Origin of the sequence: Niveispirillum lacus (assembly GCF_002251795.1) — a bacterium.
Lineage (GTDB): Bacteria > Pseudomonadota > Alphaproteobacteria > Azospirillales > Azospirillaceae > Niveispirillum > Niveispirillum lacus.
The window spans coordinates 1-114,389 of record NZ_NOXU01000030.1 but is presented as its reverse complement, the minus strand read 5'-3'; the positions used below and the strand labels follow the sequence as shown (position 1 = coordinate 114,389).

Annotated in this window: 108 protein-coding genes, 8 tRNA genes and 1 pseudogene (1 of these 117 running past the window's edge); 36 read left to right on the top strand and 81 right to left on the bottom strand. The window is 62.3% G+C overall.

Annotated features, from left to right (window positions below; genetic code table 11):
• The 3 genes from CHU95_RS22110 to CHU95_RS22915 all read left to right on the top strand — a co-directional run.
• A protein-coding gene (locus tag CHU95_RS22110) for a calcium-binding protein (protein WP_094456868.1) crosses the window boundary here: on the top strand, positions 1-2,784 show its 3' portion. The gene continues 504 nt to the left of window position 1, outside the view; the window shows 2,784 of its 3,288 coding nt (coding positions 505-3,288); the start codon falls outside the window, past its left edge; it ends in the stop codon at positions 2,782-2,784.
• Between the two features lie 51 nt (positions 2,785-2,835).
• Complete coding sequence (locus CHU95_RS23070; RefSeq protein ID WP_165772164.1) at positions 2,836-4,518, top strand: calcium-binding protein; 1,683 nt, start codon at positions 2,836-2,838, stop codon at positions 4,516-4,518.
• A 151-nt stretch (positions 4,519-4,669) separates the two neighbouring features.
• On the top strand, positions 4,670-7,234 hold the full coding sequence (locus tag CHU95_RS22915; RefSeq protein ID WP_133065525.1) for a calcium-binding protein: 2,565 nt from the start codon (positions 4,670-4,672) through the stop codon (positions 7,232-7,234).
• Here CHU95_RS22915 and CHU95_RS13480 read toward each other — a convergent pair.
• The 6 genes from CHU95_RS13480 to CHU95_RS13455 form a co-directional block, all read right to left on the bottom strand.
• Positions 7,231-8,100: a DNA-3-methyladenine glycosylase 2 gene (locus tag CHU95_RS13480; RefSeq protein WP_094456865.1), complete on the bottom strand. Its 870-nt coding sequence runs from the start codon at positions 8,098-8,100 to the stop codon at positions 7,231-7,233. The two genes, CHU95_RS22915 and CHU95_RS13480, sit on opposite strands and share 4 nt — an antisense overlap.
• Positions 8,101-8,102: 2 nt before the next feature.
• Positions 8,103-8,783, bottom strand: coding sequence for an ABC transporter ATP-binding protein (locus CHU95_RS13475; RefSeq protein ID WP_094456864.1), 681 nt, complete (start codon positions 8,781-8,783; stop codon positions 8,103-8,105).
• A gap of 3 nt (positions 8,784-8,786) precedes the next feature.
• Positions 8,787-10,034: a lipoprotein-releasing ABC transporter permease subunit gene (locus CHU95_RS13470; RefSeq protein ID WP_245838233.1), complete on the bottom strand. Its 1,248-nt coding sequence runs from the start codon at positions 10,032-10,034 to the stop codon at positions 8,787-8,789.
• Complete coding sequence (locus CHU95_RS13465) at positions 10,027-11,265, bottom strand: lipoprotein-releasing ABC transporter permease subunit (RefSeq protein WP_094456863.1); 1,239 nt, start codon at positions 11,263-11,265, stop codon at positions 10,027-10,029. The genes CHU95_RS13470 and CHU95_RS13465 overlap by 8 nt, the downstream gene beginning before the upstream one ends.
• A gap of 95 nt (positions 11,266-11,360) precedes the next feature.
• Positions 11,361-11,999 carry an NMCC_0638 family (lipo)protein gene (locus CHU95_RS13460; RefSeq protein ID WP_094456862.1) on the bottom strand — a complete coding sequence of 213 codons (639 nt, stop codon included), beginning with the start codon at positions 11,997-11,999 and terminating at the stop codon, positions 11,361-11,363.
• A 115-nt stretch (positions 12,000-12,114) separates the two neighbouring features.
• Positions 12,115-12,768: a phytanoyl-CoA dioxygenase family protein gene (locus CHU95_RS13455; protein ID WP_094456861.1), complete on the bottom strand. Its 654-nt coding sequence runs from the start codon at positions 12,766-12,768 to the stop codon at positions 12,115-12,117.
• A 130-nt stretch (positions 12,769-12,898) separates the two neighbouring features.
• Here CHU95_RS13455 and CHU95_RS13450 point away from each other — a divergent pair, with 130 nt between their 5' ends.
• The 5 genes from CHU95_RS13450 (at position 12,899) to CHU95_RS13430 (ending at position 16,238) form a co-directional block, all read left to right on the top strand.
• Positions 12,899-13,468, top strand: coding sequence for a TetR/AcrR family transcriptional regulator (locus CHU95_RS13450; protein ID WP_094456860.1), 570 nt, complete (start codon positions 12,899-12,901; stop codon positions 13,466-13,468).
• Between the two features lie 9 nt (positions 13,469-13,477).
• Positions 13,478-14,089: a DNA-3-methyladenine glycosylase I gene (locus CHU95_RS13445; protein ID WP_094456859.1), complete on the top strand. Its 612-nt coding sequence runs from the start codon at positions 13,478-13,480 to the stop codon at positions 14,087-14,089.
• A gap of 150 nt (positions 14,090-14,239) precedes the next feature.
• Positions 14,240-15,544, top strand: coding sequence for a proline--tRNA ligase (proS, locus tag CHU95_RS13440; protein WP_094456858.1), 1,305 nt, complete (start codon positions 14,240-14,242; stop codon positions 15,542-15,544).
• A gap of 158 nt (positions 15,545-15,702) precedes the next feature.
• Entirely contained in the window at positions 15,703-15,915 is a 213-nt protein-coding gene (locus CHU95_RS13435; RefSeq protein WP_094456857.1) for an antitoxin MazE family protein, read from the top strand.
• Positions 15,912-16,238, top strand: coding sequence for a type II toxin-antitoxin system PemK/MazF family toxin (locus CHU95_RS13430; RefSeq protein WP_094456856.1), 327 nt, complete (start codon positions 15,912-15,914; stop codon positions 16,236-16,238). Before CHU95_RS13435 ends, CHU95_RS13430 begins: the two co-directional genes overlap by 4 nt.
• Before the next feature lie 32 nt (positions 16,239-16,270).
• Here the strand turns inward: CHU95_RS13430 and CHU95_RS22105 are convergent, their stop codons facing one another.
• The 3 genes from CHU95_RS22105 to CHU95_RS13420 form a co-directional block, all read right to left on the bottom strand.
• A complete protein-coding gene (locus CHU95_RS22105) occupies positions 16,271-16,873 on the bottom strand; it encodes a hypothetical protein (RefSeq protein WP_133065524.1) in 603 nt (200 codons plus the stop codon).
• Between the two features lie 111 nt (positions 16,874-16,984).
• Positions 16,985-18,700 (bottom strand): adenine deaminase, encoded by a 1,716-nt coding sequence (ade, locus tag CHU95_RS13425; RefSeq protein ID WP_094456855.1) that lies wholly within the window; start codon positions 18,698-18,700, stop codon positions 16,985-16,987.
• A 19-nt stretch (positions 18,701-18,719) separates the two neighbouring features.
• On the bottom strand, positions 18,720-19,151 hold the full coding sequence (locus CHU95_RS13420) for a hypothetical protein (RefSeq protein ID WP_094456854.1): 432 nt from the start codon (positions 19,149-19,151) through the stop codon (positions 18,720-18,722).
• 40 nt (positions 19,152-19,191) lie between these two features.
• On the opposite strand from CHU95_RS13420, the gene CHU95_RS13415 reads away from it, so the two are divergent.
• Positions 19,192-20,487, top strand: a complete 1,296-nt coding sequence (locus tag CHU95_RS13415) for an NCS2 family permease (RefSeq protein WP_094456853.1) — start codon at positions 19,192-19,194, stop codon at positions 20,485-20,487.
• Between the two features lie 718 nt (positions 20,488-21,205).
• Here CHU95_RS13415 and CHU95_RS13410 read toward each other — a convergent pair.
• From CHU95_RS13410 to purM, 34 genes are all read right to left on the bottom strand, one after another.
• Positions 21,206-21,460: a DUF1467 family protein gene (locus CHU95_RS13410; RefSeq protein ID WP_094456852.1), complete on the bottom strand. Its 255-nt coding sequence runs from the start codon at positions 21,458-21,460 to the stop codon at positions 21,206-21,208.
• Positions 21,461-21,481: 21 nt separating this feature from the next.
• Positions 21,482-21,886: a methylmalonyl-CoA epimerase gene (gene mce, locus CHU95_RS13405; protein WP_094457227.1), complete on the bottom strand. Its 405-nt coding sequence runs from the start codon at positions 21,884-21,886 to the stop codon at positions 21,482-21,484.
• Between the two features lie 141 nt (positions 21,887-22,027).
• On the bottom strand, positions 22,028-23,713 hold the full coding sequence (locus tag CHU95_RS13400) for a ribonuclease J (protein WP_094456851.1): 1,686 nt from the start codon (positions 23,711-23,713) through the stop codon (positions 22,028-22,030).
• Positions 23,714-23,725: 12 nt separating this feature from the next.
• Positions 23,726-24,514 (bottom strand): type III pantothenate kinase, encoded by a 789-nt coding sequence (locus CHU95_RS13395; protein ID WP_094456850.1) that lies wholly within the window; start codon positions 24,512-24,514, stop codon positions 23,726-23,728.
• 1 nt (position 24,515) lies between these two features.
• Positions 24,516-25,301 (bottom strand): biotin--[acetyl-CoA-carboxylase] ligase, encoded by a 786-nt coding sequence (locus tag CHU95_RS13390; protein WP_094456849.1) that lies wholly within the window; start codon positions 25,299-25,301, stop codon positions 24,516-24,518.
• Between the two features lie 14 nt (positions 25,302-25,315).
• Positions 25,316-26,767, bottom strand: a complete 1,452-nt coding sequence (gene nuoN / locus CHU95_RS13385) for an NADH-quinone oxidoreductase subunit NuoN (RefSeq protein ID WP_094456848.1) — start codon at positions 26,765-26,767, stop codon at positions 25,316-25,318.
• Between the two features lie 3 nt (positions 26,768-26,770).
• Positions 26,771-28,339, bottom strand: a complete 1,569-nt coding sequence (locus tag CHU95_RS13380) for an NADH-quinone oxidoreductase subunit M (RefSeq protein WP_094456847.1) — start codon at positions 28,337-28,339, stop codon at positions 26,771-26,773.
• An 18-nt stretch (positions 28,340-28,357) separates the two neighbouring features.
• On the bottom strand, positions 28,358-30,295 hold the full coding sequence (gene nuoL, locus CHU95_RS13375; protein ID WP_094456846.1) for an NADH-quinone oxidoreductase subunit L: 1,938 nt from the start codon (positions 30,293-30,295) through the stop codon (positions 28,358-28,360).
• A gap of 10 nt (positions 30,296-30,305) precedes the next feature.
• Positions 30,306-30,623, bottom strand: a complete 318-nt coding sequence (nuoK, locus tag CHU95_RS13370) for an NADH-quinone oxidoreductase subunit NuoK (RefSeq protein WP_094456845.1) — start codon at positions 30,621-30,623, stop codon at positions 30,306-30,308.
• Between the two features lie 2 nt (positions 30,624-30,625).
• On the bottom strand, positions 30,626-31,243 hold the full coding sequence (locus CHU95_RS13365) for an NADH-quinone oxidoreductase subunit J (RefSeq protein WP_094456844.1): 618 nt from the start codon (positions 31,241-31,243) through the stop codon (positions 30,626-30,628).
• A 104-nt stretch (positions 31,244-31,347) separates the two neighbouring features.
• Positions 31,348-31,836, bottom strand: coding sequence for an NADH-quinone oxidoreductase subunit NuoI (gene nuoI, locus CHU95_RS13360; protein WP_094456843.1), 489 nt, complete (start codon positions 31,834-31,836; stop codon positions 31,348-31,350).
• Positions 31,837-31,926: 90 nt separating this feature from the next.
• Positions 31,927-32,952: an NADH-quinone oxidoreductase subunit NuoH gene (nuoH, locus tag CHU95_RS13355; protein WP_094456842.1), complete on the bottom strand. Its 1,026-nt coding sequence runs from the start codon at positions 32,950-32,952 to the stop codon at positions 31,927-31,929.
• A gap of 6 nt (positions 32,953-32,958) precedes the next feature.
• Positions 32,959-35,025: an NADH-quinone oxidoreductase subunit NuoG gene (nuoG, locus tag CHU95_RS13350; protein ID WP_094456841.1), complete on the bottom strand. Its 2,067-nt coding sequence runs from the start codon at positions 35,023-35,025 to the stop codon at positions 32,959-32,961.
• Between the two features lie 4 nt (positions 35,026-35,029).
• Complete coding sequence (locus CHU95_RS13345) at positions 35,030-35,521, bottom strand: DUF29 domain-containing protein (RefSeq protein ID WP_094456840.1); 492 nt, start codon at positions 35,519-35,521, stop codon at positions 35,030-35,032.
• 9 nt (positions 35,522-35,530) lie between these two features.
• Positions 35,531-36,829, bottom strand: a complete 1,299-nt coding sequence (nuoF, locus tag CHU95_RS13340) for an NADH-quinone oxidoreductase subunit NuoF (RefSeq protein ID WP_094456839.1) — start codon at positions 36,827-36,829, stop codon at positions 35,531-35,533.
• Positions 36,830-36,843: 14 nt separating this feature from the next.
• A complete protein-coding gene (gene nuoE / locus CHU95_RS13335) occupies positions 36,844-37,488 on the bottom strand; it encodes an NADH-quinone oxidoreductase subunit NuoE (RefSeq protein ID WP_094456838.1) in 645 nt (214 codons plus the stop codon).
• Positions 37,485-38,639 (bottom strand): NADH-quinone oxidoreductase subunit D, encoded by a 1,155-nt coding sequence (locus CHU95_RS13330; protein WP_245838315.1) that lies wholly within the window; start codon positions 38,637-38,639, stop codon positions 37,485-37,487. Before CHU95_RS13330 ends, nuoE begins: the two co-directional genes overlap by 4 nt.
• Positions 38,640-38,738: 99 nt before the next feature.
• Positions 38,739-39,383 (bottom strand): NADH-quinone oxidoreductase subunit C, encoded by a 645-nt coding sequence (locus tag CHU95_RS13325; protein WP_094456836.1) that lies wholly within the window; start codon positions 39,381-39,383, stop codon positions 38,739-38,741.
• Between the two features lie 28 nt (positions 39,384-39,411).
• Positions 39,412-39,981 carry a NuoB/complex I 20 kDa subunit family protein gene (locus tag CHU95_RS13320; RefSeq protein WP_094456835.1) on the bottom strand — a complete coding sequence of 190 codons (570 nt, stop codon included), beginning with the start codon at positions 39,979-39,981 and terminating at the stop codon, positions 39,412-39,414.
• A 29-nt stretch (positions 39,982-40,010) separates the two neighbouring features.
• Positions 40,011-40,379, bottom strand: coding sequence for an NADH-quinone oxidoreductase subunit A (locus CHU95_RS13315; protein ID WP_094457226.1), 369 nt, complete (start codon positions 40,377-40,379; stop codon positions 40,011-40,013).
• Between the two features lie 451 nt (positions 40,380-40,830).
• A tRNA-Asp gene (locus tag CHU95_RS13310) sits at positions 40,831-40,907 on the bottom strand.
• Positions 40,908-40,957: 50 nt separating this feature from the next.
• Positions 40,958-41,034, bottom strand: a tRNA-Asp gene (locus CHU95_RS13305).
• Between the two features lie 51 nt (positions 41,035-41,085).
• Positions 41,086-41,162: transfer RNA gene (locus CHU95_RS13300), tRNA-Asp, on the bottom strand.
• A gap of 50 nt (positions 41,163-41,212) precedes the next feature.
• A tRNA-Asp gene (locus CHU95_RS13295) sits at positions 41,213-41,289 on the bottom strand.
• A 51-nt stretch (positions 41,290-41,340) separates the two neighbouring features.
• Positions 41,341-41,417: transfer RNA gene (locus CHU95_RS13290), tRNA-Asp, on the bottom strand.
• 113 nt (positions 41,418-41,530) lie between these two features.
• A complete protein-coding gene (locus CHU95_RS13285) occupies positions 41,531-41,755 on the bottom strand; it encodes a hypothetical protein (RefSeq protein WP_094456834.1) in 225 nt (74 codons plus the stop codon).
• 126 nt (positions 41,756-41,881) lie between these two features.
• Positions 41,882-41,956, bottom strand: a tRNA-Val gene (locus tag CHU95_RS13280).
• Between the two features lie 381 nt (positions 41,957-42,337).
• Positions 42,338-42,610, bottom strand: a complete 273-nt coding sequence (locus CHU95_RS13275; RefSeq protein WP_094456833.1) for an HU family DNA-binding protein — start codon at positions 42,608-42,610, stop codon at positions 42,338-42,340.
• 145 nt (positions 42,611-42,755) lie between these two features.
• Positions 42,756-45,164: an endopeptidase La gene (gene lon / locus CHU95_RS13270; RefSeq protein WP_094456832.1), complete on the bottom strand. Its 2,409-nt coding sequence runs from the start codon at positions 45,162-45,164 to the stop codon at positions 42,756-42,758.
• 284 nt (positions 45,165-45,448) lie between these two features.
• A complete protein-coding gene (locus CHU95_RS13265; RefSeq protein WP_094456831.1) occupies positions 45,449-45,673 on the bottom strand; it encodes an aa3-type cytochrome c oxidase subunit IV in 225 nt (74 codons plus the stop codon).
• A gap of 92 nt (positions 45,674-45,765) precedes the next feature.
• Entirely contained in the window at positions 45,766-46,245 is a 480-nt protein-coding gene (locus tag CHU95_RS13260; RefSeq protein ID WP_165772162.1) for a GNAT family N-acetyltransferase, read from the bottom strand.
• Positions 46,232-46,324: a DUF805 domain-containing protein gene (locus CHU95_RS23215; RefSeq protein WP_133065523.1), complete on the bottom strand. Its 93-nt coding sequence runs from the start codon at positions 46,322-46,324 to the stop codon at positions 46,232-46,234. Before CHU95_RS23215 ends, CHU95_RS13260 begins: the two co-directional genes overlap by 14 nt.
• Positions 46,325-46,460: 136 nt before the next feature.
• Positions 46,461-47,105, bottom strand: a complete 645-nt coding sequence (gene purN / locus CHU95_RS13255) for a phosphoribosylglycinamide formyltransferase (protein ID WP_094456829.1) — start codon at positions 47,103-47,105, stop codon at positions 46,461-46,463.
• A complete protein-coding gene (gene purM / locus CHU95_RS13250; protein WP_094456828.1) occupies positions 47,102-48,160 on the bottom strand; it encodes a phosphoribosylformylglycinamidine cyclo-ligase in 1,059 nt (352 codons plus the stop codon). Before purM ends, purN begins: the two co-directional genes overlap by 4 nt.
• Positions 48,161-48,271: 111 nt before the next feature.
• On the opposite strand from purM, the gene CHU95_RS13245 reads away from it, so the two are divergent.
• The 4 genes from CHU95_RS13245 (at position 48,272) to CHU95_RS13230 (ending at position 52,022) form a co-directional block, all read left to right on the top strand.
• Positions 48,272-49,378 (top strand): DUF2066 domain-containing protein, encoded by a 1,107-nt coding sequence (locus CHU95_RS13245; RefSeq protein ID WP_165772161.1) that lies wholly within the window; start codon positions 48,272-48,274, stop codon positions 49,376-49,378.
• An 89-nt stretch (positions 49,379-49,467) separates the two neighbouring features.
• A complete protein-coding gene (locus CHU95_RS13240) occupies positions 49,468-50,085 on the top strand; it encodes a CDP-alcohol phosphatidyltransferase family protein (RefSeq protein ID WP_094456826.1) in 618 nt (205 codons plus the stop codon).
• On the top strand, positions 50,082-51,251 hold the full coding sequence (locus CHU95_RS13235) for an AI-2E family transporter (protein WP_342744736.1): 1,170 nt from the start codon (positions 50,082-50,084) through the stop codon (positions 51,249-51,251). Before CHU95_RS13240 ends, CHU95_RS13235 begins: the two co-directional genes overlap by 4 nt.
• A 45-nt stretch (positions 51,252-51,296) precedes the next feature.
• Positions 51,297-52,022: an HdaA/DnaA family protein gene (locus CHU95_RS13230; protein WP_094456825.1), complete on the top strand. Its 726-nt coding sequence runs from the start codon at positions 51,297-51,299 to the stop codon at positions 52,020-52,022.
• Positions 52,023-52,057: 35 nt separating this feature from the next.
• On the opposite strand, the gene CHU95_RS13225 is transcribed toward CHU95_RS13230, so the two are convergent.
• Positions 52,058-52,603: a DinB family protein gene (locus tag CHU95_RS13225; RefSeq protein ID WP_094456824.1), complete on the bottom strand. Its 546-nt coding sequence runs from the start codon at positions 52,601-52,603 to the stop codon at positions 52,058-52,060.
• Positions 52,604-52,696: 93 nt separating this feature from the next.
• Between CHU95_RS13225 and bcp the strand changes: the two genes are divergently transcribed.
• The gene (bcp, locus tag CHU95_RS13220; protein WP_094456823.1) at positions 52,697-53,161 is read left to right on the top strand and encodes a thioredoxin-dependent thiol peroxidase; all 465 of its coding nucleotides are present in this window, start codon (positions 52,697-52,699) and stop codon (positions 53,159-53,161) included.
• A gap of 231 nt (positions 53,162-53,392) precedes the next feature.
• A complete protein-coding gene (locus CHU95_RS13215) occupies positions 53,393-54,634 on the top strand; it encodes a GAF domain-containing hybrid sensor histidine kinase/response regulator (RefSeq protein WP_094456822.1) in 1,242 nt (413 codons plus the stop codon).
• Between the two features lie 3 nt (positions 54,635-54,637).
• On the opposite strand, the gene parA is transcribed toward CHU95_RS13215, so the two are convergent.
• The gene (gene parA / locus CHU95_RS13210; RefSeq protein WP_094457224.1) at positions 54,638-55,297 is read right to left on the bottom strand and encodes a ParA family partition ATPase; all 660 of its coding nucleotides are present in this window, start codon (positions 55,295-55,297) and stop codon (positions 54,638-54,640) included.
• A gap of 91 nt (positions 55,298-55,388) precedes the next feature.
• Between parA and CHU95_RS13205 the strand changes: the two genes are divergently transcribed.
• The 3 genes from CHU95_RS13205 (at position 55,389) to CHU95_RS13195 (ending at position 58,356) form a co-directional block, all read left to right on the top strand.
• Positions 55,389-55,817: a VOC family protein gene (locus tag CHU95_RS13205; protein ID WP_094456821.1), complete on the top strand. Its 429-nt coding sequence runs from the start codon at positions 55,389-55,391 to the stop codon at positions 55,815-55,817.
• 165 nt (positions 55,818-55,982) lie between these two features.
• Entirely contained in the window at positions 55,983-56,942 is a 960-nt protein-coding gene (locus tag CHU95_RS13200; RefSeq protein WP_245838314.1) for an L-threonylcarbamoyladenylate synthase, read from the top strand.
• A 1-nt stretch (position 56,943) separates the two neighbouring features.
• Positions 56,944-58,356 carry an FAD-binding oxidoreductase gene (locus tag CHU95_RS13195; RefSeq protein WP_094456820.1) on the top strand — a complete coding sequence of 471 codons (1,413 nt, stop codon included), beginning with the start codon at positions 56,944-56,946 and terminating at the stop codon, positions 58,354-58,356.
• Here CHU95_RS13195 and CHU95_RS13190 read toward each other — a convergent pair.
• Positions 58,325-59,344, bottom strand: coding sequence for a patatin-like phospholipase family protein (locus tag CHU95_RS13190; RefSeq protein WP_094456819.1), 1,020 nt, complete (start codon positions 59,342-59,344; stop codon positions 58,325-58,327). The two genes, CHU95_RS13195 and CHU95_RS13190, sit on opposite strands and share 32 nt — an antisense overlap.
• Before the next feature lie 181 nt (positions 59,345-59,525).
• Here CHU95_RS13190 and CHU95_RS13185 point away from each other — a divergent pair, with 181 nt between their 5' ends.
• A complete protein-coding gene (locus CHU95_RS13185) occupies positions 59,526-60,062 on the top strand; it encodes a hypothetical protein (protein ID WP_133065522.1) in 537 nt (178 codons plus the stop codon).
• Between the two features lie 28 nt (positions 60,063-60,090).
• Here CHU95_RS13185 and CHU95_RS13180 read toward each other — a convergent pair whose 3' ends face one another.
• The 6 genes from CHU95_RS13180 to CHU95_RS13155 all read right to left on the bottom strand — a co-directional run bounded on the left by CHU95_RS13180 (position 60,091) and on the right by CHU95_RS13155 (position 66,115).
• The gene (locus CHU95_RS13180) at positions 60,091-60,909 is read right to left on the bottom strand and encodes an acyl-ACP desaturase (RefSeq protein ID WP_094456817.1); all 819 of its coding nucleotides are present in this window, start codon (positions 60,907-60,909) and stop codon (positions 60,091-60,093) included.
• Positions 60,910-61,094: 185 nt separating this feature from the next.
• Entirely contained in the window at positions 61,095-61,523 is a 429-nt protein-coding gene (gene atpC, locus CHU95_RS13175) for an ATP synthase F1 subunit epsilon (protein ID WP_094456816.1), read from the bottom strand.
• Between the two features lie 98 nt (positions 61,524-61,621).
• On the bottom strand, positions 61,622-63,049 hold the full coding sequence (gene atpD, locus CHU95_RS13170; RefSeq protein WP_094456815.1) for a F0F1 ATP synthase subunit beta: 1,428 nt from the start codon (positions 63,047-63,049) through the stop codon (positions 61,622-61,624).
• Between the two features lie 48 nt (positions 63,050-63,097).
• On the bottom strand, positions 63,098-63,982 hold the full coding sequence (locus tag CHU95_RS13165) for a F0F1 ATP synthase subunit gamma (RefSeq protein WP_094456814.1): 885 nt from the start codon (positions 63,980-63,982) through the stop codon (positions 63,098-63,100).
• Between the two features lie 43 nt (positions 63,983-64,025).
• The gene (gene atpA / locus CHU95_RS13160) at positions 64,026-65,555 is read right to left on the bottom strand and encodes a F0F1 ATP synthase subunit alpha (RefSeq protein WP_094456813.1); all 1,530 of its coding nucleotides are present in this window, start codon (positions 65,553-65,555) and stop codon (positions 64,026-64,028) included.
• Positions 65,555-66,115, bottom strand: coding sequence for a F0F1 ATP synthase subunit delta (locus CHU95_RS13155; RefSeq protein WP_094456812.1), 561 nt, complete (start codon positions 66,113-66,115; stop codon positions 65,555-65,557). Before CHU95_RS13155 ends, atpA begins: the two co-directional genes overlap by 1 nt.
• Before the next feature lie 386 nt (positions 66,116-66,501).
• Between CHU95_RS13155 and CHU95_RS13150 the strand changes: the two genes are divergently transcribed.
• Positions 66,502-66,831, top strand: coding sequence for a hypothetical protein (locus CHU95_RS13150; RefSeq protein ID WP_094456811.1), 330 nt, complete (start codon positions 66,502-66,504; stop codon positions 66,829-66,831).
• 1 nt (position 66,832) lies between these two features.
• On the opposite strand, the gene CHU95_RS13145 is transcribed toward CHU95_RS13150, so the two are convergent.
• On the bottom strand, positions 66,833-67,744 hold the full coding sequence (locus CHU95_RS13145) for a diacylglycerol/lipid kinase family protein (RefSeq protein ID WP_094456810.1): 912 nt from the start codon (positions 67,742-67,744) through the stop codon (positions 66,833-66,835).
• 210 nt (positions 67,745-67,954) lie between these two features.
• On the opposite strand from CHU95_RS13145, the gene CHU95_RS13140 reads away from it, so the two are divergent.
• Both CHU95_RS13140 and CHU95_RS13135 read left to right on the top strand, forming a co-directional pair.
• Positions 67,955-68,740: a UDP-2,3-diacylglucosamine diphosphatase gene (locus CHU95_RS13140; RefSeq protein WP_094457222.1), complete on the top strand. Its 786-nt coding sequence runs from the start codon at positions 67,955-67,957 to the stop codon at positions 68,738-68,740.
• A complete protein-coding gene (locus CHU95_RS13135; RefSeq protein ID WP_094456809.1) occupies positions 68,737-69,765 on the top strand; it encodes a glycosyltransferase family 4 protein in 1,029 nt (342 codons plus the stop codon). The genes CHU95_RS13140 and CHU95_RS13135 overlap by 4 nt, the downstream gene beginning before the upstream one ends.
• 38 nt (positions 69,766-69,803) lie before the next feature.
• On the opposite strand, the gene murA is transcribed toward CHU95_RS13135, so the two are convergent.
• The 3 genes from murA to CHU95_RS22460 form a co-directional block, all read right to left on the bottom strand.
• Positions 69,804-71,096 carry a UDP-N-acetylglucosamine 1-carboxyvinyltransferase gene (murA, locus tag CHU95_RS13130; RefSeq protein WP_094456808.1) on the bottom strand — a complete coding sequence of 431 codons (1,293 nt, stop codon included), beginning with the start codon at positions 71,094-71,096 and terminating at the stop codon, positions 69,804-69,806.
• A gap of 77 nt (positions 71,097-71,173) precedes the next feature.
• A complete protein-coding gene (dcd, locus tag CHU95_RS13125; RefSeq protein WP_054170214.1) occupies positions 71,174-71,728 on the bottom strand; it encodes a dCTP deaminase in 555 nt (184 codons plus the stop codon).
• 84 nt (positions 71,729-71,812) lie between these two features.
• Complete coding sequence (locus CHU95_RS22460) at positions 71,813-71,986, bottom strand: hypothetical protein (protein ID WP_165772160.1); 174 nt, start codon at positions 71,984-71,986, stop codon at positions 71,813-71,815.
• Between the two features lie 172 nt (positions 71,987-72,158).
• Here CHU95_RS22460 and CHU95_RS13120 point away from each other — a divergent pair.
• A tRNA-Thr gene (locus CHU95_RS13120) sits at positions 72,159-72,234 on the top strand.
• Between the two features lie 96 nt (positions 72,235-72,330).
• Here the strand turns inward: CHU95_RS13120 and CHU95_RS13115 are convergent.
• From CHU95_RS13115 to CHU95_RS13105, 4 genes and pseudogenes are all read right to left on the bottom strand, one after another.
• Complete coding sequence (locus CHU95_RS13115; RefSeq protein ID WP_094456807.1) at positions 72,331-73,182, bottom strand: class I SAM-dependent methyltransferase; 852 nt, start codon at positions 73,180-73,182, stop codon at positions 72,331-72,333.
• 104 nt (positions 73,183-73,286) lie between these two features.
• Entirely contained in the window at positions 73,287-73,757 is a 471-nt protein-coding gene (locus CHU95_RS23065) for a metallophosphoesterase family protein (protein ID WP_281255168.1), read from the bottom strand.
• A gap of 115 nt (positions 73,758-73,872) precedes the next feature.
• A pseudogene (locus CHU95_RS23210) lies at positions 73,873-74,028 on the bottom strand (metallophosphoesterase family protein); the annotation flags it as partial.
• 95 nt (positions 74,029-74,123) lie between these two features.
• Positions 74,124-74,945: a hypothetical protein gene (locus CHU95_RS13105; protein ID WP_133065521.1), complete on the bottom strand. Its 822-nt coding sequence runs from the start codon at positions 74,943-74,945 to the stop codon at positions 74,124-74,126.
• 263 nt (positions 74,946-75,208) lie between these two features.
• Here CHU95_RS13105 and CHU95_RS13100 point away from each other — a divergent pair, with 263 nt between their 5' ends.
• The 6 genes from CHU95_RS13100 (at position 75,209) to CHU95_RS13075 (ending at position 79,873) form a co-directional block, all read left to right on the top strand.
• Positions 75,209-75,637, top strand: coding sequence for an EF-hand domain-containing protein (locus CHU95_RS13100; protein ID WP_094456805.1), 429 nt, complete (start codon positions 75,209-75,211; stop codon positions 75,635-75,637).
• Entirely contained in the window at positions 75,558-76,298 is a 741-nt protein-coding gene (locus tag CHU95_RS13095; RefSeq protein WP_342744734.1) for an RNA polymerase sigma factor, read from the top strand. The genes CHU95_RS13100 and CHU95_RS13095 overlap by 80 nt, the downstream gene beginning before the upstream one ends.
• Before the next feature lie 40 nt (positions 76,299-76,338).
• The gene (locus CHU95_RS13090; RefSeq protein ID WP_094456803.1) at positions 76,339-76,800 is read left to right on the top strand and encodes a hypothetical protein; all 462 of its coding nucleotides are present in this window, start codon (positions 76,339-76,341) and stop codon (positions 76,798-76,800) included.
• Complete coding sequence (locus tag CHU95_RS13085) at positions 76,797-77,282, top strand: periplasmic heavy metal sensor (RefSeq protein ID WP_094456802.1); 486 nt, start codon at positions 76,797-76,799, stop codon at positions 77,280-77,282. The genes CHU95_RS13090 and CHU95_RS13085 overlap by 4 nt, the downstream gene beginning before the upstream one ends.
• A gap of 72 nt (positions 77,283-77,354) precedes the next feature.
• Positions 77,355-78,680, top strand: coding sequence for a DUF1800 domain-containing protein (locus CHU95_RS13080; protein WP_094456801.1), 1,326 nt, complete (start codon positions 77,355-77,357; stop codon positions 78,678-78,680).
• 2 nt (positions 78,681-78,682) lie between these two features.
• A complete protein-coding gene (locus tag CHU95_RS13075) occupies positions 78,683-79,873 on the top strand; it encodes a DUF1501 domain-containing protein (protein ID WP_094456800.1) in 1,191 nt (396 codons plus the stop codon).
• Between the two features lie 21 nt (positions 79,874-79,894).
• Here the strand turns inward: CHU95_RS13075 and CHU95_RS13070 are convergent, their stop codons facing one another.
• Positions 79,895-82,066 carry a xanthine dehydrogenase family protein molybdopterin-binding subunit gene (locus CHU95_RS13070; RefSeq protein WP_094456799.1) on the bottom strand — a complete coding sequence of 724 codons (2,172 nt, stop codon included), beginning with the start codon at positions 82,064-82,066 and terminating at the stop codon, positions 79,895-79,897.
• 13 nt (positions 82,067-82,079) lie between these two features.
• Positions 82,080-82,535, bottom strand: coding sequence for a (2Fe-2S)-binding protein (locus tag CHU95_RS13065; protein ID WP_094456798.1), 456 nt, complete (start codon positions 82,533-82,535; stop codon positions 82,080-82,082).
• A 174-nt stretch (positions 82,536-82,709) separates the two neighbouring features.
• Between CHU95_RS13065 and CHU95_RS13060 the strand changes: the two genes are divergently transcribed.
• A complete protein-coding gene (locus CHU95_RS13060; RefSeq protein ID WP_094456797.1) occupies positions 82,710-83,837 on the top strand; it encodes a beta/alpha barrel domain-containing protein in 1,128 nt (375 codons plus the stop codon).
• A 114-nt stretch (positions 83,838-83,951) separates the two neighbouring features.
• Here CHU95_RS13060 and CHU95_RS13055 read toward each other — a convergent pair whose 3' ends face one another.
• The 13 genes from CHU95_RS13055 to rplU form a co-directional block, all read right to left on the bottom strand.
• Positions 83,952-86,450, bottom strand: coding sequence for an esterase-like activity of phytase family protein (locus CHU95_RS13055; protein ID WP_094456796.1), 2,499 nt, complete (start codon positions 86,448-86,450; stop codon positions 83,952-83,954).
• 385 nt (positions 86,451-86,835) lie between these two features.
• Positions 86,836-88,524 (bottom strand): methyl-accepting chemotaxis protein, encoded by a 1,689-nt coding sequence (locus CHU95_RS13050; protein ID WP_094456795.1) that lies wholly within the window; start codon positions 88,522-88,524, stop codon positions 86,836-86,838.
• Between the two features lie 152 nt (positions 88,525-88,676).
• Complete coding sequence (trmB, locus tag CHU95_RS13045; RefSeq protein WP_094456794.1) at positions 88,677-89,390, bottom strand: tRNA (guanine(46)-N(7))-methyltransferase TrmB; 714 nt, start codon at positions 89,388-89,390, stop codon at positions 88,677-88,679.
• A gap of 105 nt (positions 89,391-89,495) precedes the next feature.
• Positions 89,496-90,665, bottom strand: coding sequence for a methionine adenosyltransferase (gene metK / locus CHU95_RS13040; RefSeq protein WP_094457221.1), 1,170 nt, complete (start codon positions 90,663-90,665; stop codon positions 89,496-89,498).
• A gap of 163 nt (positions 90,666-90,828) precedes the next feature.
• Entirely contained in the window at positions 90,829-91,278 is a 450-nt protein-coding gene (locus tag CHU95_RS13035) for a helix-turn-helix domain-containing protein (protein WP_094457220.1), read from the bottom strand.
• Between the two features lie 156 nt (positions 91,279-91,434).
• The gene (gene lnt / locus CHU95_RS13030) at positions 91,435-93,036 is read right to left on the bottom strand and encodes an apolipoprotein N-acyltransferase (RefSeq protein WP_094456793.1); all 1,602 of its coding nucleotides are present in this window, start codon (positions 93,034-93,036) and stop codon (positions 91,435-91,437) included.
• 39 nt (positions 93,037-93,075) lie between these two features.
• The gene (locus CHU95_RS13025; protein ID WP_342744733.1) at positions 93,076-94,011 is read right to left on the bottom strand and encodes a hemolysin family protein; all 936 of its coding nucleotides are present in this window, start codon (positions 94,009-94,011) and stop codon (positions 93,076-93,078) included.
• The gene (ybeY, locus tag CHU95_RS13020; protein ID WP_094456791.1) at positions 94,008-94,703 is read right to left on the bottom strand and encodes an rRNA maturation RNase YbeY; all 696 of its coding nucleotides are present in this window, start codon (positions 94,701-94,703) and stop codon (positions 94,008-94,010) included. The genes CHU95_RS13025 and ybeY overlap by 4 nt, the downstream gene beginning before the upstream one ends.
• A 2-nt stretch (positions 94,704-94,705) precedes the next feature.
• Positions 94,706-95,683, bottom strand: a complete 978-nt coding sequence (locus CHU95_RS13015) for a PhoH family protein (RefSeq protein ID WP_207762491.1) — start codon at positions 95,681-95,683, stop codon at positions 94,706-94,708.
• On the bottom strand, positions 95,680-97,101 hold the full coding sequence (gene miaB / locus CHU95_RS13010) for a tRNA (N6-isopentenyl adenosine(37)-C2)-methylthiotransferase MiaB (protein ID WP_094456790.1): 1,422 nt from the start codon (positions 97,099-97,101) through the stop codon (positions 95,680-95,682). Before miaB ends, CHU95_RS13015 begins: the two co-directional genes overlap by 4 nt.
• A gap of 123 nt (positions 97,102-97,224) precedes the next feature.
• Positions 97,225-98,280 carry a GTPase ObgE gene (gene obgE / locus CHU95_RS13005; protein ID WP_094456789.1) on the bottom strand — a complete coding sequence of 352 codons (1,056 nt, stop codon included), beginning with the start codon at positions 98,278-98,280 and terminating at the stop codon, positions 97,225-97,227.
• A 334-nt stretch (positions 98,281-98,614) separates the two neighbouring features.
• A complete protein-coding gene (gene rpmA, locus CHU95_RS13000; protein ID WP_094456788.1) occupies positions 98,615-98,902 on the bottom strand; it encodes a 50S ribosomal protein L27 in 288 nt (95 codons plus the stop codon).
• A 35-nt stretch (positions 98,903-98,937) separates the two neighbouring features.
• A complete protein-coding gene (gene rplU, locus CHU95_RS12995) occupies positions 98,938-99,249 on the bottom strand; it encodes a 50S ribosomal protein L21 (RefSeq protein WP_054165740.1) in 312 nt (103 codons plus the stop codon).
• A 344-nt stretch (positions 99,250-99,593) separates the two neighbouring features.
• Here rplU and CHU95_RS12990 point away from each other — a divergent pair.
• Together CHU95_RS12990 and CHU95_RS12985 are read left to right on the top strand one after the other, a co-directional pair.
• Positions 99,594-99,683 (top strand) — tRNA-Ser (locus tag CHU95_RS12990).
• 168 nt (positions 99,684-99,851) lie between these two features.
• On the top strand, positions 99,852-101,150 hold the full coding sequence (locus CHU95_RS12985) for an amino acid permease (protein WP_094456787.1): 1,299 nt from the start codon (positions 99,852-99,854) through the stop codon (positions 101,148-101,150).
• A 278-nt stretch (positions 101,151-101,428) separates the two neighbouring features.
• Here CHU95_RS12985 and CHU95_RS12980 read toward each other — a convergent pair whose 3' ends face one another.
• A complete protein-coding gene (locus CHU95_RS12980) occupies positions 101,429-102,124 on the bottom strand; it encodes a sensor histidine kinase (protein WP_094456786.1) in 696 nt (231 codons plus the stop codon).
• An 86-nt stretch (positions 102,125-102,210) separates the two neighbouring features.
• Positions 102,211-103,176 (bottom strand): NAD(P)H-dependent flavin oxidoreductase, encoded by a 966-nt coding sequence (locus tag CHU95_RS12975; RefSeq protein WP_094456785.1) that lies wholly within the window; start codon positions 103,174-103,176, stop codon positions 102,211-102,213.
• 200 nt (positions 103,177-103,376) lie between these two features.
• On the opposite strand from CHU95_RS12975, the gene CHU95_RS12970 reads away from it, so the two are divergent.
• Positions 103,377-104,342, top strand: coding sequence for a pseudouridine-5'-phosphate glycosidase (locus tag CHU95_RS12970; protein WP_094456784.1), 966 nt, complete (start codon positions 103,377-103,379; stop codon positions 104,340-104,342).
• A 147-nt stretch (positions 104,343-104,489) separates the two neighbouring features.
• Here CHU95_RS12970 and malQ read toward each other — a convergent pair whose 3' ends face one another.
• Positions 104,490-106,187: a 4-alpha-glucanotransferase gene (gene malQ / locus CHU95_RS12965; protein ID WP_281255166.1), complete on the bottom strand. Its 1,698-nt coding sequence runs from the start codon at positions 106,185-106,187 to the stop codon at positions 104,490-104,492.
• Between malQ and CHU95_RS12960 the strand changes: the two genes are divergently transcribed.
• The gene (locus CHU95_RS12960) at positions 106,172-109,369 is read left to right on the top strand and encodes a glycoside hydrolase family 15 protein (protein WP_094456782.1); all 3,198 of its coding nucleotides are present in this window, start codon (positions 106,172-106,174) and stop codon (positions 109,367-109,369) included. The genes malQ and CHU95_RS12960 overlap by 16 nt on opposite strands.
• 177 nt (positions 109,370-109,546) lie before the next feature.
• Here CHU95_RS12960 and CHU95_RS12955 read toward each other — a convergent pair whose 3' ends face one another.
• Positions 109,547-110,014, bottom strand: coding sequence for an OsmC family protein (locus tag CHU95_RS12955; RefSeq protein ID WP_094456781.1), 468 nt, complete (start codon positions 110,012-110,014; stop codon positions 109,547-109,549).
• A 233-nt stretch (positions 110,015-110,247) separates the two neighbouring features.
• On the opposite strand from CHU95_RS12955, the gene pyrC reads away from it, so the two are divergent.
• Positions 110,248-111,300, top strand: coding sequence for a dihydroorotase (gene pyrC / locus CHU95_RS12950; protein ID WP_094456780.1), 1,053 nt, complete (start codon positions 110,248-110,250; stop codon positions 111,298-111,300).
• Positions 111,301-111,330: 30 nt separating this feature from the next.
• Positions 111,331-112,008 carry an orotate phosphoribosyltransferase gene (locus CHU95_RS12945; protein WP_094456779.1) on the top strand — a complete coding sequence of 226 codons (678 nt, stop codon included), beginning with the start codon at positions 111,331-111,333 and terminating at the stop codon, positions 112,006-112,008.
• A 41-nt stretch (positions 112,009-112,049) separates the two neighbouring features.
• On the opposite strand, the gene CHU95_RS12940 is transcribed toward CHU95_RS12945, so the two are convergent.
• A complete protein-coding gene (locus tag CHU95_RS12940; protein WP_094456778.1) occupies positions 112,050-112,682 on the bottom strand; it encodes a hypothetical protein in 633 nt (210 codons plus the stop codon).
• A 270-nt stretch (positions 112,683-112,952) separates the two neighbouring features.
• On the bottom strand, positions 112,953-114,389 hold a 1,437-nt coding region (gene lepA, locus CHU95_RS12935; protein ID WP_094456777.1), incomplete at its 5' end, for a translation elongation factor 4.

Here is a 114,389-nt window from a genome sequence, read left to right as displayed (position 1 = left end):
CTGCCCCTGCTCGTCGGCTATAATGGCGGCAACCCATTCGGGCGCTATGTCTGGCTGGACCAATCGCCCTTTGGCACAGAGACCTATCTGCGTATCGACCGGGACGGTGCCGGGGACCAGTTTGGCACGCAAACCTTGGTTACCTTCCGCAATGTCGCATCCGGGGTGTTGAACGCCACCCATTTCACCGGTGGATTTACCCCACGTACCGGTGTCGACAACAGCGTCGGCGCCAGCATCCTGGGGTCCGATGGCAATGACACGCTGTCGGGCGGTTGGGGCCGCGACACGATCAACGGGGCTGCCGGCGATGATTACCTGTCCGACAAGAGCAATGACGGTAATGTCCTGTCGGGCGGCGACGGCCGTGACACCCTGGTCGGGGGCTCTGGTGCCGACCTGCTGGCCGGTGGCGCCGGTGATGACACGATCCTGCCGGGCGGTGGCTACGACACAGTCAATGGCGGGGATGGCAATGACTGGATCGACGCCACCACGGCGCCATCAAACTGGGGCGGTCAGCTAAACGGCGATGGCGGCGACGATACAATCACCGCCACAACCGGCGTGGACCAGTTGAATGGCGGCGACGGCAATGATGTGCTGACGGCCATTTCCTCCACCCTCAACGGTGGCGCGGGTGATGATATCCTAACCCTGACGGGCGGCAGCATCACTGGGGGCCTGGGCGTTGATCGGTTTATCATCGGCAACCGCTATGCCCATCCCAGTTCCCTGCAGGAACTGGTGATCACGGACTTCCGAGCCGGTGCGGGTGGCGACATCCTGGACCTCAGCCAGATCATCCCCCTGCTGATCGGGTACAAGCCGGGTGAGCCCACCGCGCCCTACTTCCTGATCATCCAATATGGGGATCTCTATTCGGAGCTGACGGTGGATCTGGACGCCGCCGGCGACCAGCCCGCCTACGCCCTGGCCCGCCTCCCCAACGTGAAGATTACCGATCTGGTGGTCGCTAATTTCTTCACCGGTCAGTTGCCGGGATCCATCCGCGACAATGCTGACCGGGTGCAGAATGGTACATCGGCCGCCGAGACTCTGGTCGGCGGTTGGGGCAATGATACGATCAACGGTAATGACGGCAACGATTTCATCACCGATGCATCGGGCACCAACAGCCTGTCGGGCGGGGCGGGCAATGACACGATCCGCGGTGGTGCAGACCGCGACAGGCTTTACGGCGGCGATGGCGATGATGTGCTGACCGGTGGTGCAGAGACCACGGTGGAAGGCGGGGCCGGGGCCGACCTGATCAGCGGCGGCAAGAATGCCCGCCTGTCCGGCGGGACCGGTCAAGACACCCTGTATGGTGGAGCGGGTGCGGAATCGCTGGAGGGCGGCGACGGCAACGACCTGCTGCAATGGTATTCAGGCAGTTTCGATCCCGGTGGCGACAGCATGGTCGACACGCTGCGCGGCGGGGCGGGCAATGACACGATCCGCAATGGTGGCGATAATGACCTGATCTTTGGTGAAGAAGGTGACGACCACCTGTTTTCCCTCTATGGCGCGTCCAGCCTGGATGGTGGGGCCGGCAATGACCGGCTGGAGGCCACGACGGGCCGACTGACCGGTGGGGCCGGGGCCGACCGGTTTCTGCCAACGGGCCTCAGCCGGGTTGACAGCGGGATATCGAACCTGGCCATGACCATCACCGATTTCAGCGCGGCGGAGGGCGATGTCATCGACCTGTCCGGCATTCTGTCCAACCTGTGGGATTACAGCCCCGGCAAGCCGCTCAGCCCCTATTTCAGTTTCGTCAAGGATGGCAATGATCTGGTACTGATGGCCGATCCGGATCCGCTGGATGCCAGCCCCTATTTCCCGCGCCCGGCAACAGCCTTGGTCCGTTTCCTGAACACCGACCTGCCTACCCTGACCAAAGCCAACTTCGCCCAGGATATTGATCTGGTCATCAAGGGCTATATCCCCAAAACCGTGACAGGTGGGGATGGGTCGGACCTGCTGGTCGGTGGCCAGGGCAATGACCTTCTGGATGGCGGCGCTGGCATTGATGCCGCCCGGTTCAGCGCCCGCGCCAGCGAGATCAACCAGAATATCAAGATCGAAGTCGTCGGCACGTCGGCCAACCAATACCATTACCGTCTGATTGATACCCGCCCCGGCGGTGAGGGCACCGATAACCTGTATGGTGTGGAAGTGGGGATATTCGGCGATCAGGTGATCCCGCTGCGACCTCATCCCACCATCACCTCAATCCCGCTGTTCGATCCAACGCAATTCTCCGAATCCCGTTACCTGGCGCTTTACCCCGATGTTGCGGCGGCCGTGGCGCGGGGCGAGTTTGCCAGCGGTCAGGACCATTACCTGTCGCGCGGACGGATCGAGGGAAGAACGGCCCCAGTCACGCTGGACGGTACCCAGGTTCTGTTCGATGCCGGTTTTTATTTGCAGCAAAATCCCGATGTAGCCAACGCCGCCGGAAGTAATCCCGGCCTGGAGGCGTGGAACCATTTCAGCCGCTATGGGGTAAGGGAGGGGCGCGATCCAAACAGCCTGTTCGACACTAGCTGGTACCTCTCCACCTATAAGGATGTTGCAGGCAGCGGCATGGACGCGCTGACCCACTTCGTGCTCTATGGCTGGAAGGAAGGGCGCGACCCCTCGCGCTGGTTCGATACCAGCCGTTACCTTGCGGACAATCCCGATATCGCGGCAGCCGGTATGAATCCGCTGACCCATTATCTGCTCTACGGATATCGGGAAGGCCGGCCCCTGCACTACACCGAGGACCTGATCTGACGGTAGGGCGCTTCCCCTACCGCACCCGCCCCTTTGATGGATGGTGATGCAATGGCAAATGGCCTTGTCCTGACCGGCACCAGCGGGAATGACACGCTGGTCGGCGGCAATGACAACGATACGCTGGACGGACTTGACGGTCAGGACTCCCTTGTCGGTGGTCCTGGCAATGATGACCTGTTCAGCGGCTTTGGCAATGACACTGTCCTGGGCGGTCCGGGCGATGACACGCTCCGCGGCGGCTTCGGCAATGACCTGCTGGAGGGTGGTGATGGCAATGACATGCTGGGTGGCCCGAACTATTACGAAATCGGCATCAACACGCTGCGGGGCGGGGCCGGCGACGATCTTCTGATGGTGGCCGGCGATGGTTCCGAACTTTACGGCGATGACGGCAATGACACCCTGATCGTGACCGTCGGTGCGGTCTTGTATGGCGGCAATGGCAATGATCGCTTTCAGGCCTTTGCCGGTGACCAGACCGGCGGTGCCGGGGCGGATATTTTTGCATTAAACGGCGTCATCAAGTGGCTGAGAGGATACGATCTCGGCCTGACCACCATCATGGATTTTAATCCGGCGGACGGGGACAGGATCGACCTTTCCCTGGTCCTGGGCAATCTGCGGGAGTTCGACGGCGGCAACCCGCTGGGCCGGTATTTATGGTTCGTCCAGGACGGCAGCGACACGCTGCTGATGGTCAATCCCGATCAATTGTCGATAAACAATGACGTGGCGCCCACCATCCTGGCGCGGTTGAAGGGCGTGACCGCGTCCAGCCTGACGGCCAGTGCCTTCGTACAGGGCTATGACACCGCGATCCTGGCACAGTTTCAGCCACAGACCGTGACCGGCGGCAGCGGCCATGACAATCTTTCCGGCGCGCGGGGCAATGACAGCCTGTTGGGGGGTGAGGGGTCGGATCTGCTGACCGGCGGTACCGGCAATGACATGATCCATGGCGGCGGCGGCATCGATGCCGCCCGTTTCGCCGCCCCGCCACAGCACGGTTCCAGCACCTTCGTTTCGCCGATCATCGATACCAACGGCAACCAGGCCGTCCTGGTTACTGATTACCGGATTGATGGTGTAGGCCGCGACATGCTGTACGGGGTGGAAGTCGGCATTTTCGACAATAGGATCGTACCGCTGACCGCGCCCGGAAAATGGTCACTCAACCAGCCCTACGACCCCGCGCAGTTTGATGAAGGCACTTACCTTTCCCTGTATCCCGACGTCGCAACCGCCGTCGCCGCCCGGCAGTTTGCCAGCGGACAGGAGCATTACCTCGCCTATGGCCGCACCGAGGGTCGCCTATCGCCGGCTAAACTGACCGGATCGCTGGCGCTGTTCGACAGCAATTTTTATCTGCTGTCGAACCCCGACGTTTTCAATGTGATCGATAGAGGGGCGGCCATCAATGCCTGGACCCATTTTGTCCTGTATGGGCAGAAGGAGGGGCGTGATCCCAACAGCCTGTTCGACACCGACTGGTACCTGCACAGCCATCCGGATGTGGCGACCGCCGTTGCAACCGGCGGGATTGATGCGCTGACACATTATGCGCTGTATGGGTGGAAAGAAGGACGTGACCCGTCGCGCTGGTTCGACACAAGTCGCTACCTGGCAGACAATCCAGATGTTGCTGCCGCCGGGATCAACCCCCTGACACATTACCTGCGGTACGGCTATCACGAAGGCCGGCCCCTGCACTACACCGAGGACCTGATCTGAGCGGGGTAACCCCTTTTGATGGGAACCTATGTGCCCCCTGTCCGTCATTGCCAGAGACCTATGACCAACGGCTGACTTTTTACGCCATTCAGTGGATAATAAAGTCACTTATGGTTTCCCGAAAATTGCCGAGTACAGCCGGGAGAGAAATATGGCGACGGGGTTGAGTTTGGTCGGTGGCACCGGCAATGACACCCTGGTGGGCGGCCACGACGACGATACGATCTCCGGGCTGGCCGGCGATGACAGCCTGACCGGCGGCGGCGGCAATGACAGCCTGGATGGCGGTGCGGGCAGCGACACGATTGATGCCGGCGACGGCGATGACCGGATCATTGCCAATTTTGACACGGTGCGGGCCGGGGCCGGCAACGACATGATCACCATCACCGATGTCAGCTCGGTCAATGGTGGTGCCGGGAACGACACAATCAGTGGCGGGATGGCGTTCGCCTGGGTCTATGGCGATGATGGTGATGATGTCATTACCATTGGCCGGACGCAGACGGTGGATGGCGGGGCCGGCAACGATATCCTGACCATCGGCAGCGGCACGGTCACCGGCGGCGCCGGTCAGGACCGGTTTATCATAAACCCCACGGTCGACAGTTCCTCCAACAGGCTGTCGGCGGTGACCATCACCGATTTCGCCAGCGGTGCAACGGGTGAGGTTCTTGACCTGACCAATATCGTGCCGCTCCTGGCCGGCCCGCGCGGCGCCAGCCCATTCGGTACGCATCTGTGGATCGAGGCGCTGGCGGGGGGCACCACACGGATCATCGTCGACCGTGACGCCGCCGGCAACCAGTATGACCGCGAGACGCTGGTGGTGCTAGACAGCGTTTTCGCCAATGATCTGGTGGCGGCCAATTTTGCCAGCGGATGGGTGCCGACGCGCGACAAGACTGTCAGCGACAATACACAGACCGGCACCGTAGCGTCCGAAACCCTGGCCGGCGGCTGGGGCAATGACACCATCGCCGGCGGGGCCGGGAACGACACCATCTCTGATACAGCCGGCAACAATCAGCTATCGGGCGGCGATGGCAACGATACGCTGACCGGTGGGAATGGCAATGACACGCTATCCGGTGACGCCGGCGACGATCTGCTGATCGGCGGCATGGGCACCGATCAACTGAATGGCGGTGATGGCAATGACCGGCTGATCGCCAGCGGTGCCTCCAGCACGCTGGATGGCGGGCTGGGCAATGACACATTGGAAGCGGCAGGGTCCGGCAGCGTGCTGATCGGTGGTGCCGGCGACGACACGCTGACCGCCACGGGCGCGCAATCCACATTGCGGGGCGGTGACGGCAATGATGTCCTGTCGGCCAACACCAGCAGCCAGGTCTTCGGCGAGGGCGGTAACGATACGATCACCGGCAGTGGTACCGCCGATGGCGGGGTGGGGGATGATGTTCTGCGTCTGACATCCGGGCAAATGACCGGCGGTGCCGGTGCCGACCGCTTTGTGCTGGACGGTGTGACCCTGACCTATTCAGGGTACTGGCAGTATTACGGTGTGCGAAGCGTCACCATCACGGATTTCGACGTGAATGGCGGTGACGTGATCGACCTGTCGGTCATCCTGCGCACCGTCTACGGCTATGAAGGCGGGAACCCGTTCGGCCCCTATCTGCGCCTGCAGCAGGATGGGGCGGATACACTGATCACACTGGACCCGGACGCCGGCGGCCTGCCGCAGACTAACGCCGACCGAGGGGTGCTGGCGCGGCTTCAGAATGTGCAGGTCAGCAACCTGACCAGCAGCCATTTCTCCCCCTCTTTCGACCTATCGGTCCTGGCCCAGTATAACCCTCAGACCCTCAATGGCGGCGATGGCAATGACCTGTTGCGCGGCGGGCTGGGTGAAGATAGTCTGTCGGGTGGCAAGGGTTCCGATCTGCTGATCGGTGGCGCGGGCAATGACATTCAGCGCGGCGGCGATGGCCTGGACGCCGCCTATTTCAAGGCCCCGCCGGGCAATGCCACCGTGGTCAGCGTGCAGCAACGGACCGATGCGTCGGGCGCCACCTATTTTGTCGTCTATGACCAACGTGTGACCGGCGAAGGTACCGACACGCTGTATGGTGTGGAAATCGGCATTTTCAACAATACAATCCTGCCCCTGATCGCGCCGCAACGCTGGACCCCCTATCAGCCCTATGAACAGGGCCAGTTCGACAATGCCGCCTATCTGGCCCTCTATCCCGATGTCGCCGCCGCCGTGGCCGCCGGTGTCTATAAAACCGGGGAGGAGCATTACCTGGCCTTCGGACGGGCGGAAAACCGCGCTTCTCCGGCGGTGGAGAACGGCACTTTGGTGCTGTTCGACAGCACTTTCTACCGTCTGACCAACCCCGATGTGGATCAGGCCATCCGCAACGGCACCGTCATCGATGCCTGGACCCACTATAAGCAGTTTGGCGCCCGGGAAGGCCGTGACCCCAACATCATGTTCGATGCCGATTGGTATCTGGCCAGCAACCCCGACGTGGCTGCCGCCGTGGCCAGGGGCGGCATCGACGCCCTGACCCATTTTGCCAATTACGGCTGGAAGGAGGGTCGCGACCCGTCACGCTGGTTCGACATCAGCGCCTATCTGGCGGCCAATCCTGATGTGGCGGCGGTTCAGGGACTAAACCCGCTGCTGCATTACCTGGCCTATGGTTACCACGAGGGGCGTCTGACGACATTCACAGAGTTGGGTTAAGTCCACCCGGCCCACAAATGGGCCGTGGCCAGGCTGCGCCACGGCGCAAAAGGGCGCATCAGCGCCTCCTGTTCGGCCGGGCCGGGGCGATGGTCCAGGGCGTGGAACTTCTGCAAGGCCGCCGCCAGACCGGCATCGCCGATGGGGGCCACATCCGGGAAGGCGCAGGCGCGCAGCAGCACGTAGGCCCGCGTCCAAGGACCGATGCCCTTGATGCCCGTCATCGCCGCCTCTGCTGTGGCCACGTCACCCTTGGGCAGCCCCTCGAAATCAATACCGCTGCGCGCGGCATTGATCAGATAGGCCGCCTTCGAGCGGGAGAATTTCAGGGTACCCAGCAGGTCAGGGTCCAGGGCGGCGATACCGGTGGGCGTGGGGTGCGCCTTCATGCCCGAGGCATGCGGAAGGCCGGCCAGGTCAATCAAAGTGCGGCGCAATTGACCGGCGAAGCGCAGATTGACCTGCTGTCCCACGATGGCCCAGCACAGGGCCTCAAACACGCCCGCCGTTTGGGGCAAGCGCAGACCGGGGCCGCAGCGGGACAGCAGGCGGGCCACCTGTGCATCCTGTACCGCCCGTGCCTCCAGCCCGGAAACATCGCCCGACACGCCCAGCATGCGGGCAGCAGACGCCAACAGGCTGGCGATCTCCGCCATTGTCGGGTCGTCGGGATCGGCCTTCAGGGCGGCATGGGTGGCGTGGAGGGTGATGTCCAGGCGGATGGCGCGGCCGGCGGGGGCCAGCACCTTGGTGATCGTATGGCCTGACACCCTTTCCGACAGCCCGTCCGGGTCACGCCCATGATAGGACAGGACCCAGTCAGCGCGGTAGCCGGCAGGCAAAGGGATATCCGGCAGTGCCACCATGATCAGCCCGCGACCAGCAGGCCATCGCGCATCTCCACCACCCGGTCCATACGTCGCGCCAGATCCAGGTTATGGGTGGCAACCAACGCGCCAAGCCCCTGCCCGCGCACCAGTTCTGCGAACAAGGCGAAGACCTTTTCCGAGGTGTGCATGTCCAGATTGCCCGTCGGTTCATCGGCGATCAGCAGGCGCGGACGGTTGGCCAATGCACGCGCAATGGCGACACGCTGCTGCTCACCGCCCGACAGCTTGGCCGGACGGTGGCCGGCCCGGGCAGACAGACCGACCATGTCCAGCAACGCACGCGCCCGCTCCTTCGCCTTGCTGCGCGCCACACCAGCCAGCATCTGCGGAATGATGATGTTTTCCTCGGCGGTAAATTCCGGCAGCAGGTGGTGAAACTGATAGACAAAGCCGATCTTGTCGCGGCGGATGGCCGTGCGTTCGGCATCCGACAAGCCATCAGCCTTCTGACCCGCGACCTCAATCGATCCCTTATCCGCCGGTTCCAGCAGGCCCGCAATATGCAGCAAGGTAGACTTGCCAGCCCCGCTGGGCCCCACCAGGGCCACCATTTCACCGGAATGGATGGCAGCATCGACACCACGCAACACATGCAACGGCGTTTCCACCTGGGTGAAGGACCGGTGGATGCCGGTCAGGCGCAGAACGATCTCAGACATGGGTCACTCGTATCGAAGTGCTTCGACGGGGTCCAGTTTCGCCGCCCGCCAGGAAGGGTACAGCGTGGCCAGCAGCGATAACGCCACGGACGCAACCGCCACCTGCGCCACCTGCCACGGATCGGTGAAGGAAGGCAAGGAGGACAAAAAATAGATGTCCGAATTGAACGGATCGACGCCGGTGGCAGCCTTCACCATCTGCCGCACCTGTTCCAAATGGCCTGACAAAGTTACCCCCAGGATCAGCCCCGCCGCCGTTCCGGCGATGCCGATGGATGCACCAGACATCAGGAAGATGCGCAGGATGGTGCCACGCCCTGCCCCCATGGTGCGCAGAATGGCAATCTCCCGGCCTTTGTCCTGCACCATCATGATCATGCCGGAAATGATGTTGAAGGCAGCAACAACCACAATCATGCCCAGGATCAAGGAAACGACATTGCGCTGTGTTTCGATAAAGCCGAAAAAGGCGCCATTCACCTGCTGCCAGTCGCGCACGAACAGGCTGCCGGGCAGGCGTTTGGCCACCTCCCCTGCCCCGGCCGGGGCCAGCGACGGGTCGGCGAAATTCACCTCCAGCGCCGTGACATTATCATCCAACTGAAAAAATGCCTGTGCCGTGGCCAGATCCATCAGCACCAGCGTATTGTCAAACTCCGACACGCCCAGGGCGACAATGCCGGTGACGGTAAAGGCGCGGGACCGGGGCGGCCCGCCAACGGCATCCAACTGCGGCGACAGGATGGTAACGCGGTCACCGACTTTGATCCGGCCATTGGCGGCCATGCGCTGGCCGATGGCGATGCCATCCCCTTCAGCCAGCGTACCCTCGACCAGCGCATCAGCAAAGGCAGGCCGGGCCGCCATGTCGGCGGAACGCAGTGCCTTGACCAGCACACCGCCGGCAAAGTCGCGATAGGAGAGGAGGCCTTGCGCATCCAGACTGGGCATCACCGACACGACACCGGGTACAGTGCGGATCCCTTCCAACAGGGCGTCGGGAGCCTGGAACGGGCCATATTGCCCCATGGCCACCACATGGCCCTGGAAACCCAGCACACGGGACAGCAGGTCGCGTTGAAACCCATTGAACACGGACAAGGAAATGATCAGCGTCGCCACGCCCAGCGCGATGCCCAGGAAGGAGAAGCCGGCAATGACGGAGATGAACCCCTCCTGCCGGCGGGCACCCAGGTAACGCAAGGCGATCCAGCGTTCCAAGACACCGAACATGCGGGAACGGTCAGCCATGACGCAGCGCCTCCACCGGGTCCATCGATGCTGCCCGGCGGGCAGGATAGAGCGTGGCCCCCACCGACAGGAACAGGCCCAGCGCCACCACCAGCGCCACCTCCGCCCAATCAATGATGGCCGGCAAGGTCGTCAGGAACAGCAGCATCTGTGACCCCGCGATGCCCGGCACGTGCCCCAGCGCATAACCGATGGCTTGCACATTCACGGTCAGCACCACCCCCAGGACAAAGCCGACCATCGTGCCAACCGCCCCGATGGACGCACCGGCCAGCAGGAAGATACGCGACACCGACGCACGCTGCGCCCCCATGGTGCGCAGGATAGCGATGCTGGCCGCCTTGCCGCGCACCAGCATGACCATGGAAGACACGATGTTGAAACTGGCCACCAGGATAATCAGGGTCAGCACCACAAACATCGCCACCCGCTCCACCCCCAGCGCCGTGACCAGCCCCTTATTGGCCTGTCGCCAGTCGGTGACGGTAAAGCCCGGCCCCGCCGCCCGCTCCAGGCTGGTGCGCAGCCCATCGACATCGCGCGGGTCGCTGACAAACACGTCGATGGCGCTGACCTTTTCCCCCAGCCGGAAAAATGCCTGGGCGGCGGGCAGCGGCATATAGATCAGGGTGCCATCCTGTTCCGGCATGCGCAGGTCAACCACGGCATAGACGGGAAATTCCTTTCGCCGCAGCATGGTGCCAAAGGCAGTGACGGTGCCCTTCGGGCTGATCAGGGTGACATTACCGCCCGCCGAAATGCCCAGCGACCGCGACAGGTTGAAGCCCAACGCCACCCCGTCGTCGCCCAGGTCGGACAGGCCGCGCACAATGCTGCGCCCGACGATGGGGCGGGCCTGGAAATCCGCAACCGACAGTCCGCGCACCTTCACCCCCACGGCCCGGCCATTGACGGTGGCCAGCGCCTGGCCCTCCACCACCGGCATCACCTGTGTCACCCCAGGGGCGGCGCGCAGCCGGTCGATCAGGCCGACATAATCCGCCAGCGGCCCGCTGTCTGACGTCACGGCGGCATGGGCGGAAACACCCTGAATCCGGCTGACCATTTCGGCGCGAAAGCCATTCATCACCGACATGACGATGATCAATGTCGCCACGCCCAAGGACACGCCGATAAAGGAGAACCCGGCAATCACCGAAACGGTCCCCTCCTGCCGCTGTGCGCGCAGGTAACGAAAGGCGACCATGCGCTCGAGGGGGGTGAAGAACATTGCGGCTCTGGGTGCGGGGTGGCAACGAGGGCGGTGTAGCCTTGCTTATAGGCGGAAATGGGGCGGGGGCGGAAGGGTGGTGTGGGTTTGCCGACCTATTGCTCCATCCGTGTGTAAAGCACGCGGAAGGGCGCGTCCGGGGCTGGGTCAACCACAAACATTACCAGACTGTCCCAGCTGGCTTCGGCTTCTTTCCCCTCTTCCACAAAGCCCAACACATACCCGCGGATACGCCGCGTGCCCCCTTCTACCTGCTTAGGCGGAAGCTGCTTAAAGGAAATACCGGGAAGACTTGCGTCCAGTGCAGTCAACATCTGCTGTGCTGCATATTCGTGGTTCTCTGTGTTACCATTGTAAGCGAATATTGAACAGGTTCGACTTGGCGCTTCCTGATAAATCACTTCAATCCTTTCAGAAGAGGTAGGGTCACCATTGACCCATCCTATTCCCTCTTTCCCCTTCAAAACAGCTTTAACGGCTTCTTTGCTCATCTCACTATAGCCATTCGCCTTTATCTTCTCGATGAAAGCGGCCTTGCGTTTAAATTTCCAGGACAGGCATGACTCCATAAAGACATCGAATACCTCTACCGACCTAGCGATTTCCTGTTTGTCCTGTGAAGGTGCCCCCTTCATATCAAAGGAGAACCCAACTCTATCGTCGCCTGTCTTTTCGTCCGCAAATGCCATCAACGGGACAAGAGCCAGCATTGCCGTCAGAATTACCTTACGCATTTCCCCCCCCAGAGATTGCTCTTTCAACGCCCTGGAAGTAAGATTGTTTCCACCCAAGAAATCAACCTGAATTTGATTTCGTTAAGGCACCTGTTTCTTTACCTCCTCCCCGAGATCAAAGGCCAAGCCACGTCAATCCGTCGGGCAAATGGCCAGCCGCATAATCCACATGCAGGACACGGCGCCTCGTTGGTACTGTTGCAACCGCTGACGCGTGCAGAATCAATGTAGCATAGACCCATACATCCCCAGCCGCCGCCAGAGACACCTTCACACCCTGCCGCGCCACCACAGCCGGAACCTCTGCGACAGAGATAACGCCCTGTCTATGTGTACCAGGGGCATAGAGTAGGGGGGCATTGTCAGGGCCAACGGGATCAAGATGCAGACGGATGGTCACCATGCTGTTCAGCACGCTGACTGGCGGCGCGACATGGTGGATGCCATCCTTGACGGACCAGGGGCCGAAGCCTGGAACCTCCCGTCGTTCCCTTACGGCAATCACCCGATCTTGGTGCCAGCCCACCGACCAGTTCGTTTCCGGCGATTTGTCGAACAAAAGGGCACGAACCGGCATGGAACCGGCACCGAGCAGTCCAGAAGCAACACGCCCCAATGCACTGTCAGGCCCCAAAAACTGCATGATTTCTGCCGAACCACGCAACCGCAACCCTGGCCGATCTAGTGGCACGGGGGCCAAATTGTTGCAAAGCCGCTGCGTGCTTTCAGCCGAAACAAGTCCCGGAAGATGGGCCGCGCCAATGGTCATGAAATTACTCATGTTCTACGAATACCGCACCTACCCGGTTCGGAAAAGTCGAATACCGGGGAGGTGATCCTTGACGGGCCTAGGTTAATTGACCTAAATAGTAGATAGGTCAATCACCCTAGGCCCCGTCATGTCAGCCACACGTACCCAGATTGTGGAAGCCGCCGACACGCTGTTTTATCAGCAGGGATTTGATCATACATCGCTGGCCGATATCGCAGGCGCGGTAGGGATCGCGCGGGGTAACCTGACCTATCATTTCAAGGCGAAGGATGAGATCCTGTCCGCCGTCATCGACCGACGATTGGCGACCACACAAGCCATGCTGGACGCATGGGAGGCAGCCGGTGAGGAGCCGACGGCGCGGATCATTAGCTTCATCCATATCCTGATCGTCAACCAAGCGAAGATCATGGCCTATGGCTGCCCCGTCGGCACGCTGTCGACCGAGTTGGCCAAGCTGGACCATGCCGGCTTGCCCGATGCGGCCCGCATCTTCGCCCTGTTCCGCTCCTGGCTGGCGCGGCAGTTCATGTTGCAGGGTCATGGTGACACGCGTGCCGACGAACTGGCCTTGCATCTGCTGGGTCGCAGCCAAGGGGTGGCGACGCTCGCCACCGCCTTCAAGGATGACCATTTCATCCGGCGGGAAGTGGCGGCGATGCAGGATTGGCTCTCTTCTCTGGCCCCAACTCACTGAGGGTAAACCATGGACAAGACCCTGCCGGGCCCCGATGGTCGTCCCCGCTGCCGCTGGTGCGCGTCGGCGCCGGAATTTCCGCATTACCATGATACGGAATGGGGCTTTCCCGTGGCCGATGACCGACGGCTGTTTGAGAAACTGTGCCTGGAAGGGTTTCAGTCGGGCCTGTCCTGGCGCACCATCCTGGCCAAGCGGGAGAATTTCCGGGTCGCCTTTCACGGGTTCGCGATTGATGCCGTGGCCGGTTTCGGGTCGGCAGATGTGGAACGTTTGCTGGCCGATGCCGGCATCGTGCGTCATCGCGGCAAGATTGAAGCGGCCATCAACAATGCCCGCCGCGCCCAGGACCTGATCGCCGCCGAAGGGTCCCTGGCCGCGTATTTCTGGCGGCATGAACCACCCCCGGATGAGCATGGGCCCCCGCAATCAGCCTCCACCTCCGCCACGTCTGTGAGACTGTCGAAGGACCTGCTCAAGCGTGGTTGGAAATTCGTCGGGCCAACAACGCTCTTCGCCTTCATGCAGGCCATGGGCCTGATCAATGACCATGCCCAGGGCTGTGTCATCCGGGCGGAGGCAGCGAAGGCACGAGCCGGATTCCGGGTACCGGGCAGGTGATTTCCGGACCTGCGACGGCGGGCACCAGGGGGCCTGCCCCTGAATCAGGGGCGGGGCTGGGGTGCGGGACTGGTTGCCCGCTTGCCCCCAGCGCCGCCAGCCCATAAAGTCCGCCCCATCGTCACTCCTACTTCCGTGAGTTCGCACCCTATGCGTATGTCCAGCTATTTCCTGCCCACGCTGAAGGAAACGCCGTCGGAGGCGCAGATCGTCAGCCATCGCCTGATGCTGCGGGCCGGCATGATCCGCCAGACCTCCGCCGGCATCTATGCCTGGCTGCCGCTGGGCTGGAAAGTGCTGCAGAAGGTCAGCCAGATTGTGCGCGAAGAGCAGGACCGCGCCGGCGCGCAGGAACTGCTGATGCCGACCATCCAGTCGGCCGAGCTGTGGAAACAGTCGGGCCGGTATGAGGCCTATGGCAAGGAGATGCTGCGCATCACCGACCGCCATGACCGCGAGATGCTGTTCGGCCCCACGAATGAGGAGATGATCACCGACATCGTCAAGACCTTCGTGAAGTCCTACAAGGACCTGCCGAAGAACCTGTACCATATCCAGTGGAAATTCCGGGACGAGGTGCGCCCCCGGTTCGGCGTGATGCGGGGGCGCGAATTCCTGATGAAGGATAATTACTCCTTCGATCTGGATGCCGAGGGGGCGCGCCTGTCCTATCGCCGGATGTTCCTGGCCTACCTGCGTACCTTTGCCCGCATGGGCATCAAGGCCATCCCGATGCGCGCCGATACCGGCCCCATCGGCGGCGACCTGTCCCATGAATTCATCATCCTGGCCGAAACCGGCGAAAGCCAGGTGTTCTGTGACAAGGCCTGGCTGGACATGGATGTACTGGCCGACAATCCCGACGCCAATGGCGACCTGAAGGATTTCTTTGCCAAGTACACCAGCATCTATGCCGCGACGGAAGAAATGCACGACGCCGAAAAGGCGCCGGCCGATCTGGTCACCGCGCGCGGCATCGAGGTGGGGCACATCTTCTATTTCGGCACCAAATACTCCGCGCCCATGGGGGCGGTGGTGACCGGCCCCGACGGGCAGCCGGTGACGGTGGAGATGGGGTCCTACGGTATCGGTGTGTCCCGCGTCGTGGCGGCGCTGATCGAGGCCAGCCATGATGAGGCCGGCATCATCTGGCCCGATCAGGTGGCGCCGTACAAGGTGGCCCTGATCAACCTGAAGGCCGATGACGAAGCCTGCCGCAGCACCTGCGACGGCCTTTACACCCGCCTGCAGGATGCCGGTGTGGACGTCATCTATGATGACCGCAACGAGCGTCCGGGGGCGAAATTCGCCGACATGGACCTGATCGGCATCCCCTGGCAACTGACCATCGGCCCGCGCGGGTTGAAGGCCGGCACCGTGGAACTGAAGCGCCGCGCGACCGGCGAGAAGCTGGAACTGCCCTTGGAAGAGGCGCTGGCCAAGGTGATGGCGTAAACGGCGTTTTGGGATGGTGTGATAGAAGGGGGCCGGTGCCGATGGTGCCGCCCCCTTTTTTATTGCAGGCTCGACAGGTGGAGGGAAGCGACCACCCCATCACCCTTGACCCGGAACAGCATAATGACCATCGTTACATGTAACGATGGAGATGTGAGATGGGCACGGCAGGAGCCATGCGGGTTCGCAAGCATCGCGCGCAATTGCGCGCCGCCGGCCTGCGCCCCATTCAAATCTGGGTTCCCGACACGCGCCGCCCCGGCTTTGCCGAGGAATGCCGCCGGCAGTCCCTTGCTCTGCGCAATGATCCGCAGGAACGGGAGGTGGGGGAGTGGCTGGAACAGGTTGCCGATCATGAGGGATGGGAATGAGGCGCGGTGACATTGTCACCGTCGTCATTCCGGGCGATTACGGCAAACCCCGTCCTGCCCTGATCATCCAGTCCGACCTGTTCAGCGAACATCCCAGCATCACCATTCTGCCCATCACCAGCGACCGGCGAGACGGCGCGCCGCTATTCCGGCTGAACGTGGAGCCGGACGCAAGCAACGGTCTGCGCCTGCCCTGCCAAATCATGGTGGACAAGGCACAGACCGTGCGGCGGGAAAAGATCGGCGACCGGATCGGGCGGTTAACGGATGACCAGATGGTCGCGGTCAATCAGACTTTGGCGCTTTGGGTGGGGTTGGGGTGAGAGGAAGCAAAAAACTAAGACAGTAGAGAGATTTAATCACCACGAAATAATCTCAATAATTCTTGACCATCAGCTGTATTTTCAAATTCTCTATATAAACCCCTCATTATGGAACTCCTGTTAATCGCGATATTATTGGTGAATTTTAAATCAGAATGATCGCCGATATATATTCGAATTCCCATCCCAGGCATCGTAAATCCAACGATTAAGGCGCCGTCATCGATTCCGGAATTCGGAAGTGAATATAGAAGCTTTAGGGCAGGAAATCTCAATTTATATAGGCATACAAAAATATTGACATTGTCAAGATAATCTATTGCTTTTCGGCCAAATATAACATCACCAATTTCTTTCTCAAATTCCCCAAGCGAAAAATGCTTAAGGGCCGGTCTCTGAGATTTTGAAGCTCTCCACACTACAGACAACAAAAACATTGAAAATTTTTTGCAGTCTATGGACGGGTGAATAAATTGTTTCCCAGGCTTCCTAGTACATTTTTCCCTAAAGTTTCTAATATGGCGAATTGCATAGTCGTCATGCTTTCCAATGTAATTATCACAAGCTTCACAAAGAATATTTTTGTCGAAAATTCCAAGCTGAGTAGGTTCGGCTTTTCCTTGAGTGATTTTCAAGTTCCCAGAACCCTTGCCCCTTATTAAGCGGCCAATCCCAGCCGGCACAATATGCGCTTTTATAGTTGGCATCCCACCACAATTGACACAGATTGATGGCATCGTACACACTCACGCCGCCACCAGCTCAAACTTATCCACATCCACCAGCCCCATATCAGTGATCTTCAGATGCGGGATCACTGGCAGGGGCAGGAAGGCCAGTTGCAGGAAGGGTTCGGCGAGCGGGCAGCCCAGCGCCTTGACCGAGGCACGCAAGGCTTCCAGCTCATGCTCCACCGCCTCAAACGGCTTTAGGCTCATCAACCCGGCCACGGGCAGGGCCAGTTCGCCGACCACGGCACCATCCTTCACGGCCACAAAGCCACCGCCGATCTCAATCAATCGGTTGATGGCGACGACCATGTCGGCATCGCTGGAACCCACCGCACAGATATTGTGGCTGTCATGGCCGACGGAGCTGGCCAAGGCACCCGACCGAATGCCGAAGCCCTTCACGAAGCCCTTGCCGATATTGCGGGTGAAGCCGTGGCGTTCGACGACCACGATCTTCAGGATGTCATTGTCCGGGTCGGCATGGCGGCGGCCATTGCGGTAGGGGACGGTGGCCTGCAACGCCTCTGTAATGATCTTGTTGGGCAAGACGCCGATCACGGGGGTGCCAGGGCCACCGGCCGGAATGGCGAGGTCTTCCGCCATGATCCGGTCGCGCTTGATGGAGTTCAGGCCCACGGGCGGCGGGGAGGTGCGGCCCGCGAAGGTCTCCGCCGACACGGGCTTGCCGGCGCGGATGACCTGGGAGACGGTGCAGTGCGCCAGATCGTCCAGCAGCACGATATCGGCCAGATAACCCGGTGCCACCAGTCCGCGATCCTTCAACCCGAAGCCGCGCGCCGCCGACCAGGTGGCGGTACGGTAGACAGAGGCAATGTCGGCGCCATGCGCGATGGCGCGGCGGATCAGGTGGTCCAGATGCCCTTCCTCGGCAATGTCCAGCGGGTTACGGTCATCGGTGCAGAAGGCCAGGAACGGGCTGGTCACCGGGTCGATCAAGCCGGACAGAGCATCCACATCCTTCGAGACGGAGCCATCGCGGATCAGCACCTGCATGCCCTTGGCGATCTTCTCCCGCGCTTCCGCCTGTGACGTGCATTCATGGCAATTGCGGATGCCGCAGGAAAGATAGGCGTTCAGTTCCTTGCCCGTGACCAGGGGCGAATGGCCGTCAATATGCGCGCCATAGAATTCCGCCAGCTTGTCCAGCGTTTCCTCATCCTTCCACAGCACGCCGGGGAAGTTCATGAATTCGGCCAGACCGATCACCTTGGGATGGTGGCGGTGGCGGGCCAGATCATCGGCCTTCAGCCGCGCACCCGCCGTTTCCAGATGCGTGGCCGGCACACAGGACGAAAGCTGTACGCGCAAATCCAGCGCGGTCGTCAGGGCTGAATCCAGGAAATACTGTAACCCCGCCTCCCCCATGACATTGCAGATTTCATGCGGGTCGCAGATGGCGGTGGTGGTGCCACGCGGCAGGACGCAGCGGTCAAATTCCGACGGGGCCACCAGCGTGCTTTCGCAATGAACATGGGTGTCGATGAAACCGGGCACAGCGAAGCGGCCCTTGCCATCAATCTCCTGCACCCCGTCATAGCGGTCATAGGTGCCGACGATGGTGTCGCCGCAGATGGCGATGTCGGTTTCGTCGATGTTGCCAGTCGCCACATTCAGCAGGCGCACATTCTTGATCACCAGATCGGCGCGATTGCGCCCCAGGGCCTGATCGATCCGCTGTTTCAGGATGGCTTTGGCGGCGGCGCGGTCCATGGGGTTGGTCCTTACATGATCAATGCGGAGTCTTGGCGCACAGCGCGATCAGGTCCGCCTCGGCCGCCGACTGCATCGGCTTGCCGTTAAACAGGACCTGATTGCCCTGCACCGTAACGGTACCGATCTGCGCCTCCCCCCGGTAGAGGTTATTTGTGGCGATACCGAAGCGGCGGGCAATGTCGGCGGTAATCGCGATATCGATGCTTGTCGGCACCTCAATAGCATAACCATCAGGTAGGTCGGCAGGAGCCACCGGCTTGCCATGCACATCCACACCGGGCTTGTATTCCACATCGGCACTGGGTTGGTGCCGCGCCACAAAACGGCAGGCGGCGGGGTCGACGCGGATCGTAGGGGCACCGGATTGCGCCAGCGCCCCGGATGCCGCGCTTGCGAATAGAGTGATTAACCCTATGGCCCTCAAGGCATTTTGCAGGAATACTGGCATTGCCTTCCCCTTCCCTTTCGCCGCAAAGGGCGCCGCACAGATGCTGACATCCTACTTCAAGCTGAAAGAACTGGGCAGTGATGTCCGGACGGAGCTGCTGGCCGGGCTCACCACCTTTTTGACCATGGCCTATATCATCTTCGTCAATCCGCAGATCCTGTCGGCGGCGGGCATGGACCATGGAGCGGTGTTTGTCGCCACCTGTGTGGCCGCCGCCATTGGATCGGCCATCATGGGGCTTTACGCCAATTACCCCATTGCACAGGCGCCGGGCATGGGGTTGAACGCCTATTTCGCGTTCACGGTGGTCGGGCAGATGGGCTATTCCTGGCAGGTGGCACTGGGGGCGGTGTTCCTGTCGGGCATCCTGTTCATCATCCTGTCGGTTCTGCCGGTACGCGAGGCCGTGGTGAACGCCATTCCCCGCACCCTGAAACTGGCCATTTCGGCGGGAATCGGCCTGTTCCTGGCCATCATCGCCCTGGAAAATGCGGGCCTTATCCAGGCGCACCCGGTGACCCTGGTCACCATGGGTGACCTGACCAAGGCGCCGCCGGTTCTGGCGGCCATCGGCTTCATCCTGCTTTGTGCCCTGGCAGCGCGAAAGGTGATGGGGGCGGTGGTCCTGACCATCCTAGCCGTGGCGGTGGTGGGCATGGGGATCGGCGCCTCGCCCTTTAGCGGTCAGATCGTCTCGCTGCCACCGGACCCTAGCCCGACCTTCCTGGCCATGGATCTGAAGGGCGCATTCAGTGTCGGGTTGATAACGGTGGTCTTCGCCTTCTTCTTTGTCGATCTGTTTGATACGGCGGGCACCCTGATCGGGGTATCGCACCGCGCCGGCCTGCTGGACAAGCAAGGCAAGCTGCCGCGCCTGAAACGGGCCTTGTTCGCGGATGCCGCCGCCACCACGGTGGGCGCCGCCCTGGGCACCTCTACCGTCACCTCCTATATCGAGAGTGCAGCCGGCACCAATGTCGGCGGACGTAGCGGGTTAACGGCGGTGACGGTGGCCGTGCTGTTCCTGGCCTGCCTGTTCCTGGCCCCGCTGGCGGCCAATATCCCCGCCTATGCCACGGCTCCCGCCTTACTCTACATCGCCTGCCTGATGGCGCGGGGGTTGACGGAACTGGATTGGGAGGATGTGACAGATTATGCGCCAGCGGTGATGACCGCCATCGCGATGCCGCTGACCTATTCCATCGCCCACGGGATTGCGGTGGGGTTCATCACCTACACCGGTATCAAGATCCTGGCCGGGCGCTGGCGCGACGTGGGGCCGGTGGTTGCGGTGCTGGCGGGGCTGTTCCTGTTGAAATTCGTGATCCTGGCGTAACCGATTCTCTGCTGTGCCCGTGATAGGGGAGGTTCTGCCCGAACCGTCCCTGTTTTTGACAGAGAACTGAAGCCTGTTCAGTGGGCAGCCAGAATCCTGACAGCGGTAGCACTGGCTACAATTATGTCAGTCGCTTAGTTTTTAGGCACAACTTCCGTTGACGTAAACCGCCACACCCATAATCGGGGCAGAAAAAATCGAGGTGATGCATTTAATACATATATATCAATGACTTAATGGCATTCCCAATAGGCATGGGACCATGCAGAAGTGTCATGCAAACGTTTCCATGCATGCAATCGTGGCAATGCAGCCACAGTGGACGCTGCATTTTTGTGCGGCAAGCGCAAAGATCGAATTTTGATGGTGACGGGTTTGTCGCAGCCAGCCTATACTCCGCCCCACAAAAGAAAAGACCGCGCCAGCAAGGCAGCGCGGCCTGAGTTTAGGGAGGAATCGCCACCAGGCGGTGTCAAAACAGGGATCCAACCCCGTTCGACAAGATAAGTTTTTAACTTTCTTGATATGAAGGCAAGCCGATTTTGTCGGCTTGCCTTTTTATTTGGTCGAATTTTGTATTTTTGCTCAATCAGCGGGCAAATGCCAACTGTCCGAACAGATGTTTGCCCATTCGGTGGGCGGCCACCTCAGCAACACTGCTGAAAACTGCCGCCCCCGGCCAAAGTCGTGATTCGTCATAGCGATCCAGGGCCGTTGATCAGGGCGTACCGCGTAATAGAGCGCGATAATCGATCAGACCAAAATGACCGCTGCTCCAGGCAAGGCCGACAATGATGGCGGACAGAATGGTGGTCCACATGAATTTCTTCACGATCATAGGCCGGGCCGGCGTACCCGGCAGATAACCGACCTCCTGCACTTCGCCTTCCTGTTTGCGCCCGAAGGGCAGCACCATGAACAGGACGGTCCACCAGACGGTGAAGTAAATGGCAGCCCAGGTTACCCAACCCATGATCTCAGTCTCCCTCGCCCATCAAACCTGTTCGATTTCGACCAGGGTGCCGAACAGATCCTTGGGATGCAGAAACAGCACCGGTTTGCCATGGGCGCCGATCTTCGGTTCACCATCACCCAAGACGCGCAGGCCATCGGCCTTCAGCTTATCGCGGGCGGCGATAATGTCTTCGACTTCGTAACAGACATGGTGAATGCCGCCGCTGGCGTTGTTGGCCAGGAATTTGGCAATGGTGCTGCTCTCTCCCAATGGGTGCAGTAGTTCGATTTTGGTGTTGGGCAGTTCCACGAACACCGTGGTCACCCCATGATCGGGCAAGTCCAGCGGATCGGAGACCGTGGCCCCCAGCGTGGTGCGGTAGGTCTCGGCTGCCACTGCCAGATCAGGCACAACGATGGCAACATGGTTCAAACGGCCGATCATCATCCTCTCCTCAATCTTCTTTTGATTATGGGCGGACACATAGTCACAGGTGGCGCTGCTGTCACCCGTGACAAATCGCGCAACACAGATCCCACACGCGCCAACCGGGCGGTGACAGACGACGCCCATCACCGCCGGGAATCAGATCCGGACCAAATGTACCTCGGTCAAGGGCTTGCGCCCCTGGCTGGTGCTGAAAGAACGCCGAATGGCGATGCGGGCCGCTTCCTTGACCTGGGCATCATCCATGCGCGCGGCCTTGGACAGGTTTTCGACAGCCAAACGCACACGGGCGATCAGGTCCGCCGTCTCCTCATCCACCTCATCCTCCTCCAGCAGGCCGATGGCCGTCACCTTGGGATCGGCCAGCAGGTCGCCCCGGGGGGTCATCACCAGCGTCACCATAGAGACGCCGGCCTGGGCCATCCGAGTACGCCCACGCATGGCCATGTTGGTCAGCGGCACGATACGCTTACCATCAATACACAGCTTACCGGCATGCACATGGCCCAGATTGGCCGCCGGGCCAGGACCCAACCGGATGACCATGCCATCATCGGGCACCACCACTTCCGGCACCTGACAGTCGCGCGCCAGGGCCGCATGCACAGTCAGGTGGCGATGTTCACCATGCACCGGCACCGCGATCTTCGGCCGGACCCACTGATACATCTGCACCAGTTCGTCCCGCGCCGGATGGCCGGATACATGCACGAACTCCTCATCCGCCGTGATGACCTGTATGCCCTGACGCATCAGGCCGTTCTGAATCTTGGCGATGCCCTTCTCATTGCCCGGAATTTCGCGGGCGGAGAAGATCACCACGTCGCCGCGTTCCAGCACGACATCGGGATGATCGTCATTGGCAATACGCGCCAGGGCGGCGCGGGGTTCGCCTTGCGATCCCGTACAGATCACCACCAGCTTCTCACGCGGGACGTAGCCCGCCTCCCGCTCCGTCAAAAACGGTGGCAGATCAGACAGGTAGCCATTGGCCCGCGCCGCTTCATTGATGCGCCAGAGCGAGCGGCCCGCCAGCGCCACCTGTCGATCATGAGCCTGGGCGGCGATGGCGATGGAGTGCAGGCGGGCGACATTACTGGCAAAGCAGGTGACAGCGATGCGGGTATCGGTGAAACGCCCGAACAGCTCCTTGAAGCTTTCCTGCACGGCAGCTTCCGAGCCCGACGTGCCCGGCACCATGGCGTTGGTGCTGTCGCAGATCATCGCCGTAACGCCCTCGCGCCCCAGCTTCTTCAGCGCGTCCTCATCGGCCAGTAGGCCGATGACGGGATCGGGGTCCAGCTTCCAGTCACCCGTATGCAGCACCGTACCGGCGCTGGTGCGGATGACCAGGGCATTGGGTTCGGGGATCGAATGGGTCAGGCTAATCAATTCGAGATCGAAAGGACCGATACTAGCCCTGCCACCCAGCGGAATGATGTGGATCGGCACCTTGTTTTGCAGGCCTGTTTCCACCAACTTTGCCTTCAGGAAGCTGGCGGTGAAGGGCGTACACCAGACAGGTACACGCAAATCCTCCCACAGATGCGGGATGGCGCCCAGGTGATCCTCATGGGCATGGGTAACAACAATGCCCAGAAGGTCGCCGCGACGGTCCTCAATAAAGCTGGTGTCTGGCAGAATGATATCAACACCCGGGGTCGTTTCGTCTCCGAAACTGACCCCCAGATCGACCATCAGCCATTTGCCCTGATGGTGGTACAGGTTCAGATTCATCCCGATCTCGCCCGCCCCACCCAAGGGAACAAAATGGAGCGCCTTCGGGTCGAAATCCTTGCTTTCCAGATGCTTTGCTTCGGTCATTCGGTCCTGGTTTCAGTTGGCAGCAGCGTTGCGTGCATGGATTAACCGGAGACCCCGCAACGTCAGGTCCCCATCAATATGGTGGATCATATCGGTACCCTCGGCGAACAGGCGGACCAGACCGCCGGTGCCGATGACCGTCACCTTTGTCTGCCCATCAGGCGACAGTTCGGCGATGATCCGTTTCAGGATGCCTTCAATCATCCCGGTATAGCCCCAGAACATGCCCGATTGCATAGCCGCCACGGTCCCGCGGCCGATGGCAACATCAGGCTTGGCGATATCGACCTTGGGCAACTGGGCCGCCACCCGGTGCAGCGCGTCAAGTGAAAGGGCCGGTCCGGGTGCGATCACACCACCAGCAAAATTGCCATCGCGATCCACCACGTCGAAAGTGGTGCCCGTACCAATATCAATAACGACAAGGGGCACCGGATAGGATGCCTTGGCCGAGACGGCATTGACCAGCCGGTCCGCCCCCGCCTCACGCGGGTTCAACAGTTTGTTCTCCAAGCCCAGATCAACCGACGGATCGCCAACCCGCATTGGTGTGCATCCGAAATGATCCTCAGTCAGCTTGATCAAAGCATAGGTCTGCGACGGCACCACCGATGACAGGATGGCAGCATCAATATCCGCCGGCGTAATGCCCTTCATCGCCATGAGAGTGACCAACCAGACGGCATATTCGTCGGCAGTGCGCTGGCTATCGGTCGAGATGCGCCAATGCGACCGCTTCTCTTCCCCGTCAAATACGGCGAACACAACATTGGTGTTGCCGGCATCAATGGCCAGAAGCATTTCAGGCTCCTCCACCGGGGAAAAACACATCACCCGCCGTGATGCGACGGACACCCCCGCCGGTCTCGACGATCAGTACACCACCCTCATCCATATCCACCAATCGGCCAGTGAAAGCCTCATCCTGCAGGCGTATGGTCACCGCCCCGCCCAGACCCTGGGCCGCATTCAGCCAGGCCGCACGGATGGGCGCAAACCCCTGGCGCAGAAAACGCTGGTACCAAACTTCAAACGCCCCCGCATAGGCAGTCAGCACATGTTCCACCGAGACATCGGCCCCGGCGGCCAGCATCGAGGTCGCGGGGTACAGCGCTTCTGCCGGACAATGCCGGACATTGATGCCTACCCCCAGAACCAGCCAATCGACCGATCCCTTGCCACCCGCTTCGGACTCCAAAAGGATGCCTGAGATTTTGGCCCCATCCACCAGGACATCATTGGGCCATTTTAGGGTAACCTTGCCGGGCACCAGGGCCGACACCGCCTCGCCCACCGCCACCGCTGCAACAAACGAGGTCAACGCCGCCTCGCCCGCCGGCAGGCTGGGCCGCAGGATCAGGGAGCAAGCAAGATTGCCGGGTTCGCTGCTCCACGCCCGTCCACGCCGACCCCGGCCCGCTGTCTGTCGCAAGGCCCAGACCAGTGTGCCTTCAGGTGCCCCATCCCCGGCCATCTGCTTGGCCACGTCATTGGTGCTGCCGCATTCATCGACAGCATGAAGATGAAAAAACGCGGGCAGCAAGGCCGCCCGCGTTTCATCAGATCGGTTCTTCTGCCCGGATTCCATCGCCGGAACGCCGGTCACCGTGCCCCGAACAGGGCGGCGGCGGCAGCGGCAGCGCCGGAGGTAATCGGCGACAAGAAGAAGATGTAGACCGGGAACACAAACAGGGCAGCACCCGCGACCACAAAGCCGGCGGTCGGGGTCGGGCGGTCCAGCGGCTCCGTTACGTCATCAAAGTACATGGCCTTGATCACACGCAGATAATAGAAGCAACTGATACCCGAGGCGATGACGCCGACGATGGCCAGCGGGTAAAGGCCCGCCTGGATGGCCGGCAGAAACACCGCCCACTTGCCCCAAAAGCCCGCCGCCGGCGGCACACCGGCCAGCGACCACATAAACACCGCCATGGCGAAGGCCAGCATCGGATGGGTCTTGGAGAGGCCTCCCAGATCGGCAATCTCTTCAACCGCGCGGCCGGACTGACGCATCGACAGGATGATGGCAAAGACGCCAACATTCATGGCCAGATAGATCGCCATGTAAATCAGCACACCGCGCACACCCTCGACCGACCCGGCGGACAGCCCGACCAGCGCGTAGCCGATATGGCCGATCGAGCTGTAGGCCATCAGACGCTTGATGTTCTTCTGCTGAATGGCACCCAGCGCGCCGATGATCATGCTGGCCGCAGCGCAGAACTGGATTACCTGCTGCCACTGCACCGCCAGATCACCAAACGGACCAACAAGGACGCGGATGAACAGGGTGATGGCCGCCACCTTAGGCGCCACCGCAAAGAAGGCGGTGACCGAGGTCGGCGCGCCTTCATACACGTCCGGCGTCCACATATGGAACGGTACGGCCGAGATCTTGAAGGCCAGACCCGCGGCCACAAACACCATGCCGATGACCACACCCACCGAGGGCGCACCTTCTGCCCCGGCCAGCACAGTGGCCAGCTTGTCAAAGCTGGTGGTGCCCGCAAAGCCATAGACCAGGGACGCGCCATAGAGCAGCAGACCCGACGACAGGGCGCCCAGCACAAAATACTTCAGGCCGGCTTCGGTCGACTTGGCCACGTCGCGCTTGAAGGACGCAATGACATAGAGTGCCAGAGACTGCAGCTCTAACCCCACATAGAGCGAGATCAGATCATTGGCCGACACCATGGCCAACATGCCCAGCGTCGCAAGCGCAATCAGCACCGGATACTCGAACCGGGCGACCCGCTCCTTCTCCAGGTAATTGACCGACAGGATGACGGCAAGCGATGAAGCGATCAGGATGAGCAGCTTGGCAAAGGTGCCGAAACTGTCCGCCACAAACAGGCCATTGAACGTGACCGCACGGCCCTCCGGCCCCTGCAACAGCAGGAAACCGGTGACGATGAAGGAAGCGACAGTCAGCCAGGAAACGAGGCGCAGGCTGCCGTCACCCCGGAACACGCCGATCATCAGCAGGGCCATAGAGGCACAAGCCAGGAAGATCTCGGGCAGGGCCGGGGCCAGATCGGGAAGAGTTGCCATGGCTTAATTCTCGCTCGCCGGTTGGGTCGCCGGGGTTTCAGTACGCAGTTCCGCCGTCGCCGGAGCCACAGCCTCGATCAGGCCCGCCGCCTTCAGCGACACCTGATGGTCGGCCAGGATCTTCTCGACCGTCGGGTTATAGACATTCTGGAAGCTGGCCGGATAAACGCCCATGATGATGACAATAGCCACCAAGGGCGCGAAGAAGGCCACTTCGCGCGGCGACAGGTCCTGCATCGCCTTGACCTCTGGCTTATCCAGCTTGCCGAAGAACAGCTTGCGGAACAGCAGCAGCATATAGGCCGCACCCAGCACCAGACCCGTGGCCGACAGCATGCCGTACCAGGTGCTGACCTGGAACACACCCAGCATGGTCAGAAATTCACCCACAAAACCCGAGGTCCCGGGCAAGCCGACCGAGGCGAACATGAAGATCGCGAACACCACCGCGTAACGCGGCATGTTCTTGGCCATACCGCCATAGGCGGCCATCTCGCGGGTATGCAGGCGGTTATAGGCGACACCGATGCACAAGAACAGCGCTGCCGATACGAACGTATGGCTCAGCATCTGGAACATGGCGCCATCCAGCCCCTGCTGGTTCATGGCGAAGATGCCCATCGACACGTAACCCATGTGGGCCACTGAGCTGTATGCGATCATCTTCTTCATATCGGACTGCGCCAACGCCACCAGCGAGGTGTAAATGATGGCGGCGATGGACATGAAGAAGACCAGATCCTGGAAGAAGAAACTGGCTTCCGGCAGCATCTGCACATTGGCGCGGATCAGGCCGTAACCACCCATCTTCAGCATCACGCCGGCCAGCATCACGGAACCCGCTGTCGGTGCTTCCACGTGGGCGAACGGCAGCCAGGTATGGGCCGGCCAGATCGGCGTCTTTACCGCAAAGGCGATAAAGAAGGCCAACCACAGCCAGATCTGCATGTTGCCGGCAAACGGATAGTCCACCATCACCCGCATATCCATGGTCCCGGCGGTCAGATACATAGCCAGGATGGCCAGCAGCATCAGCACCGAACCGATGAAGGTGTAGATGAAGAACTTATAGGCCGCATAGACCCGGTTGGGGCCACCCCAGACACCGATCAGCAAGAACATCGGCAGCAGCACCCCTTCGAAGAAGAGGTAGAACAGCACGAAGTCCAGTGCCGTGAACATGCCGATCAGCATGGTCTCCAGCACCAACAGCGCGATCATGAATTCCTTCACGCGCTTTTCCACCGCATCCCAGGACGCCAGGACACAGATCGGGGTCAGCAGGGTCGAGGCCAGCACGAACCAGATGGAGATGCCATCAACGCCCTTGATATAGGCGATGTTGAAGGCCGGCAGCCAAGCCACCTCTTCCACCATCTGGAAGCCAGGGTTGGAAGGGTCGAAGCCGGTCAGGATGAACAGCGAAACGACGAAAGTGATCACGGACGTCCACAGCGCCACGCTTTTGGCGTTGCGGGCCACGGCCTCCTGCTCACCACGGATGAGCAGGATGAACAGGGCACCGACGAGGGGCAGGAACGTCGTCAGCGAAAGGATCGGCACATCGGCCATTTCGAAAGACTCCCTACCTCAACGCGCCAGGATGAACCAGCCGGTCAACGCGACCACGCCGATCACCATAACGAATGCATAATGGTACACGTAACCCGACTGGACCCGGCTGGACGCCAGCGACAGGCGGCGGGTCACAGCGGCCGCTCCGTCAGGACCCAGCCCGTCAATGACACCGATATCGACACCCTTCCACAGGCCGAAACCCAGCTTCATGGCCGGACGCACGAACAGCGCGTCATACAGTTCGTCGAACATGTATTTGCGGAACACGAAAGCATGCAAGGCCTTGAAGGTGTTGACAAAGGCACCCGGCAGGCCGGGGCTGAACATGTAGAAGACATAGGCCAGCACGATACCCGAGACGCCAGCGACCAGCGGCGCATAGGGCACCCAACCCGGCACATGATGCGCAGCTTCAATGATGGAGCCATGCTCACCCGTCAGCATCACGATGCTGCCGGCCCAGAAGGCGTTCATGTCGTGACCCACGAACCAGGGATAGGCCACGAAGCCAGCGAACAGGGCGCCGATAGACAGCACCACCAGCGGCACCAGCATGACGGCCGGGCTTTCATGCACATGGGCCATAACCTTTTCCGAGGCGCGCGGCTTGCCATGGAAGGTCATGATCAGCAGACGCCACGAATAGAAGGCCGTCATGAAGGCGGCAGCGATACCCATCCAGAAGGCAAAGGACCCGGCGGCGCTGTGCTTGGCATAAGCCACTTCCAGGATCATGTCCTTGGAATAGAAGCCCGCGAAGAACGGGATACCCGCCAGGGCCAGGTTGCCGATCCACATCATCGTATAGGTGCCGGGGATCAGCTTCCAGATGCCGCCCATGTTGCGCATGTCCTGTTCATCCGACATGGCGTGGATGACCGAGCCGGCGCCCAGGAACAGCAGCGCCTTGAAGAAGGCATGCGTCATCAGGTGGAAGATGGCGGCCGGATAGGCACCAACACCGATGGCGAAGAACATGTAACCGAGCTGGCTCATCGTCGAATAGGCGATGACGCGCTTGATGTCGAACTGGGTCAGACCGATGGTCGCCGCCACGAAGGCGGTCGCAGCACCGAGATAGGTCACCACTTCCAGCGCTGTCGGGGCATATTCGAAAACCGGGCTCATCCGGGCCAGCATGAACACGCCAGCGGTCACCATGGTGGCCGCATGGATCAGGGCCGACACAGGCGTCGGGCCCTCCATGGCGTCCGGCAACCAGGTGTGCAGGCCCAACTGTGCCGACTTGCCCATCGCGCCGATGAACAGCAGCAGACAGGCGCAGGTCAGGGCATGCACTTCCCAACCCAGGAAGTTGAACGTTGCATCAGCCTTGGATGCGGCCTGCGCGAAAATGCCATCGAACTCGACCGTACCGAAGATCATGTAGATGGCCATGATGCCCAGCGCGAAGCCAAAATCGCCCACGCGGTTCACCAGGAACGCCTTCATCGAGGCGTCATTGGCGCTCTTCTTTTCATACCAGAAATTGATCAGCAGGTAGGAGGCAACGCCCACGCCTTCCCAGCCGAAGAACATCTGCAGCAGGTTGTCAGCCGTCACCAGCATGAGCATCATGAAGGTAAACAGCGACAGGTAGGCCATAAAGCGCGCCCGGTGCGGGTCGTGGCTCATATAGCCGACCGAATAGACATGCACCATCGATGACACGACATTGACAACCACCAGCATCACGGCCGTCAGCGTGTCGATCCGCAGCGACCAGGACACCTCGAAGGTGCCACTGTCGATCCAAGTGAACAGTTCAACGGTGCGTGCCGCCTCTGGCCCGCCAAACCCGACCTTGATGAATAGGATCACGGACAGGACAGCGGCGATCAGCACACCGGCGCAGGTGACAATCTGGGCACCCCGGTCGCCGATCAGGCGCCCGAAAAACCCGGCGATGAAGGCTCCAGCCAAGGGCAGGAAGATGGCAGCGATTTCCATGATGCCCGCCTCAACCCTTCATCATGTTGATGTCTTCAACCGCGATGGTCCCGCGGTTACGGAAATAGACCACCAGGATCGCCAGACCGATGGCGGCCTCTGCGGCGGCCACCGTCAGGATGAACATGGTGAAGATCTGACCCACCAGATCGTTCAGATAGACGGAAAAGGCCACCAGATTGATGTTAACTGCGAGAAGCATCATCTCGACCGACATCAGAATGATGATCACATTCTTCCGGTTCAGGAAAATCCCGAACACGCCGATGGTGAAGAGGATGGCCGATAGCGTCAGGTAATGCGCCAGGCCGATAGAACCGAGTTCCATGATTAGACGCCCCCCCGCGTCGGGACCTTGCGTACCTGCACCACCTCGGCGCGCTTGCGATCAAGCTGCTGGCCAATCTGCTGACGGCGGACACCAGGGCGCGACCGCAGGGTCAGCACGATGGCGCCGATCATGGCGACCAGCAGGATCAGGCCCGAGACCTGGAAAGCGTACACATAGTCAGTATAGAGGATCTGGCCGATCGCTTCGGTGTTGGTCACCTGATCAACCGGCGGGATCGGCGCATTATTCGCCTGCCCCCCCACAGGGCCACCGGCCAACTGCGTCACGGCCAGGAAGACCAGTTCCACCGCCAGAATGGCGCCGACAACCAGTCCCACCGGCATATATTGCATAAAGCCCTGCCGCAGTTCCTGGAAGTTGATGTCAAGCATCATCACCACGAACAAGAACAGCACCGCCACCGCGCCGACATAAACGATGACCAGGATCATGGCCACGAATTCAGCGCCGATCAGGACGAACAGGCCGGCCGCGTTGAAGAAGGCGAGGATCAGGAACAGAACGGAGTGTACCGGGTTCTTGGCCGTGATCACCCGCACGGCAGAAGCCAGCAGGACGATGGCGAACGCATAGAATGCGATTGTGGTCAGGGTCATGTTACGCCGCCTCCGGCGCTGTGGTCATCGGGTACTGGGTCACGGAGGATACTCCGGGCGAAGGACGGGAGACGGCCGGGTAAACCCGGCCGCCCGCGAATAAATCAACGGTAGGGCGCATCCGCGGCGAGGTTGGCCGCAATCTGCGCCTCCCAACGGTCACCATTCGCGAGCAGCTTTTCCTTGTTGTAATAAAGCTCTTCGCGGGTCTCCGTGGCGAATTCCAGGTTCGGCCCCTCGACAATGGCATCAACCGGGCAGGCCTCCTGGCACAGGCCGCAATAGATGCACTTCGTCATGTCGATATCGTAACGCGTGGTGCGGCGGCTGCCATCCTCACGCGGTTCGGCTTCAATGGTGATGGCCAGAGCCGGGCAAATGGCTTCGCACAGCTTGCAGGCGATGCAGCGCTCTTCCCCGTTGGGATAGCGGCGCAGCGCATGCTCACCCCGGAAGCGCGGGCTCGTGGGGCCACGCTCATACGGATAGTTCAGGGTCACACGGGGTTTGAACATGTAGCTGAAGGTCAGCGCCATGCCATTCACGAGTTCCCACAAGAACAGGCCGCGCGCCGTACGGTCGAGCAAGGCCATGTTTCACCTCCATAATCAGGCCGGCCTTCCGGCCCGCCCACAAGCATCACCGGCGGGGGTTGAAAAGGCCCCCGCCCCTCACGAAATCTCTCACGGCAGCAGGTCGAAATAGACCAGCACACCAGACGTCAGCACCACCCAGATCAGGGAGAACGGCAGGAAAACCTTCCATCCCAGACGCATCAACTGGTCATAACGGTACCGCGGCAGCGTGGCGCGCACCCAGATGAAGCAGAACAGCACGAACGTGATTTTGGCGATGAACCAAAGCGGCCCCGGAATCCAGTTCAACGGCGCGATATCCAGCGGCGGCAACCAGCCCCCCAGGAACAGGATGACCGTCATCGCGCTCATCAGGATCATGTTGATGTATTCACCCAGGAAGAACAGGGCGAAGGTCATCGACGAATATTCGACGTTGAAACCACCGGACAGTTCAGACTCGCCTTCGGGCAAGTCGAACGGGGCGCGGTTCGTCTCGGCGAGCGCCGAGATAAAGAAGATGATGAACATCGGGAACAGCGGGATGAAGAACCAGACGGTCTTCTGCGCTTCCACAATCTTCGACAGGTTCAGCGACCCGACACAGAGCAGGACGGTGATGATCACCAGACCAATAGACACTTCATACGACACCATCTGGGCTGCCGCGCGCAGGCCACCCAGGAATGCGTATTTGGAGTTCGACGCCCAGCCGGCCATGATAATGCCGTACACGCCCAAGGACGAGATCGCGAACAAGTACAGGACACCGACATTAATGTCGGCGAGCACCAGCCCTTCTCCGAACGGGATCACCGCCCAGGCCACCAGGGCCAGAAGAAAGGTCAGCATCGGTGCGGCGAAAAACACGCCCGCATTTGCCTGGACCGGAACAACGGTTTCCTTGGACAGGAGCTTCAGACCATCGGCGAAGGGCTGCAACAGGCCGAAGGGACCGACAAGGTTCGGGCCCTGGCGAAGCTGCATCGCCGCCATCACCTTGCGCTCAAAATAGGTCAGCAACGCCATGCCGATCAGCAGTGGCACCACAATCACCAGGATGCCAGCGATGATGCGCACAATCAGCGGCAGGTCGGCCCAGAAAGCCCCGAGTTGAGCCAGAATATCCGACATCGTTACTTACTCCGCCGCCGCGGCCGCCAGGGCCGGCTTCAGGAAGGCTTCCGTGCAGTCGGCCATAGTCTGCGAAGCCCGGCTGATCGGATCGGTCATGTAGAAATTCTCCACCGGCGAGGTGAAGTGCGCATCGGCGACCGCACCCTCAGCCCCGAACGGCCCCCAGGACGCTGTGACCAGACGGTCCAGCGCGCCAAACACCGGGTTCAGAGCGACCATGCGCTGGCGCAGCTGCGCCAGCGTGTCATAAGGCAGGGTATGCCCCAGTTCCGCAGACAGGGCGCGCAGGATCTTCCAATCTTCGCGCGCCTCACCCAGCGGGAAGGTGGCAAGGCGGGCCTGCTGGACCCGGCCTTCGGTGTTGACATAGGTGGCATTCTTTTCGGTGTAGGCAGCACCCGGCAGGATGACGTCGGCGCGATGCGCACCGCGATCACCATGGTGACCCTGATAGATCACGAAGGCCTTGCCGAACCGGTCGCCCTCGATCTCGTCGGCGCCCAGCAGATACACGACCTCGATTTCGCCCTTCTGTGCGCCCGACAGGATACCGCCCAGATCACGTCCGCCAGCACCCGGCAGGAAACCGGCATCCAGCGCACCGACACGGCCAGCGGCCAGATGCAGGACGTTGAAGCCATTCCAGCCTTCACGCACAGCGCCCACTGTCTCGGCCAGCTTGGCAGCGGCGGCCTGCACCGCCAAGCCATCGCCACGGCGCAGCGCACCGGCGCCCAGAATGATCAGCGGGTTCTTGGCATTACGCAGCGTCTCCGCGAAGGCATGCGTACCATTGGCCAGGTCGGTCAGGATCGAACCGGCATTACCCAGCCATTCGGTCGGGTAGGTCAGGTCGATATTCTGGCCGATAACAGCAACCTTTTTCAGCTTGCCGGTCAGATAGGTCTTGCGGATACGGGAATTCACCAGCGGCGCTTCCCAGCGCGGATTGGTGCCGATCAGCAGAACGACATCGGCATTCTCAATCCCGGCAATACCGCTATTGAAGATATAGCCAGCGCGGTTGGATGCATCAAAGCTGGCCCCGTCCTGACGGCAATCCAGGTTTTGGGAACCCAGCGCGTTCAACAGGTCCTTGAGCGCGACGGTGCTTTCGACATCAACCAGATCACCGGCAATACCGGCGATCTTGCTGCCCGCGACACCAGCGACCTTGGCCTTGATCGCGGCGAACGCCTCAGCCCAGGTGGCCGGCTTCAGCTTGCCATCGGCGCCGCGCACATAGGGCCGGTCCAGACGCTGACGCTTCAACCCATCAATGGCATAGCGCGTCTTGTCGCTGATCCATTCCTCGTTCACATCTTCGTTCAGGCGCGGCAGAACGCGCAGAACCTCGCCGCCACGGGCGTCGATGCGGATGTTGGAACCCACCGCGTCCATGACGTCGATGCTTTCCGTCTTGCGCAGTTCCCAGGGGCGGGCGTTGAACGAATAGGGCTTGGAGGTCAGGGCACCCACGGGGCAGACATCGACCAGATTGCCCGACATTTCCGAATTCACACCGGCCTCAAGGGCGGGGGTGATCTCCAGATGCTCACCACGCGCCAGACCGCCGAGCGCCGGCACGCCGGCGATCTCATCCACAAAGCGGATGCAACGGGTGCACTGGATACAGCGGGTCATGAAGGTCTTGATCAGCGGACCCATATACTTGTCGCTGACGGTGCGCTTGTTCTCTTCAAAGCGGCTGCGGTCATAACCGTACGACACGGCCTGATCCTGCAGGTCGCATTCGCCGCCCTGATCGCAGATGGGGCAGTCCAGCGGATGGTTGATCAGCAGGAATTCCATGACGCCCTTGCGGGCCTTATGGACGTTGGGGGTGTTGGTCTTCACCACCATCCCCTCACCCACCGGCAGCGCGCAAGATGCGGCCGGCTTGGGCATGCGTTCCACTTCCACCAGGCACATGCGGCAATTGGCCGGCACGGACAGGCGCTCATGATAGCAGAAGCGCGGCACCTCGATGCCGAGCTGCTCGCAGGCCTGAAGCACGGAAGTGCCCGGCGCGACCTCGATCTCGACCCCGTCAATGGTTAGCTTTGGCATCCTGTCAGTCCTTCACACGCTCGTTCCCGGCACGACCAACCGGGAACCAGTTCATGTCGCGCGTCTGTTCCAAACTATAGGGGCAGTCTTCCGGCAAGTCCTTCAGCGCCACCCCATCCTCTTCCAGCCCGATGGCTGCTTCCCGCCGGGCATAGTGATAGGCCCGTTCAAGGATTTCGGGCAAACGGGCCTTCAGGCTGGGATTGGTATCAAGTCGCTCCTCCGCCTCCAGCCGCTGCAACTTGATCTCCTTGCGCCAGTGCGCCTTCGGTTCTTCCGCCGGGGAATAGTCCAGCTTCAGAAGATGGCTGAGCACATTGCGCAGATGCGATGCAAGCGCCCGTTCCTGCTCCCTGCCCAAACTCTCGATCTCCTCAATGACATTGTCCCAGTCCACGATGTTGGACTTAACCCCAGACGCGACAGCACGCAGGGCATCCGCCTGCTGCTGCGTCCAGCTGAAGAAATCCGTGTCGTGGAGCCGGTTGTCAGGCATTGAGCCGCCTCACTCCGCCGCTACACGGGCGCCGCGATCGGCGCGCGTGCGGTATTCCAGGATGCGGCGTTCCACTTCCGGGCGGAAATGGCGCATCAGACCCTGGATCGGCCACGCCGCCGCGTCGCCGAGCGCGCAGATGGTGTGGCCTTCAACCTGCTTGGTGACGTCCAGCAACATGTCGATCTCCTCGACATGGGCCTGTCCCTTCACCAGACGTTCCATGACACGCCACATCCAGCCCGTGCCTTCACGGCAGGGTGTGCACTGGCCGCAGCTCTCATGCATGTAGAACTTGGACAGCCGCGCAATGGCCTTCACGATGTCGGTGGACTTGTCCATGACGATGACAGCCGCCGTGCCCAGGCCCGATCGGACATCACGCAGGCTGTCAAAATCCATCAGCACGGTGTCGCAGATTTCCTTGGGCAGCAGCGGAACCGACGAGCCACCGGGGATGATGGCCAGCAGGTTATCCCAGCCGCCCCGTACACCACCGCAATGTTTCTCGATCAGTTCCTTCAGCGGGATGCCCATCTCTTCTTCGACGGTCGCCGGCTGGTTCACATGACCCGACACGCAGAACAGCTTGGTACCGCTGTTCTTCGGACGGCCCAGATTGGCGAACCAGGAGGCACCACGGCGCAGAATGGTCGGGACCACCGCGATGGATTCAACATTATTCACCGTCGTCGGGCGGCTGTAGAGGCCGGCCATGGCGGGGAACGGGGGCTTGTTGCGCGGCTGGCCCTTTTTGCCTTCCAGGCTCTCGATCAGCGCCGTCTCTTCACCGCAGATATAGGCGCCAGCGCCCAGGTGCAGATAGACGTCGTGATCATAGCCGGAACCACAGGCATTCTTGCCAATCAGGCCCGAGGCATAGGCCTCGTCAATCGCGCGCTGAACATTGGCGGCCTCGTAATAGAACTCGCCACGGATATAGATGTAGGTGGCGGTGGCGCCGATAGCGAAACCGGCGATCAGGCAGCCTTCAATCAGCTTGTGCGGATCATGGCGCATGATCTCCCGGTCCTTACAGGTACCGGGTTCACCCTCGTCGGCATTGACCACCAGATAGACCGGGCCATTGCTGGTCTTGGGCATGAAGGACCATTTCATGCCGGTGGAGAAACCGGCACCGCCACGGCCGCGCAGGCCCGACTCCTTCACCAGATCAATGATCTTGTCACGACCGAGATCCAGGATCTCCTTGGTGCCGGACCAGTCGCCACGGGCCTTGGCCCCGTCGAGGAACGGGCTTTCAAAGCCATAGAGGTTGGTGAAGATACGGTCTTCATCGCGAAGCATGGTTCACCCTCCTCTCAGGCCTGACCAGCAGGCTTCACGCCTGCCTTGAGGGCCGATTCCGTCAGGGTCGTCGGGCCGCCCGAGGGGCAGGCGCGGATACGACCATTTTGCGGACCCGTCGCCGGCTTCTCGCCACGCGCCAGGGCGTCCAGGATTGCCGTCGTGGTTTCCGCCGTCAGATCCTCATAAAAATCGTCGCCAATCTGCATCATGGGCGCGTTCACACAGGCGCCAAGGCATTCCACCTCGATCACTGTGAACTGGCCATCCGCCGTGGTCTGTCCCGGCTTGATACCCAGCCTCGACTCACAGGCGTGCAGCACTTCATCCGACCCGCGCAGCCAGCAAGGCGTGGTGGTGCAGACCTGGACAAAATGCTTACCGACGGGCTTCAGATTATACATCGTATAGAAGCTCGCCACCTCCAGCGCCCGGATCGGCGCCATGTCGAGATAGTGGGCCACATAATCAATGGCGACCTTGGGCAGCCAGCCGCCGCACTGACGCTGAGCCAGGTCAAGCAACGGCATCACCGCGCTTTGTTGTCGGCCTTCGGGGTACTTGGCGATGATGCGCTTGGCCAGCTCGATATTCTCGGCGGTGAATTCGAAGCTGGTCGGCTCCGCGACCGCGGGGCCATGGGAATGGGCGGCACTCATCGATCAATCTCTCCGAACACGATGTCCATGGAGCCGATGATCGCGACCGCGTCAGCGAGCATGTGACCCTTGGACATGAAATCCATCGCCTGCAGGTGCGAGAAGCCGGTGGGGCGAATCTTGCAGCGATACGGGCGGTTCGTTCCGTCAGCCACCAGATACACGCCCAGTTCCCCCTTCGGCGATTCGGTCGCCGTGTAGGTTTCGCCGGCCGGCACGTGATAGCCTTCGGTGTACAGTTTGAAATGGTGGATCAGCGCTTCCATCGAGCGCTTCATTTCGCCACGGGTGGGCGGCGTGACCTTGCGGTCGTTGGCCTTCACGGGGCCCGGCGTCTTGGCCAGCTTGTCCAGCGCCTGACGGATGATGAACATCGACTGTTTCATCTCCTCCATGCGAACCAGATAGCGGGCATAACAATCGCCGGTCAGGCCAACCGGCACATCAAATTCAAACTCCTCGTAGCTGTCATAGGGCTGCGCCTTGCGCAAATCCCAGGCTACATTGGAGCCACGCAGCATCGGACCGGAGAAGCCCCAGGCCAGCGCATCAGCAGCACTGACCACACCGATATCAACGGTGCGCTGCTTGAACACCCGGTTCTCGGTCAGCAGACCTTCGAGATCAGCCATGAACTTGGGGAAGGTGTCGAAATAGGCGGCGATATCATCGGCCAGCCCAGCCGGCAGGTCCAGGTTCACACCACCAGGGCGGAAATAGTTGGCATGCAGGCGTGCACCCGACACCCGCTCATAAAACTCCATCAGCTTCTCACGCTCTTCAAAGCCCCAGAGGGCCGGCGTGATGGCGCCAACATCCAGCGCGAAGGTGGTGAGGTTGAGCAGATGGTTCAGGATGCGGGTAATTTCCGCAAACAGTACGCGGATATACTGACCACGCTTGGGCGGGGTGATGCCCAACAGTTTTTCGACGGCCAACACCCAGGTGTGCTCCATCGACATCGGAGACACATAGTCCAGCCGGTCGAAGTAAGGCGTGGCCTGGGTATAGGTCTTGTACTCGATCAGCTTTTCGGTACCGCGGTGCAGCAACCCGATATGCGGATCAGCCCGTTCCACCACCTCGCCATCCATTTCCATCACCAGACGCAGCACGCCATGGGCGGCCGGATGCTGGGGACCGAAATTCATGGTCAAGGGCTTGATCTGCACTTCGCCCTGGGTGGCGGGTGCCGAGAGGGACAGCCCGGCTTCGGTCGCGACGGTGGTCGTTGCCATCTCCTGGCCCCCTTAACGCTTGTCCGCGATGGCGGGACGCACCGCCAGCGGGATAACGGCCTTTTCATCGCCCGGCAACTGCACATCCGTCATCCCTTCCCAGGGCGACAGGAAGTCGAAGCTGCGGAAATCCTGCGTCAGTTTCACCGGCTCATAAACCACCCGGCGCTGTTCGGCATCGTAACGCAGCTCAACAAACCCGGTCAGCGGGAAATCCTTGCGCAGCGGATGACCCTCGAACCCATAATCGGTGAGGATACGGCGCAGGTCGGGATTGTCGGCGAAGAAGATACCGTAGAGATCCCAGGCCTCACGCTCAAACCAGCCTGCCACAGGGTACAGCGACACGATGGAGGCCACGGGCGTGTCCTCATCCGTTGCCACTTTCACGCGGATGCGGTGATTATGCTTCACCGACAACAGGTTATAGACCACCTCAAACCGCTCGGCACGGTCGGGATAATCCACACCGGCAATGTCGGCCAGCATTTCGCAATGGGTGGTCGAATCGTCGCGCAGGAACTGGATGCCCTTGAACAGCGCGGCGCGCGTCAGGGTCACGGCCAGCTCGCCATGGGCGACCTCGGTCTTCACCACAGCAGCGCCCAAGGCGTTGCCGATATAATCACCGAGTTCCTTGAGGGCCTCGTCGCTCATCCTAAGCGTCCTCGTCCAATAACCAAGGTCAGGCGCGGATCAGGCGGTTACCGCCCTTGATCTTCTTCTGCAATTGCAGAATGCCGTAAACCAGCGCCTCCGCCGTCGGCGGGCAACCAGGCACGTAGATATCAACGGGCACGATACGATCGCAGCCGCGCACCACCGAATAGGAATAGTGATAATAGCCGCCGCCATTGGCGCAGCTACCCATCGAGATGACCCAGCGCGGTTCGGCCATCTGGTCATAGACCTTGCGCAATGCCGGGGCCATCTTGTTGCACAGCGTGCCGGCGACGATCATCACGTCGGACTGGCGCGGGCTGGGACGCGGGATCACACCAAACCGGTCAAGATCATAGCGCGCCATGTAGGCGTGGATCATCTCCACGGCACAGCAGGCCAGACCGAAGGTCATGGGCCACAACGAGCCAGTGCGGGCCCAGTTCAGCAGATCATCGTACTTGGCGACCAGGAAACCCTTGTCGTTCAGTTCGGTGGTGACCGCATTCAGATAGGCTTCCTGTGCCGGGCCGGGCGGCAGGGGGCTGGTGTTGCCCACAACCTGATTGGTGGTGACGAGATTGCTGCTGCTCATCATATCGCTCCCAAGCTGGCTGGACGGGATTACTCCCACTCCAGCGCGCCCTTCTTCCATTCATAAATGAAGCCGATGGTCAGGATGCCCAGGAACACCATCATCGACCAGAAACCGAACATGCCGATATCACCCAGGGCGATCGCCCACGGGAACAGGAAGGCCACTTCCAGGTCAAAGATGATGAACAGGATCGAGACCAGATAGAAGCGGACGTCGAACTTGCTGCGTGCATCCTCAAACGCTTCAAAGCCGCACTCATAGGCGGACAGCTTCTCGGCGTCAGGCTTCTGCTTGCCCACCACCAGAGAGGCCGCGATCATCGCGCCGGCCACCACCGTGGCAATCGCCAGGAAGACCAGGATCGGCAGATACTGCACCAGCAGCGGGTTGGACATCGGATCGGACATCGTTACACCGGTTCAGCCCGGCGACGCGCCACAGCAAACCATCGGGCCGACAGGCTCGGGCCGATGTTCTATGTGTCGCGACCGCGGGCGGTTCATGGACCAGGAAGGCCGCCAGGGGAACCCGGAGCCCACGGGAATATAGGCCCCGTCCACACAGGAAGGAAAGCGAATTACGCCATTTTCTGGGCTGATAAACGTTCGCAACTGGCCGAAAACGCTCGCTGTTCCGCCATTTGGTGCGTCGCGGCAAACCAGCGTTGCGTCGCAGGGATTACTCAATGGCGTCAAATGCATGGCCACAGCGAGCCACGCGGAAATGCAAAAATTCAGCATCTTCCCGAATGGGGAATGCTGCGATTTTAAATTTGCTGGAACTGTGGAATTCAATTACCCGACCTTGGTCGGGGTTCCGCCTTGTTTGTCTGGTCTGAAGGCAGGGTGGCGCGAGTGACGGGACTTGAACCCGCGGCCTCCGGCGTGACAGGCCGGCGCTCTAACCAACTGAGCTACACCCGCGCAGGGTGGAAGGAGTTAACGTCCTCTCCGGGACGGGCCACCAGGAAGGGTGGCGCGAGTGACGGGACTTGAACCCGCGGCCTCCGGCGTGACAGGCCGGCGCTCTAACCAACTGAGCTACACCCGCACAAAACGACAGAACGGCTGTCAACCCATTCCTGAACCCCTGAAGGAAAAGTGGCGCGAGTGACGGGACTTGAACCCGCGGCCTCCGGCGTGACAGGCCGGCGCTCTAACCAACTGAGCTACACCCGCGCAGGGTGGAAGGAGTTAACGTCCTCTCCGGGACGGGCCACCAGGAAGGGTGGCGCGAGTGACGGGACTTGAACCCGCGGCCTCCGGCGTGACAGGCCGGCGCTCTAACCAACTGAGCTACACCCGCACAAAACGACAGAACGGCTGTCAACCCATTCCTGAACCCCTGAAGGAAAAGTGGCGCGAGTGACGGGACTTGAACCCGCGGCCTCCGGCGTGACAGGCCGGCGCTCTAACCAACTGAGCTACACCCGCAAACTTTTCCAGCAGCGTCAGAACCGTTCCTGGCCCCGCCGCCGCTGAGGTGGGCGGGTGTATATTCGACCCCGCACCCCTTGTCAAACATGAAATCGACAGCGCGAAGCCGGTCAGCCACCCTTCGCCCGCCGCAAGGCAAACAACCGATCCAACACATCGTCCATGTTGGCGGGCGGATCGCGTTTTTCAAAAGCGTCGGGGCCGCCATACCGGCTCAATGCCAGTTCCAAGGCACGCCAGAGCTGTTCAGCGATTTCCAGTTCCTGCTGGTCAATGGCCAGTTCCAATGCGACCAGGATGCGGTCGCCCAGGCGACGATCGGCAGAATCGGTCACGAAGCGCCTTCCCTCTTTCCCATCCAGCGACCGCAAGAGGTCGCATGTCAGGCTTCACCATACCTGTTCCACCAACAAGGCGACAGGTGGAATGGTCAAAGATTTTGAGGGAGGAACGATGGGAGATGGTGGGCGGTGAGGGAGTCGAACCCCCGACCTGCGGTGTGTAAAACCGAAGCTCTACCTCTGAGCTAACCGCCCTTACCGTTCGATGGCCGGGACAATAGCGGCGAAAACGCCAAGGTCAACAGGGAAGTTGATTATGTGGACGAAACAATGTCCTGCTGCAACCACCACACCCGGACTTCCGATCGACGACGACGGCGTAGATGCTCAAATCCAGGGATCGACCGCAGCCGGGAAACCGCAGGAGGTCAGTCGCCGCCGCTGCCCTATACCAATCAACAGTTGACCACAGACAAAGGCCTCATGTGCCTCGCCGTGAATGCTGCATGGATGTTAGGCTGTTGCCCCTGGTCATGCCAGATCGCGGAAATGAGAAACGGGCGCACCTTGCGGCCGCCCGTTCTATCCATCATCAGGTGCCCGGCATCACGCCGGGCATTCCCACGACAGTGTCGCTCAGTTCAGCGCGTCCTTCAGGCCCTTGCCGGGCTTGAACTTCGGCTGCTTGGAGGCGGCGATGGAAATCTTCTCACCGGTGCGGGGGTTACGGCCCTCGGAAGCAGCGCGTTCAGCCACGGCAAAGGTGCCGAAACCAACCAGACGCACTTCGTCGCCCTTCTGCAGCGCGCCGGTGATCCCATCGAAGACCGCATCCACGGCCTTGTTCGCGTCCGCCTTGGACAAACCAGCCGCTTCGGCGACCACGGCAACGAGATCGTTCTTGTTCACTTAAGGCCCCCCTCATCAAGAGAGTATCGGTTGCACATGCCCGAAAACTGTTCCCAGGCATTCGTAAGGATAGGTTCCGCCGCCAGCACCAAGGATTTGTGCGGGTAGCGGCGGGAACCCAATTCACACGATTTCACGGCACACTTCAATGCCGAATCACGCCGTCACGCTCCTCATCCCCAGCTTTTCCGGGGACCTGGGCCACTTCTTCGGGCTCCGACCACTCGATTCCGACCGGTGCCGTGACCAAAGCCTGCGCAATGACCTCATCAACGGTTGAAACCGGGATGATGGTCAGGCCCTTTTTCACATTGTCGGGGATTTCGGCCAGGTCCTTCTCGTTGTCCTTGGGAATCAGGACGCGCTTGATTCCCGCTCGCAGTGCCGCCAGCAGTTTCTCTTTCAGGCCGCCAATGGCCAGAACCTTACCGCGCAGGGTGATCTCCCCCGTCATGGCAATATCCTTGGCCACCGCGATGCCCGTCAGGACGGACACGATGGTGGTAATCATGGCCACACCGGCCGACGGGCCGTCCTTCGGGGTCGCCCCTTCCGGCACATGAACATGGATGTCACGCTTCTCGAACAGCGTGGGCTTGATCCCGAACTTCAGAGCATTGGCCTTCACATAGGATTCGGCGGCTTGCACCGATTCCTTCATGACATCGCCCAACTTGCCCGTTGTCTGGATACGGCCCTTGCCACGGAGCATAACGGCTTCGATGGTCAGAATCTCGCCGCCCACCTCGGTCCAGGCCAGACCGGTGGTGGCACCGACCTGATCCTCCAGTTCTGCCTCACCGAATCGGAAACGTTTCACGCCCGCAAACTTTTCCAGGTTCTTCGGCGTGACCTTCACCTTGTCGAGACCCTTCATCAGGATCTCTTTGATGGCCTTGCGCGCCAGGTTGGCGATTTCCCGCTCCAGCGAGCGCACACCGGCTTCGCGCGTGTAATAGCGGATCAGGTCGCGCAGGGCTTCATCGGTGATGGAGAATTCACCGGCCTTCAGACCATGATCGGCCACCTGCTTGGCGATCAGGTGGCGCTTGGCAATCTCCACCTTCTCATCTTCGGTGTAACCGGCCAGACGAATGATCTCCATCCGGTCCAGCAGCGGCTGCGGCATCCGCAGCGAGTTGGCCGTGCAGACGAACATCACGTCAGACAGGTCGTAATCGACTTCCAGATAATGGTCGGCAAAGGTGCTGTTCTGTTCTGGGTCGAGCACTTCCAGCAGCGCCGATGACGGGTCACCACGCCAATCCGCGCCCAGCTTGTCGATCTCGTCCAGCAAGAACAGAGGATTGGAGGTCTTAGCCTTCTTCATGCCCTGGATGACCTTTCCGGGCATGGAGCCGATATAGGTCCGGCGATGGCCGCGCACCTCAGCCTCATCCCGCACACCACCCAGTGACATGCGGACAAAGTTACGGCCAGTGGCCTTGGCAATGGACTTGCCCAGCGAGGTTTTGCCGACGCCCGGCGGCCCGACCAGACACAGGATCGGACCCTTCACCTTGTCCATCCGCTGCTGAACGGCCAGGTACTCCAGGATGCGTTCCTTGACCTTCTCCAGACCGTGATGATCGGCATTGAGGATCGCCTCAGCGCCCTTAATGTCCTTCTTGACCTTGCTGCGCTTCTTCCAGGGAATGGACAGCATCCAGTCCAGATAGTTGCGCACGACGGTCGCCTCGGCGCTCATCGGGCTCATGGTGCGCAGCTTCTTGACCTCGGCCAGGGCCTTTTCGCGGGCTTCCTTGCTGAATTTGGTCTTGGCGATCTTTTCCTCGATCTCCGCAACCTCGTCCTTGCCGTCCTCGCCCTCGCCAAGTTCCTTCTGAATGGCCTTCATTTGCTCATTCAGATAATACTCGCGCTGGGTCTTCTCCATCTGGCGCTTCACGCGATTGCGGATGCGCTTTTCCACCTGCAGAACGCCGATCTCTCCTTCCATGAAGGCATAGACCCGCTCCAGCCGCTCGGCGACCGTCGGGGTCTCCAGCAACTGCTGCTTCTCAGGAATCTTGAGCTGGAGGTGGCTGGCGATGGTGTCGGCCAGCTTGCCCGGTTCCTCGATCTGGTTGATGGAGACCAGGACTTCAGGCGGGATCTTCTTGTTCAGCTTGATATATTGCTCAAACTGAGACACGGCGGCACGGCTGAGAGCTTCCAGCTCCTGGGCCTCACCCACCTTTTCGTCGATCAGTTCGGCGTAAGCCTGGAAAAACTCCTCATTATCACCAAACTTGGTGATGGAAGCACGTTTACCGCCCTCCACCAGCACCTTCACGGTTCCATCAGGCAGCTTCAGCAGCTGCAGCACAGTGCCGATCGTGCCCACAGAAAAGATATCAGCGGGCGTGGGATCATCCTGGGAGGCGTTCTTCTGGGTGACCAGCAGGATCTGCTTGTCATCCTTCATCACGTCTTCCAGCGCGCGAACCGATTTCTCACGGCCCACGAACAACGGGACGATCATGTGCGGGAAGACGACGATGTCTCTCAACGGGAGGACCGGGTAGAGAACACCGCGGGGGATGTCCAGCATCTTAAGTCAGCCTTCTATATTCATGCCGCCAGCCCCGCTGGGCCTGGACCAACCGCCCGCCCCAGATGGGCACGGGAAAAACGGCCGTGACGGCGTCAACGTTAACGTGGCACAGCCACACCCCCCCTTCAAGGGCTTGAACCGTGCCAAAGGCGTACTAGCGGGTTTGCCGCGGACGCAAAAGGGGCCGCACGGCATGGCCGGCGGCCCCTTTTTCCCAGAAAACCCCGGTATTTCATCGCAGGAATCGCCGAGTGGCGTCGCGTGAAAGACCAAAAGCGTCTTTATACCTTGCCCAGCAGAGCGGCGATGGTCAGCACGACATAACCCACCAGCATGAACAACACCGCATAGCCCCAGCCCACGAAGAAATGCAGCAGCATCATCAGCAGGAACAGCACCACGGCGATGACGCCAATGGTGGTGAACCGGGTAAAGGCATGCCAACCCTCGGCATGTTCCTTAACGAGCTTCTTATCGACCACAACGGGCCCATGAGCGCCGGCCATTTTTTTCTCCCCGGAACGAGACAACGGAATTCTGCGCGATGGTGTAAGGGTTGGGGACGCGGTTGACAAGGGTTCTCGAACGGTTGGGGGTGCTACCGAATGTCCTTTACCAGCCGCAATGTCTCCTCCCCATAGCCCAACCGGGCATAAAAGGCACGACCGCGTGCGTTGCTGGCAAAGACGTCCAGCGACAGGGACGCATAACCCTCCCCTTTGGCCCAATTCTCCACAGCCGCCATCAAGGTCCGCGCCGCGCCCTGCCCTTCCGATGCCTCCGTGACGGCCATCAAGGGGACATAGGCGGCGATCTGGTCGGTGAAAATGTCCAACATCGGCTCGGCATGGACAAAGCCGAGGCGCTCACCGGTCGTATCCTCGGCGATGAAGGTCACTGCGCCCGGCTTGGGCACTTCCAGCGCCTCATGCATGAAACGTCGCTGGAAGCGCATCACCTCGTCAGCGCTGCGCCAGGACAGGTCGGCAGCACCGGCCAGACGTACGGCGAGGCTGTGGATGAAGGGCAGGTCAGCGGATGTGGCGGGGCGGACGATCATAAGGTCACGCTTTCGCATTCGACGGAACATTCAAGATTTGAGTGAATAGGAACCACCACCAGAATTCCGAGCGCCGCGCACGGCCGGTAACAGTCATGTACCTCGACAGAGCCGATTATATAGCCTCGAAAAATCCCATAGAATCGATGACGACCTTGTCATCATTTCCGGACAGGTTAGTCGGATTGATCTATGGCAGCAGCCAAGAGAGATGCCGGTCGTGCAACGCACTCTCAGACTTCCGGCAACCCCGTCGTCAAAGCGACCCCAGCCCGCTTTACCAAAGCCCGATCCCCCTCCACCGTCACCCGCCCTTCTGCGATCAACCGCACGGCCAGGGGATAGGCCTTGTGCTCCTGCTCCAGCACGCGGGCAGACAGGCTGTCGGGCGTGTCATCATCACCGACGGGCACAGCGGCCTGCACGATGATCGGGCCTGTATCCATCTCCACCCGCACATAATGCACGGTGCACCCATGGAGCCACACGCCGGCCTCTATGGCCCGGGCGTGCGTATCCAGGCCAGGGAAGGAGGGCAGCAGAGAGGGATGGATATTGATCAGCCGGTTGTGCCATGCCGCAACAAACACGGGCGACAGCAGGCGCATATAGCCGGCAAGGCAGACCAGACCGACGCCGGCCTCCTGCAATGCCGTTGTCATCGCCGCCTCGTGCGCTGCCTTGTTGGCGAAATCCTTCGGCTTTAGCACCAGGGTCGCGATACCGGCGGCACGCGCCCTTTCCAGGCCGGCGGCATCCGCCTTGTTGGAGATGACAAGCGCCACCTCCGCCGGGTAGGTGGGATCGCTGGCAGCGTCGATCAGGGCCTGCAGGTTACTGCCCCGGCCCGAGATCAGCACGCCCAGACGCACTCTCACGACCAGCGCTCCAGGCCCGTGATCACAACACGGTGGCCGTCATTGCCACGTGGCACCACGGTACCTATACGCTGCACCGTCTCACCACCATCAGCCAAGATGCGCGTGGCTTCATCCGCCTTGTCGGCAGGCACAACAACCACCATGCCGATACCGCAATTGAAGGTGCGGGCCATTTCCGGGGCCGCGACATTGCCCGTCTTCATCAACCAGCCGAACACCGGCGGCAGGTCCCAGGATGCTGCGTCCAGATCCACGCCCAGGCCATCGGGCAGCACGCGCGGAATATTCTCGATCAACCCGCCACCCGTAATATGGGCCAACGCATTGACCGTGCCGGCGCGCACGGCGGCCAGGACCGACTTCACATAGATGCGCGTCGGCGTCAGCAGTGCGTCACCCAGACTGCGCGACGCATCCCAGGGACAGGCACTGTCATAGGTCAGGCCAGACACGCCGACCAGTTTGCGCACCAGCGAATAGCCATTGGAATGCACACCACTGGAAGCAAGGCCCAGCACGACGTCGCCGGCGGCGACCTTGTCACCGATCAGCACCTGGGAACGTTCGACGGCACCCACGGAGAAGCCGGCCAGATCATAATCGCCATGGGCATACATGCCCGGCATTTCCGCCGTCTCCCCGCCGACCAGGGCACAGCCGGCCTGACGGCAACCCTCGGCGATGCCGGCGACGATGGCACGACCAGCGGTCACGTCCAGCTTGCCGGTGGCGTAGTAATCCAGGAACAACAGCGGTTCGGCGCCCTGGACAACCAAATCGTTCACACACATCGCGACCAGATCGATACCGACCGTGTCATGCTTGTTGGCGTCGATGGCGACCTTCAGCTTGGTGCCAACCCCATCGGTGGTGGAGACCAGCAGCGGATCATGGAAGCCGGCGGCACGCAGATCGAACAGCGCCCCAAACCCGCCCAGGCCGGCATCGGAGCCGGACCGGGCGGTGGACTTGGCCAGCGGCTTGATCGCATCAACCAGTGCGTTGCCCGCGTCGATATCGACACCGGCATCCCGGTAGGAATAGCTGCTCATGCCCTGGCCCTCACTGCTGGCGTAACGGTGCCGGGGTGGGGTAGAAAGCCCATGGTGGCCTGCCGCACCCCGGATTTGGCGCCGAACATAGCAACATCGGAATTCAAGGCAATGCCGGTCATCCGCACCCCCGCCCTGCGCAAAAGCCTGTCTGTCACCCTGATCGCCCTGGGCCTGGCCCTACCGGCCTCCGGTCAGGCGGTGGACGACCTGTTCACGGTGCGGGATGTCGGTGTCGATATTTCCTCCGGCAATGCCAATCTAGCCCGCGATCAGGGCGTTCGAGAGGCACAGCGCAAGGCATTCGACCTGCTGTTCGACAGGCTGACCGTCGATGGGACACGCACGGCCCTGCCCCCTGTCCCGTCCGACGTCATCGAACGGATGGTGCAGAGCTTTGAGATCCAAGAGGAGCGGACATCAGCAACCCGCTATGTTGGCAAGCTGGCCATTCGGTTCAACGGCGCCGCTCTGCGCACCTATCTGCGCGCCAACAATGTCGCTTACGCCGAGGTGCGGTCAAAGCCGACTCTGGTTTTGCCCGTGGATCAGTCTGGCGGCACGCCGGTCCTGTGGCAAACGGGCACGGCCTGGCGGCAGGCTTGGGCCGATCTGGCCCCCCAACAGGGCGGGCTGGTGCCGGTAACGGTGCCGTTCGGGGAAGCCGCCGATGTGGCCGATATCGGCGTCGAACAGGCGCTGGCCGGTGATGCAACGGCCCTGCGCCGTATTGCCGACCGATACGGGGCGGGCGATGTGGCGGTGATTGTCGCCAGCGGTACACCAGAGACGGGCCTGACGGTGACGGTTGCGCTGCACCCGGCCACAGGTCCTGCGGAAAGTTTCAGCCTGACCCAACCCCCACTGCCCAGCGAGGCCGGCGACGCGGTCAATCCCACCCATCGCGCGGCCGTGGAAGCGGTCACCCACCGGTTCGAGGAACGCTGGACCGCAGCCACGCAAATTGCGGGCGGTGCCCTGTCTGATTTGACCCTGACGGCCAGCTTTGCCGATCAGGCCGGGTGGTTGTCCATCCGCCGACGTCTGGCCGGTATCAACACCATCACTCAGACAACAATCACCAGCCTGTCCCGCAGTAACGCCGTCCTGGACCTGCGCCATGCCGGCGATATCGCGCAATTGCGCATCGCCCTGGCCCAGCACGATCTGGTGCTGGAGGACGGAGCCGATGGGCCGGTGCTGCGGGCCATGCGGTGAATGGTTCCCCGGCTTTCCACCAGACCATTGTTATCCTTCCGAAAACCCTCATACTGCCGCCTGGAACCCCACGGCGGAGTTGAGGCACCATGAGTGATCTTGCGCCCGAACCCATGGCCACCGATCCCACATTGGAACGGCTGCGCCGCATCACCATGGGCATCACGGCCGGGCGGCTTCTGTCGGCCCTGCTGATCGGTTGGCTGATCTATAGCGGCCATTTTACCCTGGCCTTCTGGCTGTTTGTGCTGGCAGGGCTGGGCGCCCTGCTGGAAGGGGCGGCCGCCCTGCTTTTCAAGACCCGCACCCGGCTGGGCGGGCTGCTGGACGGGCTGGCGGATCGGCTTTTGCCGCTTCTGGCGTTGTGCGCCCTGTCTTACAGGGGCTTGCTGCCGCTCTGGGTCCTGATCCCCGTGCTATTGCGTGAACTGGTCCTGGCACTGGGGCAGAAACTGCCGGAAACGGCAGGCAATGACCCCTGGATACGGGAACCGCGCTGGCTGTTCCATGTGAATATTGTCGCCATGGGCGCGTTGGCCATCCTTTTTCTGCTGATCCAGGGGCCGGGTTTCGGGGTCGATCTGTTCCTTCTGCCCACAGAACTGTTGGTGGTGGGGCTGGCATTTGCCTCCCTGGCCCTGGCCTATGTGAACCGTCCGAAGCCGGAGGACGAGTTCCTCACAGATGATCTGGGCAAGGACACATGATGCGCGCCAATCGACAGTGGAAATTCTGGCTGTGGGGATTTGTTGCCTTCATCGCCACGGTCTGGCTGCTACGCTCCATGCTGGCGCCGTTCGTTGCAGGCATGGCGCTGGCCTATCTGCTGGACCCGGTCGCGGACAAGCTGGAAACGCGCGGGCTGCCACGATGGGCCGCCACCACGCTGGTATTGCTGGGTTTCCTTCTGGCCGCGATCCTGGCGGTGCTGCTGGTGGCGCCATTGCTGCAAGCCCAGCTTGTCCAACTGTTGGAACTGGCCCCGCAATGGATTGCCTGGGCCAAACAGGAAGTCCTGCCTGCCATCCAACGCTTCTTGCGGCGACTGCCAGCGGCGGAAGTCAAACAACTGCGGGAGGCGGCCGGCAGTTATGCCGGTACCGCCGTTGGGTGGACAGCCGATGTCCTGCGCAATATTCTGACCAAAGGTGTCGCTATCATCGACATTCTGTCGGTCATCTTCATCACGCCCATTGTCGCCTTCTATCTGCTGCGCGATTGGGACCGGTTGGTGGCGACGGTAGATGGCTGGCTTCCCCGTCCCTATGCCGCCACGATCCGCGAACAGGCCCGTGCCGTGGATACAACGCTGGCCGGTTTCGTACGCGGACAGGCCACTGTCTGTCTTTGCCTGGGCATCTTCTATGCCGTGGCGCTGACGGCGGCGGGACTGGATTTTGGTCTGGTGATCGGGCTGATCACGGGGGTGCTGTCCTTCATTCCGTTCGTTGGCTCGATCGTCGGATTCGTGGCCAGTGTCGGTCTGGCCCTGTTCCAGTTCGATGAATTCTGGCGCGTTGGCCTGATCGCCGGCATCTTCTTTTTTGGCCAGGCCGTCGAAGGCAACATCCTGACGCCCAAACTGGTGGGCGACAAAGTAGGGCTGCATCCCGTCTGGGTGATGTTCGCCTTACTGGCGGGTGGCGCCCTTTTCGGCTTTGTCGGCGTGTTGCTTGCCGTTCCTGTGGCTGCCGTCATTGGGGTGCTGGCCCGGTTCGGTTTGCGGCAATATATGCAGAGCAGCCTCTACCGTGGGTTCGACACCGGTACGGCGACAGCCCTCGACTTGGCCCCCGACCCGCTGCTATCCCATCCGGCAGCCGAAGGGGCGGAACGGGGTGCCGGCGTCGCCGACCTGCCGCCCAAGCCCTGAGCCTGTTCTGAGATTTCCAGCCCGTGCAAAAGGAGGGGCTGTGCCATGACCACGCCCCCCCCAACACCATCCAATCCGCCCTCTTTATTGTCCACACGGCAGATCCCACTTGATCTCGGTCATCGCTCCGCCATGGGGGAGGATGATTTCCTGGTGGCGCCAGGCAATCAGGATGCCGTGGCCTGGCTGGATGCGTGGCCGGACTGGCCAGCCCCGGCCCTGGTCCTGTTTGGCCCGGCAGGGTGCGGCAAAAGCCATTTAGCCCAGATCTGGCGGGCCCGCGCGCGGGGCAATCTCCTGTCGATTGATGATCTGCGGGCGGAGGCAGAACTGCCTGATCTGTTACGCCCCATGCGAACCGCCGTTCTGGACGGAGCACAGGGGGTGGCGGGCGACCCGTACCTGGAACGCTCCCTGTTCCATCTTTACAATCTGGCCAAAGAGATGGGCGGTCATCTGCTGCTGCTGGCGGAGAACGCACCGATCAACTGGCTGATCCGCCTGCCCGACCTGCGGTCCCGCCTGCTGGCCGCCCCCGCCGTGGGCATGGCGGCCCCGGACGACGCCCTGCTGATGGCGGTGCTGGTAAAGCTGTTCGCCGACCGGCAGATCCGGGTGGGGGAGGATGTCATCGACTGGTTGATGACCCGCACCGAACGCAGCTTCGCCAATGCCCGCCGCGTGGTCGCCACCCTGGACCATGCAGCGCTGGCCGCGAAGAAGCCGATCACGGTGCGATTCTGCCGGCAGGTTTTGGGGGATGGTGGTTAATGCCGGGATGCCCGGCGTAGCGCAGGTCCACTCTGCTAAGTGGCGACCGGTATCTTGCTCGCCGCCAAACCCAGCGCGCCGTCGAACAGCCCCGGCAGCACTGGCAGGTCTGTCACGCCCGGATCGACACCCACCTGCATCATCAGCGTTGTCGCCTGACCGCGATGATGGGTGCCGTGGTTGAAGAAATGCGTCACTGAAAGCCAGGCCGGCAGGGTCCAGCGATGCGGATTGAACTTGGTGACATAGGTGAGCGGTGACGATAGCCATTCCGGCGTCACGCCTGCTGCCCATGCCAGAATGCGGGCATCGGCCGCTGCCCGGTCGGCCACCAGTTCATCCCAGTCCGGGCGAAACAGGTCTGCGCCCTTGGCTATCGGCGGTGCCTCCCCTTCGAACCGGCAGAGCCAGATCAGGTCGGCCCACAGAATATGGTCCAGGGTGCCATGCAGTGACTTGAAGAAGGCCCCCAGATCTCGGGACCGGTCGGCTGCCGGGATGGAAGCGCAGGCCGCCACCATGCGGCTGTTCATCCAATCACCATAGGCCGCCATGGTGCGCACGTAATCCACGCTGATCATCGCTGTCCCCCTTTGTCCGTGCAGCGGGTTGACTCTGCCGCACCGCATCTAAATTCTTGGGCTCAGACCATTTTTCCCCAAAGGAAGCGCAAGATGACCATCGCCATCGGCCAGCCCGCCCCCGATTTCACCTTGCCCACCGACGGCAATGGCAGCGTCACCCTGTCGGCGCTGAAGGGCAAGAATGTTGTGGTCTATTTCTACCCGAAGGATGACACATCCGGCTGCACCACCCAGGCCTGCGGTTTCGGGGAGCAGTTGCCGCATTTCGAAAAGCTGGACGCCACCATCATCGGCATTTCCAAGGACAGTGTGGCCAGCCACGACAAGTTCAAGGCCAAGTACAAACTGCCCTTTATCCTGGCCTCCGATGCTGAAAGCGACGTGACAGAGCGCTACGGCGCCTGGGCGGAGAAGAACATGTATGGCAAGAAGTACATGGGTATCGAACGCTCTACCTTCCTGATCGACAAGGACGGCGTCCTGCGTGCCGAATGGCGCAAGGTGAAGGTGCCGGGTCATGTCGATGCCGTGCTGAAGGCGTTACAAGGCCTGTGACAGGCTCCCCTTCCCGGCGGGTGTAACTGATCGGCAAGGGGTTTGGTGGCGATGGCTGCGGCGCTCGACATGCCGGATGGTCAAGCCGCCGGACGGCGGGATTGACAATTGACGCCCGATGATCGGTTCCGATCCTGGGAACCTGGTCGGAGGTGCAGGCAGATAGGGATGCATTGACACGATCCCTGCTGACGCTCACGCTGACGATCCATCAAGGCGGAACCACGCATCATGATCGTCAGCGACCTGCGCGAGCGATTGCGACTTCAGGAATTCTCCGCCTATGTCGGGTCGGAATTGGGACCTGACACGCGTTTTCTCCGGTTAACGGGCATGGCACGGCGGCTGTTCGGCCTGCCGATCGCCATGGTCAATCTGATCAATGCCACCGATATGTGGCCCAAGGCAGAAGACGGCATCTGCGTCGGTCGGGTGCCGCGCGAAAGCTCCCTGTGCAATCTCGTGGTCAATGGTGGCAGGCTGGTGGTGGCCGATCTGGCCGCCGACGAACGCTTCGCCGACCTGCCCGGCATCACACAGGCGGGATTGCGTTTTTACGCGGGCGCGCCCATCAGCACGCCGACAGGCCAGATCCTGGGGGTCTTCTGTGTGCTGGACCGACGGCCCCGGCCCGACTTCCAGGCGGAGCAGGTGTCCTTACTGGAACAATTGGCCGGCATCGCCATGGACCAATTGTCAATGGACAAATTGCAGCGTGATGCCACAGCAGCACAGACGGCCGCCGAACAGATGGCCCAGGCCCGTGCCAGCTTCCTGGCCATGATGAGCCATGAGATACGCACACCGTTGAACGCGATCTTAGGTTTCGGCGAGATGCTGGCCCATGCCGGGTTGCCCGAACCCTATGGCGATTATGCCCGCACCGTGCATGACACGGGCCGCAGCCTGATGCAGGTGCTGAACCACACGCTGGACTATGCGCGGTTGGAGTCGGGCAAGGTGGAACTGGAGGAACGGCCATTCTCCCTGTCCGATCTGGTCGCACGGGGGCAACGGCTGGTGCAGAAGACCTGTCACGACAAGGGGCTTACCCTCTCGGTCGATCTGGACCCCGCCTTGCCTGACCGGTGGCGCGGCGATGGTATCCGACTCCAGCAAGTAGTGAACAACCTGCTCTTCAATGCCAGCAAATTCACGGAAACAGGTAGCATCACCTTGTTCCTGCGGCAGGATAGGCTGGACGGCGACCGGCTATGGCTGCGGGCGGATGTGGTCGATACCGGCATCGGTGTCGCCCCGGAACAGCGCAACAATCTTTTCACGCCTTTTTTCCAGGCTGACAGTTCCCATGCCCGCCGGTTCGACGGTTCGGGTCTAGGCTTGGCGATCTGCCGTCAGTTGGTCCATGCCATGGGCGGGCAGATCGGCTATGAACCGGTCCAGGAAGGCGGCAGCCGCTTCTGGGTGCGCGTGCCCCTGATCGCTCTGCCTGATCTGGATAGTCAAGGGTAGGGGCTACCTGCCCTCCCCCGAAGATGAGTCCAGCGCCGTCCAGATTTCGGCAGCCAGCGCCTCCAATTCCTCCACACCCTTCGATTTAGGGTCTGTTTCCGCCAGGGTCAGACCATCCATCAGCGATCCTGCGAACCCGATACGGTTACCCAGGCTTTCAGCAGCCACCGGCACGCCCAGTTCGGCTGCCTTCTCCGCCACCGCATCAACCAGCTTGCCGCGCGCCGGCACACGGTTCATGACCAACATCACCGGCCGTTTTTCCGCCCGCGCCAAATCTAGCGTCGGGCGTGTGGCCCAAAGGTCCATGGGGCTGGGCTGAACCGGCACAATCACAAGTGCAGCGGTACGCACGGCGATGCGGGCATCGGTTTCGGCATGCGGCGGGCTGTCGATGACCACCACATCATGGGTCCTGGCCAGCCGCTCCACCTCCCGCTGAGTCCGCCAGCCGGAGATCTGCAAATGCGTGATGCCGGTGGCATCCGCACCCAGGGTCACTTCCCGCTGTGCATACCACGCGGAAAGGCTGCCTTGCGGGTCGATATCGACCAGGGCGGTGGATTTGCCGGCCCTTGCCCAGGTAACGGCCAGATGAATGGCCAGCGTCGTCTTGCCCGCCCCGCCCTTCTGCTGCGCGATGGTGATGACCCGCCCCGCCATATCCAGCCCCTTGTTGCCCTTTGTTGTGGGTGACAGTGTGCCCACATGCAGCACGGGCGGCAAGCGCCGCACCGCAACATGAGGCAGATCGATGACCAGTACCCTGTGGCCGGGCCACCTTCCCATTACCCGTGTACGCATTGCCCGGCCGACGGACCGGTTGACCGCAGTCACAGGCTTTTACCGCGATGTAATCGGGCTGGAGGTTATTGGTGGCTGGATCGATGATGGCAGCCATGCCGGCTATGATGGGGTGATGATCGGCCTGCCCGGTTGGGATACCCATCTGGAATTCACCCAGCATAAGGATGGCAGCCCCTGTCCGGCCCCCACCCGCGACAATCTGCTGGTGCTGTATGTTGACAGCCGTGAGGATCTTCTTTCCGTGTCAGAAGCCATCCAGGCCCGCGGCGGCGTGCCGGTAGTGCCGGAGAACCCCTATTGGCTGAACCGGGCGGTCTGTTTCGAGGACCCGGATGGGTGGGGCGTTGTCTTCTCGCTGAAGCCGGGTGTGGGATGACGCAGCCGGGCTTTGCGTGGAAAGCCCGTGATCGGGCCGCCCGCGACCGTTATCGTGGCGGGTGAGATTTTCAGGACCGGTCCCGTGCCCCACAACCCTTGCTGCGACGACCCCAATCACCATCATGACGCGCCGGCCCCGCCGCCGCATCCCGACCGGCCGCGCGTGTTGCCGCCAGGTCCAGCAGCCTATGCCGAGGCGGCGGAGACGCTGACGGCGGGAAATCTGGTCGCCATGCCCACGGAAACGGTCTATGGGCTGGCAGGTGACGCCGGGAATGACGCGGCGGTGGCCGCCATCTTCGCCGCCAAGGGCCGCCCCAGCTTCAACCCGCTGATCGTGCATGTGGCCGATGTCGGCGCTGCTGAGGCGCTGGTCCATGTCGATGACCGCGCCGCCCGCGCGATGGAAATGTGGTGGCCCGGCCCCCTGACCCTGGTTCTGCCGCGCCGCGCCGATGCGCCCTTGTCGCTGCTGGTGTCGGCGGGTCTGGACACGGTGGCGGTACGCAGTCCCGCCCACCCCGTGGCACGCGCCTTGATCCTGGCTGCGGACCGCCCCCTGGCCGCCCCGTCGGCCAATGTGTCGGGCCATGTCAGCCCAACCACGCCCATGCATGTGGTGGAGGAATTTCCCGATGGCGGTGGCGCGCGGCTGAGACTGATTCTGGCCGGTGGGCGTTGTGCCATCGGCGTCGAGTCGACCGTGCTGGACCTCACGGGTGACCGTCCGCTATTGCTGCGTCCCGGCTCGGTGACACGCGAGGAGCTGGAAAGCGTGCTTGGCCCCGTCGATGTTGCCACCGCTGCTGACGGCGTGAAGGCACCCGGCATGTTGATCAGCCATTATGCGCCGGGCCTGCCCGTGCGGCTGGACGCGACGACCGTAGGGGATAATGAGGCGCTGCTGGCCTTCGGCCCGGACCAGTTCCTGCGCGGCGGGGCGGTCCGACTGAACCTGTCCAACAATGGTGACCTGACAGAGGCGGCGGCGAACCTGTTCGCCATGCTGCGTGCCTTGGACCGGCCCGGCCTGTCCGGCATCGCCGTCATGCCGGTACCGGATAGGGGGCTTGGCATCGCCATCAATGACCGCCTGCGCCGCGCGGCAGCACCCAGGACCTGAGATGAGCACCGACCTGATTTCAGCGCTGACCGATCTGATCGGCCCTCGCCATGTTCTGACCGGTTCCGACATGGCGCCCTATGCCTTCGATTGGCGCCAGCGGGAAGAGAGCCATCCCGTGGCTGTCCTGCGCCCGGGATCGACGGCGGAAGTGGCCGCCATCGTGCGGCTCTGCGCCGAACGGCGCATACCCATCGTGCCGCAGGGGGGCAATACCGGACTGGTCGGCGGCACGGTCGCGCTGAAAGGAACGGGTGCCATTCTGCTGAATCTGGGCCGCCTTAACCATATTCGCGCCCTGGACGCTGCCGATTACACCCTGACCGCAGAGGCCGGTTGTGTTCTGGCCGATATTCAGGCCGCCGCCGCGGCCGCCGACCGCTATTTCCCCCTGTCGCTGGGGGCGGAGGGGACCTGCATGCTGGGCGGCAACCTGTCCAGCAACGCCGGCGGCATCCTGACCCTGCGCTATGGCAATGCCCGCGATCTGGTGCTGGGGCTGGAGGTGGTGCTGCCCGACGGGCGCGTCTGGAACGGGTTGCGGACCCTGCGCAAGGACAATAGCGGCTACGACCTGAAGCACCTGTTCTTAGGCGCTGAAGGCACCCTGGGCATCATTACCGCCGCCTCGGTCAAGCTGTATCCCCGCCCGCGCCAGATCGAAACCGCCCTGGTCGCCGTCCCCAGCCCTGCCGCCGCTGTCACCCTGCTGGGCTTGGCTCGCACCGGGACGGGCGACAGCCTGTCGGCCTTTGAACTGATGCCGCGTTTTACCTTTGACGGGTCACGAGAAATCCTGGGACGTGACCAGGACCCGCTGTCGGCCCCCTCGCCCTGGTATGTGCTGCTGGAGGCCAGCAGCGGCATGGCGGGGCCGACGCTGCGCGGGCAGGTGGAGGCGGTGCTGGAAACCGCCCTTGAACAGGGGCTGGTTACCGATGCCATCTTCGCCGACAGCATGGAACAGCAACGTAAACTCTGGCTGATCCGCGAAAGCCTGCCAGAGATCGGGCGCAAAATCGGCGGTGCGGTGCATACCGATGTGTCGGTACCCGTCAGCCGCATCCCCGACTTCCTGGCCGCCACCATCAACGCCGTGAGCGCCTATATGCCGGGCATCCGGCCCTACCCGTTCGGCCATGTCGGTGATGGCAATATCCATTTCAATATTGGCCGACCGGCGGATATGGAGTGGCCCGCCTATCTGGCCCACGCCCATGCCATCAGCGACATTGTCCATGAACAGGTCCTGGCCCATGGCGGCAGCATCAGCGCCGAACATGGCATCGGCAATCACAAGGCCGAGGAACTGGCACGGATCAAGGACCCGGTGGAACTGGACCTGATGCGGAAGGTGAAAGCGATGCTGGACCCGGACGGGATCATGAATCCGGGAAAGGTGCTGGTGCGTTAGTCGCCGCCAGCCACTCCCCCGCCTGTGCCCGCCCATGGGCCTTTAGACCGAGCAGATACTCCATATCGATGCGCAGGCCGTTCAGGTCGCCCAAGGTCGGGTCCTGCGGGTCGATGGACAGAAGGTCGAGCTGTTCCGGCCCCTCGCCGCGCTTCAGCACTTCGCGCACCAGGTCCATTTCCGCCTCTAGCGGTCGGGAAAACGTGATCTGGTTCAGGCGCTCGCGAATCGCGGCGGCCGTGCGCGGCGTGTCGTCGGTGCAATTGGCCATGGCCTGCACCACCAGCAGGCGGCCTATTGCCGGCCCTTCCAGCAGGGCGCGGATGGGTGGGTTCAGGGTGTAGCCGCCATCCCAGTAATCCTCTCCGTCGATCTCCACCGCCTGATGCAGGGTCGGCAGGGTGGTGGAGGCCAGCAGCGAATCGACGCTGATCGCCGCATTGTCGAACAGGTGCGGCTGCCCGTCGCGCACGCGGGTGGCAGAGATCAGCAGGGAAGGGGCGGTGGGCAGGGTGAGGCTGGCGAAATCCACCTCCTCCACCAAGATCGACCGCAGCGGATTGAAACCCAGCGGGTTCAGGGCGTAGGGCGAAAACAGTCGGGTTGCCATGGCAAAGGCGGCGCTGTTCACCGCCTGGGTAATGCCAGTATTGGCCCAACTGGGGCAGAAACCAAGGGCACCCACCCCGCACTCGCCCACCCGGCGCCAAACCCGGTCCAGCGCATCGCGCGCACCGGCTGGTCCGCTCTTGGCCCAGCCGCTGGCAAAGGCCACGGCATTGACCGCGCCGGCGGATGCGCCAGACAGGCGTAGCGGCGCTAACCCAGGTTCATCCAGCAACCGGTCCAATACCCCCCAGGTAAAGGCCCCCAGCGACCCGCCGCCTTGCAGCGCCAGCGCCATGCCGGGCGGTCGGTTCGATGGCGCGGGAGCGGCCATCGGCGTCTCGCTCCGACCGAGCCGGCGCATGATCTGCTTCAACACCATCGGGCCACCCCATATCGCGGTGCCGCATCATAGCGCGGAATGGCCCCGCCGCCGACCCTTGAAGGCGGCCGGACCGCACCCCACGTCACAAGACAGGCGATGCCACGGATGCCCATGTTGGGGTCCGCGAGGGCGCGCCGATGTGACCAAGGGGCATCGCTTCGTGAAGGAGGATCGCGCCATGACGACCCAGCCAACCCATACCCAAACCAGCCAAATACCCAATCCTGTCCCGGCCCTGATACGAACCGCTTTCAATGCCGCCAGCCAACGCGCCTATGGACAGGCCGACCGGGCGGCGGCGGCGATTGCCGCCTTGCGCAAGCTGCGCCACGTGCTGCTGGATCAGGCCGGTACCAATGCCGCCCTGACCGTGGTGGATGGCCCCGCCACAGGGTTCATCATGGAACGCAACATGCGGGCACTTGCCAACACTGGCATCGCACCGGTACCGATGCCCCTGCCCCCCGCCCTAGCCTTGGCGGGACCAGCGGCAAGTCTGATGCTGGATGCGGTTGAAAACGGCCTGATCCTGCACCGCTTCCTGCCCGGCAACACCGCCTTGATGCAGATGGTGCCGGAATTGATGGGGTGCCTGTGCGACGCACTGGACGGGACACCCGATGCGGGCCGCCTGCTGGATATTCTGCGCGAGGGCATGGATGAAGATGAGCCGCGCATCGCGGTCGAGGGGCCGGTGTCGCAGCGCCTGCACTAACAAAAAGGGGGGCCGAACCCCCCTTTGATCACGCCGCCAACCGGGCCGCTTCCGCCTTCTGATGCATGCGCTTATACGCAAACTTGGCTGCCCAACTGTGCAGCCAGGTATGCGGCTTCAAGCCCGAGGCCTTGAACACCATGCCGACCATGCGATCAACATGGTGGGGGCGGTAGAAGGAATAAGCGAGGCTTGTATATTCAGCGTTGTTCTCGACCCGCTCATAAGGACGGGTCCAATAATTCGCGGCATAAAAGGCGTAGGACAGTTCGTCATCCTCCGTCTCATTGATGCGCGACAAGCAGACCATCAGGCGCTGAACCCGGTTCAGCTTCTCTGATTCCAAGTAGCGCTTCAGATGGTCGTAAAACAGCTTGTAATGGCGCAGCTCATCGGCAGCGATGTGGCGGCAAATCTGCCTGAAGACGGGTTCTTCCGTCGCCTCGGCCAGAGCCGTGTAATAGCTGGATGTGCCTGTCTCCACAATGCAGCGGGCCACCAGCTCGCCGGCCCGACTGCCGCGCTTGCTGTCCATGGCAGCCACGTCGATCTGATAGCCGTCGCGGAAACGTTGTACCGCCGCCTGGAAATCCCAAGTGGGATCAATGCGCGATGCCCATGTCCCCAGCGCCTCACCATGCTGCACTTCTTCGATGGCCCATTGCCGGACCACAGCGCAGAATTCCCTGTCATCGCGGAAGACGTTGCACAGGTAATCGGCATAGATATGGCCGTTATACTCCACCAGCGCCGCCGCCTTGGCCAGCTTCAGCATATCGGGTGACGCCTTGGCTTGGTCCAGCTTGTCCCAGGGCAGGCCCTCAATGGTCCAATGCACATTCGCCATGACGGTATTCATCCACTTCGCTGCTGAAAGATCGCGTTGGTCACCAGGGCCGGCGCGGTTGCTGACAGATGGGCCGGGCGGGGTAAAAAAACAACGGGGGCGCAAGGCGCCCCCGTGATCATCATTCGCAACGGCCCGGAAACGTGACACATATGTGACGCCGTTGCCAGTTCCGTTCAAGAGGCTTAGTGCAGCGTGCCAGCCTGTGCATCCAGCTTGGCCTGCACAATGGCCAGCTTACCTTCCAGCGTGTGCCGCTCCCCCTCGGACTTGGCATCGGCCAGATCCTCGGTCAGATCGACCAGCTGCTTCTCCAGGGTCGCGCGATCCAGGCCACGGACAGCATTCAGATCCGACGCTTCCTCGGCCAGGATGGTGACGCGCGCCCCCGTGATCTCGCAGAAACCGCCGGCCACAAAGATACGTTGAGTGATGGTTGCCATGTCATTGGCATAGATGTCGATGATGCCCGGCTTGACCGTAACGATCATCGGGGCATGGCCCGGCAGCACGCCCAGGAAACCTTCGGCTCCCGGAACCACCACCATATGCACCGGCTGCGACACCAGCAGCTTTTCCGGCGACACCAGCTCGAATTCAACCTTGTCGGCCATGGCTTAAACCCTAGCAAAACGCGTCTAGGAGGGGTTACCCCCTCCCGTGCACCTACCCCTGCCAAGGGTGAACCGATGGCAGGGGGTGGGAGCGAACCTTAGGCGGCCTCGGCCATCTTGCGGGCCTTTTCCACGGCCTGCTCGATGGTGCCGACCATGTAGAAGGCGGCTTCCGGCAGGTGGTCGTAGTCGCCGTTCACGATGCCCTTGAAGCCCTTGATGGTATCTTCCAGAGCGACCAGAACGCCCGGCGTACCGGTGAACACTTCGGCCACATGGAACGGCTGGGAGAGGAAACGCTGGATCTTGCGGGCGCGGGCCACAACCAGCTTATCCTCTTCCGACAGTTCGTCCATGCCCAGGATGGCGATGATGTCCTGCAGGGCCTTGTACTGCTGCAACACCTGCTGAACCTTGCGGGCGGTGTTGTAGTGCTCTTCACCGACGATGCGGGGGTCCAGAGCGCGCGAGGTGCTGTCCAGCGGGTCGACGGCCGGGAAAATGGCCATTTCAGCGATGGAACGCGACAGCACGGTCGTGGCGTCCAAGTGGGCGAACGAGGTGGCCGGGGCCGGGTCGGTCAAGTCGTCGGCGGGCACGTAAATGGCCTGCACCGAGGTGATCGAGCCCTTCTTCGTCGAGGTGATGCGCTCCTGCAAACCGCCCATGTCGGTGGACAGGGTGGGCTGGTAGCCCACGGCCGACGGGATACGGCCCAACAGGGCCGACATCTCGGCACCCGCCTGGGTGAAGCGGAAAATGTTGTCCACGAAGAACAGCACGTCCTGACCTTCTTCATCGCGGAAATATTCGGCGATGGTCAGGCCGGACAGCGCAACGCGGGCGCGCGCACCCGGCGGCTCGTTCATCTGACCGTACACGAGCGCCACCTTGGAGCCCGGGCCATCGGTCTTGATAACGCCGGCATCGATCATTTCGTGGTACAGGTCGTTGCCTTCGCGGGTACGCTCACCCACGCCGGCGAACACCGACATACCGCCGTGCGCCTTGGCGACGTTGTTGATCAGCTCCTGAATGGTCACGGTCTTGCCCACGCCCGCACCACCGAACAGGCCGATCTTGCCGCCCTTCAGGTACGGGGCCAGCAGGTCGATGACCTTGATGCCGGTGATCAACAGGGCGGCGTCGGTCGCCTGATCGACGAAGTCAGGCGCATCACGGTGGATCGGCAGGACCTTGTCATTGCCGACCGGGCCGCGCTCGTCAATCGGCTCGCCGATCACGTTCAGAATGCGGCCCAGGGTGGCCGGGCCAACGGGCATCTGAATCGGGCCGCCGGTGTCCACCACCTCGTTGCCGCGCACCAGACCATCCGTGGTGTCCATGGCGATGGTACGGACGGTGTTCTCACCCAGGTGCTGCGCCACTTCCAGCACCAGGGTCTTGCCCTCGTTCTGGGTGTGGAGCGCGTTCAGGATCGGCGGCAGTTCGCCGTTGAACTGCACGTCCACGACGGCGCCCAGAACCTGCGTGATGCGGCCGACCGCGTTGCTGTTGTTAGCCATGGGGTAAGCTCCCTCGGAACCTTGACTTCGTCGTGAATGCGGGTGGGTTTACAACGCTTCCGCGCCAGAGATGATTTCGATCAGTTCCTTCGTGATCGAAGCCTGGCGAGTGCGGTTATAAACCAGCGTGTACTTCTTGATCATCTCGCCAGCGTTGCGCGTGGCATTGTCCATCGCGGTCATCTGCGCACCGAAGAACGACGCAGCGCTCTCCAGCAAGGCAGAGTAGACCTGGATGGCCAGATTACGCGGCAGCAGGTCGGCCAGAATGGCCTCCTCGCTCGGCTCGAACTCGTAAACGGCGCTGGCCTCAGAGCCCGTGTCGCTGGCAACTTCGGGGGCCGCGAACGGCACCACCTGCTGCAAGGTCACGATCTGGGTCATCGCCGACTTGAACTTGTTGTAAACGATGGTCGCCACATCGAACTGGCCGGCATTGAACAGCTCCAGGATCTTCGCGGTGACGCGGTCGGCGTCAGCGAAGGAGAGCTTCTTTTTGCCCACCTCTTCGAAGGAGGCGACGATCAGCGACGGGAACTCGCGACGCAGCAGGTCGCGGCCCTTGCGGCCCACGGTCAGCAGCTTGACAGTCTTGCCTTCGGCCTGCAGGCGCTGGATGGCACGACGCGTCTCGCGGACGACGGAACTGTTGAAACCACCGCACAGACCACGGTCACCGGTCATCACCACCAACAGGTGGGTCTGATCGCTGCCCGTCCCGGTCATCAGGCGGGGGCCACCGGGACCGCCGGCCACGTTGGCCGCCAGCGAAGCCAGCATCCGGCCCATGCGTTCAGCATAGGGCCGACCGGCTTCCGCCTGCTCCTGGGCGCGGCGCAGCTTGCTGGCCGCGACCATTTTCATGGCCGACGTGATCTTCTGCGTCGACTTGACGCTCGCGATCCGGTTTCGGATGTCCTTCAAGCTCGGCATGACAGCCCTACACTCTCAGTGTGGCCCCTTACGGGAGCTTGGTTCAGGCGAAAACCTTGGTGAAACCTTCGAGGAAAGCCTTCAGCTTCTCTTCGGTTTCCTTGGAGATCGCCTTCTCGGTGCGGATCGCGGCCAGAATATCGGCGCCCTTGGCCCGGATTTCGTCCAGGAAGCGGGCCTCAAACCGGTTCACGTCGTTGGTCGGGACCTTGTCCAGGTAGCCCTTCACGCCGGCAAAGATCGACACAACCTGCTCTTCCACAGGCATCGGCTTGAACTGGGGCTGCTTCAGCAGCTCCGTCAGGCGCGCACCACGGCTCAGCAGACGCTGGGTCGTGGCATCCAGATCGGAAGCGAACTGCGCGAAGGCCGCCATTTCACGATACTGCGCCAGTTCCAGCTTGATGGTGCCGGCAACCTGCTTCATCGCCTTGATCTGAGCCGCGGACCCCACGCGGGACACCGACAGACCAACGTTAATGGCCGGACGGATACCGCGGTAGAACAGACCCGTTTCCAGGAAGATCTGGCCGTCGGTGATCGAAATCACGTTCGTGGGAATGTAGGCGGACACGTCACCGGCCTGGGTCTCAATGACCGGCAGGGCCGTCAGCGAACCAGCGCCATTGGCATCGTTCAGCTTGGCAGCGCGTTCCAGCAGGCGGCTGTGCAGATAGAACACGTCGCCGGGATAGGCTTCGCGGCCCGGCGGACGGCGCAGGAGCAGCGACATCTGGCGATAGGCGACAGCCTGCTTGGACAGATCGTCATAGACGATCAGAGCATGCATGCCATTGTCGCGGAAGAACTCGCCCATGGCCGCACCCGTGTAGGGGGCCAGGAACTGCAGCGGCGCCGGCTCGGAAGCGGTCGCAGCCACAACGATGGAATATTCCATCGCGCCGTTCTCTTCGAGGGTCTTCACGATCTGCGCGACCGTGGAGCGCTTCTGGCCCACGGCGACATAGATGCAGTAGAGCTTCTTGGACTCGTCGTCGCCCTTGTTGATACCCTTCTGATTGATGAAGGTATCCAGAGCGATGGCGGTCTTGCCGGTCTGACGATCACCAATGATCAGTTCGCGCTGGCCACGGCCGACGGGCACCAGGGCGTCAATCGCCTTCAGGCCGGTCTGCATCGGCTCATGCACCGACTTACGCGGGATGATGCCGGGGGCCTTCACTTCCACGCGCTGGCGGGTCACGTCGGTCAGCGGGCCCTTGCCGTCGATCGGGTTGCCCAGACCATCAACAACGCGGCCCAGCAGGCCACGGCCCACCGGCACCTCAACGATGGCGCCCGTCCGCTTGACGACATCGCCTTCCTTGATGGCGCGGTCGGAGCCGAAAATCACCACACCGACATTGTCGGTTTCCAGGTTCAGGGCCATGCCCTTGACCCCGTTGGGGAATTCCACCATCTCGCCGGCCTGGACCTTATCCAGACCGTGGATACGGGCCACGCCATCACCGATGGACAGAACCTGGCCCACCTCGGCGACATCGGCTTCGGTGCCGAAGTTCGCGATCTGCTGCTTCAGGATCGCGGAAATCTCAGCGGCGCGGATTTCCATTATCCAACCCCTTTCATGGCGAGTTTCAGCTTATTGAGCTTGGTACGCACGGAGCTATCCACCATGCGGGAACCGATTTTGACGATCATGCCGCCGATCAGCGAGGGATCGACCCAAACATCCAACTTGACGTTGGAGCCTTCGCCCTTGTTGAGAGCAGCGGCCAGGGCCGTCCACTGGACATCCGTCAGCGGACGAGCAACGGTAACGCGCGCCGTGCTTTCGCCACGGCGGCGGGCCAGTTCGGCCAGATACCCGTCGATCATGCCCGGAAGCGCGAACAGGCGGCGATTACGCGCCACCAGCCCCACGAACTTCCGCACGAGTTCCCCGATGCCAGCCGCGCTCAGAACGGCTTCCATAGCGCGTTCCTGGTCGTTGCGGGCGAGCAGCGGGCTGCCGATCAAGCGGCGGAGGTCCGCGCTTTCAGCGAGCAGAGCCTTGATGGACGTCAGATCCTGGGCCGTCTGGTCCAGGGCCTGCTGCCCATCCGCGAGATCGAACAGAGCGCTCGCATAGCGCGAGGCGAGTTCGGAGACGCCAGTCCCTTCGGTTGCCACTGGTAACCTCGGTTAAAGTCCGTGGACCTGAATAATTTCAGGACGTTAGCAATGATCGGCCATGCCGGAGGAGATCCCTCCGGTGTCGAGCGAGCGAGCATGTAACACAGCCCCAGCCCCTACGCAACAGCGCGCCTGTGGATTGGGGGTATGCGGTTTTGCACCGCTTCCCTCTTGTTTGGCCAAGAAGCCTGCCGGTTTACGACCTTTGTCGCCTCTCTGCACTGTGCAGGTGCGAAATGGCTTTTTCGCCACAGGCAGGCAACGAAGCCAGGCGCGGCCCTATGCTTTTGCACCTGTGGCGATTAAGGCCGCATTAAGTTGGCAGGCGCAGGCTGCTCACAGGCGCGGTACGGACCCGGGCCAACCAAGCCCGAGGCCTGACAATGTGCGTCATTCTGCCCTTCGCCCGCCAGCGTTTCACCCCGATGGATCTGGTCGCCTGGACAGCCATCCTTTCAGACCGCCGCCGTCGGGGCCTGTGGCAGAGGACAGAGCGGTTCAGCAATCGGGAACGGGATTGGATACTGGTCTGGCTGCCGAGCCTTGCCGAACCCAGCCTGCGGCTGGAACGCGACAGCCAGGGCGTCTATCGGCTGTCCTACTTTGATGGGCAGGCTTGGTTTCAGTTTCGCCAAGGACCCGACATACTTGACTGCTTAGCGCAGATGGAGCCGACCCCACCATTGACGGCAATCGTCCGCAAGGTTGAGTGACCTACATCCCCAGCACGCGGAGACGCCCGCCCCATACAGAAATGTCGACGGGCAGGCGCGCAATGATATCGCCATCCCCCTGCACTGGCTCTCCCGTCGGTCCGTCGATGCGGGCCGACACCGCCGGCAATACCAGAATGTCAGGTCGCCCGCCCAACCGGCCCAGGGTCATCGCCGCGGCGTAGGTCAAGGCGGCAAGCCGGCCCGGCCGCGTAAAAAGAACGGCATGGAGCAGGGGCTGTTCCAGACGGATATCGGGCGCCAGAACAAAGGTGCCCGCGTAATAATGTCCTTTGCAGAGGATGCAGCTTACTGCCCGATGCCGGGTGATCGTCCCGTCAGGGGCTGTCACCATGACGTCATAATCAAGCCCAGGCCCTGCCAGGATTTCCCGCAGCCCCCCTAACGCATAGGCCCCCTTGCCCACCCGACGTTTCAGGGCGGGGTCGATGCCCGCCACCACACGGGCATCCATGCCAACGCCAGCCATCATTGTGAACAAGCGCCCATTAGCAACCCCGGCACGGACAGGACGGGCCGGCCCCAGAGCCAACTGTCGGCCGATTCGCACGGGATCGCCGACCAGCCCCAGTTCGTGCGCCAGGACATTGGCGGTGCCCAATGGCACCACACCCAGGGGCGGAAGTTCGCCCGTGCCCGCCATAGCCATGCCGTTGACCACTTCATTGATGGTGCCGTCGCCGCCGGCGGCGACGATCACATCCGCCGTGGCCGACCGGGCAAGATCACGGGCGATGGCGGTTGCGTGGCCGGCCGCATCCGTCGTGTGCAGGGCCACGACCGCGCCGGCAGCGGTGGCTGCTGCCATAACCTGTTCCACCATGCCGGGCCGGCGGCGACCCGCTACGGGGTTGAAGATGATTGCCAACCGCCGGTCGAGTGCATGTGACATTTCCAAAACATCTCCATGATGGGTTGATGAAACAGCAGTGTAATAATAATGGCAATTTAAAGAATATTTCGCGCACGCAGCACAAATACCCGTCAGCGACACTGACAATACACCAGATGAAGCGGTATAGAACGATGCGATCCGCTATGGCTAGACTTTAATGACTGGCGGACGATTGGTGGTTGGGGTTGACCGGCGATGGGGGAACATATGCTGGGAGACGGGGACGTGCAGCGCTACCGCGCTATCTGGTTGTCAGACATCCATTTGGGGACACGGGGATGTCAGGCCGAGATGCTGCTGGATTTTCTGAAACATACCGAATCCGATGTGCTCTATCTGGTCGGTGACATTGTTGATGGCTGGCGGCTGAAAAAGGGCTGGTATTGGCCGCAGGCCCATAATGATGTGGTGCAGAAGATCCTGCGCCGTGCCCGCAAAGGCGCCCAGGTCTTCATGATTCCGGGCAATCATGACGAGGCATTCCGCGACTATATCGGCCTGCAGTTCGGCGGCGTGACCATCCTGGAGGACACGATCCATACGGCCGCCGACGGTAAGCGCTATCTGGTCATCCATGGTGACCAGTTCGACGCGGTGGTGCGCTACGCCAAGTGGTTGGCCTTCGTGGGAGACACGGCCTACACGTTCCTGCTCTGGCTCAACACCCTGTTGAACAAGGCGCGGCGAAAGCTGGGTTTCCCTTACTGGTCGCTGTCCGCCTATCTGAAGCATAAGACCAAGAAGGCCGTCGAATTCATCGGCGATTACGAGACCGCCCTGACCGACGAGGCACGCCGGCGGCAGGTGGACGGGGTCATCTGCGGCCATATCCACCATGCCGAAATACGCGACATGGACGGCGTGCTTTACGTGAATGATGGGGATTGGGTCGAATCATGCACCGCACTGGTGGAACATTCCGACGGACGGCTGGAGATCCTGCGCTGGGCGGATATTGTCGCCGCCCGGCGGGCGGTGAAGGCGGCGGCGTGAAACTGCTGATCGTCACGGATGCCTGGCATCCGCAGGTCAACGGCGTCGTTCGCACCCTGACGACGACGCGGGCCGAACTGGAACGGCTGGGCCATAAGGTGGAGGTGATCGCACCCGACCGGTTCCGCACCATTCCCATGCCGACATACCCGGAAATCCGCCTGGCCCTGGCGCCCGGCCGACGGGTGCGGCGGATGATTGAGGAGGCGCAGCCCGACGCCATCCACATCGCCACCGAAGGCCCGCTGGGATTCGCGGCGCGTCGCTATTGCCTGAAACGCAAGCTGCCTTTCACGACGGCCTATCACACCCGCTTTCCCGAATATGTGCGGGATAGGGCACCGGTGCCGCTATCCCTGTCCTACGCCTTTGTGCGGCGGTTCCATGCCCCCGCCCATTCGGTGATGGTGGCGACCGCCAGCATTGAGGCCGACCTGGAGAAGCGCGGCTTCACCAATATCCGCCGCTGGTCGCGCGGGGTGGATACCGACCTGTTCCACCCCGGCCCCAAGGACCTGTTCGCCCACCTCCCCCGCCCCGTTTTCATCTCCGTGGGCCGGGTGGCGGTGGAAAAGAATATCGAGGCGTTCCTCTGCCTGGACCTGCCCGGTTCCAAGGTCGTGGTCGGTGACGGGCCGCAACTGGCGGAGTTGAAGGCCAAATATCCCGGCGTGACTTTCGTGGGCGCCAAACATGGTGAGGACCTGGCGAGGCACTATGCCGCCGCCGACGTCTTCGTCTTCCCGTCGCGTACAGACACGTTCGGCCTGGTGCTCCTTGAGGCGCTGGCATCAGGGTTGCCGGTCGCCGCCTTCCCCGTGCCGGGCCCGCTGGACGTGATCGGCGACAGTCCGGCGGGCGTGTTGGATACCGATTTGCGCGCGGCCTGCCTGAAGGCTGTTGGCATCGACCCGGCCCTTTGCCGGGATCACGCTCTGCGCTTCTCCTGGAGTGCCTGCGCACAGCAGTTTTTGGCCAACCTGCGGCCTTTCACCCCAGAAGGCTTGGCCGATCAGGCGGCGTAAGGACAAGGCCGGGCCGTCAGCCCCGTCCGGCCCGTTCTTCAATCCTCTTCCTTCACCCGCTCCATATCCGCACCACAGGCGGCCAGCTTGGCCTCCACCCGCTCATAGCCGCGATCCAGGTGGTAGATGCGGTTGACGGTAGTTTCGCCCTGGGCCGCCAGACCGGCCAGGACCAGCGACACCGACGCCCGCAGGTCGGTGGCCATCACCGGTGCGCCCGTCAGCTTTGGTACGCCGCGCACCAGGGCCGAGGAGCCATGGACGGTGATGTTGGCCCCCATGCGGGTCAGTTCCGGCACATGCATGAAGCGATTCTCGAAGATCGTCTCCGTGATCATCGAGGCGCCCTTGGCCACGCACATCAGGGCCATCATCTGGGCCTGAAGGTCGGTGGGAAATCCTGGGAACGGCTCCGTCATCACATCCACGCCCAGCAGTTCGCCCTGGGTCGCGGCCACCAGCAGGCCATTGGCCGTCTCCGTCACCTTCACATTGGCGCCAGCCAGCGTCTTCACGACCGACTTCAGGTCGGCCATGCGGGCACCGACCAACTCCAGTTCCCCGCCCGTGATGGCGGCAGCCATGGCGAAGGTGCCGGCCTCAATGCGGTCGGGCAGCACGGCATAGGTGGCGCCATGCAACCGGTCCTTGCCTTTGATGACCAGACGGTCGGAGCCAATGCCCTCAATCTCCGCCCCCATGGCGATCAGGCAGCGGGCCAGGTCGCCGATCTCCGGCTCGCGCGCGGCATTCATCAGGATGGTTTCACCCTTGGCCAGCGTTGCGGCCATCATCAGGTTTTCGGTGGCCCCCACCGATACCTGCGGGAAGACGAATTCCGCGCCGATCAGCCCGCCTTCCGGCGCCTTGGCCAGGATATAGCCGCCCTCGATGTCGATCTGCGCACCCATGGCCTGCAGGCCCTTGATATGCAGATCGACGGGCCGCGTGCCGATGGCGCAGCCGCCGGGAAGTGACACCTTGGCCTGACCGAACCGGGCCAGCAGCGGCCCCAGCACCAGGACGCTGGCGCGCATCTTGCGTACCAGATCATAAGGGGCGGTCAGGTTAAAAATGTCGTTGGCGAACAGTTCCACTGACCGGCCGGACGAGCCAAATGCGTCGCGGCCATTAATATGCACCTCCACCCCGTGCTGGGCCAGCAGACGGTTCATGGTGGTGATGTCGGCCAGCAATGGCAGGTTGGTCAGCGTCAGCTTCTCATCCGTCAGAAGGCAGGCCGCCTGCAACGGCAGGGCGGCATTCTTGGCGCCGGAAATGCTGATTTGGCCCTTCAGCGGGTTACCGCCGCGGATGCGAAGCTTGTCCATGGAATGTTCGTTTCGTCAGAATGAGGTGTTGGGGCGGCCCGGACCCTAGGCCGCGATGATGGCGACGGCAGGGCCGGTCAGAGGCGGGCCAGTGTCACACCGCGCTGCTTCATATATTTGCCGGCCCGGTCGGCATAGGAAACCTCGCACGGGCTGGCACCCTGGAAGAACAGGAACTGGCACAGGCCCTCGTTCGCATAGACCTTGGCCGGCAGCGGGGTGGTATTGGAAATTTCCAGCGTCACATGCCCTTCCCATTCCGGTTCCAGCGGTGTGACATTCACAATCAAACCACAGCGGGCATAGGTGGATTTGCCGAGGCAGACGACCAGCACATCGCGCGGGATGCGGAAATATTCCACGGTGCGCGCCAGGACGAAGCTGTTGGGCGGGATGACACAGACATCGGTCTCACGGTCAACAAAGCTGGTCGCGTCGAACTTCTTGGGATCGACGACGGCATTGTCGATATTGGTGAAAATCTTGAATTCAGGGGCGACGCGCGCGTCATAGCCGTAAGAAGAGAGGCCGTAGGAGATCACGCCCTCGCGCTTCTGCGCCTCCACGAACGGCTCAATCATGCCATGCTTGGTGGCCTGCTCGCGTATCCAGCTATCGGGCATAATCGGCATGTCGGTTCCCCACGTCCCCAATATTCCGCACCATTCATCCCAGAGCCGGTGCGCAAGACCTTGTAGCCCAGCGGCACCGCCCACTCAAGGCGTGGTGTCGGGCATCTGTCCTTCGGCTGGGTCGGGGCCGAGAGCGCGCTCCATCGCCTCCTGCGCTTCGCGGGCCCGGTCCTGGTCCTTGCGGCGGCGCAGATTATCCCGCAGCGCCTGGGCCAGGCGGTCCTTGCGGTCATCCTTCTTGGGCGGTGTGATCGTCATAATCTTGTATCCATCGGGCGGGAATGGCTGGATTGCTGGCCTTTTTGCACTTGCACGTCAAGTATGCGGAAAAAATCGACAGGTCCGGGATTTTTTTGCTTGCGGTCACGGGGTTGGAGTGGCACATAGCCGCCCACCGCAGCGGCGACGCTGTGGTGATGCGGATGACGGCGCTGCCATAGCTCAGTCGGTAGAGCGCGTCCTTGGTAAGGACGAGGTCGCTGGTTCGATTCCAGTTGGCAGCACCATTCCCCGGTTCAAACAAAAACCCGCCCGCCTTCATTGGCGCGGCGGGTTTTGTTTTGGCCGGATCATGGGGCTTGCCCACGGTCAGGCTTCCCAGGTCAGGCTTTACGGGCCACCACCACAATCTTGGCCGATCCCGACTCAAAGGCCGAGCCCTGGAAATCACCATCGATCCGCACAATGTCAAATCCGGTCAGGCGCAGCATCAGTTCCAATTCGTAGCGGAACAGCGGGCGCCAATCGAAATGATAATGGGTGCGCCGGATGCTGCCGTCGGGCTTCACCTCGTCATACCAGCCGTAGTTACGTTGCACCTGCCGGTCGTCCAACATGCCAACCAGGGCAAACTTGCTGTAGCCGTTGCCAGTGTGGGGATTGACGCGGGTATAGCTGACCTCTGGTGCCTGGGTGGCCGCCAGCGGCATCACCAACGGGTTGACCACATCCAGGGCCAGAACCCCGCCGGGCGCCAGATGTGCCTGCGCCCGTTCCAGGGCCCTGAGCTGGCTGTCAAAATCGGCGATCAGCATCATGATGTTGAAGCCCATCACCACCAGATCATGTCGCTTGAACGGAAGATCCAGGTCCAGCAGGTCGCCCTGCACCGCAACCACCCGTGATGCAACTTCCGGCGTCTCCTGCCGCAGGCGGCGGGCAAGACCGGCCAGCATCAAGGTCGACGCATCGACACCCGTGACCATGGCCCCGACCCGCGCCACAGGAATGGATAACCGCCCGGTACCACAAGCCATTTCCAGAACCCGTGGCCCGCGCCCGAGTAGATCCGCCAGTTCCTGTGTCAGGCCCGCATAATGGGCTGTGTCATGCAAAATTCCCTGACGCCCCGCCGACGCGTGCAGGGACGGATCGGCGGCCAGATCGGCCGGCCAGGGATAGTCGCTGTCGTAATAGAGGTAGCTGCCGTCGCTGTCGGGCACATAAGGGTTCATGCGGCGGCCTGTCCTGTATGCAAGGGTAGAGAAGCCGGTAGCCTAGCCCATGAACCGGCGACCCGCAAAGCTGCCTCAACGATGCAAGCGGGCTGCCAGCGGGTTCACGCCGCCTGCCCCGTCCGCAAGGCACGGACCCAGCCATTGGCCCCCTGGGACGCCGCCTTGTCGGCGGCGGCATCCCAGTCATAAGCCAATTCCACCATGGTGACCGCCCAGGTGCCGCGTGCCCTTTCCAGAAGACAGTAGCGGGCATGGGGACTGCCCATCGCGTTGCAGTGCGGGAACAGGTGATCATCGTGGTAAGCCTGCAACCCGAACGAACCGGGATTGACCACCATCCGCCCATCGGCCAGGCGCACCACACGTTGCACATGGGAATGGCCACACAGGATGACGGGGGCGGACACCTCGCCAGCGCGCTGCGCCACCAACGCGGGGGCGGCCGGGCGGCTGCCCCATTCGCCGACTTCTTCCAGAAAGTAGGTAAGGTCGGATGTGGGGGTGCCATGGCACAGCCAGATTTCCCCGTCCGCGAGCGCCCCGCTGGGCCGGCAGCGATGCCAACCAATCACGATGGCCCCGCGTCAGCGCCGCATGAGCCAGACGGTCGGACAGGCCCATGCGCTCGACCGGCAACTCCAGCACCTGGCGTTCATGATTACCGGCAATATGCACCATGTCACGGCTCATCAACAGATCGGCGGTCTCGGCAGGGAAAAGCGGACCGGAGAGCTTGTCGCCCAGGTCAACCACCTGATCGACCCCGCGACGGTCGATATCGGCCAGCACGGCGGTGAGGGCGCCGAGATTGCCATGAACGTCGGAGATGATGGCGATACGCATACGGGCTCCCTTCGGTGATTGGGCGGGAGCCGGAGGATGGCCGCCTTGTCCATAACGGCAAAGTCCGGCTTTGTCAGGAAGACAAAAGCGGGCGGTCAGCCGCGCATGGGTCGGAAAAATTTCAGCATGTTCTGCAATTCGCTGCGCAGCGCCTCATCTTCCCGCAGGCGCGATTGCAGGGCCACATCGCGTTTGGCCAGAAACACGACATGTTCTTTCGGCGGCAACTGCCGATAGGCAGGTTTGGGCGCGATGGTGCCGTCATCCTGGATGGTCGACATAAAGAAGCAAGCCCGCATGAACTTTGAAAACAGCTTGCTGGCACTGTCGGGCGGTTCCCGCGACAGAATGGAAAAGATGTAGTAGGCCCTGAAAAAATAATAGCTGTTATAGATACGCTGGACGGTGGCGAACTGTTCCCCTGGCGTGCTGGTCTTGGACAGGAGCTGCTGGTCCTTGAAGCCGGCAAAAAAATGGGTGCTCGCCTCCTTGACGAACTGCATCGGCCGTTCGCGGTTGGCACTGATCCGCTTGCGATACTCAATCAGCGCACGGCCGATCAGCGTGTGCATGATCCGGCGTTCAGCCTCTAGTTCCCCTGGCATCGCCATCAGGAACTCAATTGCCGACATCATCTGAACCGGATGGGAGATCGAAGCCTTCTTGCCGCGACCCTTGGACAGAAGCGAGGATTGCAGCCAGTCAATCACCTCATGCGCCTGCCAGCGCAGACGCACCACCGAGGGAACAGAGGTGAGACCCGATGATTGCAGAAACAGGCGGAAATGATCGCGCCAGCCTTTCTGCGGCAGTTTAACAGCTTCAACGTCGGTCAGTTTGATGGGTGAGCCCAAAACCTCCGGGTCGGGCGGCTGCGGCCTGAAATCAAGGCTGCGCCCGTAGACGACCCCCCGCAACTTGCTCTCCCCCGCCGGCGCCATCGCCCCAGTTGCCCCATAAGCAGGCGGAACTCACCATGCCCTGGCGACCTCCACCGACAGCGTTAACAAGCCGTTATTATCACTATTCCGTAAGCAATACATCTTTTTCCTGGAAAATAGAATGCAGGGTTGGCCAACCCCATCCGTATCAGGTTTGAACGAGGCGGCATGGCGCCCGACCCGCCCCGTTCCCCGCCCTGCCGGACTGTCTGGCGGGCGCATCCCTCACGGAGTTTCGGATGATGAACGCCTCCCACCGTACCCTCGTCGCTCTGGCAGTATCGGCCCTGCTGGCCGGCAGCCTGCCCGCCATGGCCCAGCCCATGGACCCCGCTGACGGCCCGCGTGGCCCTGGCCGGGCCGAAATGCTGGCCAAATACGATGCCAACAAGGATGGCAAGTTGGACGATACCGAACGCGCCGCCATCAAGGCCGACCGTTTTAAGGCGCTGGACAAGGATGGCGACGGCAAGGTGAAGCGTGGCGAATTCCCCGCTGCCCTTGAGGCCGCGCAGGAGAAGGCAAAGCAGGATCGACAGCTTGCGATGTTCGACAAGATGGACACCAACAAGGACGGCACTGTGACCGATGCGGAATTCGCCGCGTTCAAGCCCGCCCGCGATGGCGGCCACCATGGCCATAAGCGCGACGGTAAGGGCGAGCGCTGAACCAAGGACCCGCGTGAAATCCATGACGGCCAGCCTGTCCAAACGTAGAATGGTGGGAACGGCTACGGAACCCGTGGGCGGGACATGGGCGCAAGACAGGCAGGATGTCGTTTTGGACGATGCGGGTGATACCGACGAGGCGTTGGTGGCGAAGGTCGCAGGCGGCGACAGACGGGCTTATGGTCTGTTGGTCGATCGCCATCTGGACCGGACCGTCACCATCGCCCGTCGTATCCTGAACAACCAGGCCGATGCAGAGGATGTGGCGCAGGAAGCATTTCTTCGGCTCTGGCGTCATGCAGACCGGTTTGATCCAGAAGCGGCCAGATTCGGCACATGGTTCTACCGGATCACAACCAACCTGTGCCTGGACCGGACCCGGCGGGCGCCCATGGCCGCCCTGGATGTTGCCGGTGATCCGGCTGACCCGGCCATGGATCAGGAGAAGTCGCTGTCCGATCACCGGACCCGCCAGGCCGTAGCAGCGGCGGTTGCCGATCTGCCGGAAAGGCTGAGAGCGGCGATAACGCTGACCTATGATGGCGGCCTGTCGAATGCAGACGCTGCCAGGGCACTGGATGTCAGTGTCAAAGCCCTGGAAAGCCTGCTGGTCCGCGCGCGCCGCGCGTTGCGGGAGAAGCTGGCAGGATGGGGCACATGATCGACCTTTTCTTTGAACGGACCGGCCAGGGGTGGCTGCCATGACAAAACGCGACTTCCTTGATCTTCTGGACCAGTATGGTGCCGACCCGTCGCGCTGGCCGGCACCGAGCCGCCTTGCCGCTGACCGCGCCCTGGCGGTGGATGCGGAACTTCGCGCATTGCTCGCCACCGAACAGACGCTGATCGCAGCGCTGGCGGACCTGCCCCCCGCCAGCGCCAGCCCGACACTGCGGCGGCTTGTCATGAACATTCCCCTGGAGCATCCGCGCGCGGTAGCAGCACCATCGCTGGCAGGCCTGCTGATGGCGGGCTGGCGGCGCTGGACCGCCGGTATGGCTACCGTCACCGCCGCCGGTCTGATCGGTTTTGTGCTGGGTTATGGTCAATTGGTCCCCCTGCCCACGGCGTCGGCCGGGGAACAGGTGGTGGCCGAAGATCTGGCCAGCCTGCTGGCGGATGCCACCTATTTTGATAGTGCCGACGCGGAGAATGCGGAATGAAACGGTCCACCCTGATCCTGTCGGTCTTGCTGGTCCTGTCTGCCGCCGGCAATCTGGCGGTCATCGGTATCTTCGCGGGGCACTGGTTGCGGGAGGGCGGCAGGGGCGGTAACCCGCCTGGTGGTGGTGTGGAACGGCTGATGGCCCTGGTACCCCCGCCGCTGCGGCCGGAAATTGATCAGGTCATGCGGCCCCGGCATGAAGACATGAAGGCGCACCTCGACGCCATCCGCGAAGCCCGTCGCACGGTAAACGAGACACTGCGCCAGCGCCCGTTCGACCCAGGAAAGGCAGAGGCGGCCCTGGCCGAGTTCCGGCGCTCCACCAGTCAGGTGCAGGAACGGCTGCATCGCACCATCGTGGACAGGATGGCCGCTGCCCAGGAGGCTGGCACCCTGCCGCCGCCGCCTGAACGGCCAACCAAGGGCAAGGGCGATGACCGACCTGAGAAGGACGGCCCGCCGCCTCCCCAAGGCCATTGAGCGTGCGACAGACAAGCCCGGTCGCAGACGAACCTCTACCCAGTGCAGCCACCCAGCCGGGGAGGATTGACCATGGTAATTAGCGCGGCGACCGGAACCCAAGCGGCACATGCCTTGTCACGTTTCGGATTCGGTGCCGGACCGGGCGATCTGGACCAGATAAAGAGCGATCCGCAGGGCTGGGCGCTGGACCAACTGACACCGCGCGCCCTTCCCACCGAACTTGCCAATCATTCTGGATCGGCCCCACGCATATTCGACATGCTGGTGGCCCGAAAGGCCAAGGGCGAGGCCGAGGAGAGGGCAAAGAAGCAGGCGCGGGAACGATACCGCACCGACATCGTCCTGCGCACTCGTCTGGCGGCCAGCAGTGTGGTGCCGTTTCAGGAACGACTGGTCCAGTTCTGGTCAAACCACTTTACAGTGTCGACCCAGCGCCCGGTGATCGCCCCCTTGGGTCTGGCCTATGAGACTGAGGCCATCCGTCCCCATATTCTGGGCACTTTTCGCGATATGGCACGGGCCGCCATCCTGCACCCGGCCATGCTGATCTATCTGGATAATGCCCAATCGATCGGGCCGGACAGCAAGACCGGGCAGAAACGTGACAGGGGTCTGAACGAAAATCTGGGACGCGAGGCACTGGAACTGCACTTGCTGGGCGTTGACGGTGGCTACCATCAAGATGATGTGCGCGCCATGGCGCTGATCCTGACCGGCTGGACCCTGGATGAAGAGCGCGGCACCGCCAGCTTCAATCCGCGTCGCCATCAGCCAGGAGAGAAGGTGCTGCTGGGCCAGCGCATCCCGGAAAGTGGGATTTCGGAGGCCGCGGCTGCCATTGATCTGCTGTGCGCCTATCCAACCACAGCCACCCATGTCGCCCGGAAACTGGCCCGGCATTTCATCGCCGATGATCCGCCACCGGCCGCCGTCGCCACATTGGCCAAGAGCTTCCGTGACAGCCATGGCGACCTTGCCGAAGTGACCCGCGCATTAGTCCGGATGGACGCGACCTGGGCACAGCCCCTGGCCAAGATGCGCAGCCCCAACGATTTCATCACCGCGACCCTGCGTGCCACAGCATTGGACGTGCCGGACGACCGGCTGGTCAATGCGATGCGGCTGCTGGGGCAGATGCCCTTTGCAGCACCCTCGCCCGCCGGATGGCCCGACCGGGCGGCGGACTGGACGGGACCGGACGCCATCCTGCGACGCATCGATTGGTCACTGGCCTTCGGGCAGCGGGTGGGGGCGACGTTGGACGTACGGCGTTTCATTGACACTTCCCTGGGCGACCTGGCCGATGACGGGCTGCGCCAGGCGGTCGCCCGTGCCCCCAGCCCGGCAGAAGCGCTGGGTCTGGTGCTGTCATCGCCCGCCTTTCAACGGAGGTGATCATGATGCTGCACCGTCGTCATTTCATCGCCACCGCTAGCGCCACCGGCCTATTGTCGGCAACCGCTCCACGCCTGTCGCTGGCAGCAGCGGGCACCGACCGGCGCCTGGTGCTGATCGTGTTGCGCGGGGCCATGGATGGGCTTGGCGCTGTCATCCCCTATGCCGACCCTGATTACCGGCCGGCGCGCGGCGCGCTGGCCTTGGCCGAACCGGGCCAGGAAGGCGGGGTTCTGGACCTGGATGGCCGTTTCGGCCTGCATCCGGTCCTCGCCCCCTTACATGAATGGTGGGGAAAGAAACAGCTTCTGGCTGTGCATGCCATCGCCACCCCCTATCGTGACCGCAGCCATTTTGATGCGCAGGATCTGCTGGATACGGGTGGCATCCGTGCCGGTGATGACAGCGGCTGGCTGAACCGGGCGCTGGCCCGGCTGGACGGCGGGGGCAAGGGGCTGGGCCTGTCGTTGGGCCAGGGGGTGCCGCTGGTGCTGCGCGGATCGGTGCCCGTGGCCAGTTGGGCACCCTCCCCGCTGCCCGAACCGACCATGGATTTCATGGATCGGGTGGCGGGTCTGTACCGCAACGATCCCGTGCTGGGCCCCGCCCTGATGGCCGGTCTGGGTGTGGCCGACATGGCCAATGGCATGGATGGCAACAAGAAGCGGGATGGTGGCAAGGACCGCCTGATCCTGGCCGAAACCGCGGGCCGCATGCTGTCAGACCCTGCCGGGCCCCGTATCGCCAGCCTGGAACTATCCGGCTGGGACACCCATGTTGGCCAGGGCGCCATACAGGGCCGCCTGGCCAACGCGCTGGGTCAATTGGCCGAGACCATGATGACCCTGCGGGTCAGCATGTCGGACGTGTGGGGTCAAACATTGATCGCCGTCGTCACCGAGTTCGGCCGCACCATCCGCCCCAATGGTACCGGCGGCACCGACCATGGTACGGCAGGCGTGGCCTTGCTGGCTGGCGGTGCCCTGAACGGGGGTCGGGTGCTGGGCGAATGGCCGGGCCTGCGCGATGACAAGCTGTATGAAGGCCGCGACCTTGCCCCCACCACCGATATGCGCGCCCTGTTGAAGGCTGTGCTGGCGGGCCATTTGGGAGTGCCAGCAGCGGATATTGACCGTTTCGTTTTCCCGGATGCCAAATCCGTTCCGGCACTGCCGGAACTGGTGAGGGCGTAAACACCCTCACCACTGTTGACCCTACACCATCGCCCACCCGGCCCGCGTCAGCGGCAGCCGGGTGATCGGCTTTCCGGTCAATGCAAACAGGGCATTGGCGATGGCGGGTGCAATGGACGGCACCCCCTCCTCGCCCACCCCGCCAGCGGCGGTATTGTTGCCAATGACCAGCACCTCCATGGGCGGCACCTGCGCCAGGGTGGCCAGCGGATAACTGTCAAAGTTGGACTGTTCGACCGTCCCGTCCTTCAAGGTGATCTCCCCGGCCAGCGCCGCTGACAGACCGAAGATGGTACCGCCCATCATCTGCGCCTCTACCGCGTTCGGGTTGGCAACCACGCCAGGATCAATCGCCGCCCAGATACGGTGCAGGCGGAACTTGCCCGGCTCCGGGATGGACAGTTCCACCACATGGCCAGAGATGGCGTTGTTCGCCTCCCCCATCGCAAAACCCAGCGCATGCCCCGGCGGCAATGTCCGGCCCCAGCCAGCGACGGCTGCCAGTTTGTTCAGGAAAGTCAGGGCACGATCTTTGCCGGTCAGCAACCGGCGACGATAGTCCACGGGATCGACGCCAACATGCCGGGCCGCCTGATCGATGGTCACCTCCAGGAACAGGCCGTTCTGTGAGGCACCGACCGAGCGCCAGAACCCCACCGGCACACCAGGATCGACGCGGGTCCAGGTCAGATGCAGGGCGGGGATGGCGTAGGATTGCTGCACGATCCCCATGCCCACGGACCAATCCCCCGCTGGCCGCCCGCCCGAGATGGTCAGCCCGGTATGTTCCAGCAGCGACGGGTTGGCATTGTCGCAACGCATCCCCATCGGCATACCATTGGCATCCAGCGCCAGCCGCACACGCGACGCAACGGCAGGCCGATAATATCCCGCCCGCATGTCGGTTTCGCGCGGCCAGACCATTTTGACCGGTACTGTCACCCCATCCGCCGCCAGAGCCTTGATCAGATGGGCCGCCTGCACGGCGAAATCATGTTCCAGACGGCGACCAAAACCGCCCCCCACCGGGGTGGCGTTCACCTTGACCTTCGCCGGGTCAAGCCCCAGCACCGTCGCCACCGCAGCCTGCGTATCGCTCTGCGTCTGGGTCGATAGCCAGATCTCGGCCCCATCGGCCCGCAACTGGATGGCGCAATGCATCGGCTCCATGGTGGCATGGGCCAGGAACGGCACCTCGAACAGCGTATCCACGACATGGGCGGCACCGGCCATGGCCTGGGCGGTGGCCGTCACATTAGTACCGGGCATTTCGCTGCCCGGAAAGCTGTAGCCCTTGCCCGCCATCGCAGCATCGCGCAGTTGACGCGACAGGCCGTCGCTGTCGATCCCGGCATTCGGCCCCGGCCCCCATTGCGGGGACAGGGCCGCAAGCCCCTTTGACGCCGGCCAGTACCCATCGCCAACCACCGCCAGGGCCCTAGCCAAGCGCACCACCTTACGCACGCCCCGCACCGCCAGGGCCGGGGCTTCATCCACGGAGACCAGAGTGCCGCCAAAGGTGGGGGCATGTGTCACCACCGCCGTCAGCATGCCGGGCAGTCGCACATCAATGCCATAGACGGTGCTGCCATCCACCTTGCCCGGTATATCCTGACGCAGCAGCGGCTGGCCCAGGACCTTCCACTCAGTACGCGGCGTCAGTTTCGGTTCCGCCGGTGGCGACAGTTTAGCCGCATCCGCCAGGAGGTCTTTGTAGTCAAGCGACCGGCCACTGGCCGCATGCAAGGCCTGACCGTTGCGCATCACCACCTGATCTACGGGTACAGCGAAGCGGGCGGCTGCCGCCTCTGCCAGCATCTGCCGCGCCCCAGCCGCCGCCAGACGCAGGGGACGCAGGTTGGTGCGCAGCCCGATGCTGCCATAGACGGCATAATTGCCGATCGACTTGTTGTGAAACGCCTTTTCCACGGGCGCCAGTTCCATGCGCACCGACGTTAGCGGCACCGCCAGTTCCTCTGCCACGGCCTGCGCCAAACCGGTATGCGTGCCCTGACCGATATCGCTGACATTGGTCAGGGCCGTCACCATGCCATCAGGCGCGATGCGTATCCAGGGGCCAAAGCCCGGTGCCGCCGCGCCCAGCGCCGGCAGCACCCCAAAGCCCAGGGTGAACCCCGTTCCTGCCGACAGCGACAGGAAACCACGGCGCGACAAATCCATCTTGCCCATCATCGCCTCCCTTGTCTCAGGCCGCGATGCCGGCAGCCGCCTTAATGGCGGCGCGTACACGCGGATAGGTGCCACAACGGCACAGGTTGGTGATGGCGGCGTCGATATCGGCGTCGCTGGGCTTGGGATTTTCCTTCAGCAGGGCCACAGCGGCCATGATCATGCCCGACTGGCAGTAACCGCATTGCGGCACCTGCCCCTCGATCCAGGCGCGCTGTATCGCGTGGCTGCGGTCGGGCGACAGGGCCTCGATGGTCGTGACCCGCTGAGCGGCGCAAGCCTCCACTGGCATGGCGCAGGAGCGAACCGCCTGTCCGTCAATATGAACCGTGCAGGCCCCGCACTGCCCAATGCCGCAACCATATTTGGTGCCGGTCAGGCCCAGATTGTCCCTCAGCGCCCAGAGAAGAGGGGTGTCGGGATCGATATCCAGCGGATGATCCTGTCCGTTAATGTTCAAGGTGAGTGTCATGGGCGCTGCCTGCCATTTTCGTTGGTTATTGGCTGTTCACCATGTCCCCTGATACGGCGCAAGGACCGTAACCCTGCATTTACAACGAAAACCGAGCCGTTACAGACCAGCATATCTTGCCATCCGGGTGCGGGATCGGCTTATGATCGCCGGCCCTCTCAGGAACCTTACCGAATGACCCAGACGCCTCCTGCCGCCGATACCGTCGCCCAGTGGACCGACGTCTATTTTCAGCGCACCCGCGCTATTGTGGAGAAATTCGGCGATCAGACGGTGACCTATGCCGTGTTCATGCGCCGTCCCGTGGTGTTCGCGCCGCGTCTGGCGCTGGACTGGCTGCGCGCCGTGGCGGCGGAACGCGGCTTCACACCGGACATACAACTGAATTATGAGGAGACGAAATGGGTGGGAGCGGGTGAGCCCATGATGTGGATCACCGGCCCGTTCAGCCAGATGGCGGAACTGGAGACACTGTTCCTGATGAAGCTGGGCCCCGCCTGTGTGGCCGCCTATAATGCCTATATGATGTGCGCGGGCCTGCCCAAGGTGGCATTCCTGGCCATGGATGCCCGGCATTGTGCCGGCACGGAAATGGCGGAGATCATGGCCTATGCGGCCTCCGTCGGGTCCGCCCGCGCGCGGCGGCGCGACGGGGCCGTCGGCTTCATCGGCAATGCCACCGACGCCACGGCCCATTATTTTGGCCGCACCCAGGGGCTGGGCACCATGCCCCATGCCCTGATTGGTTATGCCGGGTCCACCGTGCGGGCGGCAGAAATGTATGCGGAGACCTTCCCCGGCCAACCGATGACCGTCCTGGTCGATTATTTCGGGCGCGAGGTGACGGATGGGTTGGCCGTCTGTCGCCGGTTCCCCGACATGGCGGCGGCGGGTGACCTGTCGCTTCGCATCGACACACCGGGTGGACGCTTCCTGGAAGGGCTTGACCCGCCCACCAGCTATGCGGTCCTGGAACGGCATGCGCCCCACAGTATCCGGGGGTACCGGGACGAAAGCGAACTGCGCCACCTGATTGGGGCGGGCGTGTCGGCGGCTTCCATTCATTACCTTCGGGAACAACTGGATGCGGCCGGCTTTGCCAAAGTGAAGATCGTGGCCAGCAGCGGGTTCAGCCCGGAAAAATGCCGGATCATGGCCGATGCCGGTGCGCCCATCGATGTGATCGGCACCGGCAGCTACCTTCCCGACAAATGGTCTGAAACCTACGCCACCACCGACATTGTTGAGTATGACGGGGTGAAGCGGGTGAAGGTGGGGCGCGAATTCCTGTTGCGGAAATGAAAAAGGGGGCGGTCGCACGCCCCCTTTCCCTTTCCGCCCTAAACTACTTTTTGTCTCAAATCCTGTCGCCGCCGAAGCCGGCTCCGGCGTTCACAGGAGCCGACTTGGCCGGCATCAGAACCCAACCCGCAAACCAGCACCGACGGTGTAATCGGGCTTGTCATCCTCAACGAACAGCGTGTCGCCCGACAGATACAGGCCGGCATTATCCGCCACCGACAGGGACAGACCCAGACCGGCGCGGAAACCATCACCTTGCGGATCGGGGAGGATGGTGGTGTTGCGGGCCAACGCACTGGTGCGGCGGTTGGACAGGATGGTCGTGTAGGTCTGGCCTTCATCTTTGATCAGGTCTTCCTGATAGCCCAACCGTAATTCCGGCACGGCCATCCGCCCATTGCCCATATCAATCTGGGTCGACACCTGACCGCCGACATTGAACAGCAACTGCTGTTCGGCCAGATCGGCATGGTCCAGATTCAGGTGCAGGGCACTCGTCTCATTCCAGGCGTCCAATTCCACCCGGTCATAGTGGAAGCTGACGATCGGGCCGTACCGCAGGCTGCCCGCCGTGGCAACGGAACCGAACTCCACGCCCACATGATGGCCCTTGCCCTTTGTCTCGCCATTGGCGGTCAGGTTGTAGGCGAAGGTATTGCGGCGGATATCCTCCACCTTCAGGTCGGTGTAGCGATAACTGGCATCGGCATAGACGCCGCCCGGCAGCGACAGGGTGGCGTAGGGGCCGACACCCCAGGCCGTGACCTTGGCCCCGCCCAGGTTCCCGAACTTGCCATCCGTATCGGCATAGTTGAGCGCCAGACCGATACGCACCGTGCCCGACACAGCGTAATCGCCGGCAATGCCCGCCGACCAGCTTTCCGGCTTTGACAGGCGCTCGCCATCCTGGTCGTCACGCGCCAGGGCACCCCAGTTGCCACCGGCGGCCAGCTCAAAGCTGCCTTCCGCACGGTTCGCCAGACCGGCGCGGATAGCCTGGGTGCGTCCCGTCAGATCGGCGGACGCGGCGGCATTGGCGGCCAAGGCACTTTCACCCAGCGCCTGACCGATGGCAGCGCCGGTCAGAGCCTGGCTTTCGGTCGCCATCGGGTCAACATAGGTGGGCAGGGTCAGGCGATAGGCCAGCAGCATCGTGTCATTCTCGACGCCCGACGCATCGCGATAGGCTTGCCCCACCTGGAAGCCGTTCTGGGTGACAAAGTCATTATCGTTGCCCACGAACAGGAAAAAATCATCCAGCTTGGCGGCGTCCAGCGCCGGGACCAGGGCCAGCGCCTCCCACTTTTCCGACAAGCACTGCGTGCGGCAATTCACATTGTTGGTGGCACCATTGACCAGACCGAACTTGGTCAACTGGGCCGCGTCATTCATATCGACGAAGCTGGCGAACTGCACCGGGGTTATGGCTGCGACCAACACGCCATTGGGGGCGATGGAGGTGCCAGTGTCATAGGCGGTGCCGGCAATGTTGGTGGCGCCCGTCACGTCGATCAGGTCGATGCGGCGGTAGAAGCTGGTGGGGCTGCTGTTGGGCGTGGCCCCGCTGCCATAGCCATTGCCATCGCGCGACAGCAGCAGGAACTGGGTGTTGTTCAGCGCCAGCAGTTCCGATTGCGCCGCCACACGGTTCAGCGCGCCGGTCGGGTTGCCATTGTTATTGAACATGGGCAGTTGAATGACAAACTCACTCTTTAGCACGGGGGCCGCACTGTTGGAGATGTCATAGGACAGCAGGCGGGTGTTACGGCGGCTGGTATTGGTGCTGCTGGCATTCAGGTCCTGAATGGCTGCGGACTGCAAAGCCACCCACAGGGTCTTGCCATCGGGTGAGAGCGACAGGCCCTCCAGCCCCTGGTTGTTCTGGCGACCGCGCGTCGGATTGGTGGGGGTCGATTCAGCCGCCCCAAAATTCAACGCGCCATTGCGCTGCGGCAGCAGGCTGGCCGGCGGCGCGATAGCAGACAGGAGTTTGCCGTCAGCCGTAAAGCGATAGATGTAGGGGCCATATTCATCGCTGACCCAGATGGTACCATCCGGCGCACGCACGAACCCTTCCGGGTCCAGCGCCAGCCGGCCTGTGCCCGTCAGCGGCAGGTTGGGCAGACCGCCAGCGGCGGGGCGATAGGTCAAGCCCGTGCCCGCGCTGGCCGGGTCCAGGCCGCTGAACGGCGTACCCTTGTCATCGGTGAACTGCACAGTATCGCGCAGCGTCAGGCCGATCTGGGTCTGCGGTGCCGCCGCCGTGCCGGTATAGGGGGTGAAGGTCAGCGAGAGAACATTGTAGCGCGGAATGTAATTGGTGGTGTTGGCCACATTGTACCCACGGTCGGGCAACGCATAGAGCGTACCGGCATAGGAACCGTCAGCATTGCGGCGCCAGCTATGCAGGTCGATCTGCATGGCCGACATAGATCCGAACGTCTCCCCGAACTTATCGCGCAGGCTGGCCGACAGTCGCCCCGCGCCCTGCAGGCCCTGATTGGTGAAAGTGGTGCCATTCAGCGTCACACTCGTCGCCGACTGTGCCAGCACCGGCGAGGCGGCGAATGTCAGCGCACTGGCCAGCAGCGCGGCGCGGAAAGACTTCTTCATGTTGGTTGCCCCCTTGGTTGAAACCCCGCAGGGGTGATAGCGGGCGGGCGGTGACAGTGCTGTGCCAAGTCATTGACAGAATTGTTGCGGTGCAGAGGGTCTGTCGCCGGAATGCTGCGGAAATCCTTGGATCATGTTCCGCATGCGCCGCAATGCTGCGCAGATGACATGGCTGTAACGACCATCGGTAACGCACCGGCAACCATCCGCAGAGGGGAGCCTGAGGGCGCCGTCCCCAGCGCTATGACACCAGCGGCCATGTTCGGAGGGAAACTGGTCAGGCGCTGCACGGGCCGACGCCTGCATCCGTAAACAAAAAACCTCTCTTGCGCGTCACCGCGCAAGAGAGGTTTTGTTCGGACCGCTGCCTTTAACAGCCAGATCGTCAGGCGGCGATGATGGTCTTGACGAAACGATCAACTTCGGTGTTCAGAACCACGGACTGACGGGTCACATCCGAGGCGGTGCCATGCACAGTGGCCGCCGCACCGCCGGTATTGGCGGCTGCTTGGCTGACGCCTTGCACCGCATCGCAGACCGCCTGGGTGCCGTTGGCAACATCTTGAACAGTGCGGGCGATTTCGTTGGTGCTGGCCTGCTGTTCCTCGATGGCCGCCGCCAGCGCTGTGGTGATCTCGCCAATCTTATCAATGGTGTTGGCGATACGGGCAATGGCCGTTACGGCGGCGCTCGTCTCACGCTGGATATTCGCCACCTGACCGGTAATGTCTTCCGTCGCCTTGCCGGTCTGCATGGCCAGGGCCTTTACCTCCGACGCCACGACGGCAAAGCCTTTACCGGCCTCTCCTGCCCGCGCCGCCTCAATAGTGGCATTCAGGGCCAACAGATTGGTCTGGGCAGCGATGCCCTGGATCAGGCCCACCACTTCGGAGATGCGGCCCGCGGCCCCTTGCAATCCGTCCATGGTTCGGCTGGTTTCACTCGCATCCTCCACGGCCGTGCGAGCAACATTGTTGGCTTCTACAACCTGGCGCGCGATCTCGGCGATAGAGGCATTGATCTGCTCGGTCGCCGCTGCCACGCTCTGCACACCGGCGGCGCTTTCGTCAGAAGCGGTGGCCACCTCGGCGGCCTGGTCTGCGGCCGCCTTAGCAGCACCGGTCAGACCTTCGGCACTGTCACGCATATCCTGCGCCGACCGGGCCAGAGCCGTAGAGACCTCACCCAGTTTGGAGGCAAACTCATTGGTCAGGCTTTCCAGACGACGCTGGCGTTCTTCCTTGGCAGCCTGCTCAACCCGTTGTTCAGCCTCAAGCCGCTTGGCTTCGGTCAGGCCACGCTTAAACACGTCCAACGCATCGGCGATTTGCCCAATTTCGTCCCCACGACCGGTTTCCGGCACTTGAGCCGAAAGGTTGCCGGCCGCCATCTGCCGAACGATACCCGTCACCGCCACCAGCGGGCCCGTCACCTGACGCGAAACAAGCCAGAGCGCAAAGGCCACCGAACCGGTAATGCCGACTATGGCAACGGTCAACATCACCAAACGTTCTTCGTCACCAAAGGCATCCAGTTCAGCGATGACCGTTGTCACCCGCGCAACCTGTTGTTCTGACAGGGCCACCATCGCCTTGTTGAACGCCTGCCGATTGGCGCGGTTCGCATCATTGTCGCCAAAGGCACGGGCAGCGGCGGCGCCTTCTGTCAGGCCCAGTCGGACCAGCTCGCGGCGGAAGGTAACGAACTCACGTCCCTTGGCAATGGCCTCATCCATGGCGGCCTTTTGCGCGCTGGAGGTGAGGGCCTGGTATTCGCCCAGCCTCTTCTCCAGCACGTCAAGCGTTGCCTTCATCGGCTTGGCGAACTTCTCAACTTCAGCGGCATCGCGGGACATGTAGATGCCGCGGCTATCCATGACGACAGCATTGATCAGGCCATTGATCTGTTCCGACAGAACGGCGCGCTGCGCGTCACGTCCCATCCGTTCAACCTCGCCCTGATAGACCGACATCGCGGACAATCCCACCACAGCCATGATGATGGCCACCACGGCCAGCATGCCCATAGCCAGATTGACCTTCATCGCAATGCGCAAATCACGGAGCTGTTGCATTTATTCCTCCCTTTGCCGCAGCCACGGCACCGGACACCCATGTCCGGAACGGAAATGATAGGGTCGGAATAATGGCTTACAGCACCGCGATTTCGATGGGTCCAAAGGGTTAGGTGCGGGCAAAAGCGCAGGTGTCTGGCCAGCGCAAAAGGTCAGGTCGCCCGGGACTTACGTATGAAACGCAGAAACATCGGTACGCGGCCGGCCTCGTTCGCCTTCATTTCATATCGCGTCTGTGGCCAGTCCGCCGGACGGATACGCCAGTCTTCAGCGGTGCGGGCCGTCCATTCAAAGTCTGGATGGCGCCAGGTATGTTCCAGCATCCAGCGCTGCAACTGCGGGTCATCCGATGCGATACGCAACTCCGCCCCGTCCTTCAGCACCCGCGACAGACGTGGCAAGTTGACCGGCCCGATAAAGCGCCGGAAAGCATGGCGCGCCTTGGGCCACGGATCGGGAAACAGTACAAAGGCCCGGCCGACCGATGCATCAGGCAAAGCATCCAGAATGGGGCGCGCATCATCCGGCACTACCCGGATATTGCTCTGACCACCAGCCTGAACATGCTTCAGCAAAGACGACACACCATTCACAAACGGTTCGCAGCCGATGAAGCCGATATCGGGATGGTGTTCGGCCTGCCATGCCAGATGTTCCCCCCCACCGAACCCGACCTCAAACCAGAGGTCACGTTTGGGCATGTCGAACAGACTGGCCGGGTCCAGTTTTGCGCCCTCGGTCGGGGCAGACAGTTTCATCCGGGGCAGTAGCGTTTCCATCACCTCCTGACGTTGCTTGCGCAACGGGCGGCCATGGCGGCGGCCATAGAGAACCTTACGATGGGGAGTGCTGCTGTCGTCGGACATGGTGCGACCTGGGGAAACGGACGGAACGAGGGGTGAAATGGCAAACGGCCCGCCGGGAGGCGGGCCGCTGCGATATTGAACCGGGCAAGACAGGCCCGGTTGGGATCAGGCGCCAAATGCGGACTTCAGATCGGCAACCAGATCGGTCTTTTCCCAACTGAAACCGCCATCGGCATCCGGCTCGCGGCCGAAATGGCCGTAAGCGGCGGTGCGGGCGTAAATGGCGCGGTTGAGCTTCAGATGCTCACGGATGCCACGCGGGGACAGGTTCATCAACTGACGCAGCACATCGGACAGCTTGTCCTCGTCCACTCGGCCCGTACCGGCCGTATCAATATAGACGGACAGCGGATGCGACACGCCGATCGCGTAGCTGAGCTGGATCGTGCATTTGTCGGCCAAGCCGGCAGCCACAACATTCTTCGCCAGATAACGTGCCGCATAGGCGGCCGAACGGTCAACCTTGGTCGGGTCCTTACCGGAGAAGGCACCGCCCCCATGCGGGGCTGCGCCGCCATAAGTATCGACAATGATCTTGCGACCGGTCAGGCCGGCATCACCATCCGGACCGCCAATAACAAAACGACCCGTCGGGTTCACATAGAACGCATCTTCCGGACACATCCAACCTTCGGGCAGGATGGACAATACATGCCGGCGCACAGTTTCGCGGATTTCCTCCTGGGCCACACTCTCGCTATGCTGGGTCGACAGCACCACAGAGGTGGCACCAACAGGCTTGCCATCACGGTACTGCAGCGAGAACTGGCTCTTGGCGTCGGGGCCGAGCCAGGGGGTGGCGCCGGAATGGCGCACTTCCGCCAGGCTCTTCAGCAGCTTGTGGCTGTAGTAAATCGGGGCCGGCATCAGGGCCGGCGTTTCGGTGCAGGCATAACCGAACATAATGCCCTGGTCACCAGCACCTTCATCCTTGCTGCCAGCCGCATCAACACCGACGGCAATGTCGGCAGACTGCGCATGCAGGAAGACCGATACCTCGGCGTTCTTCCAATGGAAGCCATCCTGTTCGTAACCGATGTCCTTCACCGCGGCCCGAGCGACGTCTTCCACCTGGGCCAACAGGCTTTGCGGTCCCCGCACTTCACCCGCGATCACGATGCGGTTGGTGGTCGCCAGAGTTTCGCAGGCAACACGGGCATACGGATCCTGGGCCAGATACAGGTCAACGACGGCGTCGGAGATACGGTCGCAGACCTTGTCCGGATGACCTTCGGACACGGACTCAGACGTGAAGACGTAGTTCGATTTGGCCACTTGGATCGCCTCGGCTGAACAGTTGTACGGTGTGAAAAACAAAACACGCCGCCCCGGTTTCACGGGCGCAGCGTGTTTGTCGCAATCTTTTCCAACAGGGTCAAGCGCCGCAGATACGAAATACAGTCAGTGGATGCCTGCATTTCGCCCTTTGCCGGGCTGTTCAAGCAGCGTCGGCGGGGCCCGCCACAGCTTTGGTCAGCTCAAAAATGCGCTTGCGCACAGCCGGGTCGGTGATCCGGTAGTAGGCGCGGACCAGTTCCAGCGTCTCCCGCTTGGCCATCGGGTCTGGTTCACCCGCCTCAGGCACAGGCGTCGGCGCCGGATTGGGTGAGCCGTCGGGATGGGGCATATCGTCAAAGAAGAAGGAGACCGGCACGTCGAGTACCCGGCTCAGATCAAACAGACGAGAAGCGCCAATACGGTTGGCCCCGCGCTCATACTTCTGAACCTGCTGGAAGGTCAGGCCAATCGCCTCGCCCAGTTTCTCCTGGCTCATCCCGAGAAGGGTACGGCGCAGGCGGACACGCGTACCGACATGAACATCAATGGGATTCGGCTTACCCAACTTGGGCCGGCCGCCCCCACGACGGCCACGGGTTTCGGTTTGCATGCGGACAACCTCCAGAATGGCGTTGACCTGATCCTGCGACATACGTTTGCATGCCGTCAAGCAATTAACCGCTAGTCTTTAGTATGGAGACTTTCCGTTCTATGCAGCGATAAGGATATCTGGAAATAGAATTACCCGATCTGCGATGAACGCCCCTTATAAGCCTTGCCGACGCCAACTGTTCCACACAACAGCCAGCAACAGACTTAGCCACATCAATCCCAGGATCATGTCGCCATAGTCTGCATACAATGGCACGAAAACGGCGCGCTGAGGTAGTGAAATATCCAGATTTCCGCTATCGCCAAGCGGTAACGCCCCCCGTACACGCCCGTAGGCGTCGACAACACCCGAGATGCCAGTATTGGCGGCGCGCACCAAAGGAACACCTTCCTCCACCGCGCGCACAATGGTAATGGCGAAATGCTGGTGTGGTCCTGCGGTCTGCCCGTACCAGGCATCGTTGGTCAGATTGAGCAGCCAGTGGGGACGTTCGCCATCCCGGGGCATAACGGCACCGGGGAAGATCACTTCATAACAGATCAAGGGGCTGGCGGCTGGGACACCCGGCAGCAGCAGCGGGCGGGGGCCTGGGCCGGCACTGAAGTCGGCGCCCGCCGCAACCGCCTTCATTCCCTTCGGCAGCAGCGATCGAAGCGGCAGATATTCGCCAAAGGGAACCAGATGGAACTTGTCAAAACTGGCCACCACCTGACCGCCCTGGGTCAAGGCGAACAAGCTGTTAAAATAGACATAGTTCCCGTCCGGACCGGTGGCTAACCGGTTGGCCCCGGTAATCAGGGCCCCACCGGGCGGTGCAATCTGTGTCAGCATCCGGGTCAGGGGCAACTGATCGGTATCGTCGTTACTCGATGACAGAAAATAGGGCACTGCTGTTTCAGGCCATACCACGTGGGTGACACGATCCCAGCCTTCGGCGCCGGACATGGTGATAAGACGACGCAGATTGTCGAGCTTCGCATCCTCCTTCCATTTCAGCGCCTGGGGGATGTTGGGCTGCACAATCCGCAAGGTCACACCCGGCACATCGTCGAGCCCCTGGCCAGCCATACGCCACCCGCCCCATCCCGCGACCAGGGCCAAGACGGCCAAGCCAGCCAGCGCCGGGCGCCAGGATGGCCGGGCGCCAACCCCGGCAGCCGGCAGAACCGCGATCAGGACTGTCAGCAAGGACAGACCATAAATGCCGGTGACCGATGTGATCTGCAGGACTGGCAGAACCGGGGTCCAACCATAGCCGATCAGGTTCCAGGGAAAGCCCGTCAGCAGGTGGCCGCGGGCATATTCAACAGCGACCCAGGTGAGCGCCAGAGCGACCGCTTCGGCCCAGCCCGATAACCCAAACCGCCGTCGTGCCCAACCATAGACAGCGGTACCGACACCCAGAAACAAGCCCAACAGCGCCGGCAACCCCACAAGCGCAAAGGGCAGCATGAACCAGAAGCGGCCGATATCGGTGAACAGCGCGGCGCTGATCCAATAAAGCCCCGGCACATGGTGGCCAACCGCAAAGGCCAGGCCGATGGCAAAATCACTGCGCCAGCGATCAGACCCGCGCAACAACCACGCCAGCACCGGAAACGCGAACCAGAGCAATGGCAGCGCATGGGCCGGCGGCAGGGACAGGGTGGCCAAAGCCCCCGCCAGGGCCGCCAGCCCCAGGCGTTTACCACCCCGCGCGTTGATGAACCACCCGGCCAGGGTGGCAAGGCGGAAGGCGGCACCGGTCGCGGTCATGCAGCATGGTCCAGACGAATGGGGCCGGCGGTGCGGGCGTTAGCCCACGGCCCGCCGCAGTTCATCGGCATCATCAGCGCTGTTCATGACCAGATTATGGACACGCAGCGTCTTAATTCGCCGTGGATCGGCATCCAGGATTTCAAAGGACAGACCGCTTGGATGCGTCAAGGTTTCACCCGGCGAAGGCACACGTCCCGCCATGGCAAACACCAGACCACCGAGCGTATCCACATCCTCCAATTCCTCGGCATCGAAGTAACGGCCCAACTGGGCCTCGAACTCCTCCACCGGGATGCGGGCATCGACATCAATGGTGCCGTCGGCGCGGGGGGCCAGAGCACTTTGCGCGGCATCATCATGCTCGTCTTCGATCTCGCCCACGATCTCTTCCACCAGATCCTCGATGGAGACCAGACCGTCAATACCGCCGAACTCATCCACCACCAGGGCAAGGTGCTGACGCTTCTGCCGCATCTTCAGCAGCAGGTCGAGAACAGGCATCGAGGGCGCCACAATCATCACCTCGCGGGTGATGGCTTGCATGTCAAAGGCGCGGGCACCGGCCACACAGGCCAGCACGTCCTTGATATGGACCATACCGACCACGTCATCCAGTTCCTCCCGATACACGGGCATGCGGCTGTGCGCTTCTTCAGAGAAGCGGCGGATCAGGTCGGGCAGGGAAATATCCAGGGATACGCCGATGATATCGGCCCGCGGCACCATGGCATCGGACACTGTGCGGTGGCGCAGCTTGAGAATATTGGCGAGCAACGCCCGCTCTCCCTCCGCCATGGAGGGCTCTTTCGGACCCGTCTCCTCGATCAGTTCCTCAATCGTGTCACGCAGCGTATCGCCGCCGCGTACCCCGAGGATTGATCGCAGCCAGCCACGCAGGTGCTGGGCGAGGGTTCCATTTTCTTCCGCCCCGTCTTCGCGGGGCGATCGACTGTCGCTGAGGTCGGCCATCATCTTTCTGGGGTTATGGGAACGGGTCCGGGAGACATGTCCCCCGAATCATACACGGCGCCACCGGGATCATCAGGCGCACGATGACCTTCCGGCAGGCCGGCATAGGGGTCGGCGATGCCAAGCCCCGACAGGATCTGGGTTTCCAGCCGTTCCATCTGTTCGGCCTCGGAATCCTCAATATGGTCGTAACCCAGGAGATGCAGGACGCCGTGGGTCACAAGGTGGGCCAGATGGTCGGCAAAGGCCTTACGTTGCTCACGCGCCTCGCGTTCCACCGTTTCAAACGCCAAAATCACATCGCCTAATATTACAGGAACCGGCGCGTCTGGCGACAGGAATTCCACGTCCCCGTCGCCGTCTACCTCAGCGGGTTGTTCTTCACCCTGCTGTTCAGCGTCGAACCCCTCATCCTCGCCCTCGTCAGCGCCACCATCGGCATATAGGGCAAAAGACAGAACGTTGGTGGGTTTATCTTTGCCGCGATAATTCTTGTTCAGTTCCTGAACCGTCGCATCATCGGCCAGGACCACCGACATCTCGACCGGCCCCTCAGGCAACCAGTCCGGGTCCTGCGCATGCGCCGCCATCAGAGCGGAGCGTGCCGCGCGCTCGCACAGCATTTCCACGTCTGCAACCGACGCCTCCCACCGCTCATCCTCGATGGACAGCGCAATCTCGACCCGATCCGGCATCTTCACGCTCCCTCACGCGCCCGATCGGCCGCGTCATAGGCCCGGACGATGCGGCCCACCAGCGGGTGGCGCACGACATCCTGGTCGCTAAACTCTACAAAGGACACACCCTCCACGCCGCGCAGGATGGTCAGCGCCTCGCGCAGTCCGGATTTCTGGCCTGTCGGCAGGTCGATCTGGGTGACGTCCCCCGTCACGACCATGCGGCTGCCTTCGCCCAGACGGGTCAGGAACATCTTCATCTGCATGGGCGTGGTATTCTGCGCCTCGTCCAGGATGACAAAGGCGTGGGACAATGTGCGGCCACGCATGAAGGCCAGCGGCGCCACCTCGATCACCCCTGTCTCCAGACGCTTGGTGACCTGATCGCCGGGCAGCATGTCATGCAGCGCGTCATAGAGCGGGCGAAGGTAGGGGTCGACCTTCTCCTTCATATCGCCGGGCAGGAAACCCAGCCGCTCCCCCGCCTCCACGGCCGGACGCGACAGGATGATCCGTTCAATGGAACCCTGCATCAACAGGCTGACCGCCTGCGCCACAGCCAGATAGGTCTTGCCTGTCCCAGCGGGGCCCAGCCCGAAGACCAGCTCGCTTTCGGCCAGGGCTTCCAGATAACGGGCCTGAGTAGCACTGCGCGGGGTGATGGTGCGGCGTTTGGTCTTCAGACCAGCGCGCGGGTCGGACAGTTGGGCGAGCGCATTGCCGCTGGTCTGCACGTCGGCACTGATGGCGAGACGGGCGGCGGCATCCACCTCCCCCGGTCCTACGGGCATGCCAGCTTTTACCCGGTCCCACAGCGCCAGAATGGCGGCACGCGCGGCCTGTGCAGACTGATCCCCGCCCGCGATGGACAGGACATTGCCCCGCGACACCAGCCGCGTGCCCGTCTGCTTTTCCAGCCTTGTCAGGAACTGGCCATGCTCCCCAAACAGCAACGGCAGCAGGCGGTTATCGTCGAACGACAGTTCCAGATTGGTCAAGCGTGTGCCTCCACCGCCGGGCGGGCGGGCTGTGTGACAGTTTCTGCGGTCACAACATGGCCGGACAGGCTGTTGGCGTAGGCGCCCGTGATATGCACCTCCACCATCTGCCCCATCAACCGGGCTGGGGCCTGCACATAGACCGACTGCATATAGGCGCTACGGCCCAGCAACTGCCCGTCCAGCTTGCCCACCCGGTCGAACAGCACCGACAGGGTGCGCCCGATCATGGTCTGGTTGAAGGCCACCTGCTGGGCGTTCAGCAATTGCTGCACCGCCTGTAAGCGCTCATCCTTGACTTTTTCGTCGACCTGCCGGCCTTCCAGGGATGCGGCCGGTGTACCGGGGCGGGCGGAATATTTGAAGCTGTAGGCCTGAGCAAAGCCGATATCGTTAATCAGGCGCAGCGTGTCGGCAAAATCCTGATCGGTTTCACCGGGGAAGCCCGTGATGAAATCCGACGACAGGGCCAGATCGGGCTGACGCGCGCGCAGCCGGTCGATCAGGCGGCGGTAATCATCGCCCGTGTGCTTGCGGTTCATGGCCGCCAGGATACGGTCGCTGCCCGACTGTACCGGCAGATGCAGGAACGGCATCAACTGCGGCACCGTCCCGTGCGCGTCGATCAGGTCATCATCCATGTCGCGTGGATGGCTGGTCGTGTAGCGGATACGCGCCAGCCCGTCGATCTCTGCCAGTTCGCGGATCAACCGGCCCAGGCCCCAGACGCTGCCATCCGCCGCTTCGCCATGAAATGCATTCACATTCTGGCCCAGCAGGGTGATTTCCCGCACGCCATGCGACACCAGGCGCCGGGCCTCATTCAGCACCTGACCGACAGGCCGGCTATATTCCGACCCGCGCGTATAGGGGACCACGCAGAAGGTGCAGAACTTGTCACAGCCTTCCTGCACCGACAGGAACGCCGCCGGCCCCTGCGGCTTGGCGCTTTCTTCGGGCAGCAAGTCGAACTTGCTCTCCACCGGGAAGTCGGTATTCACCACGCCACCGGCCCCGCGCACAGCACGCGTAACCATTTCCGGCAACTGGTGATAGGTCTGCGGTCCGAACACCATGTCCACATGCGGCGCGCGCATCATGATCTCGGCACCCTCGGCCTGCGCCACACAGCCAGCCACGGCCACGACCATACGCCCGCCGTCCGCCGCCTTCTCATTCTGCAAATGCCGGATACGCCCCAGTTCGGAATAGACCTTTTCCGATGCCTTTTCGCGGATATGGCAGGTGTTCAGGATTACCATGTCAGCGCCGTCGGGCTGATCCGTCGGCTCATACCCCAGCGGTGCCAGGACATCGGCCATACGGTCGCTGTCATAAACATTCATCTGGCAGCCATAGGTCTTGATGAACAGCTTCTTCTTCAACGCCGTCACCCCCGTGAGGGAGCCTTTCCGCATGACAAAGGGCACGGATGGCAGCGGCCAGCCGTTTAATCGGTGGAAGATAGGGATGTAGCCGCCAGAGTCAACGTTGCAGCACATATGGGCGGGGGCGATGGGGGTGCATGGGCCGCCCCCGCCTCACTCCTCAATCGGCCGATAGCGCGCCCTGTACGCAGCCTCTTCTGCCGCCATACCTTCTTCGGCGCGGCCTTCCTTGATGATGTTCAGCAAGGCGTAGAGCACTTCCTGCACGCCCTCGCCCGCCGCACCCGACATCACGAAGACGGGCTTCTTGGCCGACCGGCGCAGCTTGGTGCGCTTGAACTCAATCTCTTCCTCGGTCAGGGCGTCGACCTTGTTCAGGACGACGATTTCCTTCTTGTCAGCCAGACCGCCGCCATACATCCGCAGCTCACGCCGGATGGTGCGATAAGCAAGCTGCACATCTTCCTGTGTGCCGTCGACCAGATGCAGCAGCACGCGCGTGCGTTCCACATGGCCCAGGAAGCGGGTGCCCAGGCCGTGGCCTTCATGCGCGCCTTCGATCAGGCCGGGGATATCGGCGATGACGAATTCTTCCTCACCGGCCTTCACCACACCCAGGTTGGGCACCAGCGTCGTGAACGGGTAATCGGCGATCTTGGGCCGGGCACGGCTGACGGCGGCCAGGAAGGTGCTTTTGCCGGCATTGGGCAGGCCCAGCAGGCCGGCATCGGCGATCAGCTTCAGACGCAGCCAGACCCAGCGCTCCTCCCCCGGCCAGCCGGGGCCGAAATTGCGCGGGGCACGATTGGTGCTGGTCTTAAAATGCTCGTTGCCGAATCCGCCATCGCCGCCCTTCAGCAACACGATGCGCTGCCCGACCTCGGTCATGTCGGCGATCACCGTTTCCTGGTCTTCATCCAGCACCTGAGTACCGACCGGCACGCGCAGCACCGCATCCTCACCGCGCCCGCCCGACCGGGACGAGCCCATGCCATGGCCGCCCTTTTTCGCCTTAAAATGCTGCTGGTACCGGTAGTCGATCAGGGTGTTCAGGCCGTCAACCGCCTCAATCACCACATCACCGCCGCGTCCGCCATTACCGCCATCGGGGCCGCCATTGGGGATGAACTTTTCGCGCCGGAATGCCACCGCTCCCGGCCCGCCATCACCGCTTTTCAGGAAGATCTTGCACTGATCGAGGAACTTCATAGCGGCACCGAGAGAAAGTCAGAGAGAAGGTCAGAGAGAAAGTGAACGGCGAACGGACGGGTCTGCCATGTCCGCAGCATCAACATGCCTTCCCCACGAAAGCGGGGACCCAGGGGCCACAAGCCGCAACCGTCAACCCTGGCCACCCCTGGACCCCCGCTGTTGTGGGGGAGGCAGGTTTTAGAGGTGGACCAGGACGGTCAAGAGGCCAAACGCTTTGACCTCTTGTGCCCAACCAGCCGGCAAAACCCAAAAAAACAAATCGGGGGAACGGTTGCCCGCTCCCCCGACCCGTCAAATTCCGGTCATCAACCCATGGGCCGATGGACAGACCTTACTCGGCCGCGACCGCCGGCTCTTCATCGAAGCTGACTTCGTTGACGGCGACAAAGGTGCGACCCTTCAGGCCGGTCTTGAACTCAACATTGCCGTGAACCAGCGCAAACAGCGTATGGTCCTTGCCGATGCCGACATTCTCGCCAGCATGGAACTTGGTGCCGCGCTGGCGGACCAGGATGTTGCCGGCCAGAACCAGCTCACCGCCGAAGCGCTTGACGCCCAGACGGCGCCCAGCGGTATCGCGACCATTGCGGGACGAGCCGCCTGCCTTTTTATGTGCCATGGATCTAACTCCTCACTGAAGCTTCACAAAGGCGCTCAGGCCTGGATACCGGTGATGCGCAGCACCGTCACTTCCTGACGATGGCCGTTCTTCCGGCGGTAGTTCTGGCGGCGCTTCTTCTTGAAGATGATGATCTTGTCGTTGCGGTCCTGAGCGACGACGTCAGCCGTGACAACGGCGTTGGCGATCAGGGGCGTACCGACAGTGGTGGTGCCCTCGTTGCTGACCAGCAGGACTTCGTCCAGCTTCAGGGAGGCGCCAGCCTCACCGGCCAGCTTCTCAACCCGAATGACGTCGCCGGCCGCGACCTTGTACTGCTTACCGCCGGTGCGGATGACTGCGAACATTCTAACCACCACTTCTTAAAGATCCGGGAACCCCCGCCAATGGGATGGCCCCTTCCATTCTGCCGCAAAAAGGAATACGGCAGCCAAAGAGGCTCCGTTTCCAGAGGCGGCGGAATATACCTGCCCAGCACCGGCTGTCAACCAGGAACCGACTCTTTTCCTGGGGTCTTCGCCCCCCGTGCCCTGCAAGGGTGGGGTCCTTCCGCCGCATGGAGCTCCTTATATATTGTATGGGCGGCATGAAAAAGGACTGTTGCATCACGCCAACCGTTTGTGTAGGTTCCGCGCCACTTCGCCAGGACGCCCCGGTCGACCACCGGGATTGATGCGCGGCGGGGTCATGCGGAGAGGTGGCGGAGTGGTCGAACGCGTCGGTCTCGAAAACCGAAGTACCCGCAAGGGTACCGTGGGTTCGAATCCCACCCTCTCCGCCATTCACTCCCCTTAAAGACGGCACTGATGCGCTTGGTTGCGGCTTATCGCCCGCAACAGCGCGGACCGATGATGTGACGGCTGTGTTTGTGCGCCACCTGACGAGATGCTGCTGGACGAATGATCCATAACAGGTAGGCTTTTGCTATGGCCGGCAAGAGGGGCGTAGCATGAGGACGCGCGGTCAGATGATCGGGCCGGTGGCGGCGGGGGCCATTGTTGCCGGCAACATGATCGGGTCCGGCGTTTTCCTGCTGCCAGCCAGCCTGGGAGCGATCGGGTCCATCACCCTGATCGGCTGGATCATTGTGCTGGCCGGCTGCCTGCTGTTGGGTTGGATCTGTGCGACTCTGGCCATGCGGCGGCCAGGTGGGCTGGGACTGACCGGTTATGTGCATGACGCGCTGGGCCCGTATCTGGGGTTCCAGTCGGCCTTTGTCTATTGGATTGCCACTTGGTTCGGCAATGTCGCCATCGCCCTGGCCGTCACCGGTTATCTGGGCAGCTTTGTTGACGCGTTGAAGATGCCGGCGGTGCTGGCTGGGGTCACCATCGCCATCATCTGGTTGATGACCTTGATCAACCTGTCCGGGGCGCGTCCGATTGCCCGGTTCGAGGGGGTGGCCCTGGTCCTGGGGCTGGCACCGGTGCTGCTGGTCGGCGGGTTAGGCTGGATCTGGTTCGATCCAGCCCTGTTCATGGCAGGTTGGAACGTCACGGGCGGGTCGGACGGCACCGCACTGTTGGCCTCGCTGGGCTTGATCATCTGGGCCTTTCTAGGCCTGGAAAGTGCCGCGGTGGTGGCAACGGTGGTGAAACAGCCGGAACGTAACGTGCCGCTGGCCACAATGGGGGGAATCCTTGTGGCGGGCCTGACCTATGTTCTTGCCTGCACCTCCCTGGCCGGTGTGATGCCGGCGGCGGAACTGGCGGCGTCCACCGCCCCATTCGCCGAGGTTGCCGCCCGCATCTGGGGGCCCGTCGCTGGCAGTATCCTGGCCGTCTGCGCCATGGTGAAGGCAGCGGGCACCCTGGCCGGATGGATGCTGGTGGGGGCGGAAACCGCCGAGGCAGCGTCTGAACTGGGCCTGTTCCCCCGGGCATTGTCGAAAATCAACGCGCATGGGGCACCATCGCGCAACCTGATCGTCACCGCCCTGCTGATGAGTGTCGTCTGCATCGCCACCCTGTCAGCAACGCTTGGCCAGCAGTTCAGCATGGTGGTCAACATGGCCGTTGTCCTGAACGTCCTGGTTTACGCCTATGCCTGCCTGTCGCTGCTGCGCCTGTCGGCCGGCATCACCCCGCCGGTCCGGCGCCATGCCGCCCGCATCGCCGCCCTGGCCGGACTTGCCTTCGCCCTGCTGATCATCGGCCTTTCAGAGGTCTGGATGCTCTCCATCGCGGCCCTGATTTTGGTGCTGACCCTGCCGCTTTACCGGCTGAGCCGGCCCCGCCGGACAAGCTGAGCCAGAGGAACCACGCCCTCCCGTCCAACCACCGGCGCCAACGCAACACGGTGAAACATCCATCAGCGGGATGCTGCGGCGCTAAGCGGTTGCCAATGAGCATGACCGATTTCAACGCAACAGGATGCAACAGCAAAACGGGGGCTGTTTCACAGCGCCAAGGCCAGCACGCCCTGCCGGTGGGTGCCTGCACGCAAACAGACCACGGGTTGTGCGGGCATAAGCATAGCATGAGGCCGAAGGAAAGTCAGCGGTGCCATAGGACCCCATCTGACCGGTTATCCAGGCGGGAGAGCGCCGGTTGCAGGAACAAAACGCAGCATCGCCGTCAGACCCGCGCGGTCGCGGATGGTGAATTCATGGCCCAGATTGTGGGCGATATGCTGGCACAGTGTCAAACCCAGGCCCAGCCCGCGCTGACCCGTGCCGCCCCTCTCCAGCCGTTCACCGGCCTGCATCACCAGCCCACGCATGGCGGGCTCGATACCCGGCCCATCATCAGCCACGATCAGCGCCGGTCCCCCCGCACGCCGGATGCCAACAAGGATGCGTCGGCCGGGATCAGCATGGTCGATGGCATTGTCGATCAGAGCGCGGAGCAGGCGATCCAGCATCACCGGATCGCTGTCCACCACCAGATGGCTGGGCACCAGCCGGATCTGCTTGCCGGTGGCATTCGCCTTGGCGGCAAGTTCTCCCGTCACCCGCGATAGCAACGGGCCCAGCGGCACCCGTTCGCGTCTGATGCGCACCGCACCCGCAGCCAAGCTGGCCAGGGTCAGCACCTGGTCCATTTGTGTTGACCCGATCTCCAGTGCTTCTTGCAGCCGGTCGGCCAATTCCACCTGTTTGGGGTCGGCCAGCTTCATCTGCAACAGGTTCAAGAACAACCGCATCGCCTGGAAAGGCTGCCGCAGGTCATGGCCAACAGCGGACAAAAGACGGATCGGGTCGATCGGGGGGGGACGGGTCATGGTCTGCTGCTGCGGTGAAAACCTGACCGACTGTGGCCGGCTTTCACCGCAACGTCCAGCAAGGAGCGGACCGCCCCTTCAAAGGATCAAAGGTAATCGGCCGGCACAGCGGCGGCGGCGCGATATTCTTCCTTCATCCTTGCCACCAGTTCCGCCACGGGCGGGGCATCATGGATGGTGCCGATGCCCTGACCAGCCGACCAGATATCCTTCCAGGCCTTTTTCTTCGACCAATCCTCAATCGACAGGTTGGGATCGGCCGTGCCACCGGAAATGGCATTCACATCAATACCGTTGGCGGCAACACTGGGGGCAAGGTAATTACCGGGAATGCCGCTGAACATCGGCGTGTAGACAATGTCGGCGCCCGTATGGTCGATGATCATCTGCTTATAGGCGTCGGGCGCATTGCCCTCTGCCGTCGCGATGAACCGGGTGCCGATATAGGCGAAGTCAGCGCCCAGCACCTCTGCGGCGCGAACCTGGGCGCCCGATGACATGGCACCGGCCAACACCACCGGCCCATCGAAAAATTCGCGGACTTCCGACAACAGGGCGAAGGGGGACATGGTGCCTGCATGGCCACCCGCACCGGCGGCCACCAGAATCAGCCCGTCCACCCCCACCTCGATCGCCTTCTTGGCGTGGCGAATGTTGGTGACATCGTGAAAGACCAGCCCACCATAGGAATGCACGGCCTCGACAATGCCAACGGGTGCGCCGACCGAGGTGATGATCAGCGGCACCTTGTGCTTGACCATCAGTTCCACATCGGTCTGCAGCCGGGTGTTGGAGCGATGCACGATCAGGTTGACACCAAACGGCGCCACCGGCTTGTCCGGGTTGGCGGCGGCATAGTCAGCCAACTCGCCGCTGATTTTGGTCAGCCATTCATCCAGGGTTTCCGCCTGCCGCGCATTGAGGCTGGGAAAGGTCCCGATGATACCAGCCTTACACTCCGCCAGCACCAGTTCGGGGTAGGAGACGATGAACATCGGGGAGGCGATGACGGGCAGCGACAGCTTTCCCTTGAACTGGCTGGGCATGGGCATCTTCAGTCATTCCTCCTGCTGGTATATTGAACGCGGTTGCCCGCGCGGTTGATTCAGGTCTGGTGGTTTTAGCACGCTCGTTCGCAAGTCGCCATAACCTCGGTGATGGGCGCATGGCGGCCCCAACAGCGCGCGGCGTTGCAAGCAGGAGGGCGGGCGTTGCATTCTCCGCGCCGACTTGAAATCCAGGGGCCGGACCCATGCAGGACTTCCTTTCCATCCATCCCGAAGTGGCGGCGGCGCTGAAAGCCGGCAAGGCCGTTGTGGCGCTGGAATCAACCGTGATCAGCCATGGTCTGCCTTATCCGGCCAATGTGGAAACGGCCAACGCCCTGGAAGCAGCCATCCGCGCCGAAGGGGCCGTACCCGCAACCATTGCGGTGCTGGATGGGCGTATCCGTGTCGGCCTGGATGCCGATGATATTGAGCGTCTGGCCCAGCCCGGTGTGCGCAAGGTCAGCCGCCGTGATCTGCCCGTCGCCTTGGCCCAGGGGGCCGATGGTGCAACCACCGTGGCCGCCACGATGATCGGCGCGGCCCTGGCCGGCATTGCTGTGTTCGCCACGGGCGGCATCGGCGGCGTGCATCGCGGTGTGGAAACCACCCTGGACATTTCCGCCGATCTGGAAGAACTGGCCGCCACCGACGTGGCCGTCGTCTGCGCCGGGGCCAAGGCCATCCTGGACCTGCCGCGTACGTTGGAATATCTGGAAACCAAGGGTGTGCCGGTCATCGGCTTTGCCACAGACCGTTTCCCCGCCTTTTATACGGCATCGCTGCCGCTGCCCGTTGATGGCCGCTGCGACACGGCGGACGAGGTGGCGCGGGTGTTGCGGGCCAAGTGGCAGTTGGGCCTGGGCGGGGGGGTCGTCATCGGCGTGCCGATCCCTGACGATGCCGCCTTGGATGCAGAAGCGGTCGAAGCCGCCATCGCCCAAGCGGTCGGTGAGGCCGACGCCCAGGGCGTGCGCGGCAAGGCCCTGACGCCCTTCCTGCTGAAGCGCATGGAAGAACTGACGGGCGGCGCCAGCCTGGCCGCTAACCGCGCCCTGCTGCTGAATAATGCGCGGGTCGGGGCCCGCATCGCCGTGGCCTATGCGCAGCAAAAGGGCGCCTATGTGCTGCCCAAAAAGGTGGTCACCGCCAAGCGCCCGCCCGGATACTGAGGATAGAGGCGGCCCTTCAGCACAATGGGCCTTCCCCGCAAAAGCGGGGATCCAGGGGCCGTAGGAACCATGCTTCGGTTGCGCTTGGCCCCTTGGCCCCCGCTTTCACGGGGGAAGCAGGCAGGTTCAGGTCGGTAAGCGCGGACCCTATCCCAGCCGTCCCGCCGCCGCCGTCAGATCGCGCAGGCGCTCCGCATGCTCATCGCGCCACTGACCATCTTTCAGGCGCCACCCCCAGTTGCCGTCGGGCAGGCCAGGCACGTTCATGCGGCCTTCGGTGCCCAATTCCAGCACATCCTGAACGGGCGTGATGACCAGTTCGGAATTCACCCCCAGGGCAAAGCGGATGAAGTCCCAGTGCAACTCCCGCCCGTCCGTATTCAGGTAGGACCGGATGCGCTGGCCCAACTCCCCGTCCAGCCCGCCCCGTGACGTCACCCAGCCCAGGATCGTGTCATTGTCATGGGTGCCCGTGTAGAACACGGAATGCGCGGCATAACGGTTGGGATCATAGTTCCAGGGTTCAAAATGATCGCCCCATTCAAAGGGCAGCACGCGCATGCCAGGGAAACCGAAATGGTCGCGCAGGCGCTCCACCTCCGGGGTGATGATGCCCAGATCCTCGGCGATGATGGGCAGCGCACCGCAGCGGTCCTTCAGCGACTGGAACAGTTCATAACCCGGCGCCGGTACCCAGCGGCCATGGATCGCTGTTTCCTCATGCGCCGGGATTTCCCAGTAACTCTCGAACCCACGGAAATGGTCGATACGGACCATATCCACCGTTTCCAACGTCTTGGCGATGCGCCGGTGCCACCAGGCAAAACCCTCCGCCCGGTGCGTATCCCACCGGTAGAGAGGGTTGCCCCAGCGCTGCCCGGTGGCGCTGAAATAATCGGGCGGTACACCGGCGACGATGGTGGGTCGGCCCGACCCATCCAGTTCAAACAGGTCACGACGGGACCAGACATCGGCGCTGTCTCCCGCCACGAAAATCGGGATATCGCCCATGATCCGGATGCCGCGCGCATTGGCATCCTGCTTCAACGCCATCCACTGCCGGAAAAACAGGAACTGCTGAACCTTGATTTTCTTGATCTCAAACGACAGCGTATGGCGCGCTTCCCCGATGCCGATAGGATCGCGGCTGGCATACAGCGCGTTCCAATCCATCCAGGCAGCACCGCCATGTTTGGCCTTCAACACGGTGTACAGCGCGTAGTCATCCAACCATTCGGCATCATTACGCGCCCGGAACAATTCGAAGTCGCCCCATTCCTCATCCTGGCTGGAGCGTTTCAGGAAGTCGCCCGCGACCTTGTCCAGGGCGGCCAGCTTGGCAATGGCCACCCCATCATAATCCACCCGTTCCGCCGTGTTGTCAGGCAATCCCGACAGGATCGACGCGTCGGCAAACCCATCGCGGCGCAGATCGTCAAAGCTGATCAACAGCGGATTGCCGGCGAAGCTGGACAGGGCCGAATAGGGGCTGTTGCCCAGGCTGGTCGGCGCAAGCGGCAGGATCTGCCACACGCTTTGTCCGGCTGCCTGAAGATCGGCCAGGAAGGTGCGGGCCGCCGGCCCCATATCGCCGATGCCATGCCCACCGGGCAGCGAGGTCGGGTGTAGAAGAAGGCCGCTGGCGCGCTGATTGGTCATGGTCGGGCGGGTCTTTCCACTGGGGCCGGGTCGCGGGCGTGATCCTATCACCCCGACCCAATCTTCCCATGATTTCGTAAGCCATGCTGCAATGCAACAGTTGCGCAGACCTGTAACGCTGTTACTCTCATTGCGGATGTGTTTGGGGTGTTTTTGTAACGGGGTGCCAGATGCCGGAATCGCCATTGCCAAAGGGGATCGGCCATCAGGGGGGACAGGCGGTAAAGACCGCGCTGGACCGGTTGTTCGACCATGTAAACCGGGTGATCCTGTCGCGGCAGCATCCGATTACAGGCCTGTTGCCGGCCAGCACAGCGGTGACCGTCCATGGCAATTACACCCATGCCTGGGTGCGCGATAACGTCTATTCAATCATCGGTCCCTGGGCCCTGTCGCTGGCCTATCGCCGCCGGGGCGACAGCCCGGCCCGTGCCCGCCTGCTGGAACAGAGCGTGGTGAAGACCATGCGTGGCCTGTTACAGGCCATGATGCGCCAGGCGGCCAAGGTTGAGCGGTTCAAGCACAGCCAAGCCCCGCTGGATAGCCTGCACGCCATCTATTCCGCCAGTACGGGTGAGGCGGTGGCCGCCGATGATGGCTGGGGCCATTTGCAGATCGATGCCACGTCGCTGTTCCTGCTGATGCTGGCACAGATGACACGGTCGGGTATGTCGGTCATCTACACGCTGGACGAGGTGGCGTTTGTCCAAAATCTTGTCCATTACATCGGCCCGGCCTACCGCATCGCCGATTTCGGCATCTGGGAACGCGGTCGCAAGATCAATGACGGCGCCGTGGAACTCAATGCCAGCTCCATTGGCATGGCCAAGGCGGCGATGGAGGCCATGCAGGGCCTGGACCTGTTCGGGGAGGATGGGGGCCGTGTCGCCGTCATCCATGCGGTCCCCGATGAGATAGCGCGCGCGCGCGCCACCGTGGAGGCGCTGCTGCCGCGCGAATCAGGGTCCAAGGAGGTGGATGCAGCCACGCTGGGTATTATCGGCTGGCCAGCCTTCGCGGTGGATGCGCCCGATCTGGTGGAGCGCACCCGCAATGAGATCCTGACCAAGCTGGGCGGCCCCTATGGCTGCAAACGCTTCCTGACCGACGGGCACCAGACGGTGCTGGAGGACCATACCCGCCTGCATTATGAGGCCGGCGAGTTGGAGCGGTTCCGCGGCATCGAAAGCGAGTGGCCGCTTTTTTACACCTACTTTTATGTCACCGCCCTGCTGACCGGGGATACACGCGGGGCAGCGTCCTGGCGCGAGAAGCTGGAAAGCCTGCTGGTCGAACGCGGGGGCGACGCCCTGCTGCCAGAACTGTTCATCGTACCGGAAGAGGCGGTAGAGGCTGAACGCGCGCATCCGGGCAGCCAGAAGCGCGTGCCGAACGAGAATGTGCCCCTGCTATGGGCACAAAGCCTGTTCATCATGGGATTACTGATCGACGAGGGATTGCTGGCACCGGGCGATGTCGACCCGCTGAACCGCCGCGCCAAGCTGAAACCCAAGCCGCCGGTGCCGGTGCGCCTGGTGGTCCTGGCGGAGGATGACAAGGTCCGGGCACAACTGAAGGAACAAGGTGTCAGTTGTCAGACGCTGGCACAGGCTGGCGGGTCCATCAATATCTGCCATGTCGATGTGCTGGTCGGTGCCCTGGCGGAACTGGGCCGGTGCGCGGCCCTGGGCCTGACCGGCCGGCCGCCACGCCGGCTGGGTACCCTGATCACCGCTTGCGGTTTTCGATTTGCCGGGCAGCCGGCGGTGATCGTGCCCACCTTTGTCGATGAACAGGATGGCTTCTATTTCACCTATGACCATCGGTTCCTGGTCGACCGGCTGCTGTCGGAAATTGCCTATATCAACCGGACCTGGACGTTCACCAAACCGCCGCTGCTGGTGTTCCCCGTGTCGAAGGGCATGGCCGCGGGTGACGGGTTTACGGAACTGGGCCGAACCCTGGCCGACCTTGTGGCGGGCCGTGTGCCGGATCTGGTGGTTCGGGGCAGCGATCTGATCGATGCCTATGGTGGCGCGCGTATTGTGGCCTTTGAAGAGATCGCCCCGTCCTGCCCGGTCACTGCACGCCCGGTCCGCGCCTGGGCTGGTAACGACGCCTTCGAGTTCAAGGCGCCGCCACCGGGCGGGGAGGATCGCCGCTGGATTGAGGAGGGCGATACGCCCTGGCTGGCCAAATCGCTGGAGGCTGAACGCCGCGCCGACTGGTACCTGTTGATGCTGATGCTGCTATGGGAGCGGCAGGGGCGGGATTTTGTGCCCGATGGCGGTGTGCCCCTCTGGCAGCGGGCGGAGAATCTCTATCGCGCCGCCGGCCATGCCGGCCGCTGGGACATTGTCCGCCCTCTGGCCCATCTGCTGAACCGCCATGATGAACGGTTGCAGGATGCGGTGAAGGAGATTGTGGTTCGGCAAAAACACGTGATCCTGGGTGCCAGTACCGTAGACCGGCCACTGGCCAATGCCGATATCTCTGCCCGCCTCGCCACCATCGGCGGTGACCCCGCCACCTTGATGCTGCGCGAAGAAATGCTGTTGTTCAGTGGCACCCTGATCAAGGCCAGCCCGGAGCTGTTCCGCTACACCCTGTCGCTGCGCCCGGCCGACCTTCTGGGCCTGCTGATCCGGTCGGTGGCGCGGCAGCGCGGCCTGTCGGATGCCGGGGGGCTGGAGGTGCTGAAGGCAGAAGGGCCGCACGCCATCCTGACCCGCCTGCGCCGCCTGATCTCGCGCTGTCCCGGCATGACGGGGGATTTCTGTCTGCCCGTCCTGTCACGGGGTAGCGCCGTTGATCAGCCGGAATTTGCCATGGAGGATTGGACGGCTACCGTGCTGACGGGGGGCGACTGGTGGGGATGGCGCGACACAACGGGTACGCTGCTGCCGGTGCCCGATGCGTTTTTCCAGCGGGTATGGGGGCTTTTGCGCCATGGCGACGGGCTGATCATCGCCGATCCCAGCCACCAGGAAATGCGCCTGGACAGCGCCACCCTGCGCGCCGACCGCACGCCAGGCGAACGGGATTTCGCGCGTGAGGTGGAGGCGCGGCTGGACCGCATCATGAACCCGGAATATCGGCAACTGACGGTTGAAGCGCTGTGGGCCGTGTCGGAAATGCTGTCTGTCCACAGCAATGTCCGCCTGCCGGGCCTGATTTCTACCGACCGCATCATCGCAGCCGCCGTTGAACGCCACTGGCACCAGACCCATCCGGGACAGGCAGAGGTCAATGAGGCCGTGGCCTGGAAGGGTTTCTATAATCTGTCCCCGGTCAAGGCCGCCGAACATTTCGCTATGGGTGCCCTGGTCCTGGCGGGTTTATCCGAAACGGTCTGTGACGCCGCCTGACCGGTGGGGTGTTGAGGGACGTCTGGTCGACGCGACGACCAGACGATGAAGGGTCCGGCTGAACGGTGCTCCATGCGGCACCCATAAAATCACCGGCGACGCCCCTCAACCGAACTCCGGCTCCGCCCCTCAACCGAACTCCGGCTCCGCCCCTCAACCGAACTCCGGCTCCGCCACTCAAACGAACTCCGGCTCCGCCTCGACGGGAAAATTCACCGACCGGGCGATGAAACACATCGTGTGGGCCTTGTGGTGGAGATGGGCGGCTGTGCCGCGGTCGGAACCGGGGGCAAGGGTCACCCGCGGGCGCAGCAGGACACGGGTGAACTGCCCCTCCCCGCCTGCCGCTTCCACCATCCAGCCTTCGGCCCGATCTTCATAATCGGTGACCACGATGCCAGCGGCAGCGCACAGGCCGAGATACCAAAGCTTGTGACAGGCGGACAGGGACGCGACCAGCAGATCCTCCGGGTTCCAGCGGGCCGGATCGCCACGAAAGGACGGATCGGCGGAACCGGGGATCGCAGGTTTGCCAGGGGCACTGATCAGGTGATCCCTGCTGTAGGCGCGGTAGGCACTGGTGCCTTCACCGTGATTGCCAGTCCACGTGACAGTGACGGCGTAATGATGTTCCTTGCCCGGCATGATTGGGTGACCCCTTTCGCATTGGACGCAGCCATCCTCCATTCTAAGACCCGCGATGGCGGGCTACAGGGGCCATTTCCGCTGGCCTGCATAGCGCCGAAAAGGCTTGTGCCCCGACAATGGGGAACAGTGCCCCCGACACGGGCGCAAGCCCGGCCTTCCGCAGCGGCGCTTGAGTGTGGCGGGCTTTGGCCCTAGACATCGGGCACTTGGCTCCAGGGGACCCGACCGCGATGACCCAGCACCCGCACCGCCTGACCATCCGCCGCCCGGACGACTGGCACCTGCATCTGCGCACCGGTGCCATGCTGCGCGCCGTGCTGCCACATTCGGCGGCACAGTTGGGCCGAGCCATCGTGATGCCCAATCTCGTCCCCCCCGTCATCACGGCGGCGCAGGCCGAAACCTACCGCGCAGAGATCCTGGGCGCCCTGCCCGCCGGCAGCCGGTTCCAGCCGTTGATGACGGCTTACCTGACCGATGGCACCGACCCCGACGATCTGGAAGCGGGCAAGAAGGCCGGCATCTTAACTGCCGTGAAGATGTATCCCGCCCACGCCACCACCAATTCCGCCCATGGGGTGACCGATCTGGACAAAGTGGCCCCCGCACTGGACCGTATGGCCCAGGTCGGCCTGCCCCTGTTGGTGCATGGTGAGGTGACGGACCCGAAGGTCGATATCTTCGACCGCGAAGCTGTGTTTATTGACACCGTCCTGCCCAAGATCCGGGACCGTCACCCCGATCTGAAGATCGTCCTGGAACATATCACCACGGCCGAAGGCGTGGCGGTGGTACGCCAGTACGGACCCTCGGGCAGGCTGGCCGCGACCATCACGGCCCATCATCTGATGATCAACCGGTCCAGCATCTTTGTCGGCGGCATCCGTCCGCACCTTTACTGCCTGCCCATCGCCAAGCGAGAGACACACCGGTTGGCCCTGCGCGAAGCGGCAACGTCGGGGGAGCCCTGGTTCTTCTTTGGTACCGACAGCGCCCCCCACCCGATCGGCGCCAAGGAAAGCGCGTGCGGCTGCGCCGGCATTTATACTGCCGCAACCGCTGTGGAACTCTATGCCCAGGTCTTCGATGAAGAGGGCAAGCTCGATTGCCTGGAAGCCTTCAGCAGCCTGAACGGCCCCGCCTATTACGGCCTGCCCCCTAATGACGATACCATCACCCTGGAAAAAAGCGGCCTGATCGTGCCCGATATCCTGGATATTGATGGCAAAGCTGCCGTGCTTCCCTTCCGGTCGGGCGAACGCCTGGACTGGCGGTTGGTTTAACATTCTCCACCCTTCGCGCAGGACCATCCCATGATCGACGCCGCCACCGCCGCTACCCAGACGGCCCGCATCCTGATTGAGACCAAGTCGGTCCTGTTCAATGCGGAGAAGCCGTTCATTTTCACGTCGGGCCGGGCCAGCCCCGTCTATATCGACTGCCGGAAGCTGATCAGCTTCCCGCGTGCGCGGCGGTTCCTGATCCAGGCCGCCAAGGATCAACTGTGCCGCGAAGCCGGGTTCGAGGCGTTTGACGCCGTTGCCGGTGGCGAGACGGCGGGTATCCCCTATGCCGCCTTTGTGTCGGACGTCCTGGATCTGCCCATGCTCTATGTCCGCAAAAAGCCCAAGGGTTTTGGCCGCAATGCCCAGATCGAAGGGCAGTTGCTGGAAGGCCAGCGTGTGCTGCTGGTGGAGGATCTGGCCAGCGAAGGCGGGTCGAAGATCAACTTCGTCAACGCGCTGCGGGATGCCGGGGCCATTGTTGAACATATCTGGGTGGTCTTCCATTACGGCATCTTCCCGCAATCGGAAGCGACCATGGCAGACATGGGCGTGAAACTGCACGCACTGGCCACCTGGTGGGATGTGCTGCGGGTCGCGCGGGACGGCAATTATTTCGACAGCCACACGCTGGGCGAAGTGGAAAAATTCCTGCACGCGCCGGAGGCCTGGTCGGCCAGCAATGGCGGGAATGAGGCCAAGGGCTGACGGCCCCCCTTACCGCAAACGCCGGGCCCCAGGGCCCGGCGTCAGTTCCGCTGCAAGGCCGACAGGGTGAAATTGGCAGACAGCACACCCAGGGACCGGGCATCGACCGGGTCGATCAGCAGGATGCTGGCCGTCACCACATAATCATCGGCCGATTCGTCATAGGCGGCGCCTTCAGTATGAACCGCGCCGGGTTGATTACTGTTTGGAGCGATGAATTTCGCCTCGTCCGACTGGTCATAGTCGCTGGGTATGCGGGTCGCCGCCACCAGCAGACCGCGATCATCAGTCAGGATCAGATCGGCCAACAGGGCCTGGCGCGGAAAGCGCAGCAGGGCCAGAAACTGTGATAACGGCCCGGTCATCACGGGGTCGATCAGCGAACCACGACCGCGTTTGGCCTGCAGGCGCCAGGCGATATCGCGCTGGACGATACTGTCGACAGAAAGATCGTCATTGTCGCGGCTGGCCTGACGAAGGGCGGCGAGATTGCCCGGTTCAGCCAGCAGTTCCGTTGCCATGGTACGCAGCACGCCGGTAATCTGCGGATATTCTTGCACCCGGTCGGTCGCAAGGGACACGGTACCTGCGGCGTCATCGCCAGGAAGGACCGTTGCCCCTGCCGCAGCCCCTGCCAGCAAAGCGAACAGCAACCCGATCAAAACCTTCCGCATGGCTGTTCCGGGGGTCCCATCCTTGGTCTCATCTGTTAACCACACTAGCAAGTCCGGTCTGGCACCTCCAGCGCGCCAACCGAAAAATCGTTCGGCCAACCAGTTTCCCGCAACTATGCCAGACGTGAAACCGGCGCCCAGACGGGCCGCTTCGCGTGCGAAACCAAAATAAAAGGGGGCAGGCCATGCAGCCTCCCCCCCCTGTCTGACCCGGAAACAGTCGGTCTGATCCACCAACTTGATCAGATCAGCCGCCCGTTCGAGGTTTGATCAGTTATCACCCATCTTGAGCGCCGCAATAAACGCGCTCTGCGGGATTTCGACCTCGCCGAACTGCCGCATGCGCTTTTTGCCTTCCTTCTGCTTGTCGAGAAGTTTCCGTTTACGGCTGATATCGCCGCCATAGCATTTGGCCAGCACGTCCTTGCGCAGGGCGGCGATGGTTTCACGCGCCACCACCTTGGCCCCGATGGCGGCCTGGATCGGGATCTTGAACAGATGACGGGGGATCAGGTCCTTCAGCCGCTCGCACAGTTGGCGGCCCCGGTACTCTGCCTGACTGCGGTGGACGATCATCGACAGCGCGTCGACCGGCTCGGCATTGACCAGGATCGACATCTTGACCAGGTCGCCCTCGCGGTACTCTTCCAACTGATAGTCAAAGCTGGCATAGCCGCGGCTGATGGACTTCAGCCGGTCATAGAAGTCGAACACCACTTCGTTCAGCGGCAGTTCATAAACCACCATGGCGCGGCCCCCGACATAGGTCAGGTCCTTCTGAATCCCGCGCCGTTCGGTACACAGTGCCAGGATGCCGCCCAGATATTCATCGGGCAGCATGATGGTGGCCTTGATCCACGGCTCCTGGATATGGTCGATCTTGACCACATCCGGCATGTCGGCCGGATTGTGCATCTCAATGATCTTGCCGTCGGTCATGTGCAGTTTGTAGACCACCGACGGGGCGGTCGTGATCAGGTCCAGATCAAACTCACGTTCCAGCCGCTCCTGGATGATTTCCAGATGCAGCAGGCCCAGGAAGCCGCAGCGGAAACCGAAGCCCAGCGCCGCACTGCTTTCCGTCTCATACTGGAACGACGCATCGTTCAACGCCAGCTTGCCCAAGCTATCGCGCAGATGCTCAAACTCCGCCGCATCGGACGGGAACAGGCCGCAGAACACGACGGGGATGGAGGGCTTGAACCCGGCCAGGGCAGTCGGGGCCAGACGGCGCTCCTCCGTGATCGTGTCACCCACCTTGGTGTCGCGGATATCCTTGATCGCCGCCGTGACAAAGCCCATTTCGCCAGGGCCCAGCTTGTCCACCGCCACCTTTTTGGGTGTGAAGATACCGACACGGTCCAGGTCACGCGTCGCCCCCGTGGCCATGAAGCGCACCTTCTGGCCCAGCCTCAATTCGCCATTGACCACCCGCACCAGGATGATGACGCCCAGATAGGCATCATACCAGCTATCCACGATCAGCGCCTGTAACGGCGCCTCCCGGTCGCCCTTGGGCGGCGGCAGACGGGTGACGATGGCTTCCAGCACGCCTTCAATGTTCAGACCGGTCTTGGCGGAAATCTCCACCGCATCCGACGCGTCCAGCCCGATCACATCCTCGATCTGCGCCTTCACGCGCGGCACATCGGCGGCCGGCAGGTCCACCTTGTTCAGGATGGGCACAATCTCATGGTTCGCGTCCAA

Excerpts from the sequence above, each read along its gene's own strand:
- CHU95_RS23070 (WP_165772164.1), top strand. The coding sequence starts at position 2,836 with ATGGCAAATGGCCTTGTCCTGACCGGCACCAGCGGGAATGACACGCTG.
- CHU95_RS22915 (WP_133065525.1), top strand. The coding sequence starts at position 4,670 with ATGGCGACGGGGTTGAGTTTGGTCGGTGGCACCGGCAATGACACCCTG.
- CHU95_RS13480 (WP_094456865.1), bottom strand. The coding sequence starts at position 8,100 with ATGGTGGCACTGCCGGATATCCCTTTGCCTGCCGGCTACCGCGCTGAC.
- CHU95_RS13475 (WP_094456864.1), bottom strand. The coding sequence starts at position 8,783 with ATGTCTGAGATCGTTCTGCGCCTGACCGGCATCCACCGGTCCTTCACC.
- CHU95_RS13470 (WP_245838233.1), bottom strand. The coding sequence starts at position 10,034 with ATGGCTGACCGTTCCCGCATGTTCGGTGTCTTGGAACGCTGGATCGCC.
- CHU95_RS13465 (WP_094456863.1), bottom strand. The coding sequence starts at position 11,265 with ATGTTCTTCACCCCCCTCGAGCGCATGGTCGCCTTTCGTTACCTGCGC.
- CHU95_RS13460 (WP_094456862.1), bottom strand. The coding sequence starts at position 11,999 with ATGCGTAAGGTAATTCTGACGGCAATGCTGGCTCTTGTCCCGTTGATG.
- CHU95_RS13455 (WP_094456861.1), bottom strand. The coding sequence starts at position 12,768 with ATGACCATTGGCGCGGCCCATCTTCCGGGACTTGTTTCGGCTGAAAGC.
- CHU95_RS13450 (WP_094456860.1), top strand. The coding sequence starts at position 12,899 with ATGTCAGCCACACGTACCCAGATTGTGGAAGCCGCCGACACGCTGTTT.
- CHU95_RS13445 (WP_094456859.1), top strand. The coding sequence starts at position 13,478 with ATGGACAAGACCCTGCCGGGCCCCGATGGTCGTCCCCGCTGCCGCTGG.
- proS (WP_094456858.1), top strand. The coding sequence starts at position 14,240 with ATGCGTATGTCCAGCTATTTCCTGCCCACGCTGAAGGAAACGCCGTCG.
- CHU95_RS13435 (WP_094456857.1), top strand. The coding sequence starts at position 15,703 with ATGGGCACGGCAGGAGCCATGCGGGTTCGCAAGCATCGCGCGCAATTG.
- CHU95_RS13430 (WP_094456856.1), top strand. The coding sequence starts at position 15,912 with ATGAGGCGCGGTGACATTGTCACCGTCGTCATTCCGGGCGATTACGGC.
- ade (WP_094456855.1), bottom strand. The coding sequence starts at position 18,700 with ATGGACCGCGCCGCCGCCAAAGCCATCCTGAAACAGCGGATCGATCAG.
- CHU95_RS13420 (WP_094456854.1), bottom strand. The coding sequence starts at position 19,151 with ATGCCAGTATTCCTGCAAAATGCCTTGAGGGCCATAGGGTTAATCACT.
- CHU95_RS13415 (WP_094456853.1), top strand. The coding sequence starts at position 19,192 with ATGCTGACATCCTACTTCAAGCTGAAAGAACTGGGCAGTGATGTCCGG.
- CHU95_RS13410 (WP_094456852.1), bottom strand. The coding sequence starts at position 21,460 with ATGGGTTGGGTAACCTGGGCTGCCATTTACTTCACCGTCTGGTGGACC.
- mce (WP_094457227.1), bottom strand. The coding sequence starts at position 21,886 with ATGATCGGCCGTTTGAACCATGTTGCCATCGTTGTGCCTGATCTGGCA.
- CHU95_RS13400 (WP_094456851.1), bottom strand. The coding sequence starts at position 23,713 with ATGACCGAAGCAAAGCATCTGGAAAGCAAGGATTTCGACCCGAAGGCG.
- CHU95_RS13395 (WP_094456850.1), bottom strand. The coding sequence starts at position 24,514 with ATGCTTCTGGCCATTGATGCCGGCAACACCAATGTTGTGTTCGCCGTA.
- CHU95_RS13390 (WP_094456849.1), bottom strand. The coding sequence starts at position 25,301 with ATGGAATCCGGGCAGAAGAACCGATCTGATGAAACGCGGGCGGCCTTG.
- nuoN (WP_094456848.1), bottom strand. The coding sequence starts at position 26,767 with ATGGCAACTCTTCCCGATCTGGCCCCGGCCCTGCCCGAGATCTTCCTG.
- CHU95_RS13380 (WP_094456847.1), bottom strand. The coding sequence starts at position 28,339 with ATGGCCGATGTGCCGATCCTTTCGCTGACGACGTTCCTGCCCCTCGTC.
- nuoL (WP_094456846.1), bottom strand. The coding sequence starts at position 30,295 with ATGGAAATCGCTGCCATCTTCCTGCCCTTGGCTGGAGCCTTCATCGCC.
- nuoK (WP_094456845.1), bottom strand. The coding sequence starts at position 30,623 with ATGGAACTCGGTTCTATCGGCCTGGCGCATTACCTGACGCTATCGGCC.
- CHU95_RS13365 (WP_094456844.1), bottom strand. The coding sequence starts at position 31,243 with ATGACCCTGACCACAATCGCATTCTATGCGTTCGCCATCGTCCTGCTG.
- nuoI (WP_094456843.1), bottom strand. The coding sequence starts at position 31,836 with ATGGCCTTGCTCGACCGTACGGCGCGCGGCCTGTTCTTGTGGGAACTC.
- nuoH (WP_094456842.1), bottom strand. The coding sequence starts at position 32,952 with ATGTCGGATATTCTGGCTCAACTCGGGGCTTTCTGGGCCGACCTGCCG.
- nuoG (WP_094456841.1), bottom strand. The coding sequence starts at position 35,025 with ATGCCAAAGCTAACCATTGACGGGGTCGAGATCGAGGTCGCGCCGGGC.
- CHU95_RS13345 (WP_094456840.1), bottom strand. The coding sequence starts at position 35,521 with ATGCCTGACAACCGGCTCCACGACACGGATTTCTTCAGCTGGACGCAG.
- nuoF (WP_094456839.1), bottom strand. The coding sequence starts at position 36,829 with ATGCTTCGCGATGAAGACCGTATCTTCACCAACCTCTATGGCTTTGAA.
- nuoE (WP_094456838.1), bottom strand. The coding sequence starts at position 37,488 with ATGAGTGCCGCCCATTCCCATGGCCCCGCGGTCGCGGAGCCGACCAGC.
- CHU95_RS13330 (WP_245838315.1), bottom strand. The coding sequence starts at position 38,639 with ATGAATTTCGGTCCCCAGCATCCGGCCGCCCATGGCGTGCTGCGTCTG.
- CHU95_RS13325 (WP_094456836.1), bottom strand. The coding sequence starts at position 39,383 with ATGAGCGACGAGGCCCTCAAGGAACTCGGTGATTATATCGGCAACGCC.
- CHU95_RS13320 (WP_094456835.1), bottom strand. The coding sequence starts at position 39,981 with ATGAGCAGCAGCAATCTCGTCACCACCAATCAGGTTGTGGGCAACACC.
- CHU95_RS13315 (WP_094457226.1), bottom strand. The coding sequence starts at position 40,379 with ATGTCCAACCCGCTGCTGGTGCAGTATCTGCCGATCCTGGTCTTCCTG.
- lon (WP_094456832.1), bottom strand. The coding sequence starts at position 45,164 with ATGCTGGACATCCCCCGCGGTGTTCTCTACCCGGTCCTCCCGTTGAGA.
- CHU95_RS13265 (WP_094456831.1), bottom strand. The coding sequence starts at position 45,673 with ATGGCCGGCGCTCATGGGCCCGTTGTGGTCGATAAGAAGCTCGTTAAG.
- CHU95_RS13260 (WP_165772162.1), bottom strand. The coding sequence starts at position 46,245 with ATGCGAAAGCGTGACCTTATGATCGTCCGCCCCGCCACATCCGCTGAC.
- CHU95_RS23215 (WP_133065523.1), bottom strand. The coding sequence starts at position 46,324 with ATGACTGTTACCGGCCGTGCGCGGCGCTCGGAATTCTGGTGGTGGTTC.
- purM (WP_094456828.1), bottom strand. The coding sequence starts at position 48,160 with ATGAGCAGCTATTCCTACCGGGATGCCGGTGTCGATATCGACGCGGGC.
- CHU95_RS13245 (WP_165772161.1), top strand. The coding sequence starts at position 48,272 with ATGCCGGTCATCCGCACCCCCGCCCTGCGCAAAAGCCTGTCTGTCACC.
- CHU95_RS13240 (WP_094456826.1), top strand. The coding sequence starts at position 49,468 with ATGAGTGATCTTGCGCCCGAACCCATGGCCACCGATCCCACATTGGAA.
- CHU95_RS13235 (WP_342744736.1), top strand. The coding sequence starts at position 50,082 with ATGATGCGCGCCAATCGACAGTGGAAATTCTGGCTGTGGGGATTTGTT.
- CHU95_RS13230 (WP_094456825.1), top strand. The coding sequence starts at position 51,297 with ATGACCACGCCCCCCCCAACACCATCCAATCCGCCCTCTTTATTGTCC.
- CHU95_RS13225 (WP_094456824.1), bottom strand. The coding sequence starts at position 52,603 with ATGATCAGCGTGGATTACGTGCGCACCATGGCGGCCTATGGTGATTGG.
- bcp (WP_094456823.1), top strand. The coding sequence starts at position 52,697 with ATGACCATCGCCATCGGCCAGCCCGCCCCCGATTTCACCTTGCCCACC.
- CHU95_RS13215 (WP_094456822.1), top strand. The coding sequence starts at position 53,393 with ATGATCGTCAGCGACCTGCGCGAGCGATTGCGACTTCAGGAATTCTCC.
- parA (WP_094457224.1), bottom strand. The coding sequence starts at position 55,297 with ATGGCGGGGCGGGTCATCACCATCGCGCAGCAGAAGGGCGGGGCGGGC.
- CHU95_RS13205 (WP_094456821.1), top strand. The coding sequence starts at position 55,389 with ATGACCAGTACCCTGTGGCCGGGCCACCTTCCCATTACCCGTGTACGC.
- CHU95_RS13195 (WP_094456820.1), top strand. The coding sequence starts at position 56,944 with ATGAGCACCGACCTGATTTCAGCGCTGACCGATCTGATCGGCCCTCGC.
- CHU95_RS13190 (WP_094456819.1), bottom strand. The coding sequence starts at position 59,344 with ATGGTGTTGAAGCAGATCATGCGCCGGCTCGGTCGGAGCGAGACGCCG.
- CHU95_RS13185 (WP_133065522.1), top strand. The coding sequence starts at position 59,526 with ATGACGACCCAGCCAACCCATACCCAAACCAGCCAAATACCCAATCCT.
- CHU95_RS13180 (WP_094456817.1), bottom strand. The coding sequence starts at position 60,909 with ATGGCGAATGTGCATTGGACCATTGAGGGCCTGCCCTGGGACAAGCTG.
- atpC (WP_094456816.1), bottom strand. The coding sequence starts at position 61,523 with ATGGCCGACAAGGTTGAATTCGAGCTGGTGTCGCCGGAAAAGCTGCTG.
- atpD (WP_094456815.1), bottom strand. The coding sequence starts at position 63,049 with ATGGCTAACAACAGCAACGCGGTCGGCCGCATCACGCAGGTTCTGGGC.
- CHU95_RS13165 (WP_094456814.1), bottom strand. The coding sequence starts at position 63,982 with ATGCCGAGCTTGAAGGACATCCGAAACCGGATCGCGAGCGTCAAGTCG.
- atpA (WP_094456813.1), bottom strand. The coding sequence starts at position 65,555 with ATGGAAATCCGCGCCGCTGAGATTTCCGCGATCCTGAAGCAGCAGATC.
- CHU95_RS13150 (WP_094456811.1), top strand. The coding sequence starts at position 66,502 with ATGTGCGTCATTCTGCCCTTCGCCCGCCAGCGTTTCACCCCGATGGAT.
- CHU95_RS13145 (WP_094456810.1), bottom strand. The coding sequence starts at position 67,744 with ATGTCACATGCACTCGACCGGCGGTTGGCAATCATCTTCAACCCCGTA.
- CHU95_RS13140 (WP_094457222.1), top strand. The coding sequence starts at position 67,955 with ATGCTGGGAGACGGGGACGTGCAGCGCTACCGCGCTATCTGGTTGTCA.
- murA (WP_094456808.1), bottom strand. The coding sequence starts at position 71,096 with ATGGACAAGCTTCGCATCCGCGGCGGTAACCCGCTGAAGGGCCAAATC.
- dcd (WP_054170214.1), bottom strand. The coding sequence starts at position 71,728 with ATGCCGATTATGCCCGATAGCTGGATACGCGAGCAGGCCACCAAGCAT.
- CHU95_RS22460 (WP_165772160.1), bottom strand. The coding sequence starts at position 71,986 with ATGACGATCACACCGCCCAAGAAGGATGACCGCAAGGACCGCCTGGCC.
- CHU95_RS13115 (WP_094456807.1), bottom strand. The coding sequence starts at position 73,182 with ATGAACCCTTATGTGCCCGACAGCGACGGCAGCTACCTCTATTACGAC.
- CHU95_RS13100 (WP_094456805.1), top strand. The coding sequence starts at position 75,209 with ATGATGAACGCCTCCCACCGTACCCTCGTCGCTCTGGCAGTATCGGCC.
- CHU95_RS13095 (WP_342744734.1), top strand. The coding sequence starts at position 75,558 with ATGCGGAATTCGCCGCGTTCAAGCCCGCCCGCGATGGCGGCCACCATG.
- CHU95_RS13090 (WP_094456803.1), top strand. The coding sequence starts at position 76,339 with ATGACAAAACGCGACTTCCTTGATCTTCTGGACCAGTATGGTGCCGAC.
- CHU95_RS13085 (WP_094456802.1), top strand. The coding sequence starts at position 76,797 with ATGAAACGGTCCACCCTGATCCTGTCGGTCTTGCTGGTCCTGTCTGCC.
- CHU95_RS13080 (WP_094456801.1), top strand. The coding sequence starts at position 77,355 with ATGGTAATTAGCGCGGCGACCGGAACCCAAGCGGCACATGCCTTGTCA.
- CHU95_RS13075 (WP_094456800.1), top strand. The coding sequence starts at position 78,683 with ATGATGCTGCACCGTCGTCATTTCATCGCCACCGCTAGCGCCACCGGC.
- CHU95_RS13070 (WP_094456799.1), bottom strand. The coding sequence starts at position 82,066 with ATGATGGGCAAGATGGATTTGTCGCGCCGTGGTTTCCTGTCGCTGTCG.
- CHU95_RS13065 (WP_094456798.1), bottom strand. The coding sequence starts at position 82,535 with ATGACACTCACCTTGAACATTAACGGACAGGATCATCCGCTGGATATC.
- CHU95_RS13060 (WP_094456797.1), top strand. The coding sequence starts at position 82,710 with ATGACCCAGACGCCTCCTGCCGCCGATACCGTCGCCCAGTGGACCGAC.
- CHU95_RS13055 (WP_094456796.1), bottom strand. The coding sequence starts at position 86,450 with ATGAAGAAGTCTTTCCGCGCCGCGCTGCTGGCCAGTGCGCTGACATTC.
- CHU95_RS13050 (WP_094456795.1), bottom strand. The coding sequence starts at position 88,524 with ATGCAACAGCTCCGTGATTTGCGCATTGCGATGAAGGTCAATCTGGCT.
- trmB (WP_094456794.1), bottom strand. The coding sequence starts at position 89,390 with ATGTCCGACGACAGCAGCACTCCCCATCGTAAGGTTCTCTATGGCCGC.
- CHU95_RS13035 (WP_094457220.1), bottom strand. The coding sequence starts at position 91,278 with ATGCAAACCGAAACCCGTGGCCGTCGTGGGGGCGGCCGGCCCAAGTTG.
- lnt (WP_094456793.1), bottom strand. The coding sequence starts at position 93,036 with ATGACCGCGACCGGTGCCGCCTTCCGCCTTGCCACCCTGGCCGGGTGG.
- CHU95_RS13025 (WP_342744733.1), bottom strand. The coding sequence starts at position 94,011 with ATGATGGCCGACCTCAGCGACAGTCGATCGCCCCGCGAAGACGGGGCG.
- ybeY (WP_094456791.1), bottom strand. The coding sequence starts at position 94,703 with ATGCCGGATCGGGTCGAGATTGCGCTGTCCATCGAGGATGAGCGGTGG.
- miaB (WP_094456790.1), bottom strand. The coding sequence starts at position 97,101 with ATGCGGAAAGGCTCCCTCACGGGGGTGACGGCGTTGAAGAAGAAGCTG.
- obgE (WP_094456789.1), bottom strand. The coding sequence starts at position 98,280 with ATGAAGTTCCTCGATCAGTGCAAGATCTTCCTGAAAAGCGGTGATGGC.
- rpmA (WP_094456788.1), bottom strand. The coding sequence starts at position 98,902 with ATGGCACATAAAAAGGCAGGCGGCTCGTCCCGCAATGGTCGCGATACC.
- rplU (WP_054165740.1), bottom strand. The coding sequence starts at position 99,249 with ATGTTCGCAGTCATCCGCACCGGCGGTAAGCAGTACAAGGTCGCGGCC.
- CHU95_RS12985 (WP_094456787.1), top strand. The coding sequence starts at position 99,852 with ATGAGGACGCGCGGTCAGATGATCGGGCCGGTGGCGGCGGGGGCCATT.
- CHU95_RS12980 (WP_094456786.1), bottom strand. The coding sequence starts at position 102,124 with ATGACCCGTCCCCCCCCGATCGACCCGATCCGTCTTTTGTCCGCTGTT.
- CHU95_RS12975 (WP_094456785.1), bottom strand. The coding sequence starts at position 103,176 with ATGCCCATGCCCAGCCAGTTCAAGGGAAAGCTGTCGCTGCCCGTCATC.
- CHU95_RS12970 (WP_094456784.1), top strand. The coding sequence starts at position 103,377 with ATGCAGGACTTCCTTTCCATCCATCCCGAAGTGGCGGCGGCGCTGAAA.
- CHU95_RS12960 (WP_094456782.1), top strand. The coding sequence starts at position 106,172 with ATGCCGGAATCGCCATTGCCAAAGGGGATCGGCCATCAGGGGGGACAG.
- malQ (WP_281255166.1), bottom strand. The coding sequence starts at position 106,187 with ATGGCGATTCCGGCATCTGGCACCCCGTTACAAAAACACCCCAAACAC.
- CHU95_RS12955 (WP_094456781.1), bottom strand. The coding sequence starts at position 110,014 with ATGCCGGGCAAGGAACATCATTACGCCGTCACTGTCACGTGGACTGGC.
- pyrC (WP_094456780.1), top strand. The coding sequence starts at position 110,248 with ATGACCCAGCACCCGCACCGCCTGACCATCCGCCGCCCGGACGACTGG.
- CHU95_RS12945 (WP_094456779.1), top strand. The coding sequence starts at position 111,331 with ATGATCGACGCCGCCACCGCCGCTACCCAGACGGCCCGCATCCTGATT.
- CHU95_RS12940 (WP_094456778.1), bottom strand. The coding sequence starts at position 112,682 with ATGCGGAAGGTTTTGATCGGGTTGCTGTTCGCTTTGCTGGCAGGGGCT.